Source organism: Flavobacterium tegetincola DSM 22377 (genome assembly GCF_000425485.1).
GTDB lineage: Bacteria > Bacteroidota > Bacteroidia > Flavobacteriales > Flavobacteriaceae > Flavobacterium > Flavobacterium tegetincola.
This window is the reverse complement of the sequence record NZ_KE384385.1, coordinates 115,344-207,104: the sequence shown is the minus strand read 5'-3', so window position 1 is coordinate 207,104 and position 91,761 is coordinate 115,344. Positions and strand designations below refer to the sequence as shown.

Genomic DNA, 91,761 nt, shown 5'->3' with positions numbered 1-91,761 from the left:
GCTTGGGGAAAAACAGCCGAAATCATCGAGCAATTTGTAACCAAAGGTCGAGAAATAGCCATTGACGGAAAACTAACGCATAGAAGTTATGACGATAAAGACGGAACCAAACGCTTCATGACCGAAGTAGTAGCAAACGATATTCAATTAATGGGTAGCAAATAAGATCATGAAAGTGCGTATTTTTAGTATTCGGTTGGCTGCAAATCAGCTGACCGAAGACGAGAATCAGCTGAATGATTTTCTAGAAAGTGTCGATTTTTTAAAATCAGATGTCCATTTCGTTGAGTCAAAAGACAGCTATTGGTCGGTTTTAGTCCATTACAATGAGAAAAGTAGGCTGCAAAAATCGGAATCCAGTGCGGACGAACGAAATAGCGTTGTTGAGCAAGATTTGAATGCCAAACAACAAGCCTTTTACGAAACCTTAAAAGTCTGGCGTACCAACAAAGCAAAAGAATTGAAAATCCCAAGTTACTTGGTATGCCACAATTCAGAATTGCTAAATGCAATTTTGCGTGAAGCTAAAACGCCAACCGACTTACGAAGTATTAAAGGTTTCGGTGAACTGAAAGTAGAAAAATACGGAGATGAAATTCTTTCCATTTTAAATGCCAATTAGAGTTTTTTGTACGGTAAAGCCATCTGATTTCAGGTGGCTTTATTTTTTGGCAAAATGTGCAAGGCGTTCTTCAAGTGTTGCCAAGCGATTTTCAAGCAGAAGTGATTTCGATGAAATAGCGTGATGAAAAACATGTTCTATTTTCCAAATACAGAGTAGTGTTTCATACTCAAAAATAACATCAGGAACTCCATGATGGTCTGCTTTTAAAAGAATTTGATTTTCCTGTTTAGAAAGTCTTCGGAACAGCAACTCGTCTTTTGTCAAAACCATTACTAAACTTTTTTCTTCTATTTTCTTTAAATCCGATTCAGTGGCTATCACAATGTCCTTAGGGAAAAATTCAACCGAACCGCCTGTCATGGACAAATCATCCACTGAAAAAGCAATACGATTCGTACATTCAATGTAAGGCAGCTTAATTAGAGGATATTTTTCCAAATGGGATGTTTTCGAAAAATTAGCTATAAAATGATTTTTATCTGAGGTCAAAACACAAGGAATTCCTTCAAATTCATTTTTTGGAAAGACTTCTTTTTCAGTAGTGATGCGTTCATTAAATTTGATTAATCGGTTTACGGTCAATTCTCCCGTTAGCAACTCTTCGATACCGATGCTAAAATGGTTAGCAATTTTAAGAACAGTTTCTAGTTTTGGATTACTCCTTCCTTCTTCGTAAGCACCTAGTGTACCGCGTTTTAGGTCAAAAATATCAGCAAAAACTTGCTGACTCAAACTATGTACACTTCGTATCTTCTTTATGTTTTTTCCAAAATTCATCTGCATATTGCTAATTTTATTTGCATTACTAAAATTATTTTGTATATTTGCCTAACGCATTTAGCAAAAGTAAGTAATTAATGCTAATAGTTTGAGTTTATGAGGTAAATTTAAATAACAATTCAATTGAAAATAATTGAATATAAAGTTGTTAGAATTTATTAAATAACCGATTTTTATCAAATCTTTATACTATAAATTTTGAGTTCAACTTAATTAACAATTTTGTTTTAACAAGACTCATAGAAATAAGACAAAGACCACGAAATACATCAACTATAAAGAGTAATTTATGAAAGACTATTACGCTACTGTCAAAGGTTTCCTGCAAAATTTGCAGTTAGAAATTATAAACGAAAATCAGAAGGATGGGATTTTCATTGTAAGTAATGAGCCAGAAGGAATTTTTCAACTCATCATTTGTGTCGCTTACCCAATTGTTGTTTTTGAACAATTTATTTTCGAAATTAAAGAAGAAGGAACACATATTTATAAATCGCTTTTGCAAAAAAATAGAGACATCATTCACGGTGCTTTTGTAATTGATGACAGCGGCAGAAAAGTAATTTTCAGGGATTCATTGCAAATTGAAAACCTAAACCAAAACGAATTTGAAGCGACAATAAATTCACTAAGTGTCTTGCTCAGCGAGTATTCAGAACAAATCATTAATTTTTCAAAAAACAAATAATTATGCAATTTTTAAAAAGATTATTTAAAATAGGACAAGCAGAAGTACATTCTGCAATTGACGGAATTGAAGATCCAATCAAGATGACCGAACAAGGAATTCGCGACATGAAATTGGATTTAGACAAAAGTCTTGAAGCTTTGGCACAAGTAAAAGCCATGAGTATTCGCGCTAAAAATGAAGTGCAAGAATACGAAGCAAAAGGCGAAGATTACAATGAAAAAGCTATGTTGATTCTAAAAAAAGCCCAATCCGGTGGATTGGATGCGGCAGAAGCAGACCGCTTGGCAACCGAAGCTTTGATGAAAAAAGAAGAAGCAATTGGTGGTCAAAATAGAGCAATTGCCGACAAAGAAAAATTTGATTTGAATGTTTCGCAAATGGAAAGCAATGTGCAAACCATTAAGCAAAATATTTCAAAATGGGAAAACGAGTTGAAAATTTTGCGATCCAGAGTAAAAGTGGCCGATGCTACAAAAACTTTGAACAAGCAAATGGCTCAAATTGACAGCAATGGAACGGTGGCACTCTTGGAACGTATGAAAGAAAAAGTAGCGCAAGAAGAAGCATTGGCAGAAGCATACGGCGATATAGCAAACAATTCAAAATCCGTAGATGATGAAATTGATAAAGCAATAAATGTAAAACAAACCAAAGCGTCAAGCGAATTAGAGAAATTAAAAGAACAGATGGGTATCACAGATTCTAACGCATAAAATTAAAGATGAAAGAGTTAATTGAGATTTCGTTTTCTCCGGTAAATGCTTTTTTTAGCATCATGTCCATCGTCATGTTGCTCTATTGGATTGCAGTGATCGTGGCGGGATTGGATCCGGATTTGTTCAGTGTCGACTTTGATTCTGCTGATTTAGATACGGATTTTGACAGTCACTCACATGATTTGCCAGACAGAACAGACGTGCATGCGGAAGGAAATGGTTTCATGAAAATCCTCGAATTCTTTAATTTTGACGAATTGCCGTTGATGTTTATTCTGACCATCATTTTCTTTACAATGTGGTTTCTAGGAATTAATGTGACTTATTATTTAGGCATAGAAAGTACTTGGGTCGGAGTTTTATTACTAATTCCAAATCTAATTTTTAGCCTCTTTATTGTCAAAATATTCAGTAAACCACTGGCATATTTGTACAAACAAGTCAACCATAAGGGCGAACCTGAAATTGATTTTCTAGGCAGAAGATGTGTGGTTTTCTCAACATTAGATGATTTGAAAACAGGACAAATACAGTTGACCGTAAACGGAGATCCCATTCGGCTTTCCGCCAAAAGTAATACTGCCGAAAAATTACTTGCAGGACAAGAAGCTGTTATCGTTGGCGAGAGCGAAGACAAAAGGTATTGTCTCGTAGAAAAATTTGATTATTAAAATTAAAACAAAGTAAAAATGATTGCGATTATAATTCAAATTATGGATTTGCTAATGCAATTATTAGCACTACTTTTAAAATCTATTTTATAACTAATTCAAACCTATTAAAAAACCAAAAACATGTTAGGAAATTCTTTACTTATTACGATGATTGCCATCATTATTGTTGTTGTCGGCCTCTTGGTTTGGATAATTTCAATGTACAAAAAAATTATCCAAGGAAAAGTAATTGTGAGAACGGGTGCCGGTGGTACTAAAGTTTTTTACAATGCTGGACTTGTAGTTCCTGTTTTGCACAAAATGGAAATCATGGATATTTCTGTAAAAAAGTTAGACGTAGAACGAACGGGTGCAAATGGTTTAATTTGTAAAGACAACATTCGTGCAGATATCAAGGTTACTTTTTTCATAAAAATTAATAAATCTACGGCTGACATTATAAATGTAGCACAAACTATTGGTTGCGAAAGAGCTTCTGATATGGAAGTATTGCGCACTTTATTTGATGCCAAATTCTCTGAAGCATTAAAAACCGTCGGTAAGAAGTTTGATTTCATTGAATTGTATGAAGCTCGAAGTGAATTCCGTGCTGAAATTATCTCAATCATTGGAACCGATTTGAACGGATATATTTTGGACGATTGTGCCATTGATGATTTAGAGCAAACGCCGTTGAGCTTTTTAAAAGCCGATAATATTTTGGACTCTGAAGGTATTAAGAAAATTATTGAACTGACGGCTGCACAAAACATTAAATCGAATTTGATTCGCAGGGACGAGCAAAAAACAATTCGCAAGCAAGACGTGGAAGCAACCGAAGCAATATTAGCATTAGACCGTCAATTGGCAGAAAAACAAGAGCAACAAAAAAGAGAGATTGCCAACATAAAATCGCGTGAAGAAGCCGAAATCATGAAGGTTTCTGAAGAAGAACGCTTAAAATCAGAAACGGCTCGCATCAATACGACTGAAAAAGTAGCTGTTGCAGAGGAAAATAAAGACCGTTTGGTAATTGTGGCTTTGAAAAACAAAGAACGTACAGAAGCTGTAGAAACAGAACGTGTGGAAAAAGACCGTGCATTGGAACAAACTGAACGTGAAAGAGTAGTGACTTTGGCACAAATTGAAAAGGAAAAAGCAGTTGAAATTGAACGTAAAAATATCCAAGATGTAATTCGCGATCGAGTAGTACTTGAAAAAGGAGTAGTGCAAGAACAAGAAAACATGAAAGATATTGAAGCGTTTAAAACCGCCGATCGAGCTAAAAAAGTGGCAATTACGTTAGCCGAAAAAGATAGCGAAGAACTTTATATTAAGAAAATCAGAGCAGCCGAATCTGAAAAAGATGCTGCAAAACAAAAAGCAGAAGAAATCAATATCGATGCAGAAGCGCATTTAGTAGCGAGCGAAAAAGAAGCCCAAGCACGTAAAATTTTAGCAGAAGCAAAAGCAAAAGAAGATGCAACTGTAGGACTTTCTGAAGCACAAGTGATGCATGCTAAAGCGGATGCAAACGAACGTCAAGGAATTGTGGACGCTGTAATTGTAGAAAAAATGGCTGTAGCCGAAGCTGCTGGAATGACGGCAAAAGCTACATCTTCTAGAGATTTAGGTTTTGCAGAAGCAGAAGTAATTCGTGAGAAAGCATTAGCAGAAGCAACAGGAATTGAAGAAAAAGCAAATGCAATGAAAAAATTAGACGGTGTTGGTAAAGAGCACGAAGAATTTAAATTGCGTTTAAACAAAGAACTGCAAGTAGATTTGGCACACATCAATATTCAAAAAGACATTGCAGATGCACAAGCAAGCGTAATTGGCGAAGCATTAAAAGCAGCAAAAATTGATATTGTGGGTGGCGAAACAATGTTCTTTGATCAAATTGTGGGTCAGATTACAAGAGCCAAAGGTTTCGATCGTTTGGTAAACAGTTCTGAAAATATTACTGAAATCAAAGAAGCAATTCTTGGCGAAAGCGCTTTGGAAGGCGGAAATTTAATGGAACGCGTCAAAGGTTTTGCTGACAAATACGGGATTTCTTCCGAAGACATAAAAAACTTGACGGTTTCTGGTTTGCTGCTTGAATTGCAAAGAAGAAGTAACGACGATAGCGAACAAGGTTTGTTTTCTAACTTAATGACCATGGCTAAAAACATGGGCTTGACCGACAAAAAACTAGGTTAAAAATTTTTATACTTCTCCTGCAAGAAAGCTTTTTCTTGCAGGAAATTTTAAGTCCTGAATTTTCAATCGGGTCTAAATCTATTAACCATCAACGACATTTTAATTATGAATGCACTAGAAGGCGGAACTTACGAAATCATACAAAGCCGTTTAGAGACTCAAAAAAAGGATTTAATCCATCGATTGAATTTACTGAATGACGCTCGAAAAGAAGTTTTTGGAAGTGTTGAAACTAAATTAATTGCCAACAACCGCATCATTACTGAAAACAATTGTATTTCAAGTGATATTGTAAACATTGGTGATTTTTGTCTTTTTGGTTATAATGTGTATTTTGGGTTGCGAACGGAAATCAAGATTGAAGACGTTTTTAGTATTTACAAATATGAAAATCAAGAATTTCTGTCGCAAAATCTCGATTTGATCAACGACGAAACGTTCCTATTTGATTTTTTAAATTTATACAAATATTACCGCGATACCGAGTTCAGAAAGTTCTTTATTGGCGGGAATTATTTGCACATGGTTTTTCAACTGAGCGATCGTGTTTCTGATGTAAAAACCTTCAAATGGTTGATTCGGGAAGGTACTCTGGAATATATTGACAACAGAAGTGATCACGAATATAAATTTCCAAAACAGCACGATTTCCTGTGGCAAGAAACCACAAGAGAGATGCAGAAGTATGGAAAACATCCGCATATTTCTATTTTAGATAAAGTATTTGTAGAAACAGTTGGTGGCACGTTAACCATAAAAATTGAAGACAATACAACGTCTGGAAAAGGAATTTTTGATGAAGATGTTGCATTTCCTGATCAAACGCTGGACGATGGAACCTATAAATTTGCCGACCTCGGAAATTTAATTGCGTTACAAATTAAGCCGTTTCAAGAAGAAGCCAGATATTTTATATACAACCATAAATTACAGGAAGTGCAGAAAGTGGACAGCGTAAAAAATGCTGCCATTTTGCTTCCTGACAACCATGGATTGATGTTTTCTAACGGATATTATTTGCAAACCGGAGAATACAAAATTTTTGAAAACAACTTGGAACAACTCATGTTTCAAGAACGTATTTCTTCGCCAAACGGGGAAGATTTTATGTACGTTTTCTATGAAAGTCAGCACGGACAATATGTATTGATTTCCTACAATTTAATTTCGCATGAAGTTAAAAATCCAATCGTTTGCAATGGATTTACGATTTTAAGTAATGGTGAATTGTGTTATTTCAAGTCAGAAAATGAGCAAACCAAAAACCATGTTATTCAAATTTGGCAAACTCCATTTGTCAAAGGTGCCGTAATTCCATCTGAATTTAAAGACAGTTTTATTTATAAAATTGGAAACAAAGACATTGTAAAGGCAATGGCAGATTCTAATTCTATTGTTACTTTGCTTAATAAAAGTGATGATTATGACGGATTGTATGCCGATTTATCCAAGCTTACGCAAAACATTTTAGACGGATATTATTGGATTGGTGGTGCAGAAACCTTCGAATTAAAAATTCCACTTTTAGAAATTAAAAATACGGCAAATGCTGCAATTGACGAATTTGAAAAAGTAGTACAATTGCGTTTGCATGCCAAGGAGTTGACTGCCGAAACGGAACAAAAGGCGAACAAAATTTTCAGCACTATCAAATCATCGTCTTTAGATAATATTGATGTTTTTGTTTCTAATTTGGCAAATTTAAGAAAACTCCGTGGTGAATTGATCACTTTGAAAGAAGTGCGGTACGTGGATATGGCTTTAATTGAAGAAATTGAAAAAGAAATTGTCAGCCAAACCGAACGCGTTTCGCAACATTGTGTTCAGTTTTTATTGAATGAAAAAGCGCTGGAACCGTATCAAATTCGTGTTAATGAAAAACAAGGAGAAATTGATGCGATCTCAAAAGTAGCTGAAGGAAAAAAGCTAGAGGAGGAAGTCAATCAGATTACCGGTGATCTGGAAATGTTGATTGATATCGTTTCTAACTTAAACATCGAAGACACATCGCACGCGACACAAATTATAAATAATATTTCGTTGATTTTTGCCACTCTAAATAAAGTGAAAGCAGAAATCAAGAACAAGATGAGTACATTGGGTGGCAAAGAGGCAAAAGCTGATTTTGCGGCTCAAATGAAATTGATTGACCAAAGTATTGTCAACGCACTTGACCGCGCCAACACGCCGGATAAAATTGCAGAATCGCTCAATAAAATGTCGGTTCAGTTGGAAGATTTAGAAGCACGTTTTGCCGATTATGAAGATTTTACCGTCTTAATTATCGAAAAAAGGGAAGAAATTTACAATGCTTTTGAAGCCAAGAAAAACAGTTTAATTGAAGCTCGAAACAAGAAAGCAATTGCTGTTGAAAATGCGTCGAAAAGAATTTTGAAAAGTGTGGCTACAAAAGCAATGACTTTCAATTCTACCGAAGAAATCAACGGATATTTTGCGGCAGATTTGATGATTTCAAAACTGCGCGATTTAGTCAAACAATTGGTAGATTTAAATGACGTTGGTAAAGCAGAATCAATTGAAACCGAATTGAAATCGGCAAAGGAAGATGCTTTGCGCAAATTGAAAGACAAGCACGAATTATATGAAGACGGCGAAAATATCATACGTTTAGGGAAACATAAATTTGCCGTAAACAGGCAAGTATTAGATTTGACAATTGTATTTAAAGAAGGAAAATTAAATTATCATTTAACGGGAACTGATTTTTATCAACCGTTAAAAAATGCAGTTTTAGATTCAGGTAAAAAGTACTGGGATCAAGATTTGGTTTCGGAAAATGACGCGGTGTATCGCGGATCTTTCTTGGCTTATAAAATATTTAAGTCGCATCCTGTTTCTGATTTATTGAGTTTAACTGCTGAAAATTTGCAGCAATTAGTTGCAGAAGAAACGGCTAAAAATTATTCGGAAGGATACATTAAAGGTGTTCATGATGCGGATGCTTTGTTGCTTTTAAAAGCACTTTTGGAAAAACACCATGCACTTGGAATGCTCCGTTTTGATTCTAAAACCCGCGCTTTTGCACAATTTTTCTGGAACAGTTTAGATATAGCTAAAAGAGAAAATTTAGATTTGAAAATCAAATCAGCCGGTGAAGTATTAGATGTTTTTCCAAACAGCAGCCAATTTGATTACATCATTGAAGAACTCGAAAAAGATTTAAAAGGCTTTGCATCCCAATCCGAGTTTGCCAGAAAAGCGGTAATGGATGTTGAAAGTGCCGCGCTTTATTTATTTAAGGAATTGATGCACGATGCTGTTTTTGTAACCAGTTTGAAGGCACAACATTTAGCAAATGAATTTCAAAAAGTAATTGCTGCAAAAAATACCGATTTAAAATTCAAACAAGCTATCGGAAAAGCGACTGATTTGGAAGATAAATTGCAGTTGGCTATGCAATGGGTTTCGTCTTACATCAGCGATACAAAAATAGAGAGCGATTTAGAATATGTTTTTGAAGTGATTGCGCTTCTGCTTTTTCCACATGAAAGTGCAGAAAATGTAATTTCTATTGATGCGGATGTTGTGATTTCCGGCTTGTCGGGTCAGCATCCTACTATTACGGAAGGGAAGTTTAATTTTAATTACCACCGATTTATTCAAGTTTTAGAACATCATTTTGAGGTTGATGTTCCTGCTTTTGAGCACTTTCGATTGGAAAGACATCAACTCACTTTGAGTCTAAAAGAAGATTTAAGACTGCATGAATTTGAACCAAAAGTATTGACATCGTTTGTTAGAAATAAACTAATAGACCAAGTGTATTTGCCTTTATTTGGAGAAAATCTGGCCAAACAATTGGGAAGTGCGGGAGATGATAGAAGAACAGACCGTTCGGGAATGTTGCTTTTGGTTTCGCCTCCAGGTTATGGAAAAACCACGTTGATGGAATATTTAGCCAACCGATTGGGACTTGTTTTTGTCAAAATAAATGTTCCTGCAATTGGACATGAAATAACTTCAGTTGATCCTGAATCGGCTACGAATTCTGCAGCTAGAGAAGAGTTGAAAAAACTTAATTTAGCATTAGAAATGGGTAACAACGTGATGCTTTATTTAGATGATATTCAGCATTGCAACCCAGAATTGCTTCAGAAATTTATCTCACTTGCCGATGGAACACGAAAAATGGCAGGAGTTTACAACGGAAATCCGAAAACGTACGACATGAAATCCAAAAAGTTTTGTGTGGTAATGGCCGGAAATCCCTATACCGAAACGGGTGAAAAATTCCAGATTCCAGACATGCTTGCCAATCGAGCGGATATTTATAATTTAGGTGATGTTATTGGCAACACGGCAGCTCTTTTTGAGTTGAGTTTGATTGAAAATGCCATGACTTCCAATTCACTTTTGGCGCAATTGGCCTCAAAAATGCCGGAAGATTTATATCCATTAATTGAGATGGCTTCTTCGGGTAAAAAAGATGGTTTTGAATTAAAAGGAAATCATTCCAAGCAAGATATTGAAGCGTATTTGGCCATTTTAGACAAAGTTATCAAAGTGCGTGACGTGGTTTTAAAAGCAAATAGCGCATACATTTCTTCGGCTGCAATGGAAGATTCCTATAGAACCGAACCTGCATTCCGACTCCAAGGTTCGTACCGTGATATGAATAAGTTGGTTTCCAAAATTGTTCCAATGATGAACGATGCTGAAATTGAAACGGTGTTGCTTTCTCATTATCAAAATGAAACACAAACTTTGACGAGTGCTGCAGAAGCTAATTTATTGAAATATAAAGAAATGACAGGTATTTTAAGCGAGGAAGAACGGCTGCGTTGGGAAAATATCAAGACTACTTTTGTTAAAAATAATAAACTAAAAGCGTTTGGAGATGCCAATAATATGGCACAAGTTTTATCTCAAATTACTGAATTTACGGACCACATTGAAGGTATAAAAGAGATTTTGAGGAATGGATTAGGGAAATAATTTAAAAAAACCGTTTCAGATTTGAAACGGTTTTTTTTTGATTTAATTAGGAATGTCTTCAAATTTACGCATCACAAATTCTTTGGTTTCACTGTCATAATAATTAAGAATTACATAGTTCTTATGAAGAATAGTATTGTGTACAGATGGGTTATTTTCATTTAAGAATTCGCCCAAAGCATCGATGTACAAAGGTCGGTAAGGCGTTTTTACATGTTTGAAAGTGGTGTCGAAATAACTTTCAAAGTAAACGGATTGCAAGTTGCTGCTATCCATTAAAAAACTTGGATCAGCAAACCCACCTCCAAAAGCCCCTAAAACTACAACACCAATTCCTAAGGCCACATTTCCTCCGGAAGCCACTTCACGAACACCACCAATGGTAAATAAATTATAATTGGGAGTAGAATAAACACTCAAACCCACATGTCCGTCGTTTATTTTTGATAACAATTTAGATGTATTTTTGATCTCACGTGTTTTGCCACTTTCGGATTGAAGTAAAAGCGGACTGTTTTTAAAATCGATATCGTTTTTAGCATTTGCTTGATAGGATTTGATTTTATTTCCACTTGCTAAATTGGTGGCAGATAGTGAAAGCGCTTCAGAATTTGCTGTGAATTGGTATAAAATAGTGTCATTTAAAAAAGAATTTGATTTGGCCTTTTCTTCTAAATGCTCATACGGAAACAGTTTTTTATCTACTGAAAAATCACTTAAATGGATTGAAAAGACGGTTGTCTGGGCTTTTGTATCAAAAGTTAAAATAAATTGTTGGTTGTTTAAATACCTTTTTACTTTCGAAACACCTATATATAATGGAGTAAATAATTTTGAATCAATGGCAGTTATTCCATTTTCAAAAATTAATTCGCTGTAGGTCGGATCTTTCGCGTTTTCAATAGGAGTATGATTTGGAGATAAAGTGATAAAATACTCTTTTTTGCCACTATTTGAAAAATTTGAAAATTTTAATTGATTGTTTTGTGTAACGGTGACAATGTTTACAGCGTTTTCCGCTACAAAAACATCAACCACTTTTTCTCTTTCAAAATCATTTTCGAAGATGAGACTAGAGCTAGTGTGGGTTTTAAAATCGAATGCAATTAACTTTAGCGTTGTATAATCCTTCGAAGACCAATATAAGTTTGGGTTTCCATCTTCTGAAAATGTGGTTCCGATCATAAAATCAAAATTCTTGTCTGGTCTAGAAACAGCTATACTATCGGTAAAAAATAAGGCAGAATTGTGTTTTAAAACCGTTGTATTTTGTTTGTCTGTAATAAAAGAAAAGTAGTCTTTTGAAGCGTTTTCAGCATTTAAAATCTGAAAATAGTCGCTAGATCTTTTCAATTCTAAAGGAAATCGATTGAGAATTGTTTGAGCGAATGTACTTTGTACAGTACAAATCAGCAGCAGTGTGAAATATAATTTACTCATAATAATATAATTTAGATTTTTTTCTCAAACAATTTTTAACTTTAGGCGTCCATAAACTCTTGCAATTTTGTGAAAAATAGACCCACATGATAACCGTCCATTAAACCATGGTGCACATGAACAGATACCGACATGCTGCGTGTTCCATCCTCAGCGGTAGTCATTTTACCTACAGAAATTTTAGGACAACTATCGGGAATTGTAAAACCTCTTGCATGTGATAAACTGGTAAAATTTACCCAAGGAAGAGCGGAGAAATGTATTAAGTTATCTGCTTCAAAACTTCTCGTAAAAAGGCCTTTGGTGTTTCGAATTCTTTCGATTTCTTCAACCGCTGTGGCCTGAAATACTTCAAAATCTTCGTGGAACGGCACGAGCGAAAAGCCAAACGTATTGTCTTCACGTGTTAGTGTTGCAGAAGCATCAATGCGATCAAAAACGGTCACAGAATCGTTTTCAATTCGGTAGCGAAAACTTTCCACAGCATTTACGGCTGAAAGTGTTTTATGCAGATAATACAAGAAGAAGGAAACTCCTTTCTCTTTTGCAGTTTTATAGGCTTTAGTGCAATCAATTGGAGCTACAACGCCAAAGAAAGGTTCTTCGAATTGCTTGAAAAATTCAAAGTGTTCTTTTCGTGCCCAAGTGTTTAGATCCAATAGTGTTTTCATGAATAGGTGCTTTGTGATGAAGGGATAAAATAGGAGTGGAAAGCATAAAAATGCCAACAGCCAATATTTCTTTGTAGTTAACTATAGCATTTATTAGAAATAGTTAATTACAGTCTGATTTGTAAAAAACGGTTAAAACAGTGCTATTACCTCTTTAATATCCGTTAATGCGGTAAATTTTTCATGTTCAATTTCAAAATCAATTTTTTCATATTCCCATGTTGTCAAATACGGAATGTGAATCCCTGTCCCACCAATATTTAAAATAGGCAACACATCTGATTTTAATGAATTTCCAATCATCACAAAATCTTCTGGTTGGCATTCTAAACGCGCCAACATTTTGGTGTAATCCAATTCGGTTTTGTCACTCAACACTTCGATATGATGAAAATAAGGACCTAATTTCGAATCGTGTAATTTTCTATGTTGGTCTTTTAGATCGCCTTTAGTGGCGACCACTAATTTATATTTCCCATGTAATTCTTGCAAAACTTCCTCAACATTGGGCAACAATTCAACTGGTTTTTCTAATAAATCTCTTCCAATGGCAATGATCTTTTCAATCCCTGTTCCATTAATGTTGTTCTGCGTTAATTTTAACGCCGTCTCAATCATAGAAAGGGTAAAAGCTTTTATTCCAAATCCATAAAGTGGCAAATTTTTTACTTGATGGTTTAAGATCATGCCTAATATTTCTTGACTAGAAGCCAAATCCTGAAACAAAGCACAAAAACGTTCTTGTGCTTCGTCAAAATAAGGTTCGTTGTGCCAAAGTGTGTCGTCTGCGTCAAAAGCAATTATCTTTTTATTCATTTTGTTTGGTTCTAATTGTACTATGATTTAAATATATTATTGAGTGCTAACCGTTTTTCAATGAAGGTAATTCGAATTCCGAAAAGCAGAATAATTCCGCCAATAACCATTTGCAGTGTAATTAATTCGTCCAAGAATAGAAATGCAATGATGGAAGTCAGTACCGCTTGACCTAATAAACTTAACGAGACGCGAGTCGCTCTCATGTATTTAGTAGCAAAGCTGATCAAGAACCACGCGGCCAATTGACACACAGCTGCCTGAAGAATTAATACACCCCAACCTGCATTTGAAAATCCTGTAAAAGGTTCATTCGCCCACAAACAAAGCACTGCTAGGTAGATAGACGAAGCAAATAAACTCAAGAACATAAACGAAAACACATCTACTTTTTCTAAAGTGTTTTTACTGATTAGCAAATAGGCCGCGTAAAAAATACCAGAAAGCACAGCAAAAATAAAGGCACGGTCAAAATCCATTGCGGTGAAAAACTGAAAGCCTACAAAAGTTACCATTCCAAAAACGGCAACTACGGTTCCGATCCAGAAATTGGTTTTGGGCTTCGGACGTAAAAACAAAAAGGAAGCAATTCCTACCCAAACTGGTGATAAATTAGTCAGTAATGACGCTTGTGTCGCGCTTGATTCTTGAATGGCAATATTCCATACTGCGACGTCAGAACCAAATAAAACACCACATAGCAATGCTAAAAGTAAATATTTTGTCGGCGGCATTTTTAATTTTCCTGAAAAAATGGCAAACGGAAGTAAGAACGCAAATGCAAATGCCATTCTATAAAACGCGGAGATAAGTCCAGGTGTTAATTCCAATTTTACTAAAATTGGAAAGATGGAAATGCATACTATTCCAATTGCTAAAGCTAATCTGGGTTTTGCGTTTTGCATATTTTTGTCGTTTAATAAATTCCTTGAAATTTATTACCTGTATTTAGCCACAGATTAAAAAGATTTTCACAGATTTTATTCCAAAAGAAATCTTGTTAATCCCGATAATCTGTGGCAAATAGTTTGTTTTTTAATTAATAGTTTCCCCATTTCCAACACCTTCCGTGTCTGGATTTACGAAAACCAGTTTGCCTTCCGCATTGTTCGTCATTAAAATCATACCTTGACTTTCAACGCCTCTCAAAGCTCTTGGAGCAAGATTCACTAAAACCGTTACTTTCTTTCCGATGATATCTTCGGGCTTGAAACTTTCGGCAATTCCAGAAACAATCGTACGTACGTCAATTCCTGTATCGACTTTTAAAACCAAAAGTTTATTGGCTTTAGGCATTTTCTCTGCTTCAATAATTGTTCCCACTCGCAAATCCATTTTGGAGAAATCGTCAAATTGAATCAATTCTTTCTGTGGCTCAGCTTTTTTATTCTCGGCGATGTTCGCTGTTTTTGTCGCTTCCAATTTGTCAATTTGTTTTTGAATTTCTTCGTCTTCTATCTTTGCAAAAAGCAATTCCGCTTGGTTGATTTGATTTCCTGATGGAAGTAATTCGTCCAATTCATTCACGTTATTCCAAGATAATTTTCCAGCATTGTTCAACATTTTCTTCAACTTAAAAGAAGTAAAAGGTAAGAACGGCTCTGACAAGACGCTTAATGCCGCTGCAATTTGCAAGGCAACGTACATTTGAGTTTTCACACGTTCTGGATCGGTTTTCACCATTTTCCAAGGCTCTTCATCAGCCAAGTATTTATTTCCTAAACGAGCCACATTCATCATTTCGCCCAACGCTTCTCTAAAACGGTAACGTTCTATGGAACTTGCTATAACTGCTGGATAGGCTTTCAATTCTGTTAAAGTTGCTTGATCTACTTCAGAAAATTCATTTGGAGTTGGCACAAAACCTTCGTAGTATTTATGAGTCAAAACCGTAACGCGGTTGATGAAATTTCCTAAAATCGCAACCAATTCATTATTATTTCTTGCTTGAAAATCTTTCCAAGTAAAATCGTTGTCTTTTGTTTCCGGAGCATTTGACGTTAAGGAATAACGCAAAACATCTTGCTTGTCTGGAAAATCTTCCAAATATTCGTGCAACCAAACTGCCCAGTTTTTAGATGTTGAAAGTTTATTTCCTTCCAAATTTAAAAACTCATTTGCAGGAACATTATCAGGTAAAATGTACGTTCCCTCGGCTTTCAACATGGCAGGAAAAATAATACAATGAAAAACAATATTGTCTTTCCCAATAAAGTGAACTAACTTTGTATCGTCTGATTTCCAATACGGTTCCCAATCCATTCCTTCTCTCAATGCCCATTCTTTTGTAGCAGAAATGTAGCCAATTGGAGCGTCAAACCACACATATAATTTTTTTCCTTCGGCTCCTTCAACGGGAACATCAATTCCCCAATCCAAATCTCTAGTTACGGCACGAGGTTCTAAACCGCCGTCAATCCAGGATTTTACTTGGCCGTAAACATTCGGTTTCCAGTCGCTTTTATGGCCTTCAAGAATCCATTTACTCAAGAAATCTTGATAGCGATTTAAAGGTAAAAACCAGTGCTTTGTTTCTTTCATAACTGGTTTTTCGCCAGTAATCGTCGATTTTGGATTGATTAAATCCGTCGCATTTAATGTCGAACCGCATTTTTCGCATTGGTCGCCATAAGCTTCTTCATTGCCACATTTCGGACAAGTTCCTGTAACAAAACGGTCGGCTAAAAACTGGTCTGCTTTTGCGTCGTACAATTGTTCCGTAACTTCTTCAATAAAATCGCCGTTGTCGTACAGTTTTCTAAAAAATTCCTGAGCTGTATCGTGGTGGATTTTCGAGGAAGTACGGGAGTAATTGTCAAACGAAATTCCAAAATCTACAAATGATTTCCGGATAATCCCATCGTATTTATCAATTACTTCTTGTGGCGTAATTCCTTCTTTTTTCGCTTTCATCGAAATCGCAACACCGTGTTCATCGCTTCCGCATATAAATGCAACATCTTTTTGTTGCAAACGCAAGTAACGACTGTAAATATCAGCAGGTACGTAAACACCGGCTAAATGACCAATATGAATCGGTCCGTTTGTATAAGGCAAAGCTGCCGTAATGGTATATCTTTTAGGATTTTGTAGCATTGAAATGAATTATTTTATGGGTGCAAAAATACGCTTTTGCCGTTGAAGTACCTACATTGTTAGATATTTATTGTGATGGTTTTGGAGCACATCTTTTGGCGTTTTTTAAGCCATTTTCCCGCTTTCCTTCCACATCTCCTGATGAAAAATCAGGAGGATGTTCCCTCCAGTCGGGGCTATTATAAAATCTTTAGGCTTCTTTTTATCTTTAGGCTTTTAAAAAATTAATGTCATTTATAATTCTGACGGAGATTTGCATACCATTAAAGTTCTCGACTGTGTGCTGTCTCAACTTTTCTTATCTTTGCAACACAAATAGTTATCATGGCAAAAGGCCCAGAAAAAAACACGAAGAACAAAGCATTACATACCAAATTACTGAATCGGAAGAATGCTAAAATTGCACAAGAAAAAAAGGACAAAGCAGCTCGTTTAAAAGTATTGATTACCAAAATGAATCAGCAACATAAATTGGATCCATCTATGCCAGAGTCCATTTCAGAAAAATAATTTTAATTAGTGAACGGAATGAGTACCTCATATATAAAGTGTCCAAAATGTGGAACAGAGAATGTAAATAACGATTATTGCAGTAATTGTGGTGCAATTATAAACGGTGTACTCGAACGGAAACTAGAAAGAGATTTAAAAAATCAAGACAGACGAGATGCCGAAAATGCTGAAGCGCCAAGCAAGGTGGAGTTATTTTTGAAGAAAGGATTAGAACACCCGAATTTAATTATTCGCATTTTTTTCAAAGTGGGATATGGGATTTGGTTTTTCTTTGCCGTCATAATTGGCGGTATGATTGCAGCAATAATTGGAGCTGCAGCAGGTTAATTAAAAATTACACTATGAAAAATTCTATACAAAAACAGCAACATTCAATTAAAGAAAACAGTTTCGTTTTTAAAAATAAATACGCAGCTAAAATCTTTAATTCTACTTGGGGATTAGGAGCGCTTTTAGCGGCAATTTCTGCTTGGACTGCTGGAATGTTATATGTTTAAAAAAGTAGTTTATGGGATTATGGTTGTAATCGCTGGTGCAATTTATGTCAGACAGCGGTTGCAATTGCCACTTCCGGAACTGGTCAACAATTACGTCAATGATTTACTTTGCATGCCACTTCTGCTTGGCGCTCTGACCTTTCTACTTCGTGGACTTAAGGGCGACAAAGACTTTAGGTTTTCACTTCTATTCGTGCTTTTTATGGCAAGTTATTATTCGGTTTATTTTGAATATTATTTGCCTAAAGTAAATCCACGCTATACGGCAGATTGGATGGATGTGGTGCTGTATTTTACAGGCGCGATTGCTTACTTTTTGCTGGAAGGCAAAAAATCAAATCAGACTTTAAAATAGCAGGCTCAAGCATTAAAATAGAATTGTTTTAAACTACTTTTCCACCATTGAATTATAAATATATTTTGCAACCTTTGAGTTCAAAAAAAACACAAAATGAGTAAGACAAAATTGACGATCAGTAAAAACGGATTTATCAAAGTAGAAGGTGATTTTGAAATCGTAGATACGGAAGGAGTAGTTTATAATGTGCAAGGTAGAACTTCATTAGGCCTTTGCCGATGCGGATTGTCTGCAAACAAACCTTTTTGCGATGGAGCACATAGAAACGGTTTTGAACATGAAGCGGCTGCTTTTGATTTGCCACCAATGAAAACAAAATAAGAGATCTTTAGATTTATAAATGAGCTGCATTCTTTTGGGTGCAGCTTTTTTTATGGCATTAAAATGAGATGGTATTGCGTATGGTTTCGCTTAAATATATTGTTTTCACTTAGTTGCAATTTGGATGTAAAATTTACTTCTTATAAAGTTTTGTATCGTTTTCTGTAAAAATTTATGATTTGATGAAGGGAAAAAATTATTAATTTCCATAAGTTTTCGCTTAATTTGTGATCCACTTTAATAATTAAGATGCAATATACTATCAAATACATTAAATTTATTCTTTTTACAACGTGTTCTTTATTGTTTTTTGCGAGCGGTACTGCACAAAATAAAATAGGGGAAGAAGTACAAAAACTACAGCTGCAAAGCACAGTATTTGCACCACTATCAGTATTAACTGTGGATACGTCCATCAGCAAGAAAGATATTGATCAAGCAGTAACGGGTGCTACGGTGGCAAAAGTAAACTTGAATCAACTGAATCAACTGGTTTCAAATCCACTGGATTTTATAGAACTTGAGATTCCGTATCAAAATCAGCAGTATAAAATCTTATTGTACCGTGTAAATCCTTTTTCCGATGGTTTTTCCATTGATACCGACAAATGCACCGCTATCGTCTACCAAAAAGGTGTGCATTACCGTGGAATAATAAAAGGTAATCCGACTTCAATTTCGGCCTTTAATTTCTTTAATGGCACGTTCAATGGGATGTTTTCGTCGCAAGAATTGGGAAATGTAGTGGTAGGTAAAATTGACAAACCAAATAACCAGAGTGATTACATCGTTTATTCGGATGCTAATTTTTTAAAACAAAATAATTTTGAATGTCATGTAAAGGAAGATGCTACACCCATAACTACTTCAACTTTAAGTAGAGAAGCAACGACCACTAAATGTGTAACATTTTACTTTGAAGTGGATTATAATTTATTTGTTAGTAACGGAAGTAGTTCGACCAATACTGCAAATTGGGCTACATCTATCTTTAATAATGTGCAAACATTGTATGCTAATGATGGAATTACAACATCATTAAACTCAATGTACATTTGGACGAGTCCCGATATTTACAATAATGTAGGCACAACTTCAATTGCCTACCTAGAGGCTTTCGCCAATAACAGGCCTTTTGTTAATAGTGATGTTGGAATGCTTGTTGGAATTGATCCAGGCGGATTAGGTGGTGTTGCTTATTTAAACGGCCTTTGTACGGATTACAATTACGGTTATTCTGATGTAGATGGAATTTCAATTGTTACGGTTCCCACATATTCTTGGACTACTGAAGTTATGACGCACGAATTAGGTCATTTAATGGGTTCGCCACATACACATGCATGTTCTTGGAACGGAAATAATACACCAATTGACGGATGTGGATCGCAAGCAGGTTATCCAGAAACGGGTTGCACGATTGTAGGACCCATTCCTGCTCCAGCGGTTAAAGGAACGATTATGAGTTATTGTCATTTGATACAAGGTGTTGGTATTAGTTTTGCAAATGGTTTTGGATCGCAACCCGCCACCTTAATAGCAAATACCGTAAACTCAAAGCCATGCCTGAGTACGAATTGTACCAATTGCAACAATACAGTTACGGATATTGAAGCCAATGCGATTTCCGAAACTGCAGCCACATTAACGTGGGATGATTTTGAAGATGCCGAATCTTGGCAAATATCAGTTACACCTTATACCGCTTTACCAGTTTGGACTACGGTGGTGCAATCCACTTATCAGGCTTCGGGACTGCTTCCAAATACGTATTACAAAGTTAGAATCAGACCCATTTGTACTGCTACGACGGCAAAAATTAGAGAATTTATTTTTATGACTGCTGGAAATTATTGTGGAGGTTTAAATTTCTATGATACAGGTGGTGCCAATGGTAGTTATGCCAACATGGAATCATTTACAAGAACGATTACGCCAAATGTACCTTCTCAAAAAATTGTGGCTACTTTTACGCAATTCTCGTTAGAAGACGACTACGATTACTTATATATTTACAATGGAGGCGATGCGTCTTTTCCTGAGTTTAATGACGGAGATGGATTTACAGGTACAGACACGCCTGGAACAATAACGTCTACGGCTATTGATGGCTCGTTGACATTTAGATTCTTTTCGGATCAAGGTGTTACCGCTTCAGGATGGAAGGCAGTAATTAGTTGTCAACAAAGTTTAGGTAGTACTGCAAATAATTATTTAGATTTTACGTATTATCCAAATCCAACGCAAAACACTGTCACTTTAAAATCCAATACCAATATTACAGAGATTGAAGTGTTTAATATTCAAGGTAGAAAACTGTTTGCGCAAAAGTTAGAAACATTGGAATCAAGTGTGGACTTATCTGCATTTGCCTCTGGGACCTATTTCTTTAAAGTGAAATTTAATGATTTTGAAAAAAACTTCAAGATTTTGAAATTGTAAAATTTCTTTAATTCTATTAATAAGCTGTACTATTTCAAGTACAGCTTTTTTGTTTTAGGTCAAGTAATGCAAATAAATACGTAGAAACTGAACAAATTTTGTGAAATTTGCAAAACACATTAAATAACAATCAAATGGAATTCGGTAAAATTTTAGTTTCAGAAACGGCAATGAATAGTGAAAATGTGCAAGACATCATTCACTCCAATATTTCCATTGTCAATTTGCTTCGGGAAGAAGGTGTTTCGGATGAATTGATTCATGAAGATGCGATTATGAGCTACTATTTGGATTATTATTGGACTCATAATTCCCAAGGAGGTTTTGCACAGTTTGTGCATCAATCCGGTTGGGACAAAGAACTGAACGAACTGATTGAAGAAGGTTTGGCATTAATTGGTGCTGAAAAACATTTGGAATACTTTCAACAGCAATCCAAAAAAGTCAAATTGATGAGTAGCGTAAAATTGACTAAATTTCTAAAAGGAAAATTGGACGGTGTAAATCCTGTGAGAGATTCTTTAAACAACGAAGCTTTCTTTGAATTAGAAGAAAACCTAATTGAACTGAATGCTACTTTCTTAAAAACACATCCCGATTTTGAAGCGCTTCCTATTGATGAAATCTTCGCAGTTTTAGAAGAATTTGTCGGTCATGAAATAAAGAGAGATTAATTTATTCCAACTTTGGAAAACAAAAAAAATCCCGTTTCAATTGAAACGGGATTTTGTATTTAGAATCTAAAATGAATTCAGATTGACAAATTTTATAACTCCAATGATTTTTAGCATCACCATTCAGCAACAATTCTATTGGATTTTCTAACGCTTCTTTGATTAATTCTTGCAAAAAAATTATTGCTTTGTCAAAGTTACATTCACGGTTGGAATATAAATTGGGATTTCTGCTTGTGTGAGATAAGGACAGTTGTCGGGCATCCAAAATTCATCAAAACGATATTGATAAAAAAGTTCATTAGGGTTGCCAAGATTTCTGATCAATTTAATTTTTCCTGTATTATTACATAAATCTGGATCCATGTAGAGAAAATAAATTTGATTGTCTTTGCCTGTACTTATGCTTGTTATTTTTGCATCTTTAAGATTGCTAATGCCATACGTATTTGCAAACTCTAATTGTGTGGTAAGATCTATCACTCTAAATTTGATTATTAAGTAATCCTTATAGTAATAGTTACCATTGGGGGAAGTTATTAATTGTTTAGTGCTTTTTTGGATACTTACATCCATTTTTTTACCTTCCCATTGTGTTTCCCAATTGCCTAAATAAGGTAAATAGACATTGTCAATGTCTTTTACGTAATCACCATTTTCTGTAGATAATAGGTCGTGACTAAGAGGTAAAATGTTGCCTTGCTGACTTTGAACATTGAAACTCATTAGAAGTAAAATGCAAACTATATTATTTATCATATCTCATCAAGTTTGAAAAAATGAAACCATTTCTTAAAGATACATTTTATTATTTAGGATTAATTAGTTTTTTGCTTTCCTTTAAAGTTTTACTGATGCGTCAAAATTTATGCAAAAAAAAATCCCGTTTCGATTGAAACGGGATTTGTATTTAGAATCTGAAAATGAATTCAGATTGACAAAACTATTTTAAAACTCCAATGCTTTTTTAGCATCACCGTTCATCAATAAATCTATTGGATTTTCTAACACTTCTTTGATTAATTCTTGCAAAAAAATTATTGCTTTGTCAACGTTACATTCACAGTTGGAATATAAATTGGGATTTCTGCTTGTGTGAGATAAGGACAGTTGTCGGGCATCCAAAATTCATCAAAACGATATTGATAAAAAAGTTCATTAGGGTTGCCAAGATTTCTGATCAATTTAATCTTTCCTGAATTATTACATAAATCTGGATCCATATAAAGAAAAGAAAGTTGATTATATTTGCCTGTACTTATGCTTCTTATTTTTGCATCTTTAAGATTGCTTATGGCATACGTGTTTGCAAACTCTAATTGTGTGGCAAGATCTATTACTCTAAATTTAATTATCAAATAATCCTCGTAGTAATAATCGCCATTAGGAAAAGTTAATAATTGTTTAGTATTTTTTTGAATAGTAATAGTCATTTTTTTACCTTCCCATTGCGTTTCCCAATTGCCTAAATAAGGTAAATAGATATTGTCAATGTCTTTTATGTATGTTCCATTTTGAATTTTAAGAGTAGGGTCATGATTCAATGGTAAAACAATATTTTCTTGGCTTTGAGCATTTAAAGCTCGTAATAGAACCATGCTTATTATTAGTATATATTTCATAATTATTTTTGTTAATTGTTATTTACATGGGATAACTACACGATCACCGTTTTGTATTTGCACTCGATTCCATTCTGTCAAATTATCTGCAGCAGCTATAAATAGTCCTACTTTATCACTAAGTCCATGTGTACTTAACAGCCTTAAAAACATTATCTGTAAGTTAATAGAACTTAGTTTATTAGCATCAACCAATTCTTCAACTTTTTTCTCATATTCTTTGCCAAATTCTGTCCAATTAGTATTAAATATAGTAGTTGCAGGATCCAAAATTTTTATAGCAAATGAATCATGAGAAGAAATCATAATACCATAAGCATCTTCATAACTCAATCCAGCATCGACGGCATTTTTTTTACAATCACGTATTAATCTAAATAAATCTTGTGTAGAAAAAATCTTAACAGTATGAGCAATACCATTATCAGTTATATAGTCATTTTGATGAGTATGTACATAGCCAATCATTTTATGTGTTGTTGGAAATATAAGTTTATGGGTTCGTGGTTCAGCCGTGCAATCGCTATATACAATTTCACCCGAAATAGCATTCCTACTTTCCGCAAATCCATTTTCATTGGGTTGGGATAATACAGTAGGAGTGTTTAAAGCATCCACTTTATTTTTGAAAATGGGGTTTTGACTTTTTTTGTTTAAAGCAATACAAGGTTGAACGGGTTTGGTAGACGGAAAAACAGGAACTGTAACCACCGGAGTTAGTCCTCCGCCTCCAGGACTTCCACCATTACCAGGAGTAGCTCCACCGCTTCCTGAATTGATACAATCTAAATTATAAGTCATCACGATAACAGCTGGTTGAGGGCCCTCCGGAAGACCTTCCCACGTGCATCCAGTACCAAATTCGTGATTATCACTACTATCACAAGGAGTAGAGGGAATTAAAACAATCTGCTCCGTTAAGCAGTCCAGTGCCATATTACGTCCTCTGCTTAATATAGTAGTAGCAGATGTACCTTTAACTAGGTTTTCAACAAATATTTTCCCTGCAAAATCAACATATAGACCCATTTGAAATTTTTGTTGTTCTTCTTTCGTTAATTCGTAACCGAAAATAACTTCATTAAAAGTTCCGTCGCTTTCGCTACTTAAAACTAAATTTTCAGTCAAACTTTTCTCGCCCTCTCGTGTTATCAAAAAAGTGTAGGAACGATAATTATTGTTCTGCAAGAAATAAACATTTTCAGTATCTACTTCAAAATCATGAATTTTAACAATTCGACTTAACGGGTTGGAGTCCTTTTGGGTATCCTGACTTTTTAACTTGTTTAATCGGTCAATAATTTCGGGAGCTGTGCTTTTTACTTCTTCTAAAGAAATTTTCTTAAATTGATACTCACTTTTTTTGCTTGACGGTAATTCAACTTCATCAATTTGACAACCAAAAAATAAAAGTGGAATCAGCAAGTAAAACAGCCACTTTCTTTCTTTCTTTCTTTCTTTCTTTCTTCATAACATTTTATGTTAAGTATTAAATTATGTTAAATATAATATTTATTATTTGTTTATACAAAATTTATTTTGTGTTTATTTGATTTTTCGGTAATATTTGTGTTTTTTTTTATTGCTTAATGCGGGGTTTGTAAACAAAAAAAATCCCGTTTCAATTGAAACGGGATTTGTATTTAGAATTTGAAATGAATTCAAATTGACAATATTGGAATTTTACAACTCAAATGCTTTTTTAGCATCTCCATTCAACAACAATTCTAACGGATTTTCTAACGCTTCTTTAATCGCAACTAGGAAACCAACAGACTCACGACCGTCGATAATTCTATGGTCATAAGAAAGTGCCACGTACATCATTGGGTGAATTTCCACTTTACCGTTTACGGCAATTGGACGCTCAATAATGTTGTGCATTCCTAAAATCCCAGATTGAGGAGGATTGATAATTGGCGTAGATAACATACTTCCAAAGACACCACCATTTGTAATGGTAAATGTTCCACCAGTCATATCGTCAACAGTAATTTGTCCGTCACGCGCTCTGATTGCTAATCTTTTGATTTCCGCTTCAACACCGCGGAACGTCAAGTTTTCAGCATTACGAACTACAGGAACCATCAAACCTTTAGGTCCTGATACTGCAATTGAAATATCGCAGAAATCGTACGCTACTTTATAATCGCCGTCCATCATTGAGTTTACATCAGGATACATTTGCAATGCTCTCGTAACTGCTTTTGTAAAGAAAGACATATATCCTAAACCAACACCAGCGTGTTTTGCTTTAAAGGCATCTTTGTATTCGTTACGGATTTTGTTGATAGGCGTCATGTTTACTTCATTAAATGTAGTCAACATTGCTGTTTCATTTTTTGCGGCTACTAAACGTTCTGCCACTTTTCTACGCAACATAGAAAGTTTAGAACGCTCTGAACCACGGCTTCCGCCTGTTGGAGTTCCCATTGAAGGTACTGCATTTACAGCATCATCTTTAGTAATTCTTCCGTCTTTTCCTGTTCCTTTTATATCAGAAGTAGGAATATTTTTTTCATCTAAAATTTTACGAGCTGCCGGAGATGGTGTTCCAGAAGCGTAAGTTGCAGCAGCTGCTTGTGGCGCTTCTTTCTTTACTTCTGCTTTTGGAGCTTCCACTTTAGCCTCTTCTTTTTTAGTCTCTGCTACTGGAGCCGCGTCTGAAGCACCAGGCTTTGCTGCTGAAGTATCAATCAAACATACTACAGCGCCAACTGCTACTGCATCACCTTCTTCTGCTTTTAGCGTAATGATTCCGCTTTCTTCAGCAGGTAATTCTAAAGTTGCTTTATCAGAATCCACTTCAGCAATTGCTTGGTCTTTTTCTACATAGTCACCATCTTTTACCAACCAAGTTGCAATTTCAACTTCTGTGATTGATTCCCCTGGTGAAGGGACTTTCATTTCTAAAATCATGTTCTTTTAGGTTAAAAGGTTATAGATTTAAAGTTTAAAATTGCCAAGTGGAATTCTAAACTTTAAACCTGAAACTAATATTTTAATTAAATAAATTTTTGTCAAAAACCATGGCTATTGCTGAAGCGTGACGTTTTTTAGAACGTGCGTAACTTCCTGCCGCTGGAGCACTGTATGCTTTTAAAGATGCCAAACGCAATTTTACCAAGTCGAAGTTCATCAACATAAAGCTATAAGCTCCCATGTTTTTTGGTTCTTCTTGAGCCCAAACGTAATCGTCCGCATTTGGATAACTTGCAATAACGGCTTTTAATTGCTCCACTGGTAATGGAAATAATTGCTCGATTCTAATAAAAGCTACATCCGTTCTGCCGTTTGCTTCTCTTTCTGCAACTAAATCATAATAGAATTTACCGGTACAGAAAACTAATGATTTCACTAATTTTTTGTCTGCAATTGGATCGTCCAATACTTCTTGGAAACTTCCGTTTGCAAATTCGTCCACTGTAGAAACTACGGATGGATGACGCAATAAACTTTTTGGAGTAAAGACAATTAATGGTTTTCTAAACGTCGTTTTCATTTGTCTTCTTAACAAGTGAAAAAAGTTGGCTGGAGTTGTACAATCGGCAATAAACATGTTGTCTGTTGCACCCATTTGTAAATAACGCTCCATTCTTGCAGACGAATGTTCCGCTCCTTGACCTTCATAACCGTGTGGCAATAACATTACCAAACCGTTTTGATTGTTCCATTTATCTTCTGCAGCAGAAATATATTGATCCAACATAATTTGAGCTCCATTGCTGAAATCTCCAAATTGTGCTTCCCAAATGGTCAATGTTTTCGGACTTGCCAAAGCATAACCGTAATCAAATCCAACTACTCCGTATTCTGAAAGTAATGAATTGTAGATTCTAAATTTACCATTTGAATTGTCTGAATTTGCATTCAATTGATTCAATAAAATGATGCGTTCTTCTGAATCTTCTGATTTTATAACGGCATGACGGTGCGAGAATGTACCTCTTTCCACGTCTTGACCGGACATTCTAACGTCGTATCCTTCAGTTAGTAATGAGCCATAAGCCAATAATTCGGCCATAGCCCAATCCAACTTATCGCTTTCGAAGAACATCGATTTTCGGTCGTTAATCAACTTCTGAATTTTGTTGAAAAACTTTTTATCTTCTGGCAAAGTGGTAATCACCTTTGCAATGTCTGTCAAAGTTTCTTTAGAAAAAGTAGTGTCTACTTTCTGAATCATTTCAGCTAATTCTGCTTGCGCGAATCCTTGCCATTCATTTTGCATAAAAGGCGTAATGATTGTCAGCTCTTTTTTACGAGAAGCTTCAAGGTTTTCTTCTAAATCTGCTTTATATTTTGCTTCTAATTCTTTTACATAATCGCCTTGAATTACACCTTCAGCGAGCAATTGAGCTGCATAAATGTCTCTTGGGTTTTGATGTTTTGCAATTAGTTTATATAATTTTGGTTGTGTAAAACGAGGTTCGTCACCTTCATTATGTCCGTATTTTCTATAACCCAGAAGGTCAATAAATACATCACGGCCAAATTCCATACGGAAATCTAGCGCAAATAACATCGCGTGAACTACTGCTTCCGCGTCATCTGCATTAACATGCAATACCGGAGACAAAGTTACTTTTGCAATATCAGTACAATATGTCGATGATCTTGCGTCTAAATAATTTGTTGTAAATCCAACTTGATTATTTACCACGATATGAATTGTTCCGCCTGTTTTATAACCTTCCAACTGTGCCATTTGCACAATTTCATACACAATTCCTTGTCCTGCAACTGCTGCATCTCCGTGAAGTGCGATTGGTAAAACTTTAGAATTGTCATTAGGAAAGTAATGATCCTGTTTAGCACGCGTAATTCCTTCAATTACAGCTCCAACCGTTTCTAAATGCGAAGGGTTTGGTGCTAAATTGATATTGATGCTTTTGCCTGATTTTGTTTTTCTGTCAGCTGTAAGTCCCAAATGGTATTTTACGTCACCGTCAAAAAGAGCGTCGTCGTCGTAGTCTTTTCCGTCAAATTCAGAGAAAATGTCTTGTGTGTTTTTGCCAAAAATATTTGCCAAAACGCTCAAACGACCACGGTGTGCCATTCCCATTACAAATTGTTCTACTCCTTTATCCGCTGCAGCTTCAATTAAAGCATCCAATCCAGGAATTAAAGATTCTCCACCTTCAAGTGAAAAACGCTTTTGACCCACATATTTGGTATGCAAAAAGTTTTCAAAAGAAACGGCTTCGTTCAATTTTCCTAAAATATTTTTCTTCTGCTCTGCAGAAAATTTAGGGAGATTATCATTGTAGCCAATTTTTGCTTGAATCCAATTGCGAATTTCAGGATCTCTAATGTACATGTATTCCACACCAATATGCTGGCAATAAATGTTATCTAGATGTCCTAAAATTTCTTTTAAAGTACAAGGTGCAATTTTAAGTGCTTTTGCAGCATCAAAAACAGTACTCAAATCCTTGTCAGATAAATCAAAATTTGATAAATCCAATGTCGGTTGATATGTTCTTCTATCGCGAACTGGGTTTGTTTTAGTAAACAAGTGGCCACGCGTTCTGTAGGCTTCAATTAAATTTAAAACATTAAATTCCTTTTGAAGTTGATTGGAAACGATCGAACAATCTTGTCCTTGACCTTGAGTATTTGCGGCAACAGCCGCCATTTGCACCGCGGGACTTTCGTCGTTATAGGTTGTAGAGCCAAAATCAAATCCTTGAAAGAAACTTCTCCAGCTTGGCTCAACGCTGTCAGGATTTGCTAAATATTGGTCGTATAATTCGCCAAAGAATTCTGTGTGAGCTGCATTTAAAAATGAAAACCTATCCATAATATATATTGAATGTCCTAATTTTAATAAAAATGATTAGGCAAAAGTACAACAATTACCACACTCTAATAAATATTTTATACTTTTATGACTTAAACTTATCTTAAAGAGAATATGAAATCAACGAAATATATGAAATCAACATTTTTAGGTCTTATTGTTGCAATTTTTTGCGTACCAATTGCTTCAGCACAAAATTCTACTCCTTTTTCCGAGCGCATCCATTATGGTGGAACTTTAGGTTTGAGCTTTGGATCTGGTTTTACAAACATTGTGGTGGCACCAAGTGCGATCTATGACGTCAATCAATATTTTTCTGCAGGAGCTGGAGTGCAAGGAAGTTATGTGAGTTGGAAAAACAACTTTGAATCCTATATTTACGGAGCCAGTTTAATTGCTTTAGTGAACCCTATAGAACAAGTACAATTATCAGCAGAATTGGAACAACTTCGTGTCAATACTACTTACGAAGATAATTTTAAGGATAACTTTTGGAATACCGCACTATTTGTTGGTGCAGGTTACCGGACCAATAATGTAACTATTGGAGTGCGTTATAATGTTTTGTTTAAAGAAAGAAACAATGTATATAATGAGGCTTTTATGCCGTTTATTAGAGTTTATTTTTGATTAGAGAATTTTTTAAAATGAATAATCCCTAACTAATTGTAAGTTTCTTTTTAACATCTCACAATAACTCTTAACTAAGTTGAAATTTTCAATAAGACAAAAAAAATTGAGTGAAAAATAAAGTTACAATTTATTCCTAAACCAAACTTTCTGCCATTCTCTTTTCAAAATCAAAAAAGCAACTTGACCCGATAATTCTGAAATATCAGAACCGTCTAACTTTTTAATTTCAGTTTCAGAAACATCAACGATATAAAGTAGATTCAGATATTCGGCAAATTTATATTGAATCAATCGATAGATTTTTTCGTGTAAAATCGTTTTCAAATCTTCCGCCGAACTAAGTAGTGGAATATCAATAGACTCATTTGCCAAACTAAAATCCTTGTTCAATTGTGCTATTAATTTTTGGTACAAGTTTTCTTTTTCGGCTTCAGAAAGTAGTAGATCAGCGGATTGAGGTGCAATGAATTTCATGCGATAAAGTGTTTTTTGGTTACGGCAAACTAATTTAAATTTATATTCTAACCGTAGATTCTCTTTCAATAATTTCTGTGGGAAGCGTAATAGTTTGGTGCTTAATTGGGACGTGATTTTTTGCTTGAATGATTTCATCTATTAATATAGAAACAGCCTTAAATCCAATATCATAACCAGGTTGATTGACAGTAGATAGTTTTGGTGAAATTACGGTGGACATGAACCAATTACTAAAACCAATTACAGCAATCTGTTCAGGAATTTTAATCTCCACCTCGTTTAAATATTTTATAATTCCAATGGCTACTAAATCTGTAATGGCAAAAACTGCATCAATTTCTTGCTGACTTTCAACCATTTTTTTTGCATTTGCATATCCGTCTTCAAAATCTGTATTGTGGTCGCACATAAATACTAAATTGGGATCAAAAATAATTCCGTGGTCTTCCAGTGCTTTTTTATAACCTAAAAAACGATCTATAGAATTTTGAGGAACCAGAGAACCGCGGAAATGAGCAATTCGCTTGTAACCTTTTCCAATTAAATAGGATACAGCATCGTAAGCTGCTTTCCGGTCGTCAATTACCACTTTTGAACAGTGTACCATCTTGGCAATTTTATCAAATAACACCACTGGCGTTTCTTTGTTTAATACTGCATTAATGTGCGAAAAATCATCTGTTTCATTCGATAATGAGATGAGAATTCCATCCACTCTTTTTTGCATTAGTAAAGAAATTTGCTTTTTTTCCAATTCGTACTTTTCGTTGGATTGCAAAATAATTACGAGGTAACCTCTTTTTTCTGCTTCATCTAAAATACCGTTTAATACACTTGAAAAAAAGTGATGTACCGTGGTGGGAATGATAACACCAATTGTTTTGGTCTGATTGGTACGTAAATTTACAGCATTTTCATTGGGAAGATAATTCATTTTCTCCGCCATTTCAATGATTCGAGCGCGTGTATCTTTATTAATATCGGGATAACCTTTAAGTGCTTTTGAGACGGTTGTTACGGAAACACCAACTGCCGCCGCTATATCTGTTAGCTTTGTATCATTCATGCACTAAAAGTAAACAATTTATGATTAAGTACTTACTTTCTTTACCGAAAACGTTTTCGGTGGTTTCGAAAACGTTTTCGGAACAAATTTCTTATTGAAACGTTAATAAGTACTTAAATTTACCATTCAACAAACTCTATTAGTAATTAAAACAAAATATTATGAAACAATTTGACTTTTATACAACAGGTTTTATGCTGTTGTTACTGTTGGTTTTTCAGCCTTCAAATGCATTTGCGCAAGGAAACGGTTCCATTTCAGGAAAAGTTTTCGATGAAAATGGACGTACTGTTCCCGGTGTAAATGTTTCTTTAAAAAATGCGGATAAAAATGCGGTAACAGATGGAGATGGGAATTTTAAATTTTCCAACGTGGCCGCTGGCGTATACACAATGATCGCAAGTAGCATAGGTTATTCTGCGGTTGAAAAAGAAATTTCAATAGCAGCGGGCGAAAATAAAATCCAAGATGTGAAACTTGCCACATTAACCGAAAGCTTAAATGAAGTGGTCATTACAGGATCTTCAAATCCAAGAACAAAGCTGGAATCAAGTATTGCCATTACAACTTTAGGTGCCAAAGCAATTGAAAATAGAGCACCATTGAGTACAGCGGCACTGCTACAAACCATTCCTGGATTTGTTGTGGAAACGTCGGGCGGTGAGGTAGGAAATAATTTATTTGCAAGAGGAATTCCTTCTGCTGGAGCTTATGAATATGTTCAAATCCAAGAAGATGGATTGCCTGTTTTTGAAGACGGCGCGTTGCAATTTGCCAATGCAGACAGTTTTTATCGCCTGGACGAAACATTAAGTAAGATGGAAGCGGTTCGAGGTGGCTCGGCATCCATTTTTGCTACAAATGCTCCTGGAGGAATTATCAACTTTATTTCTAAAACGGGACAAAACGAGTTTAAAGGAAGAGCAAAATTTACTACGGGTGATTATGGATTGTTTAGAAACGACCTGAACTTAAGTGGTGCTTTAGTGAAAGATAAATTATTTTTCAATGTAGGTGGCTTTTACCGCGTGGATGAAGGTATCAGAGAAACTGGTTTTTCTGCAAACAAAGGAGGACAGATAAAAATGAACTTGACGTACAGGTTTGACGATGGTGGCTATTTCCGAATTAATTATAAAAAATTAGACGATAGAAATGCTTTTTTCTTGCCTATTCCCCTTAAGAGTTCTAATGGTAAGATTGAAGGAATTGATGGATTTAATCCAAATTATGGAACGCTGACTTCGGTAAATTTCTCAAACTTAAATGTACCGCAATTTGGCGGAGGAACTTTTAAAGCAGATTTAGAAGATGGAGTGCATCCGGTTGTAGATGCAATTGGTGCTGAATTTAAAAAGAAAATAGCAGATAAAATAACGGTCAAAAATGCATTTAGAAATACGCAAATCGATTTAAATTACAATGCTATTTTTCCAAATGGTGGACCTTGGACTCAAGCAGCTTACACGGATATTGTTCCAGGAAGCACCGGAAATGCAGCGGATTACCAGTTTACTTATGTTGATGGAGGAGGAAATTTAGATCCAAATTCATTGGTGATGCGAGCCGATCATTGGTACATTCACAAGAAAATGCAAAACTTTGCCAATAATTTATCTTTTACATTTGATTTAGAGCCACTGACTATTACTGCGGGATATTATTATTCCAATTGGAAATCTAACCAATATTGGAACTGGAACAGTTATTTAGTAGATGTTTCAGACAATCCAAGATTGCTGAATGTAGAAAACACAACAACGGGTGTAAATCATACTTATAACGGTATTGAGAGAATTACATGGTTGGAACGGGATGCTCAAACTAAAGGGCTTCTTAATGATATTTATGTGGATGCGGAATTTGAAGCTTCGGATAAATTGACATTGAATGCAGGTTTAAGATATAATAAAGACAAATATTCAGGGTATAGAGATAACGCACGTTTTGGAGCGGAAAATTTAGGAATTCTAGATGATAATACAGCTGATGATGCGGTAACTACCATCATAGGTAATCCATATACATATTGGCGATATGACGTAAGTGAAATTTCCTACACAGGTGCGGTAAATTACAAATTCAATGATAGAATGGCTTCTTATGTTAGATACAGTCACGGCTTCAGATCGCCAATTGAGGAGGCTTTTTATGACAATGCTGCTGATTTAAGTAAGTTGGAAAATACCATGGTCAATCAGTTAGAATTGGGGTATAAGTTTGCAAATTCATTTATTTCCTTAAATGCCAATTTGTTTCACATGAATTTAGAGAATGTGGCCTTTACGGATATTTTATCAGATGGTTCTTCTGAAAATAAATTTGCCGATATCAATAATGTTGGACTTGAAGTAGAAACCAATGTACGCTATTCTATTTTTAGATTGGGATTAAACTTTACGTTCCAGAAACCAGAATACGATAATTTTACAGGAACCAACGGCGATGGATCTGAATTTAATTTTAATGGAAATACGGCAAGAAGAATTCCAACTTTCTTCTACACGTTGCGTCCAGAAGTGGACATTACAAAACAGTTAGCTGCTTATGTAAATGTGACTTATTTTGACAAAAAATACACCAATCAAGACAACAAACAAGTTTTACCCGCTTTCAATGAAGTTGGAGCAGGATTAAGTTACACCGTTAATAATTTGAGATTTGGGTTAGACGGTTCAAACTTGTTCAATGCAATTGGTTTAACAGAAGGAGATCCAAGGCAAACTACTTCTTCGTCAAGCGATGTATTTATGGCACGACCAATATTAGGACGGACCTTTAGATTGTCAGTAGCTCTAGATTTTTAATAATTGAATTGTTTAGTTAATAGTTTCCAAATGCTGTTCTCAAAGACAGCATTTGGTTTATTTGTACATTTATAACTAAATCGGAACACATGAAAAACATAGGAATAAAAATCTCCTTGTACCTAAATTACTTCGTTTTTGCAATTTTACTCAACAGCGTAGGAATTGTGATCTTAAAATCCCAGAAAAATTACGGAGTTAATGAAGTACAAGCAAGCATACTTGAAGCATTTAAAGATTTGCCCATTGCCATCGTTTCCTTTTTTATTGCGTCTTTTTTGCCCAGAATTGGTTATAAAAAAGCAATGCTCATTGGACTTGGATTGGTTACCATTGCAAGTTTAAGTATGTATTATGGCAACTCATTTAATTCGGCTAAAATTTTATTTGCTACAGTGGGAATTTCATTTGCGTTGATAAAAGTTTCTGTTTATTCCTTAATTGGAACAGTTACCGAAAATCAAAAAGAACATAATTCGCTGATGAGTTCTATTGAAGGTGTCTTTATGATTGGAATTGCGTTAGCTTATTTCCTTTTTCCTGCATTCAATACTACTGAAAATCCTGATTCCTGGCTCAACGTGTATTGGCTTTTGGCATCGATTTCTCTTCTGTCCTTTGTGTTTTTATTGTTTACAAAATTTGAAAAATCAGAAGCAATTCCAGGTGTCAATTTAATGGACGATTTTCTGCAAATGTTCAAATTAATTACCAAGATCATTACTATCGTTTTTGTAATAAACGTTTTTCTTTTTGTAATGATTGAGCAAGGAATTATGTCGTGGTTGCCAACATTTAATGAAAAAGTATTGCATCTTCCCGAAAATATAGGGATTATGATGGCAAGTATTTTAGCAATTTCATTAGCCGTCGGACGACTTGCTGCAGGATATATTACCAAGAAAATCAACTGGATTTGGGTACTTACTTTCTGCATAATAGCGGCAATGCTGCTTGTGATTTTTGTACTTCCAAAAACGGTAGGATTAGAAGTTAAAGCGATTAATTCTCTTGCGGATATTCCACTAATTGGTTTTGCATTTCCATTAATTGGGTTGTTTATAGCACCAATTTACCCGCTTTTGAATTCGGTTGTTTTAAGTGCTTTGCCACAAAAACTACACAGTTCTATGACGGGTTTAATCGTAATATTTTCGGCACTTGGAGGAACGTTAGGTTCTCGAATTATCGGATGGTTGTTTCAAAATCAAGGTCCAGAAAATGCATTTTATTTTACTTTAATCCCGATGGGTTTATTGCTAATATCATTCTTTATTCTCAAAAAATTAACTACCAAAAATGAAGCTTAAACTACATATTGAATCAACACTAAAAGCCTTGCTTGCCCAAGAAGATACGGACAATGATAAGAAAATCACGGTGGATGATTGTGGTCCAAAACGCTTTGTTTTGAACGATGCAAACGGCAAGTCGGTAGTAATTGAAGGAACGTATCACTTGTCTAATTTACTTCAAGAATTGGCTTTGGCCAAAAAAACTCAAACGGAATTTACAGAAGTTGATTTAGATGAAATTTTAGAAAATCCTGTTGAACGAATTTCTAGAAAAATAAAAACATTGTATTGGAAAGGCTTAACTCGAACTATTGATGCCGACGGAATACAGCAAATTCTCACGGACGAAAAGACACAAAGTGAGTTTTCCTATTTGTATGTTCCTGCAAGTGATAACGATGCGTTTGAGTATTTTAAAAACCTCGAGGCTTCTTATTCAAAATTAAAAGTGGTTGCATTACCGCACCTTATTTCTGCTGAATTTGAACTCACATTAAACAGGCAACCTGGAATTTTAGCTTTGGCAATGAAGGATGGAAGAGGAATTCCTTTTGTAGTTCCTGGTGGTAGATTCAATGAAATGTACGGTTGGGACAGTTATTTTATCGCAAAAGGACTTTTAATTGACGGCGAAGTCGATCTTGCCATTTCAATTGCAGAAAATTTTAAATACCAAATTGACCATTATGGAAAAATTCTGAATGCCAATCGAAGTTATTATCTTTCTAGAACCCAACCGCCATTATATACTTCGTTAGTAGTTGATATTTTAAAGAAGTCCAATCAGGAAATCTCTTGGATTGAAAAACACCTGAAAACGTGCATTAAAGAATACCAGCAAGTGTGGATGGGCGAGGGAAAGCGATTGACATCAAATGGATTAAATCGGTATAAAGCAGAAGGAATTGGACTTCCATTTGAAGTAGAATCAGGACATTTTGATGATATTTTAGAAAAATATGCACTAAAGTATAAGCTGCCGCTGCGTGATTTTGAAAAGAAATATTTAGAACGTGAAATTGTAGACGCGGAACTCGACAACTACTTTATGCACGATCGAAGTATGCGAGAAAGCGGTCACGATACCACAAATCGATTGGTAGCTATTTGTGCTGATCTAAACACTGTTGCTCTAAACAGTTTGCTTTATAAGTATGAAACGGACATTGAATTTTTAATTGGAAACTATTTCAATAATGAATTTCAATTGGATAAAAACACGAAATACACTTCGGAGTATTGGCAGAAAAAAGCAACTTCAAGAAAGCAGAAAATCAATGATTTGTGCTGGAATGAAAATGAAGAAATGTATTTTGATTACAATTTTGAATTAAAAGAACAGCAGAATTTTGAAGCAGCAACAACATTTTATTCGCTTTGGGCAAAATTATGCAGTGCGGAACAAGCTGAAATTTTAGTAAAAAAGACACTTTCTAAGTTCAAAATGAGAGGTGGAATTTCAGGAAGTACTAAAAAATCCATTGGAAATATTCCAGCGGACGCTCCAGTCCGACAATGGGATTATCCATTTGGCTGGGCACCTCATCAGATATTTTTATGGAAAGGTTTGCTGAATTACGGATACATGGAAGAAGCTCAAGAAATGGTGTACCGCTGGTTGTGGTTGATAACAAAAAACGCAGTGGATTTTAACGGAACCATTCCCGAAAAGTACGATCTAGAAAGTAGTTCGCATAAAATTTTTGCCGAATACGGTAACGTAGGAACCGAATTTAATTACATTACAGAAGAAGGTTTTGGTTGGATGAATGCGTCGTATCAATTTGGGTTGACCATTTTAAACTCAGAATTGAAAAGTAAATTAAATTTATTAACTCCTCCTGAAGATTTGTTTTAATCGGATGCAAAAAAAATGCAAATTCGCAATTTTGACGAATTTGCATTTTTACAAGTATTATAATGAAATTAAAGTGTTTAATACTGAAACATTACACATTCCGACTCATTAATTTCTCTCCAAACAATCGTAGAATCGCTTTTTTATCTGCAGAAATTTCCAACTTTTCTAAAGTTTCAAAAGCAATCATTGTAAAATCAGTGATGGCTTTTTGCGTAGCGGCTGCAGCGCCCGTTTTTTCAAAAACTTTTTTTACAGATTCTACTTTATCAGTAGTGTCTACAGGATGTATTGAAAATAAATGCATCAGTTCTTCGCGTTGTTCTGCAGTAGAAAACTCTTGCGCTTTTAAGTATAAATAGGTTTTTTTATTTTCAATAATATCACCGCCCACTTGCTTTCCAAAGGTGGCTGGATCTCCAAAAGCGTCTAAATAATCATCTTGCAATTGAAAAGCCAAACCTAAATTCAATCCAAAATCATAAATTAATTCGCAGTTTTCAGTTGTAGTTGACGCTATTATAGCACCCATTTTCATCGCTGCAGCAACAAGTACGGCCGTTTTATACTCAATCATTTTTAAATATTCCGGAATAGAAACTTCCTCTCGATCTTCAAAATCCACGTCCCATTGTTGGCCTTCGCAAACTTGAATTGCGGTTTTGCTAAACAATTTTGCCAAGTCTCTAAAAACGGCAGGTTCGTATTGTTCAAAATATTGGTACGCCAAAATCAGCATTGCATCGCCTGAAAGTATTCCGGTATTCAAATCCCACTTTTCATGCACCGTTTCATTTCCTCTTCGTAAAGGCGCGTCGTCCATGATGTCATCGTGAATCAACGAGAAATTATGAAAGACTTCAATGGCCAAAGCTGCCGGCAATGCCTCTTTATAATCAGTTCCAAAAATTTCTGCCGTCATCAAGGTTAAAGTAGGACGAATTCTTTTTCCGCCTAAAAGTAAAATATAACTGATTGGTTCGTAGAGGTTTTTTGGTTCACGCACAATTTTCTGGGCGGACAAATAGTCTTCTATAAATTCTTGATACTGCTTGATGGAACGCATGATGGTCTAATTTTTTGGCTAAAATAATCTTTTCCATCCTCATTAAAAATCGCAATCCTTAAAACGACTGTTAAATATACAATAAAAACCAAGGAAACTATTTTGGTGTTTAAAGTTTCCGACTTACATTTGCACTCGAAAATAATGAAGAAGGCAATGATGAAAAGTAAAATAATCAACAAATCCAGGGAACTCTTTCTAAGATTGGGTTTCAAAAGCATTACCATGGATGATATTGCTGCAGAGATGTCGTGCAGCAAGAAAACCTTGTATAAGTTTTTTGACAACAAGGAAATTCTTGTTGAGGAAACAATCGAAGAGGTTCAGAATGAAATACATTATAATATCTCTAAAATCCTGACGGAGAACGTAAATGCAATTGCAGGAAATTTTGAAGTTACGGCGTATTTTGAGGATATGTTTAAATCGTCAGAAACTTCGCCAATTCATCAATTAAAGAAGCATTACCCTGACATTTATAGGAAAGCCCACGACAGGCAAGTGAATGAATGTAAGGTTTGGTTTGTCAATAACATTCAAAAAGGTATTGATCAAGGTTATTTTAGGAGTGATATTGATCCTGATACTTACGCGAATTTCTATTATTTGCTCATTTTCCAAATCAATGAAAACACGGTGAACGTAAGAGATGCAGCGGCTTTAGAATTAAAAGCTTTGGAATACCATATTCGGGCCTTGGCTACGCCAAAAGGAATTATAGAATTAGAACTACAATTAGCACAAATACATAATTAAATAATGAACAAAAATTTTCTTTTAATCGCTTTTCTAGTGCTTTCAAACGGTTTGTTTGCACAAAATAATGCGCCAAAAACGTATCGTTTTTCAGTGGAAGAAGCTGTGACTTTTGCTGTGGAAAATAATTACTCGGCCATAAATGCCGGTCGTGATATTGACGCTGCTAAACAGAAAAGACGCGAGACTATTGCAACGGGTTTGCCCCAAATTACGGCAGGTGTGGATTATACCAATAATTTTGCATTGCAGAAATCCTTGGTTCCAGCGGAATTTTTTGGCGGACAACCTGGAGAATTTGCTGAACTTGCTTTTGGAACTAAACACACAATGACGGCGCGTTCTCAATTGAGTCAATTGCTTTTTGACGGTTCTTACATTGTAGCACTTCAAGCGTCACGCACGTATTTAAAATATTTTGAAAATTACAAACAGAAAACCAACATTGAGGTGCGGGAAATGGTTATCAACTCCTACACCAACGTGCTTCTTGCTGAAGAAAATATTTTGATTTTAAACAAAAACAAGGAGGTCTTGGATAAAATTTTATTTGACACCAATGAAACTTTTAAGAACGGTTTGATCGAAGAGGAAAATGTCGAACAGCTTAAAATTACGCTTTCATCAGTGGTGAGTAATTTGAATTATACGTTGCGATTGAAACAAATTTCCATCAATATGCTTAAATTGAATTTGGGAATTCCAGTAGATTCTGAATTGATTTTAACCGACAAATTGGACCAACTCAATCAAGCCAATCTTGATTTTGCAATGGCAACACCTTCATTTGATGTAAAGAAAAGTATTGATTATGAAATCAGTCAAAGTCTTGTGGACCAACGTAGATTGGAATTAAAATTAGAAAAAAGTAAAGCGCTGCCAAGTCTTTCTGCCAACATGAATTTTGGCTACAATGCTTTTGGTGATGATTTTAAATTTACAAGCAGCGACCAAAAATGGTTCAATTATTCAAATTTAGGACTTTCATTAAACATTCCAATCTTCAGTAGTTTTGGCCGTCAAGCGAAAACTCAACAAGCCGAAATTGAGTTTGATAAAGCTAAAACGCAGCAAACCGAAGCCGAACAACAACTGCTTTTGCAATTTCAAACAGCAAAAAGTGATTACGAATTTCGTGTGGAACAATATACAAGTGCCAAAGAAAATTTGCGTTTAGCCGAACGAATTGAACGCAAACAAAATGTCAAATTTACTGAAGGTATTTCAAGCAGTTTTGACTTTACAGACGCACAACAGCAACTGTACAAAGCCCAACAAAATTATTTGCAATCGATGGTTGATGTCATAAATACAAAAGCAACGCTTGACAAACTCCTTACAATTCCTAATTAATGCTCTCATTTGAAAAACAGAATACAATGAAAAAAATAATTTCCCTTTCCGTACTCGCTTTTGCTTTATACAGTTGTGGCGACCAATCCACTAAAGATGTTGAAACAGTAATTGCAACTAATGATTTAAAGCAAATCAACGAAAAGCGCGATCAAATCCATCAGGATTATGAAAAGTTAGCTGCTCAAATGGCACTTTTGGATGCCGCAATTATCAAACTAGACGATACTAAAAGATATCCTTTGGTAAAAACGATGACGGTTATAGATTCTGCATTTACACATTATATTGAATTGCAAGGAAATGTGGATACTAAAGAAAACATCCTCATTTACCCAGAATATTCTGGAATTCTAACCGCTTTAAATGTAAAATCGGGTCAGAAAGTGTCTAAAGGACAAGTTTTAGCACGAATTGACGACGGCGGAATGAGTGCTCAATTGGCTCAAGCCGAAAATAAATTGGCATTGGACAAAACTACGTTTGACCGTCAGAAAAATCTCTGGAATCAGAAAATTGGTTCGGAAATTCAATATTTGCAAACGCAAACTGCTTATCAAAGTCAGCAGAAAATGGTGAAACAGATGCAGGCACAATTGTCAAAAACAGTTGTTCGAGCGCCATTTTCAGGAACCATTGATGAGGTGCTTGCCGAACGTGGTCAAGTTGTAGCTCCAGGTCAAGAATTATTTAGAATTGTAAATCTTGGAAATATGTATGTAACAGCAAATGTGCCTGAAAACTACTTGAGTCAACTGAAATTAGGTGCTACTGTTGAGGTATATTTAAACGCTATTGGCAAAACATATAAAGGAAAAGTACGTCAAGTGGGAACTTTTATCAATCCAAACAACAGAACGTTTGGAATTGAGATTGCGGTTCCAAATCCCGATAATTTATTGCGTCCGAATCAAGTGGCTGTTTTGAAAATTGAAGATTATACGAGTAAAAATGCACTTTTGATTCCTGAAAATATCATATCAGAAAATGCGTTGAACGAGAAAATTGTTTACGTAATAACCAATGAAAAAGAACCAAAAGTAGCACAACGAATCATTGAAGTGGGATATGCGTCTGGTGCATTGGTAGAAGTAAAATCAGGTTTAAAACCGGGTGAAATCATTGTAACCGATGGTGGAAAAGCACTTTCAGACGGTGCCGCCGTGGAAATCATTAAATAATTGACCTCATAATACATCTAACTCATGAGTAATAAAATAAACAAGGAATTTGCCGTTTCAACTTGGGCAATTAATAATAAGATGACGGTTTATGTCATTACCGCCATTTTACTTATTGGTGGTTTATTGTCCTACTATGCAATGCCTCGGGAAAGTTTTCCTGAAATTGTGGAAACCAAAATTTACATCAGTTCAATAAATCCAGGGAATTCTGCCGAAGATGTGGAAAAATTGATTACAAAACCTTTGGAAGAAGAATTCAATAATATTTCGGGCGTTACCAAAATTACGTCGAATACATTGGAAGATTATTCCATGATTTTAGTAGAATTTGACGAAGATATTTCGGTAGAAGATGCCAAACAGAAGGTCAAGGATAAGGTGGACAAAGTAAAATCAGATACACAATGGCCCACAATTGATGGTGGTGGTAAAGTTGAGCCAAATGTTTTTGACTTGAATATTGCCGAAGAAGTGCCAATTTTGAATATCAATCTGCGAGGAGATTATCCTTCGCAGAAATTGAAAGAATATTCAGAATACATTGAAGAACGCGTAGAACGTTTGCCACAAATTAAAGAAGCGGCAATTCGTGGAGTGGATGATAAAGAGGTGGAAATTGCTGTAGACATTTATAAAATGAGTGCTGCAAAAGTCAGTTTTGACGACATCATCAATGCGGTGAAATATGAAAACAAGACCATTTCTGGTGGAAGTGTTTCCAATAACGGCATCAAGAAAAATATCAGAGTGATTGGTGAAATTAATGATCCGAATCAACTGGCGAATATTGTAGTTAAAAAGCAAGACGGAAATGTGTATTTGAAAGACATTGCTACTATTGTGTTCAAAGAAAAAGAACGTACCACTTTTGCACGAGATTTCGGCGATAATGTGGTAATGGTTGACATCAAGAAACGAAGTGGAAAAAACATGGTGGAAGCCGTGGATGGAGTGAAAGCCATCATTGAAAAAGCACAAGAAAACTATTTTCCGGAAGGATTAAAAATCACGTATGCCAACGATCAATCGGAACGAACGATTGCACAAGTAGACGATTTGGTAAACAATATCATCTTTGGAGTTTTGCTTGTAATCATCGTTTTAATGTTTTTCTTGGGATTGAGAAATGCGTTATTTGTAGGGTTTGCGATACCACTTTCGATGTTTATGTCGTACATGATTCTCGCCTCGTTTGGAATTACCTTAAATACTATGGTGCTTTTTGCCTTGGTTATGGGACTCGGAATGTTGGTGGATAACGGAATTGTAGTGGTGGAAAATGTCTACTCGCTAATGAGTCAAGGAATGTCCAGAAAGCAAGCTGCTATTGAAGGTATTGGCGAGATTGCTTGGCCAATTATTGCTTCGACAGCAACAACTTTAGCCGCATTTTTTCCGTTGGGATTGTGGCCGGGAACGATGGGTAAATTCATGATTTACTTTCCAATGACGCTTTCTGTGGTTTTGTTTTCGTCTCTTTTTGTGGCTTTAATTATCAACGCGACCTTGACTGCCGATTTCATGCAATTGCAAGAAAAAGAAATGCCGCGTAAAAAATTAATTTTCATCAGCAGTGTTATTGGTGGAATTGGAGCCGCAATTTTAGTGTTTGGATTAGCAACAGATTCTGGATTCGGAAGAGGAATTGGAAACTTGATGTTGTTTTTTGCCATCATGATGTGGGTTTATAAATATTTCCTACTGAAAAGAATGGATAAATTTCAGTCTACGAGTTTAGTAGGTTTGGAACGCAGATACCAACAGTTTTTGCAGTTCGCATTGACTGGAAAAAGACCTCGATTTTTCTTTTTAGGAACTTTTGCCATCTTGATCCTGTCTTTCGTAGCAGTTGGAATTGCTAAACCTAACGTGTTGTTTTTTCCAGAAAATCAGCCGAACCAAATCATGGTTTACATTGAATTTCCAGAAGGAACGGATATTGCAAAGACCAATACTTTTACCAAAGAAATTGAAAAGAAAGTATATGCCATTGCCAATAAATATGAGAAGGATGGCAAAAACTTTATGGTAGAAACCGCCATTGCACAAGTAGGTCAGGGTGCTGGAAATCCACAAACGGACGGCGGTTCTGAAAATGATATGCCGCACCGTGGAAAAGTTACGTTGACCATGCGGGAATATAAATACCGTCAAGGCATCAACAGTTTGGACGTGATGGAAGAGATTCGTAAGTCAGTTCAAGGCTATCCCGGTGTTTCAATTATAGTGGAAAAAGAAGCAAACGGACCTCCAGCAGGTTATCCGGTAAACATTGAAATTACAGGAGAAGATTATAGAGAAATGTTGCTTGAAGCCAATCGATTGAAGGACTTTTTGAACAAAAGAAATGTGGCTGGAATTGAGGAATTAAAAATTGACGTCAATAAATCAAAACCAGGTGTGGATATTTCTATTGATGTGGAAAAAGCAGGTCAATTGGGAATTACTTCCAGTCAAGTGGGGCAAACGTTAAGGCGTGCGGTTTTTGGCGAAAAAATTTCTACTTACAAAGAAGGGAAAGACGATTACGAAATCAATGTTCGGATGGAAGAAGAACAGCGAAATGATAATAAGGTAATTTACAATCAGCCCATTACGTTTAGAGATCAAGCGTCTGGAAAACTGGTTCAAGTGCCTATTTCAGCAATTACTTCGATGGAAGATTCCAATACATTTAATACCATTAAACGTAAAAACTTGAAGCGTGTAATTACCGTTTATTCCAATGTAATTGGTGGTTACAATGGAAACGTAATCGTGGATAAATTAAAAGGAGAATTGTCTGATTATAAAATGAAAGGCGATATTACTTTCGCTTTTACTGGTGAGCAAGAAGAACAAGCTAAAAACATGAGTTTCTTGGTAAATGCTTTACTAATTGCAATTGGTGGAATTTTATTGATTTTAGTGGCACAATTTAACTCGATTTCAAAACCTATTATAATCTTGGTATCGGTGTTATTGAGTTTTGGAGGTGTTTTCTTCGGAATGGTAATTTTCAACAATGATTTTGTCATCATCATGACGATGATGGGGATCATTTCCTTGGCCGGAATTGTGGTAAATAATGCCATTGTGTTGATTGATTACACACAACTTCTAATTGACAGAAAGCTCCATGAAAATGGAATGGGCGACAAGGAATTGCTAACCAAGCAAGAATATTTTGACATTATGGTTGAAGCGGGTCGATCACGTTTGCGTCCGGTTTTATTGACGGCAATTACCACCGTTTTAGGTTTGGTGCCACTTGCCATTGGCTTGAATATTGATTTCTTTAATCTTTTCATCAATTACAATCCAAATATTTATTTGGGTGGAGATAATGTAGTATTCTGGGGGCCTTTGGCAAAAACTGTAATTTATGGTTTGATCTTCGCAACGTTCTTGACTTTAGTTATTATTCCGGTCATGTTCTTTATTTTGCAAAAGATAAAGATTAGATTGAAGAATAGAGGAACTAAAAGTGGTGAGAATTCAGTAGAATTAATTGGTCAGAGTTCAGTAGATTAGCGTTCAGGCGAGGAAGTTAATAGTTCTCGGTTTTCCGTTAGTAAGTGATCTATTTACTGAATTTAGAAATAAATTGATTTATAGATATAACCTCAACTTTATCGTTGAGGTTATTTTTTTTGAATAGTTTGCATAAAAAAAAGCGTTCTGTACAGAACGCTTTTCGATTTTAAAAATAGTAACCTATCAATTTTTATTAACCAATGCTTCCTCTTTCCACGTTTTAACAAAAGCTACTCGATTTTCTGAGTAATCCACTTCGCTTAAAACAGTATTATTCCAGAAAATCCACTTTCCTGTTTTTACACCCTCATTGTATTCTCCCATTGCTTTCTTCTTACCCGATTCATCGTAAGAAGTCCATTGGCCGTGCACTTTTCCGTTTTTGTAAAATCCTTCTTGACTTACCGCTCCATTTTCAAAATAATAAGTTGATTTTACTAAATCACCTAGAACTTCATGTTTCGGAGGATGGTTTGCAAAGATTAATCCTGAAATTAAAAATGCTCCTATTATCATATACTTTTTCATCGCTTTTTATTTTTTAATTGTTTTATAAACTCTATATTCAATTCGCTTAATTTGAATTGATTACTCAAATGTAAAAAAAAGATTTACATAAAAAAAACTTTTACTTAACAATTTGGTAACATAGCGAAAAACTTAACATTGAATTTCTGAAGCAAAAAAAACCGCCTTAAGAAAGACGGTTATATGTGGAACGTTTTTGTTACTTAACTAATGTTTCCAGTAATGCGGTTAACGCAGGGTTTGAAGGACGATCAGCACTTGCGTTAATAATAGTTCCTTGCGGATCAATTAAAATGAATCGCGGAATTCCAGTAATTCCGTACGCTTTTACAAAATCTGAATTCCAGTCGTTATCGGCTACAAGTTGAATGCCGCCTAATTCTTTAGTAACTACAAATTTTTTCCACTTCTCATAATCTCTTTTGGTGTCAATTGAAATGCTTACAAATTCGATATTTTTACCGTGGAATTGTTGTTCCACTTTTTTCAATGAGGGAATTTCAGCGATACAAGGCCCACACCACGTAGCCCAAACATCTACATAAACATATTTTCCACGTAAATCTTCTAATTTGGTGGTGCCGCCTTTGTGATTTTCATAATTAAAAGTAGGAGAAGCTGTATTATTTAGCTTTCGGATGGCCAATTCCTCTTTATAATAGTGCTTTAATCCTTTTAAAGAATTAGTAATTTCAGTGCTGTGCAAAGTGGTAAAGGCTGGATCTAATTTAGCATCCTTCAGTCGCTTTAGGTCGCTTTGTTGTTTATCAACAGCCATTTTTTCAAAAGTACTTTCATCTGCTTTTAGCATTTCATCAAAGCTGAAATTCTCGTCTAATAATGCTTTTTGTGCTAAGAAATTATTTTCTTTCGCGCCTTTTCCTGCATACACAATACTTTCGTCAAATTCTTTGGCATCCATCTTTAAATTTAAATCCATTCCATTTCTCAGAAAAAGAGACGTGTTTTCAACGCCATCACTCAAACGGTACATTCCCTCAGTTACTTTCAACGTATCTTGAAAGCGGCCTGAGTTGTTCAAAGTAAATTCTTTTTTAAACTTATTTGGACCTAATATGTACAGTTTGTCGCCGTTTTTATTATCAATTTTAGCTTCAAAAGTCACATAGTTTTTTTGGGCGAAAGCCGAAACGGAAAGGACTGTAAGTAAAATTCCTGTTATAATTATTTTCATAAAATAGAAGTATTGATTTTTATAATATCAAATATAGTTTTTTTATGTTTTGGTAGCGAAATTTTTTAAAATCAATTTAAAGTACACGTACAGTATTCAACCTTATTATTTATAGTAGAGGAATTGCAATTGCAACTATAATTTAGGACATTAAATGTATTAAATTTCCAATTTGTTAATGATAATTTATCTTAATGAAAAATTATTTGATATAAATTTACTACAAAACATAAAAATATGAAAAAACTATTTATTGCATCGGTTTTAGTATCTGGATTGATTTCTTTGAATTCTTGTAAGAAAAGTGAAAGTACTGTGGAAACTAAAACTACAGAAAATACGGCATTAGAAGGAAATAACTCCACTCCAGAAGCTGAGACTGCATCACAGCCCAAAACATTTTTAGTAACAGCAACTCCAGATCTTGTTTTACTTGGAAAAGATAAAGAAGCTTCCGTAAAACTTACCAATTTAAAAGCGATTGAATTATCGAATCCTGACGGAAAAATTACGGGTATTGAAATGTCTTATGATGTCGAATTGACTAATAAAAACCCAATAGCAAAAGGAGGATATATTCAATTGGATCTTTCAAAATTCAGATTGCTTTTAGACAATGGATCAAAAATTTCGCACGACAAATATAACTATGTTAGTGCAGATGCTGATGAAACTAAAACGACAAACGGTAATACGTTTAAATTACCTGCAGGAACAAAACCTGTTTCTTTAAATCTTTTTTACAATGAAACTATTGTAAATGTGAAATTAGAATTAAAATAAAAAAGCAAAATTTTTCATGCAATTATTGCATCGTTTCAGTAAATAGAATTGAATCTACTTTAGTGTAAACTGAAGTAGATTTTTTATAAATGAACTTCTTTTTCCTTCCGAAAACGTATTTTCAATTAAATTTTTGATTCCTTCCACTTTTCTAAAACGATTAGTGAATCTTCATACGTTCTTAATTTAAAACAAAACACTATTTTTGCAGTCTAAAATTTTGATAATGTATAGAAGTCATAATTGTGGAGAACTAAACGCTTCACACATCAATACCGAAGTTACACTTGCTGGATGGGTTCAAAAATCACGTGATAAAGGATTCATGAATTGGGTCGATTTACGCGATCGATATGGAATTACGCAATTGATTTTTGACGAAAGTCGCTCTGAAAAATCTGTTTTTGAAAAAGCAAAAACGCTGGGTCGTGAATTTGTAATTCAAGTTAAAGGAACCGTAATAGAGCGTGAAGCGAAAAATAAGAACATTCCAACGGGTGAAATTGAAATTTTAGTTACCGAATTGACTGTTTTAAACCAAGCAATCACGCCTCCTTTTACAATTGAAGATGAAACGGACGGTGGTGAAGATATTCGAATGAAATACCGTTACCTAGATATTAGAAGAAATCCGGTAAAAAACAGCTTGTTGTTCCGTCATAAAGTGGCGATGGAAGTTAGAAAATACCTTTCGGACTTGGATTTTTGTGAAGTGGAAACCCCTTACTTAATTAAATCGACTCCAGAAGGTGCGAGAGATTTTGTAGTTCCTTCCCGTATGAATGAAGGGCAGTTTTATGCGTTACCACAATCGCCACAAACTTTTAAACAATTGTTGATGGTAGGTGGAATGGACAAATATTTCCAAATTGTGAAATGTTTCCGTGACGAAGATTTAAGAGCCGACAGACAGCCTGAGTTTACACAAATCGATTGCGAAATGGCTTTTGTGGAACAAGAAGATATCTTAAATATTTTTGAAGGATTGACGCGTCATTTATTGTTAGAAATTAAGGGAATTGAGGTAGATAAATTTCCAAGAATCACGTACGATTATGCAATGAAAACGTACGGAAACGACAAGCCAGACATTCGTTTTGATATGAAATTTGGTGAATTGAACGAAGTAGCACAACATAAAGAATTCCCTGTATTTAATGCAGCCGAATTGGTAGTAGGTATTGCAGCACCTGGTTGTGCATCTTATACTCGAAAAGAAATCGATGCATTAATAGACTGGGTAAAACGTCCACAAGTAGGTGCTTCCGGAATGGTTTACGTAAAATGCGAAGCCAATGGAACGTATAAATCCTCGGTAGATAAATTTTACGACCAAGAAGATTTGGCCAATTGGGCAAAAGCAACGGATGCAAAAGAAGGCGACATGATTTTTGTACTTTCTGGTCCAGCAAATAAAACAAGAGCGGCACTTTCTGCTTTACGTATGGAACTTGCAACACGTTTGGGATTGAGAAATCCAGCGGTTTTTGCACCTCTTTGGGTAGTTGATTTTCCTTTATTGGAATTTGACGAAGAAAGCGGTCGTTACCACGCAATGCACCACCCGTTTACATCCCCAAAACCAGAAGATATGGCTTTATTGGAAACCGATCCAGGAAAAGTTCGTGCCAATGCTTATGATATGGTGTTAAACGGAAATGAAATTGGTGGAGGTTCCATCCGAATTCACGACAAAGCAACCCAAGCCTTGATGTTTAAATATTTAGGATTTACCGAAGAAGAAGCAAAAGCACAATTCGGATTCTTGATGGATGCTTTCCAATATGGAGCGCCACCACACGGAGGTTTGGCTTTTGGATTGGATAGATTGGTTGCCATTTTAGGCGGTCAAGAAACGATTCGTGATTTTATTGCTTTCCCTAAAAACAATTCAGGAAGAGATGTTATGATTGACGCGCCTTCCATGATTGACGAGAAACAGTTGAATGAATTGCATATTCAATTGAAGTAAGAAAGTTTTTATAAAAAAGGAAGCCTCGAGAAATTCGGGGCTTTTTTTGTGCTATAATTTTTTGAAAAAGCTGATTTCTACAACATCTCCATTAATTCCAAAGCTCTAGTAACCGGTTTTACATTATCAAAAGTCAATAACAACTTCAAGCCTTTAGGTGTTTCTTTTTCTTTGATTCGTCCTAATTTTGGATTGGTTTGCACAAACTTTAACACCTTCGTGAATTCGTTCGATTGGTAATAAGCTGATTTTCTTATAAGTGCGTTATTTTTGAATCAATATCTGCTCTTGTACTCCAAAATGCTATTATGTAAACTTCATCGGAATCAAACAAATAATAAATTCCATAAGGAAATTTTTTGAGCCAAATAATACGAATCATCTTATGTCGAAATTGAAAACCTTCAGGATTTTCAGCAATTTTTAAGAAGCTATTTCTTAATTTTTTTTCAAGACGCTGACCTAAAGTCTTGCTGATTTCAGTGTTTAAGACAACTACGTTTTCTATTTCAATGGGTGCTGTAGATTTAATAACGAGTTTTTTATAACTCATATTTAGCCTTTAAAGCATCTAAAAATTCAAAAGCATCAACATCAGAATCTTCTTTATGCTGATGGCCATGAAGTCTCCTTTCAAGCTCATTTTTTTGTTCCTCTGTTAAATTTGAAGGATTTAATTCTGTCAGAACAAAAGCCTTCACCTTTTTAAGCAGTGAAATGTCATTGATGTTTTGAAGTAAATCAATTACTAGCGACTTTTCTGTTTGAATACTCATCTTTTTGTAAATTAATGACTTTAACAAATATAATAAATATACCTACAACATCTCCATCAACTCCAAAGCCCGTCTCACGCTTTTTACATTATCAAAAGTCAATAACAACTTCAATCCTTTTGGGGTTTCCTTTTCTTTGATTCGTCCTAGTTTTGGATTGGTTTGTACAAACTGTAACACCTTCGTGAATTCTTTAGATTGGTAATAAGCCGATTGATGGTCGGAAACAAAATAAGCAATCATTTTGCCTTGTTTCATGACTAGTTTTTCAATTCCAAATCGGGTTGCAATCCATTTAATTTTAATGCTACTCATTAATGAAAGCGCTTGTTTTGGTAAAGGTCCAAATCGGTCAACCAATTTGATTTCAAAAGCCAAAAGTGCATCTTCGTCTTTAATCAAGCTCAATTCATTATATAAATTCAAGCGTTCTGAAATGTTGTTGATGTACTCATCTGGAAACAACAATTCGAAATCTGTATCAATTTGAATGTCTTTAACGAAAGGTTTTGGTGGTGCATGTTCATCGACTGGATACAGTTCTTTAAACTCATTTTCCTTCAATTCTTCAATGGCTTCGTTCATGATTTTTTGGTAGGTTTCAAAACCAATTTCATTGATAAAACCACTTTGTTCACCACCTAATAAATCTCCAGCTCCTCGAATTTCCAAATCTTTCATCGCAATATTAAAACCGCTTCCCAATTCACTGAATTGTTCCAAAGCTTGAATTCGTTTTCGCGCTTCATCCGTCATTGCTGAATACGGCGGACAAATAAAATAACAAAACGCTTTCTTATTACTTCGACCCACACGACCTCGCATTTGATGCAAATCAGAAAGTCCAAAATTATTCGCATTATTGATGAAAATCGTATTGGCATTCGGAACATCTAATCCACTTTCGATGATGGTTGTAGCTACTAAAACGTCGAAATCACCGTTCATAAAAGCCAACATCAATTCCTCCAATTTTTTTCCGTCCATTTGTCCGTGGCCAATTCCCACACGAGCTCCAGGAACCAATCGCTGAATCATTCCAGCAACTTCTTTGATGTTTTCAATTCGATTATTGACAAAATACACTTGTCCGTTTCGCTGAATTTCATACGAAACTGCATCACGAATCATTTCTTCCGAAAATCCCACAACATGTGTTTCAATCGGATAACGATTGGGTGGAGGAGTAGTGATTACGGATAAATCTCGAGCCGCCATCAATGAAAATTGCAACGTTCTCGGAATCGGAGTTGCCGTCAAAGTCAACGTGTCAATATTAGCCGAAATCGTTTTTAATTTGTCTTTTACATTGACACCAAATTTCTGTTCTTCATCAACAATTAACAAACCTAGATTTTTAAATACTACATTTTTATTGACCAATTGATGTGTTCCAATCACGATATCTAATCTTCCTTCCGCTAAATCTTTAAGCGTTTCTGCTTTTTCTTTTGCCGTTCTAAATCGATTTAAATAACCAACCGTTACCGGCATATCTTTCAATCGTTCTGAAAAAGTACGCGAATGTTGGTACGCCAAAATAGTGGTCGGAACTAAAATCGCCACTTGTTTTCCATTATCAACCGCTTTAAATGCCGCACGAATGGCAACTTCTGTTTTTCCAAAACCTACGTCACCACAAACCAATCGGTCCATTGGTCGGTCACTTTCCATGTCGTTCTTTACATCTTGTGTCGCTTTTCCTTGGTCGGGCGTGTCTTCGTACATGAACGAACTTTCCAATTCCTTCTGCAAATAACTGTCGGGACTGTATTGAAAACCTTTTTCCAATCGACGTTTCGCATACAATTGAATTAAATTGAATGCAATATGTTTTACTCGAGCTTTGGTTTTCTGTTTTAAAACTTTCCAAGCATTCGAACCTAATTTGTATATTTTCGGAGGCGTTCCATCTTTTCCATTGAACTTTGAAATCTTGTGCAACGAGTGAATACTCACATAAACAATGTCGTTATCTGCATAAACCAATTTGATGGCTTCTTGCGTTTTGCCTTCGACTTGAATTTTTTGCAATCCGCCAAACTTTCCAATTCCGTGGTCAATGTGGGTTACATAATCACCAACAGACAACGTGTTAAGTTCTTTTAAAGTAATTGTCTGCTTTTTTGCATATCCATTTTTGATGTGAAATTTATGATAACGCTCAAAAATCTGATGGTCGGTATAACATGCGATTTGCAATTCTTCATCAATAAAACCTTCATATAAAGGAAACACGATGTTGTCATACGATTTGGTTGCATCTTTAAACTCTTCTTCATTCAACGCTGCAAAAATATCTTGAAAGCGATTCGCTTGTTGCAAATTTGAACTTAAAAGATAATTTTTTACCCCGTTTGAATAATTATCGTTGAGATTCTGATACAGTAAATCAAACTGTTTGTTGAACGAAGGTTGCGGTTGAATGTGAAATTCAAATGTCTTTTTAGTCCTGAAAATGGCTTTACTTCCCAATTCTACAATGGAGAAATCGAGTGCTTTTTTGATAAAAGAAGCTTGATTTAAATAAAGCATTTCCGGTTCGGAATGCTTGATTTCTTTATTCAGTTTTTCAAAAGCGACTTCTGCTTTTTCAAACATTTTGTCTAATTTGCTAAAAAGACCTTCTGTATTGTGGATAAAAATAGTCGTTTTCGGATTGATGTACTCTAAAAAACTCTCTCTATTTTCAGCAAAGAATTTATTTTCAACGTTGGGAATGATGTTGATTTTCTTTTGTTTTTCAACAGAAAGTTGGGTTTCCACATCAAAACTTCGGATGCTTTCTACTTCATTTCCAAAAAATTCGATTCGGTACGGATAATCATTTGAAAAAGAAAATACATCGATAATTCCACCTCGAACAGAAAATTCTCCAGGTTCTGTGATAAAATCCACGCGTTTAAATTCGTATTCAAATAAAACTTCATTAATGAAATCGATGGAAATTTGGTCGCCAACCGCAACTTTCAATGTGTTTTTATCCAATTCTTTTTTAGTCACAACTTTTTCAAAAAGTGCTTCAGGATAAGTGACAATTAAAGCGGGTTTCTTTCGAGAATTAATTCGGTTCAATACTTCTGCACGAAGCAAAATATTCGCGTTATCGGTATCTTCAATTTGATACGGATTTCTGTAGGAACCCGGATAAAACAAAACATCTTGGTCGTTAATCAACTGCTCCAAATCATTCAGATAATAAGCCGAAGATTCCTTGTCGTCTAAGATTAACAACATCGGATTTTCTGTTTTTGAAAAAATAGCTTGTGTCACGAACGATAACGACGAAGCAATTAATCCTTTCAGATGTATTTTCTGTTCAGGAACGGCAAGAATTTCGGCAATCTGATTGATTTTTGCCGACTTTTCATAGCGTTTTTGTATGGAAGTAATGTTCTTGCTCAATTTATGGAAGTATAGGTTTTGACGAAGGAATGGCGCGCGTTGTGTCTAGCATTCTAATCATATCGGCTTCTCCTTGTTCTACTGGAATTTTTTCTTTTCGTATAATTTCTTGAAATTGTGCTTCAAGAGATCGCAACCCTTTATTCACATTAGGAATTATGGCAACCACTTTTTCTGCAGGAATTTTATCTAAATTGATGTACAAATCCAATTGATGCAACTGGGTTATAATTATAGCTATTCGACTTTTAACTTGTGGCTTGTCATATTTTGCGGGAATATTATTATTCAAAGCTTCAGCTTTTTTCGAAAGTGCAATTGCTTTTTTTCGAAATGCATTTATGGACGACTTTGGCTTTTGCTCCAATTCGCGTGAGAAATCATTCCACTGGTTCCAACTTTTCAATATGGATTGCACTTCCTCGGTTGAAGAAGGTTGGTCAAAACTCCAGCCTTTATTGATTTTTGCAAAAACAATTTGGGATTTTTCTACCGATTTTAGGCGTTCTTTTTCGCGTATTGCGTCCTCATCTTGACAGGATAACAATAATAGTGAAGGAAGTAGCAACAAAATAAACTTAAGATTCATTCGTAAGAATTTAGAATACAAAGTTAAAGAGGTTATCTTAATTTGTAGTTATGAATTGGGAATTATTAACGATTTTGCATTTCGGTATTTACTTACGAAAACGTTATATTTGCGAACGAAAATCAACACGCAAATTATGGCAACTAAAATATTAATCATCGGAGCTTGTGGTCAAATTGGTACTGAGCTTACACAAAAGCTTCGTCAAGAATACGGAACCGAAAATGTTATTGCTTCAGACATTAGAAAACTGAACAATGATGTAATCAATTCGGGACCATTTGAAGTGGTAAATGCTTTGGATTACAATCAGATTGAGAATTTAATTGAAAAGCATCAAATTGATGAGGTGTATTTAATGGCTGCCTTACTTTCTGCAACAGCTGAAAAAAACCCTGCATTTGCCTGGGATTTGAATATGAACAGCTTGTTCCACGTTTTGAATTTGGCGAAAGCCGGAAAAATTAAAAAGATTTTTTGGCCCTCGTCTATAGCGGTTTTTGGACCGACAACGCCAAAGGAGCAAACGCCACAATATACGATAATGGAGCCTTCTACGGTGTACGGAATCAGTAAACAATCGGGTGAAAGATGGTGTGAATATTACCACAATATTTACGGTGTGGATGTTAGAAGTATTCGTTATCCAGGTTTAATCAGTTGGTCGTCGCTTCCTGGAGGAGGAACAACAGATTATGCTGTTGATATTTATTATAAAGCTTTGGAAGACAAGAAATACGAATGTTTTTTATCTGAAGAAACCAAAATGCCAATGATGTACATGGACGATGCGATTAAAGCAACAATTGGAATTATGCAAGCGCCAAGTGAGAAAATAAAAATTCGATCTTCTTATAATTTAGCGGCTATGAGTTTTACACCTAAAGTAATTGCTGCTGAAATTAAAAAACACATTCCTGAATTCGAGATTACGTATAATCCAGACTTTCGTCAAAAAATTGCAGACAGTTGGCCGGCAAGTATTGATGATTCATCAGCAAGGGAAGATTGGGGTTGGAGACATGAGTACGACTTGGAGAAAATGACGATAGATATGTTGAACCATTTATCGGAGAAATAAGAATAAAAAAAAATGCCATTCAAAATCAATTGAATGGCATTTTTAATAGTTTAGAATTATTAGCTTGGGTCTTGAACGATTGGCGATCTCAATGATTCCAAAACAGCTCCAACTTCGCCAACCAATGCAGGATCAGTTACACCATTTTTTCCAGCTGCAACTACTACGTAACCAACGAATTTGTCGTAATTTGCGTTAGTTGCTTTGGCACCCATTCTTGGGTGAACTGCAGGATTATGCGCATCAACCATATTTAATCCTGAATACGTATTTGTCGCTCCACCACCTGTATTTGCAGAGAAGAAATCGGTAAGATTTTTACTTAGCACGGCTACATTGGTTGTGTTCATTGTTGGTCCAAAAACTTCACCAGCTAAAGGTGCAAAGTGCGCTCCTAGATTTCCTTCATTTCCGGCTACAATATCAGAAACAATAAGTACAATAGTAGAATCTACTACAGAACGGAAACTCAATCTTCCTTGCTCAATCATCATTGATGTATTATTAGGATCCGTTACCTTAGTAGTTCCGCCTAATTTTTGATAAAGCGTCAGTTCTGGTGTTACAGTTGGGTTCTCATCGTCATCGTCACAAGAAGTGAAAAATGCGCTAGAACCAATAATCAGTGCACATAGTGCGATTTTTGAAAACTTAGTCATAATAAAAGTATTTATAGTTAATTAAAAATTCGTTGGATTCCTCTAGAAAATTTGAAGCTAAAACTGTCCTCATCCATCACGGGACAAACTCCATTGGAGGCTAATGCGGCCGGAACTACATAGCGAGATGCATTATAATTTCCTTTTGCCATTAATTGCGTATACACTTGTTCTGAATTTGCTATGGTCATATCATGGTAATAAACTACTACTTTTTTATCAGCAAAGACAGAAGGATTTTTTACACCTTTAATACTTTTCATGTCTCGGTTGATTTGCTTTGCCATCGCACTGTCAATCGGTTGTTTAAAGTCAATGCGACTAATTTGCAAAGTAGCATTGTCATAAACGGTTGGTTTAACTGTTGCTATGTGCACTACTAAAACAATAAATAAAAGAAGAACGATGCCAAGAATACTTCCTGCGGCTATTTTTACATACTTATTTATTTTCATACTACAGATTTTATGTGTTTAACAATGGTTTATAGGTCTATTTACGGTTCCTTTTCAGGCTTGGTTTTGAAAAATGAAAAACAATTGAGAATTCATCTCTATTTATAACTGTTTTAAATAATTTTGATTTTGTGGTGCTTCTTCTTTACTTCTAAAAGGGATTAAATCCTTCCGAAGTACTAATTTTTAAAGCTGTGTTAAGCGAGATGGTATTAAATAAATGATCATACAAGAAGGTAGTACGTCACTTTAATGTATGACAATGCAGTAAATAATATTACAAAAGGTATTCTATTATCGAAAAATAGGATAAAATAAAAACCAGCTGGTGAGTTTCAAGAAAAATTGGAATTACTTCCGCATGCTTTTTAACAGCTGCTCATCAACTGCTGTCTTCATTTTGACAATTTCGTTTGATAACTCATTTGGAATATTAATGGAAAGAACATAATGCGCAATTTTCCATTCGTTATTCACTTTAGTTAGTACACCAGATCCGCGGCAGATTTTCATTTGTGTATCTAAAAGCTCGTCAAACCAAGCAGTTTTTTGATCAGCAGAAAAATAGATGTTTCGTTCTAAAGGAATAAAACTCCATGCTTTTCCTTTGTCAAAATGGGGTTTAGCATACGCTTGAAATTCTTTTTTGTTCCAATTCTCTGTCGCATCCGTGCCGATAAAAATAGCATTGTCAGACATGAGATTAAAATAAGTGGCGAAATCAGCTTCGGAAGCGGCTTTGTGCCAAGAATCTATAATTTGATGAACGGCTTTGGTCTCACGATCCACATTTTGGCACTGACTTGTTAGGGTAGTAAATAGGAGAGAAAGTAGAAGTAGCGCTTGTTTCATAATTTTTCGTATCTTATCGGAAGTGTAAGTAAAAATAGTAATTTTATACAGAAAAAAGTGCTAGTTATGAAAAGTAAGTATGTAATAATTGTGGGTGCGGTGTTAATTTTAGGTGTTATTTTAATGCTGTGGCAATGTAAAGCCGAGGAGCCTATTGTGGTAAAGCAGTTAGAATTGAAATTGGATCAGCCTGATCCTGAATTGAAGCCTTTTGATAGCACAGGTATTGCCACTTTTTATAAAACCCATCCTGAACTTGTCAAATATCAAGAAGACGTACTTGCAGCTTACAGAAATCATAAGTTTAATTATTTATGGCATGATAGCAAAGGTCGCAAAGAAACTGCCGAGGTATTGTACAACCGAATCAATTCTATTGCCGAGGAAGGAATTACGGAAAAATTGCCTTACAAGGAGGCTTTTGATTTGATGTGGTACCAAAGTTCAGCTACTGATTTGACAGGCGAATTGCTTTTAACCAATTATTATTTTTTCTATACTGATAAAGTTTTGGCTGGAACTGATCAAAAAAAGAGGGAAGAAATGGGCTGGTTTTTAGAGCGCAAACCCACTTCTTATGTTGCTTATTTAGATACTTTATTAGCAAATCCTGGTTTGGTTCACAAAAAGACTCAGCTCAATAAGCAATATTACCAACTAAAGAAAGCATTGGAGCAGTATCGCATTATTGCGAAAAATGGGGGATGGGATTCCATCGTTTTGCCTGAAGAATTCAAGAGTTTAAGATTTAAGGACAGTTCCGCTTTGATTACGCAAATACGGAAACGACTCTTTATTTCGGGAGATCTTAAAGAAGATTCTGGGAGCGGACTTTTTGATAAAAGTTTAATAGATGCAGTTTCCGTATTTCAAAGACGTCACGGTTTCTTGGTAGATAAAACCTTGGGTAAAAATACGATTGGTGCGATGAATGTTTCGGTAGCGGATCGGATAAAAACTATAATGATTAATATGGAACGGTGCCGTTGGATATCGCCAACTATTTCGCAAGACAAAGAGTATATAGTAGTCAATATTCCCGCATATCAATTGACCTATATAAAGAATGATTCGGTCGTCTTACAATCTGATGTAGTGGTAGGAACTACGGTACATCAGACGGTTATTTTCAGTGGAAAAATGAAGTACGTTGTATTTAGTCCTTATTGGAATATTCCACAAAGTATCATTAAAAATGAAGTCCTTCCCGGAATTCAGAAAAACAGTAATTATCTGGCAAACCATAATATGGAATGGAATAACGGACAAGTGCGTCAAAAGCCAGGGGTAAGAAACTCATTGGGATTGGTAAAATTTATTTTTCCAAATAGTAATAATATTTACCTTCATGATACGCCTTCTAAAAGTTTATTTCAAAGAGAAACGCGTGCATTCAGTCACGGTTGTATTCGTGTGGCAAAACCAAAGGATTTAGCGGAGCACATTCTCGCAGATGACTCCAACTGGTCGCCAGAGAAAATTGATGCAGCGATGCATAAAGGAACAGAAAAATGGTATCCGTTAAAAAGTGAGATACCTGTTTACATTGGTTATTTCACCGCGTGGATGGATCGAAGTGGAAACTTAAATTTCTACGAAGATGTCTATAAGAGAGACGCTCAGATGGAATCGTTATTGATTCAAAATGAATAGATTTGCTTAAATTGTGGGTATAAAAAAAGGCTATCGAATAAACGATAGCCTTTTTTGTATTGAATAAGTTGCACCAATTATTGAATTGTAAAATGATCAACATGTAAATCATATGTAGAATCTTTTCCAATTTTTAATGCAAAAATGTTACTTCCTGGATCAGTATTAATTGGAATTCCAGTAATGTTTAATGTCACCTTTACCCAAGTGTTATTAGTATTTATTGTACCAATATAATCGTTTACACCACTTCCAATTGAGGATCCTGTAGTTTGTAGTACAGTTGTTTTTTCAACAGTAACTCCAGTTGCTCCTAAATCTCCTAAATTGAAACAGTCATAACCACTTCCGGCTTTGTAAATGTTCATAGATAAAGATTTTCCAGTAGAGGTTCCTCTTACATAGAACATGATTTTAGTTGGATTTGCAGGTAAACTTGCCAATGGTGGAACTGAAAACAAAAATGTATTTGAACTTGATGTACCTGTTATTTTTAAAGAGTTGCTATTACTTATTCCTGTAGCAGTACTTAAAGCTGCATTTGAAGATAGTGGAAATTGAGTTCCAACTGCAGTAGTAAATGCTGCGAAATTTTCGAAATCTCCACCACCGAAGAAAATAGATCCTGTTGGTGCGCTAACTGGACCTGTTGGGTCAGTAGTTCCTCCGCCAGTATCTCCACCGCCAGTGTCTCCACCACCTGTATCTCCACCGCCTGCTGTAAGACGCGGCTCTGTCAATTTAATGTCTGAAGCGTATCGTGCTACAAATTGATAAGTAGAACCAAATTTTGTCAAGATACCTCTAATTCTTCCGCTGTTTGGAGAAACTGCTATACCTGCATATTTAGCGAATGAACCTGTTCTGAAAATTAATGTTTTACCTTCTGCATTTGTAATGATTAGATTTGTTTCTCCACCTACCACATTAGTTGCATTGTAGTAATTTTGACCTAATGCATCATCAGCAAATTGTACATCAACAAATTCAATTAGTTTTCCAAGATTGCTGTCATTGATGTCTGTTAAAGTAAGTTCGTTTACTAATGTAGATTCTTCCACTACTTCACATGCTCTAACTACTGCTTTCTTGTATTCTGTAGTTGCAATTTGACCCACATTTCCATTAAAAAGAGCACCAATTTGAAGTGTGTTGTTTCTGATTTGAGTGTATAAACCTTTAAGTTTAACGTATACTTTTCTTCCAACCGCGTAATCAGTAAAAGTACTTACTTGATTAACAGCTACACTGAATCCGATCTCACCGTCCATGGAATTCATGTAAATGATTTTGTAGAAGTTACCTCCTTGATCACTTGAAACTACATGCGCTTCAATTACATCGTCTGCTTGGTATAAAGTTGCAACAGGTGTAGCTTGGTCATATATAGCTTGAACGGTTTTCACTGTTGAGGTAATTACCGGCTCATTACATTCCAAATTTGGAATTGAATAATCGTCATCATTTACACAACTCGTAAAAAGAGCTGCTGATAATGCTACGAAAAAGATTGATTTTAAAAAATTTGTTTTCATATGATAATTTTTATTTTATTAGAAGTTATAATATACGTTAACGAAATAAGTTCGTCCGTAACCGTAGAAATATTTAGGACCAAATGAACGAGCAGGGCCTTGCATGTCTTGAGACAATTGTTCGAAATTTGCATTTCTAGCTTGTTCGAAACCACCTGTTTTATACGTTTTATCTAGTACATTATTAACACTTGCAAAGAATCCAATTGTATTTCTGTTCTTAGAATTGGTTCTCCAAGATTTTCCACCTACTAAGTTAAGTAAAGTAACTGGATCAAATTTTTCTTGCTTTAACAATTCTCTTCCTGCTTCTTCAGTAGCTCCAGCAAATGGGAAACCGTCTGGGTCATTTGCATTTTTAAAGAAGTTATCAGTTCTTAATAATGGAGAAATATCTAAGTAGTTATCGGCAAGATAATTGGCATTTGCACCAATCCACCAATATTTAGGATCTCTATATTCTATTCCTACAGCATATGCTTGTTGCGGCATACCCGGTTGTTTGTAATCTTTCATTGTAGCACTACCATAATCTACTACGGATCTATTAGTATCTACGTTTAATTTTACATTTGGGTTGCTTGCGTAAGTATATTGTCCGTAAGCTGCAGTGGCTGTACCTTTAATAGTTGAAGTAAATTGATATTCAATACCAAATTCCCCACCCATATTTTGCTTTGTTAAACCTGTAACGATTTCTGCAACAAAAGCATTTCCATTTCCACTTACTAAAGCATTAGTAGTTTCGTCAATGATTCCAATTCCTTCGGCAAAATAAAATGCAATGTCTGTTGAATTACTAATTCTTGAAAAATATCCAGTTATTTTGGCTTTCAATTTTGGAGTACGAATGATGTAACTTGCGTCAGCACTTACGATCGCTTCACTTTGCAAATCTTCAACAATATTATTGTTCAGTCTTACATTAGGAAAAGTATTTCTCATTGAAGGCGCTTTTGTCATGTAAGCTCCGTTGAAGTCTAAAAAGTTACGACCCGTAATTTTATATGTCATACCTCCTTTAAAACCGAAGTTTTCAAAAATGACTTTCTTACTGTCTCCCTTTGAAGTTGTAGGGTAGTTTCCATTTTGATAGATACCTTCTCTTTGGTACTGACTTCTAGAAAATGATTGAGCCAAATAAAAATCTACTTTATTATAGCTAAATTTAAACTGTGTAAATGCATCAACCACGTCGGCATGAAGTAAATAACGGTATCCAAATTTATCTCCTTCAACCACTTTTCGATCTGGATTAGCTAAATCAGATTGTTCTCTTCCACCGCCTTTTTGTAGTAAAAAAGTATCAATATCAAGGTAGTATTGTCCACCTAATAAATCAAGTACATTTTGAAAGTTTTCAGAACGTAATTTACGATAGTTAAAACCACCGTTGAAAATGATATTGTCAGACAATTGTGAAGCTAAAAGTGCGTTAGCAGTCCATTGTCTATCTTCTGTAGTATCTTCATATAAAATAGCTAAACTTTCTCCTGATAATTGTTCTTGATTAGCACGGTATAATTCATCCCAATTGATTTGTCTGTTTGCTAAAAATGATTCACGATTAGCATCAGCTAGCAACATATTTTCAGGTGTGTTTCCTAAATATTCTCCGGTTGTGTTATCGTGAAATGTAGAAAAATAACTTGGTAAATTTCTATAATATGTAGGATCTGGGTTTCTTGTTCCATTATAGTCTAAACGGCTGTTTGAAATAGAGCCAAATTGATAAGCTACATTGGTGTTCAAATCGGTTTTATCAGAAATTTTCCAGTAATGACTTAAGATAAAAATAGGTTCTTCAACATCTTTATCTCTTGAATTTCTTTTCTTACCGTCTTGGTATCCCCAATAGGAGTTATATTTTACACCTGCTAAGTCGTTTATCTCATCGCTATTTGGAGAGTTTTTTCCACGACTGTTTTGTGCATAAATGGCAGTAAAATTTAAGCTATGGTTGTCGTTAATTTTCTTTTCAACAGCAGCAAAGAATGAATTTGCAGCATAGTCTGTTCCTTCAAAGTAACCTTCTTGTGCCCAACGTCTAGAAGCTGAAATTACATAAGCCCAACCGTTTTTATCCATTCCAGAGGCGTGAGTAGCCATAGTTCTGAAACTATAATTGGTATTAGTATTTGAAAACGAAATTCTAGAACCAGGACGGTAGATCGAAGCTCTTGTGTTGATTTCTTGTGTTCCCAAAGCACCACCAAAAGTGTAAGCAGAAGGAGCAGATCCCATTGTAAATTCTTGATTTCTAGTAGCGTCGTTCAAGCCTCCCCAGTTAGCATACTGAGGTCGACCATCATACACCTTATCCATAGAAATACCATTAATCATCGTTTTACCGTACTCATTATCAAGACCTCTAATTCTAAATCGGGCTTGACCCCAATTAAAAGCAGCAGCTTGTTGAAATACATCACGACTGGCTTGAAGTAAACCAGCAGTACTTTCGGATCCACTATTGTCGTCTCCTAAATCATTTTCTGTAAGTGTAATAAGACTAAGTTGTTGTTCAGACGTAATGTCTTCTTCAAGCATAATAGTTCCTAAATCCAAAACACTACCTTCTGTAACAGAAATTGAAATCAATTGTCTGGCATAACCAGCACTGTTAATTTCTAATAATTGATCACCAACCACAACTGCATCAAAAACAAACTGACCTTCGCTATTTGTCAAAGCGGTAAATGTGGTGTTTTCAATAGAAGTCACTACATTTTCTAAAGGTTTTTGCGTTTTTGAATCAACAACTTTCCCAGTAACTCCGGCTGTTTTGTCTTGTGACCAAGCAAAAACAACTTGCAGCACAAAGAACATACTAATTACAAGCTTTTTCATAAATAAATTTAATTTAATCCTTTTATGTTAAAATAATCTTTTCTTAACGGCGACAAAGTTACATTATTAATTAAATATAATTACTTTTACAGCCAAGTTTCTGTTAAACTTCACACTTAAATAATATTAGATATTTATGAAATTGAAAAAATCGATCTTTCTGTCTTTATTTCTTGCCTTTGCAATGTCTCAGGTGCATGCTCAGGATAAAAAATTTAAGATACATACTGTAGCGTTTTATAACGTAGAAAATTTATTTGACACCATTAATCAAGCAAATTATGACGAAGAATATTTGCCGCAAAACGGTTGGACATCCAAAAAATACAAGCAGAAGCTAAATAATTTAGCCCGAGTTATTGTAGGAATTGGAACTAATGACCAACAAAAAGAATCGCCAACTATCTTAGGAGTTTGTGAAGTGGAAAACAAAGGGGTGCTAGAAGATTTAGTAAAAAATCCTCAAATCGCAAGCAAGGATTACGGTATTGTACACTTTGATTCGCCTGATAAGCGAGGGATTGATGTAGGATTCTTATACCAGAAAAAGCATTTTAAACCTACGAGCTATATTAATGTTCCTTTATATGTATACCAAAATGAAGCGGACACTTCTAAAAAAGAGGAAAAAGATGCCGAAGAGTCGGACAAGCCAAATGTAAATTTTGACGCAACAAGCAAAAGAATTTATACACGTGACCAATTATTAGTTACTGGTTTATTGGACGGTGAAGAAATGCATTTTATTGTAAATCACTGGCCTTCTCGCTCAGGTGGCGAAAAAAGAAGCAGTCCGTACCGAGAAGCAGCGGGACGATTGAACCGAAAAATTATGGATTCCTTGTTTAAAATCAATCCGAATGCAAAAATCATTACTATGGGTGATTTAAACGATGGAACGTATAATAAAAGTGTAAAAGAAGGAATTGGCGCTAAACTAAAGAAATCTGAAGTTAAAAAATCTGGTATTTATAATCCTTTTGAACAAATGGCAAAGGATGGAAACGCCACATTATTCTATAGAGATTCTGGTGATATTTTTGACCAAATTATGCTCAGTGAGCCATTTTTAAGAAATGACTTTTCAAGTTTTCAATACTGGAAAGCTGGTATTTATAACAAGCAATTCTTGATACAAATTTCAGGACAGTACAAGGGGTATCCGTTAAGAAACTCTCCAAGTGAACCTGGTTTTAGCGATCACTTTCCTGTATACATCTATTTGCTAAAGGAAATAAAATAAATTGAAATTTTAAAAGGCTGGTTTTTTACCAGCCTTTTTTATTTTTGTAAATTAGCTAAAAAATTAAAATATGGCTATCGCAAAACCTTTTAACTTGACCAAATGGATTGACGAAAACAGACATTTGCTCAAGCCACCTGTGGGAAATAAAAACATCTACATCGATTCTGACGATTACATTGTTATGATTGTTGCAGGACCCAATGCGCGAAAAGATTACCACTTCAATGAAACCGAAGAACTGTTCTATCAATTGGAAGGGTCAATTACGGTTTATGTCCAAGACGAAGGTAACAAAGTAGCGATGCAATTAAATGCCGGCGACATGTACCTCCATCCCGCAAAAACGCCTCATTCTCCCGTTCGATCTGAAAACTCAATTGGATTAGTGATTGAGAAAAAACGCGAAGGTCAAAACTTAAAAGACGGTTTACTATGGTTCTGCGAAAAGTGCAATCATAAATTACATGAGGTTTATTTTGAATTAAAGGATATTGAGAAAGACTTCCTACCGCATTTTAAACACTTTTATAGTTCAGAAGAATTACGAACATGTAACAATTGCGGAACAGTGATGGAAGCAGATCCTAAGTTTGTAAAATAATTTTGAGGAGCTTAATCCAGCTGTTCACTGTATCTTTTTATTTCAGATTGCTTCGTTTCTCGCAATCACGAAAATAAAAAGGATGCCGCTTCCATCTGGGCTAGGGTACAATCCTAAAAATCAAAATTCATTGAAGAGCAATTGCGGCAATGAAAGTAAAATAAAAGTCTTATTTTTGCATAAATATTAATAAAAACCATTAAAAAATAAAGAATGTCTACAATAGCACAACAATTCGGAATGGACGAAGCACTAGAAAAATTAGGGCTAAAAGCCGTTAACGAAGGAACATCAACAGGAAATGAGTGGTTTTCAAACGGAGCAATCATTGAAAGTCATTCACCAGTAGATGGTCAATTAATTGGAAAAGTAAAAACAACTACAGCAGCAGATTACGAAAAAGTAATGGAAAGCGCTACTGCAGCTTTTAAAACATTTAGAACAATGCCTGCTCCACAAAGAGGAGAAATTGTACGTCAATTTGGAAATAAATTAAGAGAATTAAAAGAACCATTAGGGAAATTAGTTTCTTACGAAATGGGTAAATCCTTGCAAGAAGGATACGGGGAAGTGCAAGAAATGATTGACATCTGTGACTTTGCTGTAGGTTTATCACGCCAATTAAACGGTCAAACCATTCCTTCAGAACGTCCAGGACACGTAATGAGAGAGCAATGGCATTCGCTTGGTGTAGTAGGAATCATTTCAGCATTTAACTTTCCTGTTGCAGTTTGGGCATGGAACACGGCTTTGGCTTGGGTATGTGGAGATGTATGTGTTTGGAAAGCTTCAGAAAAAGCACCTCTGTGTTCTGTAGCTTGTCAAAATATTATTGCTCAAGTTTTAAAAGAAAACAACTTGCCAGAAGGAATTTCATCCATCATTAATGGCGACTATAAAGTTGGTGAAATGATGACTACCGATACGCGAATTCCTTTAATTTCTGCTACCGGTTCTACAAGAATGGGTAGAATTGTAGGAGTTAAAGTAGCTGAGCGTTTTGGAAAATCTTTGTTAGAGTTAGGTGGAAATAATGCAATCATTATCACGCCAACTGCTGATTTAAAAGTAGTAGTTCCAGGTGCTGTTTTTGGCGCTGTTGGAACTGCAGGTCAAAGATGTACATCTACAAGACGTTTAATTATTCACGAATCGGTATATGATAAAGTGAGAGACGCAATTGTTGGAGCGTATGGTCAATTGACAATCGGGAATCCACTAGATCAGAAAAACCATATCGGACCGCTAATTGATAAAGATTCAGTAAACACTTATTTAGCTGCCATTGAATCTGCAAAAGCAGAAGGTGGAAAAGTATTGGTAGAAGGTGGTGTACTTTCAGGCGAAGGTTTCGAAAGTGGATGCTACGTAAAACCAGCAATCATTGAAGCTGAAAATTCATTTAAAATTGTGCAGCATGAAACGTTTGCGCCAATTTTATATTTAATGAAATACAGTGGTGAAGTGGAAAATGCAATTGATATGCAAAATGGCGTTGCCCAAGGTTTATCTTCTGCAATCATGACGAACGAATTAAAAGAAGCTGAAAAATTCTTGTCGTATTCAGGTTCAGATTGTGGAATTGCCAACGTAAATATTGGAACTTCAGGTGCTGAAATTGGTGGTGCCTTTGGTGGTGAAAAAGAAACAGGTGGTGGACGCGAGTCAGGATCTGATGCTTGGAAAGTATATATGAGAAGACAAACCAATACAGTGAATTATTCTGATGAGTTGCCTTTGGCACAAGGAATTAAATTTGACTTGTAGAGCATAAATTGTCTTTCGATAGAATAGATTTTTAATAAAAAAGACGATTTGAATTAATTTTCAAATCGTCTTTTTTTTACAGTATATTTTAAACCAAGTAGCAATGCCAAAGAAAGTAAAATAATAATGTTTGAGTCTATTGGAGCAGCACATCCTTCAGTATCTAAGCAGGCACGATAGGCTGGCGTATCTGTGTCAAATTCGCAATTTTCCTGATCCCATGCCATTAAATAGCCACACCCACAGTCACCTTCTGGAGGTGGTGGAGGAGCACATTGTGTATGACTTAGAGTGACGTTAAATACGATTAGTATCAGTAAAAAAAGTTTCTTCATTTTAATTTTGATAGGATGTAAAAATATGTAAAAATATTTAATATCAAAATATATTAAATAGTATTTGTTGATTTAGTAACAGTTACAGATTTTTCTATGATTAAAAATAAGCTCTCAATTGAACACTTCCGGTATGAATGGCTTTGCTCGTCTCACTTTTTCTTCCTTGATAATTTAGATTAATGTCTAAAAATTGCGTTAGATTTTTTTGTATAAGCAACCTCCAAGTCAAATTTTCTCCCACTTGCAAACCTTCTAACATTTGAAAAGCCACCGGTGCCAATTCATTTCCGTCAAATTTATTCTGATACAGCGAAACTTCGCCATTCAGAGTAAATTGCTTTTTGCCAGAATATGTAAATGAACTTCCAAATCGATTTTGCTGCAAAAATGCTTCGGTTCCTAGCGTATTGTTTTTCTTTTCATATTCATAAAAAACATCCCAACTTGTACTTTTTGAAAACAAATAAGTCAATTTTGGTGCAACCTGAAATCCATCAATTTCATAATTTTTTGTCGCAAAGTTTTCCGAGGCTAAGGTCGTTGCAATTGTTTTTCCAGAAAAATTCAGCAACCAACTCTTTGCATACAAGTGCAAATATTGCAGTTGATGTGAAGCATTTTTGTTTTCTTGTGAGCCTACAGACAACAAATTTTTAACTCGGCTGTTTAAGAAAGTGTACGTCACCGAATGCTTTTGCTTTCCGCGATTGTAAAATAAGCTATTTCTGAAATTAGTGTTCAGTCCCAATAAATCAGAATCCGATGAACTAAACGGGTTCAAGTCGAAGTTGCTTCCATTTCTCGCAATTTTCCGTTCCGTTAAATAGGAGGTTTGATTGTAAAAATAAGATACTATTTTTTTAAAACCTGTTTCGTTTTGCCACTGCAATGGATTCAAAATTATGGATTGCGAAAATCGATTTTGATGGGTGCGTTCAAAAACTTGATTGGGAAGAAAAACACGCAGAAACTTTGCTTGATCTGGAAATGGCGCCACTTCAAACTCTTCCAATTCCTGAATCCCGTTTAAATTATAGTCGTTCCAAACATACACACCTTGTCCGGCTTCTACTTCAAGATACGTAAATTCTTGCCGTGCAATGGAGCCTGAAGTGTTCTCATACGTAGTGGAAAATTGGACGAGTTGGTTGAAAAAGCGGGTGTTGTAAAGCAATCTTGAATTTAATGAAGGTTCGTTTTTTCTATTCTCATCTTCAAAAGATAACGTACGGTAATTAATGTACACGGCTAAATCGGTGCGGTCGTTTTGTACTAATTTTGATTTTAAATAATAGGAATGTGACGTGTTTACTTTCTGTAAAATACCATTTTGTAAACTATCATTAACGCGGTTTAAATAGCCTAATTCAGCGTATACTTTCGTGGAATCTCCTCGACCGATAAACGCACCATATTCTGTAAATCTTTGGCTTAAAGCCGAAAGCAATCCTGTTGATTTTAACTTTTCTTGATTGTCTTCTAATTGTAAAGTTGAACCAATCCAGTTGTTATTCCAATTGTATTTGGCCTTCGTTTTATTTCTCAAAAATTGCGAAGTTGCACTGACACCGTTGCTTTTTAGGAAACTTCCGTTATTTTGAATGGACCAATTTTTCAAGTTGAAAAAAGCATCCACTACATGTCGATTTCCTGAAAATGAGTCGCTAAAATTTAAGTTTTCAAACTGATACGTCAAGAGTCCTTTTTCTGGTAATTGAAGAGAAAGCCCTGAAATCAGTAAACTTTGATTTCCAGTAGGATCAAGTAAATTCCAATCGCGGTCAAATTCAATTGTAAACAGACGTTCAATAGTTCTAAATTCTTTCTGTATAAATTGGTAATTTGTAAAAAAATCTACATTCCATTTCTTAGAAAGTAAACGTTGTTTAATAGTTACTTTTCCTGCAACTCCTTGATTATTATCGTCATCTAGACCTGAAAACAGATTTAAATCGTTATTACTTAGTCCGACTTCAAAATCAATAGTTGTTTTTTCAGAAGGATTAAATTTTCCCATCACAGTAGCAATTTGAATTTTTGTTGGAGCGATTAATTGAATAATGGGTTCGTAATTCCCTTGTTTTACACCATTTATGGGTTCAACGTATTCATAAATTTTTCCCACAGCAGAAGCATTTGTTAAGATGTAATTGCCTTGATTTTGCGCAAGCAAACTGAATTTCACATTGTATAATTCGTCCTCAGGATTGTTGGAAAAAATGAAAACTTCAATTCCGTTTATCATTTCTTTCCGATACAAAATTTTATTTTCTGAAAAGGAATCGATAAATGCGGAAGGAGCGGTCATCAAGTCAGGATTGTCACCTGCGTTAACCAAAACTTGTGCTTGTTCTTCCGAGAGATTTTGTTGCAACGGCTGGTTCTTTACGTCATTTTCAGAGTATAAATAACCGCCAATACTCCATTTTTCAGTTTCATGATTGGCGCCCGCGTAAGTCACAAATCGCGTATAATTTCGATCGGAATATTGGTATTCAATGTTGATTCGCATTTCGGAAGTAATTGGAAAAAGTGAGGTAAAAGTCACTTCTCCAGCGTTATAATCAATTACATAATCATTGTTTTCGCCACGTTTGAGCAAAACGCCGTTGACATAAATGCGCTCTGAACCGGAAATGACCAATACAAATAATTCGTTATTTGGCCCACGAAGTTTATATGGACCTTGATTTCCTTCTTGTCCTACAAAAGTACTTTTGGTATATTGACCCCGAACCAAAGCGGCTGCGGCAAAAATACTGGTCTTGGCCGTTTCGGTTCCAAATTGAAAGTTGGTGGATATACCTTGTACTTTTTTATTGAAGTTTAAAAATTTAGAATTTCGGTTTTCAAGAAATAAATCGCCGGCTCGGACACTCCAATCTTTTGCGAAAAGTTCAATAAAGATTTGATCAAATTCATCCAGCTTTTGCGAATAACCACCTTCCTGTAATGGAATATTAGTATCCTGAATGGAAGCACGAAGACTGACTTTATCCGAAATTTTCCCCGTAATTTGTAAATCCAAACTCGAATTGACAACGGCACTTTGATTGTTTCCCACGGTTATTCCGCGAGTGATGCTTCCTGATGTTGAAAGTCCATCAAAGGGGACAAATTTATTTTTAGGCTCTTGATCCACTTTGAATAATGATCCTTTGGCATTTGCTACAACTCTTTTTTGGTCGTAAATACTGTATTCTTGCGTCAGAAATTTTGGTAATTCAAAATAACGAAGCGTGATTGTATCAGCCGAAATGTAGTTTGAATTGAATACTAATATTGATTTTTGGAAGTTGACTTTGTAAAAACTACTGTCAATAACATGATTGTTCTGATCTAAAATCTTGAAAAAAGTGGGATTGATAGAAACGGAGTCTATAAATATTGTGTCACGAGACACCAGCATTTTCTTTGTTTTATACAGCGAGGGAATTTCTTGGGCTTGAAGTCCCGAAATCCAAATCACCAGCAAACAAATAAAAACCTTTTTAATCATAGAATGTATAACGCCAAGACTTCAAAAGTAGTGTGTTTTGATTAGATTACCGAACAGCAGATTGTTTTGTAGTATTTTTTACCGAAAACTGCGCCAAGTTTTACTAGAGTATCGTTGGTTTTAAGACCTTGGAAACTAATTAAAGAATTGATGCTATATTGGAGTGAGACAATTTCTTTTATAATTTAGTTCATTTCTACTGGTTTCTTCGTCTAGCAATTCCGTAAATTTTGATACCCAATTCGCAAAGAAAAAAGTGCCAAGTCTTGCGTTTTGGTATTTTTTCGAGATCATTTTTTTGAGAATAGCATGAAGAAAAACTGCATTTTTTATAGTTCAATTTCCTTCGTAACCAATTGAAGCGTTTCTCTACTTATTTGTTTCAATAAAACAGTTTTGTCTTTTTCAATCGCAGTTTTTGACTTTTCATCAAAATGACGAATCGTGTAAAGTGATACATTTTCATTATAAGAAACGGCAAATTTCTTAGATAAAATGGATTTCAACGCTTCGAAATTAGCATATTTATCTTCAATACAAACTGAAAAACTGATGGCAGAATTTTGAATCAAACTGACCTTCATCTTAAATTCATGCAATAACTTAAAGATCTCACTTATGTTTTCTTCCATGATGAACGAAAAATCGATGGACGAAAGTGATAATAATAATTGATTTCTTTTGACGATAAAACAAGGAAGGTGAGGTTCTAAATCAACTCCTTTTGATACACTTGTTCCGGGTAAAATTGGGTTGATAAACGATTTTACGAGTAATGGAATTTCCTTTCTTTGCAAAGGTTGCAATGTTTTTGGATGGATGACCGTCGCGCCATAAAAAGCCAATTCAATCGCTTCTCTATAGGAAATTTGATTGAGTAAGGTGGCATTTTCAAAGTACCTCGGATCGGCATTCATCACTCCAGGAACGTCTTTCCAGATGGTGACGCTTTCAGCATTTAAGCAATACGCAAAAATGGCGGCAGAATAATCTGAACCTTCTCGACCTAAAGTAGTAGTAAAATTATTTTCATCAGCACCAATGAATCCTTGGGTAATGTTGAGAATATTTTTCTTAATTCCTTTAGAAATTGTTTTTTGTGTAATTTCCCAATTTACGGTTGCATCTCTATAATTGCTATCGGTTTTAATAAAATTCCGAACGTCCACCCAATTGTTGGGTATGTTTTGGCTGGTAAAATAGTGGCTTAAAATAGTGCTCGAAAGTAATTCGCCAAAGGAAACCATTTGATCGTACACAAAACTGTAATTGGGTGATTTATTGTGACTCAGAAAATAATCTAATTCTTGAAATATGGCATCAACATTTTGATATACAGCATGTTTTTCGTCTTCAAATAAATCTAAAATAACTTCGTAATGGTATTTTTTAACCTCCTGAACCGAAGCTTGTAGTGCTTTTGATTTATCAAAATAATCTTTTATTACAATTTCTAAAGCATTTGTAGTTTTGCCCATAGCCGAAACTACGATTAAAACATCGTCGTAGCCTACTGTTTTTAGGACTTCGTAAACATTTTGTACACCTGCTGCATCCTTTACAGAAGCACCACCAAATTTAAATACCCTCATTATTCTTATTGATTTTTTACACAAATTGCACCGACTTTTAGGAAATAAACTTCAAAGAATTCGGGTGATTTATGTAAAATTTTTATTTATTATTTTGCAAAAAAGCAGTCAAACCTTCCTCGTCCATTTGTGCTACAAGCCAATCTTTAAAAACCACAGCACCCGTTTTCTCATAGAATGAAATAGCAGGTGTGTTCCAATCTAAGACATTCCATTCAACGCGACGGACATTTTGATCTTTGGCTTCTGCCATCACCGCTTTGTAGAGTTGCATTCCAATTCCTGAACCGCGGTATTTTTCGGAAACGATTAAATCTTCCAAGTGAATGGTTTTGCCTTTCCAAGTAGAAAATCGATTGTAGAACAAAGCAATTCCAGGAATTTCACCGTTTATGTCAGCTACTAAAATTTGGAAGAGCGGATGCGTTCCAAAACCATCACGTTCCAAATCAGAAACGGTAACTTCCACCGCATCGGGTTGTAGCTCAAAAGCAGCCAGTTCCTGAATTAATTCTAAAACGCGGGGCATGTCTTCAATTTGTCCTTTTCTGATCTTCATTTTCAAAGTTTTTGTAAATATACAAAGTGAGAATTTATTTTTTTCATTGGATTTTAAATCTTCACATTAAATTAAACAATAAACGTTTTTGAATTGCAGATTTTAAATTTTAGTCAATTTGTTAAAAAAACCATAAACAACTATCCAATAAAATGCATTGCTTTTTGTCAAAATATACGATATTTGCACCTAAGAACTACAACGATTTCGACATGGAAGAACGCAACAAGACCTTAGGAGAATTTATTATTGAAAAGCAAGAAGAATTTAAGTATTCGTCAGGCGAATTATCACGGATTATTAACTCCATTCGGTTAGCGGCCAAAGTTGTAAATTATAAGGTAAATAAAGCGGGTTTAGTAGATATTATTGGAGCAGCAGGAGAGCAAAATATTCAAGGTGAAGACCAACAAAAATTGGATGTGTATGCAAATGAAGTCTTTATTCAGAACTTGATCAACCGTGAAATTGTATGTGGAATTGCTTCTGAAGAAAATGATGATTTTATTACCGTTCAAGGAAGTGACAACGGACATAATAATAAGTACGTAGTTTTAATGGATCCTTTGGATGGCTCGTCAAATATTGATGTGAACGTTTCTGTGGGAACTATTTTTTCAGTGTATAGAAGAGTTACTCCAATTGGAACGCCCGTTAAATCGGAAGATTTCTTACAGCCAGGCGTGAATCAAGTTGCAGCAGGTTATGTGATTTATGGAACTTCTACAATGATTGTTTATACCACAGGTCACGGTGTTAATGGCTTTACCTTAAATCCAGCGATTGGAACTTTTTACCTTTCGCATCCTAATATGACGTTTAAAAAAGATGGACATATTTACAGTATCAACGAAGGAAATTATACCCATTTTCCGCAAGGAGTGAAAGATTATATTAAATATTGCCAAACGGATGAGGAAGACCGACCGTACACGTCGCGCTACATTGGAAGTTTAGTTTCTGACATTCATAGAAATATGATTAAAGGCGGAATTTATATTTATCCAACGAGTGCCAAAGCGCCAAAAGGAAAATTACGCTTACTTTATGAATGCAATCCGATGGCATTTATCGCTGAACAAGCGGGAGGAAAAGCATCAGATGGAATGAATAGAATTATGGAAATTGAACCGACTGAATTACACCAACGCGTTCCTTTTTTCTGTGGAAGTTACAACATGGTTGAAAAAGCAGAAGAATTTATGATGAAAGCAAAATTGAGTAAATATTAAAATATAGAACTACCAACCACCATTAAAAAACCCATTTAAATTTCTTTAAATGGGTTTTTTAATGCTTCTAAGTGAAGTGTTTATCTATTCATGTGTTGCATTTCGAATAAAAACGTATCTAAATCTACGTTTAAAACCAAAAGCGACAATGATTTATCTACAATATAGCTCACATTTCCTGGCGTGAAACCTAATGCTAAAGCAAAACGGGTTAGAATCTCTTTCTGACGTGGTCCTAGAATGTGATCAGCATAAACCATGCGCGACAAATCATACAAACGCTCTAATCTTTGCGTGTGCAAATACGGAGGATTGACCGGATATTTTGTTGGATTCTCTAAAATTTCAGCATATTCTTCTGTAGAGATTTCCAATTCTACTGCTAATTTGTCTAAAAACGAACGCTCTTCGTCGCTCAAGTGTCCATTTTCCATGGCAACTCTCACGATTGACGAGAAATGTCCCTTATTTCTGTTTTTAAATCCGCTATCAAATAATTCTGCAAATGACATAATCGTGTTTTTAATTATTCTGCAAATATAGAATCTATTTTAAAATTTATTGAATACTATCTTGAAACTTTTAACAAAAAAATCACACCTCATTTTTATGTCTTTTCCTTCTCAAGCTTCTTAAAATAATTTGTAAGTTTGAAAAGGTCAAACTGACTTGTAAAATTTTAATTTATGTCTGATTTTTTGCTCTATTTACAAATTGGTTTACGCCACGTTTTGGATATCAATGCGTACGATCATGTATTGTTTTTAACTGCTTTAGTTGTTCCTTATGCTTTTAAAGATTGGAAAAAAGTGCTTACCCTTGTTTCTGTTTTTACTCTAGGACATACTTTAGCTTTAGTTTTAGCAGTTTATAAATTAGTTTCGATTGACATTGATCTTATTGAGTTTCTAATTCCAGTCAGCATCTTGTTTACGGCTGTTTATAATTTATTTAAAACCGGAAAAAGTGCGGCCAAATCCAGTATTTCTATAGCGGTTTTAATTACATTGTTTTTTGGAATTATTCACGGTCTTGGATTTTCCAATTACTTTAATTCAATTCTTGCAGGTACGCCGTCTGAAAAGCTATTGCCGATGTTGCAGTTTGCCGTTGGAATCGAATTGGCACAATTAGCAGTGGTTATAACGGTTTTAATTGTATCCTTCTTGATTCAGAACTTTATAAGAAATTCAAGACGCAATTGGATTTTAATTTCTTCGTCAATTATAATTGGTGTTGTAATACCCATGTTAATTGAAAGTGAAATCTGGAAATAATAATCATTCTAGGACATTTGTTTCTTAAATTTACCACCACTTTACCTTAACTATTTGCTAATGGATGCTGAAAAATTAACGCGATACGATAAAGCTTACCTTAAAATTGCACGGGAATGGGGTTCTCTTTCCTATTGCGAACGAAAAAAAGTCGGGGCAATTATTGTACGCGACCGCATGATTATTTCAGACGGTTATAATGGAACACCTTCAGGATTTGACAATTGTTGCGAAGATGAAAACGGTTTGACCCGCTGGGACGTTTTGCACGCTGAAGCCAATGCTATTTTAAAAGTAGCGGGTTCTACACAATCTTGTGAAGGAGCTACATTATATATAACACTTTCGCCTTGCAAAGATTGCAGTAAATTGATTCACCAATCGGGAATCAAGCGGGTGGTGTATCAAAATGGTTATCGCGACGATTCAGGGTTGCAGTTTTTGGTAAAAGCGGGGATTGAAATAGTTCATATTCCTGAACTAGAGGATTAAATTAGCATGAATAACAAACAAAATTACATTCCTATTTATTTATTTGCGGCACTCGCTTTGGGTGTGGTGCTAGGAACAATGCTCAATTTTCCCGTAACCAATTTATCGTCTGCGCGAAATCCCACCAATAAACTCAACAAACTGATTGAACTAATCGATCGAGAATATGTAGATAGCGTCAATACGGATTCTATAGTGGATTTGGCGGTCAATGATATTTTGCAACAACTTGATCCGCATTCCGTTTACATCGGTCGTGAAGATTTAGCTGCTGTAACTCAAAGTATGAAAGGCGATTTTGTGGGAATTGGAATTAATTTCTATATGCATAAAGATACGTTGTCCGTGATCAATGTCGTGGAAAATGGTCCGTCAGAAAAAGCAGGATTGAAATCGGGCGATAAAATTTTATTTGCCGACAAAACAAAACTTTTTGGTCGAAAATTACCTACCGATAGTTTGTTCTCCAGATTAAAAGGTGACATCGGTTCAAAAGTAGAATTGACGATTTTTAGAAAATGGAATAACAAGAAACTGAAAGTAATTGTGGAGCGAAATGTGGTTCCTATAAAAAGCGTGGATGTTGGTTTGATGGTTGGGAAAAAAGTGGGATACATAAAAATAAACCGTTTTTCTGAAACTACTTACGACGAATTTCACAAACAACTTTTGGCGCTCAAAAAGCAAAATGCCGAAACGATGATCGTTGATTTACGCGACAATGGTGGTGGTTACTTGGAAAAAGCTGTTGAAATTGCCGACGAATTTTTGCCAAAAGACCAGCTTATCGTTTTTACCAAAAACAGAAAAGGGCGAGTGGATAAAACTTTTGCCACGAATAAAGGCGATTTTGAAAAAGGGAAAGTAGTAATTTTGATTAACGAAAATTCTGCTTCTGCGAGCGAAATTTTAGCTGGAGCCATTCAAGACAACGACCGTGGAATTATTATGGGTCGACGCTCTTTTGGAAAAGGTTTGGTACAACGCGAAATGGATTTTGGAGACGGATCTGCAGTGCGTTTGACCATTGCGCGATACTACACACCAACCGGCCGTTCTATTCAAAAAGCGTATGATAAAGGTGGTGAAGAGTATGAAAATGAATTTGAACGCCGTTTTGAAAGTGGCGAATTGTATTCCAAAGACAGTATTAAAATTGCAGATACCATTCAGTTCAAGACACCAAAGGGCAAAATTGTGTATGGCGGCGGCGGAATCGTTCCCGATGTTTTTATACCAATTCAGGTAGAACACGGGGATGAGGGAATTTCATATTTCATGCAGTCACCATATGTTGGAAATTTTGTTTTTGAACAATTAGATAGAGATAGGAACAAATACAGCGGCGTCTCATTTGATAGTTTTATTGCTAAAAACCTGTATTCGGAGGAGTATTATAATGCATTTACAAATCACTTTTCTAAAAATGATTTCGGTGATTTGGGATTGCTAAAAAAGTTCAATCAGAATAAAAAACTCATCCAGCGGTACATTGCAGCAGAATATGCACAACAATTATTTGGTTCCAAATATTACTACGAAGTCCTTCTGCCTTATGACGCCATGATAAACAATGTTTTGAAAAAATAAAATAATTGGTACTTATAAAAGAATCCCGCGTTTGAAACCGTAGGCTTTGCTGAATGTTGCATTACACAGCTGCTCCGTTTTTCAGCATTGGCAATGGTTTCGAATCTTCGCTTATAATACTTCAAAATTTACGTATTAAAACCGAGTGCGCTATTTTGAACAATCAACAAAGGGTTCATGAAAAAGTAAGATGCAAGAAAATTATTTTATACTATCGTGCACTTGAGAGTGAATCCCATTATTCCAAAGCGTAAGAAGATCTGTGGCAACGGCAGCGCCACTTCCAGCAGCAATAGCAAGTTGACTTCTGCATCCTGATAAAGTTCCGGCAACATAAATGCCATTTGTAACTAAATGGTCAATGTTTTCTAACTGAATGCGGTTTTTTTCTGGAACTGCTTTTTTGTGCGGTATAACAAAATGCATTAAACCTTCAATATTAAAAGTTACAGAAGAATTAGTGGCAACAACAATAGTTTTGGTGTTATACGATGTTTTATTAGTAGTAAGTCTGAAGTTACCAGCAATTCCTTCAATGCGCAAGACCTTTTCGTTGTCAAGTTGAAGTACATGAGGATATTGTTCGCTTAATTGTTTCGTACTTTCCAGTAACAAAGTGGATCCTAATGTTCCAGCAGGAATTCCGTAAGCATTGTTAAATAGAGCTTCCTGAAGATTGGATGATTTTTGGTGCGTGAAAATACCGATTTTTTTATCGGATGCAAAATGTTTGTTTCTAGCTGAACCTAAAACCAATGCACACGATATTCCAGCTACACCACCTCCAATAATTAAGACGTCAAACATGGAATTTTAGTTGTGGGATTTATCTTGAATCGCTTTAGACATGCGGAAGATAACTAATATTAAAACCGCACAAACGGAAGCCATAATTCCAATTAATCCAACAAGACTATCGCCTTTAAGTAAATTGTTGAAATCAAGCATTGTGATATTAAAAATGATTAAAGCAATTGCTAATACAATTAATATGATCGTGAAAATTTTCATCTGAATGCGTTTAGTCTGTGAAAGTAAAAAAAATTAGTCTATATGAAGAGTGCTTTAACATTACTTGCAAATAATTTAACAGCGATAGCAAGAAGTATCACACCGAAGGTTTTACGGATAACACTCAAGCCGTTTTTGCCCAGTTTAGTTTCAATCTTTTTGGATGCTTTTAAAACCAAGTATACCAGTAAGATATTCAGTACAATAGCGATAATAATATTGATGGCTTGATATTGTGCTCTTAGTGATAATAAGGTAGTCATTGTTCCTGCACCTGCAATTAACGGAAAGGCGATGGGAACTATGGATGCAGAACTAGCTTCGTCATCTTTATACAATCGAATACCTAAAATCATTTCTAAAGCCAAGAAAAACAAGACAAAAGCACCTGCAACAGCAAACGAATTGACGTCAATACCAATCAAACTTAAGATTTGTTCTCCCACAAAGAGAAAAGTAATCATGATTATTCCGGCAACTATTGAAGCTTTTCCAGATTCCACATGTCCGAACTTAGTACGTAAATCAATGATAATTGGAATGCTTCCTACTATATCAATTACGGCAAAAAGTACCATAGCAACGGTGATGATCTCTCTAAAATCTAAGTTCATAGTGGGTCAATTTTTGTGGGTGCAAAAGTATTTTAAATATTTGGAGGGAACGCTAATTTTGAGTTAAAATTTTTCAGAGCATTTGAGTAGTTTACGTGCTGATTTTCAAAGGTTCTAAGATATTAGCCGACAAGCGCGATTGTACCGTTTTAAATCAATGATAGGAGTGTATTTAAAATTATGACGTAAGTCTTCCAAAGTCCATCTTCAAGTTCCAATGTCCAACTTCCAACCTTTCCATCATTTTATCTTTCAATCTTAAATTCAAAGTGTATCTTTGCAAAATGTTTCAACTAGGAAAAACCATCGTGTCGGAAGACATTTTAGAAAAAGATTTTGTGTGCAACCTTTCAGCGTGTAAAGGTGCTTGTTGTGTCGATGGCGATGCAGGAGCTCCTTTGTCTGAGGAAGAGACTAAAATCATGGAGTCTATTTATTCAAAAGTAAAGCCTTTTTTACGGAAAGAGGGAATTGCAGCTATTGAAGCGCAAGGAACTTGGGTGGTAGGAACTGACGGAACATTAGAAACTCCTTTAATTGATGAGAAGGATTGTGCTTACGTAATTTTTGACGGCAAAACCGCGCTTTGTGGAATTGAACAAGCATATAATCAAGGAATCGTAGACTGGAAAAAACCCGTTTCTTGTCATTTGTACCCAATTCGCGTGAAAGATTTTTCAGAATTCGCTGCCGTAAATTATGATAAATGGGACATTTGCGATCCCGCTTGTAGTTTAGGTGCTGAACTGGAAGTTCCGGTTTACAAATTTGTAAAGGAAGCCTTGATTCGCAAATTTGGCGAAGATTGGTACGCAGAATTAGAGAAAGTAGCAGAGGAATTAAAGAAGCAAAATTCTGTGAAAAAAAGATAATTTTAACTTTTTTTTATTCGAAATTATTCTTATATTTTAAAACGAAATTTAAATCCGTGTACTTTTTAAGGTATTAATAATCAATTGGTTAAAAATAGATTGTCGCTTATCCCTTGTGTTTGCTACATTGTTTAAAACTATAAGAAATTGTGCATAAGTTTGGCTTTTTATTCCCCTAATAAATCGCAACCTTTGTATCGCGCTAATCTCAAAAAGCGCAAATTTTTAACCGTATAAAAGTCAGTGAACTATGTTGCAAGTAGAGCCAATTTTACAAGAAAATAAAAACCGTTTTGTCATTTTCCCGATCAAACACCATGATATTTGGGAGTTTTATAAATCCATGGAGGCGAGTTTCTGGACTGCCGAAGAAATTGATTTGTCACAAGATTTAAACGACTGGAATAATAAGTTGAATAAAGACGAACAATACTTTATCAAACACATTTTAGCATTTTTTGCCGCTTCAGACGGAATTGTAAATGAAAATCTTGCTGAAAACTTTGTAAATGAAGTGCAATATGCAGAAGCGAAGTTCTTTTATGGTTTTCAAATCATGATGGAAAATATTCACAGCGAAACGTATTCCTTGTTAATCGACACTTACGTGAAAGATGAAGCAGAGAAAGCCGATTTATTCAATGCATTAGAAGTTTTTCCTGCTATCAAAAAGAAAGCGGACTGGGCAATTCAATGGATTGATTCGGATTCTTTCGCAGAGCGATTGATTGCTTTTGCTGCAGTGGAAGGAATTTTCTTCTCAGGTGCTTTTTGTTCCATTTTCTGGTTGAAAAAACGAGGTTTGATGCCAGGTTTGACATTCTCAAACGAATTGATTTCTCGTGACGAAGGTGTTCACTGTGATTTCGCAGTGCATTTGCACCAACATCACTTGGTAAATAAAGTGCCAAAAGACAGAATCAGAACCATTATTATTGACGCCTTAAACATCGAAAGAGAATTTATTACAGAATCACTTCCTGTAAGTTTGATTGGTATGAATGCGAATTTAATGACGCAATATTTAGAGTTTGTAACGGATAGACTTTTAGTAGAACTAGGTTGCGAACGTGAATACAACACGCCAAATCCATTCGACTTTATGGACATGATTTCACTTCAAGGGAAAACAAACTTCTTTGAGAAAAAAGTGGCGGAATACCAAAAAGCAGGTGTAATGAATAGCGGAACTGGAACAGCGGATGCTCAGAAAATTAGTTTTGACGCGGATTTTTAATTTTTTGCCACGAAGACGCAAAGTGACGAAGATTTTTAAAGATTATCATCGTCATTAAAATAAAGATTCTGAAAAAGCCCAAGCCAATAAATTAGTTTAGCCTAGATAATAGTGAAAATCCTGTCATTGCGAGGTACGAAGCAATCCTATGATGAGATTGCTTCGTACCTCGCAATGACAGATTGAAGCAGATAGCTGGAAATAGCTCCAAATAAAAAAGAATCTGAACTTTAAAAAACAGAAGAGATGCTGAAATAAATTCAGCATGACAATTAACCTGAAACAGTAAAGGGATTTGCTGTTTTGAAAAACATAAAAATTATGTATGTAGTAAAAAGAGACGGACGAAAAGAGCCAGTCATGTTTGACAAAATCACGGACAGAGTAAAAAAACTTTGTTATGGTTTGAATGATTTAGTAGATGCTGTAAAAGTAGCCATGCGGGTTATTGAAGGGCTTTACGATGGAGTAACTACATCAGAATTGGATAATTTGGCGGCAGAAACAGCAGCTTCGATGACGATTGCTCATCCCGATTATGCTCAATTAGCAGCGCGAATTGCGATTTCTAATTTGCACAAAAACACAACCAAGTCCTTTTCGGAAACGATGAATGAAATGTTTCATTACATCAATCCAAGAACCAATCAGGAAGCGCCTTTGCTATCTGACGAGGTTCACAAAGTGATTATGGATAATGCGGAATTTTTAGATTCGCATATTATTTACAACAGAGATTTTAACTACGATTACTTCGGTTTTAAAACCTTGGAGCGTTCGTATTTACTTAAGATAAACGGCAAAATTGTAGAGCGTCCTCAACACATGTTGATGCGTGTTTCGGTAGGAATTCACTTGGATGATTTGGATTCTGTATTGGAAACCTACGACTTAATGTCGAAAAAATTCTTCACGCATGCAACGCCAACGTTGTTTAATGCGGGAACACCAAAACCTCAAATGTCTTCTTGTTTCCTTTTGGCAATGCAAGACGATAGTATTGATGGAATTTACGATACGTTGAAACAAACCGCTAAAATTTCGCAATCTGCGGGAGGTGTTGGTTTGTCTATTCACAACGTTCGTGCAACAGGTTCGTACATTCGTGGAACTAATGGAACATCAAACGGAATTGTTCCGATGTTACGTGTTTTCAATGATACCGCTCGTTATGTAGACCAAGGTGGTGGAAAACGTAAAGGAAGTTTTGCGATTTACATCGAAACTTGGCATGCAGATATCTTTGACTTCTTGGATTTAAAGAAAAATACAGGTAAAGAAGAAATGCGTGCTCGTGATTTGTTTTTCGCGATGTGGACTTCCGATTTATTCATGAAACGTGTAGAAGAAGACAGTTATTGGACGTTAATGTGTCCTAATGAATGTCCAGGATTGTACGACGTTTATGGCGAAGAATTCGAGAAAATGTACGTTGATTATGAAGAACGTAAAAAAGGTAGAAAAACCATCAAAGCACGTGAACTTTGGGAAAAAATCCTAGAATCGCAAATTGAGACAGGAACGCCTTATATGTTGTATAAAGATGCCGCCAACCGTAAATCAAATCAGAAGAATTTAGGTACCATTCGTTCGTCGAATTTGTGTACCGAGATTATGGAATATACCTCTGCTGATGAAGTTGCGGTATGTAACTTGGCTTCGATTTCGTTACCAATGTTTGTGGAAAACGGAAAATTTGACCACCAATTATTGCATGACGTAACGAAAAGAGTAACGCGTAACTTGAATAAAGTTATTGATAGAAATTACTATCCGGTAAAAGAAGCAGAAAATTCTAACATGCGTCACCGTCCAGTAGGATTAGGAGTGCAAGGTTTAGCAGATGCTTTTATCTTATTGCGTTTGCCTTTTACGAGTGACGAAGCGAAGAAATTAAACGAAGAAATTTTTGAAACTTTATATTTTGCAGCCGTAACCGCATCGATGGAAATGGCTCAAGAAGAAGGTCCGTACTCTACTTTTGCAGGTTCGCCTATTTCAAAAGGAGAGTTTCAATACAACCTTTGGGGATTGAAAGACGAAGATTTATCAGGACGTTGGGACTGGAGTTCTTTACGTAAAGAAGTAATGCAGCATGGTGTGAGAAATTCACTTTTGGTAGCACCAATGCCAACAGCTTCAACTTCACAGATTCTTGGAAACAATGAAGCTTTTGAACCTTATACTTCTAATATTTACACAAGACGTGTACTGTCAGGGGAGTTTATTGTGGTAAACAAGCACTTGCTACACGATTTAGTTGACCTTGGTTTGTGGAACGAAAATTTGAAGCAAGAAATCATGCGTCACAACGGTTCGGTTCAAAATATTGATATTGTTCCTCAAGATTTAAAGGAATTGTACAAAACGGTTTGGGAACTTTCGATGAAAGACATTATCGACATGTCCAGACAACGTGGGTATTTTATCGACCAATCGCAATCGTTGAACTTGTTTATGCAAGACGCGAATTATTCGAAACTGACATCAATGCATTTCTATGCTTGGAAATCAGGATTGAAAACCGGAATGTATTATTTGAGAACAAAATCAGCAGTTGATGCGATTCAGTTTACGTTGAATAACGATAAGAAAGCGGCTCCAATTGAAATTCCACAAGTACAACCCAAAGCAGTAGCAGCTCCTGTTGTTGCCGCACAAGTGGAAATGACAGCGGACGAATATAAAGCGATGATTGAAATGGCTAAAAGTTCGGCACCTGACGATTGCGAAATGTGTGGATCGTAAATAGATTTAGACTACTTATTTATAGTTAATATATAAAAACAGCTGCCGAGAGGTAGCTGTTTTTTTTTGTAAATACATTTCAGTTTTGACCAAAAAAAAGCAACTCGGTTGTGAGTTGCTTTTATTTAAAAGTATTATTTTTTACATATCAAATGTTTTTCCAATTTCATTCAGCTCTGCAGTATGGTCTTTTGGGTTAGGACCGTATTCGTTAGAACCTGAATCGCTATCAGTACACATTAAAACGATAAGCCAAATACTCCCAATTAGGGGGATTAATGCGATGAGTATCATCCAGCCGCTCTTTCCAACGTCGTGAAGTCTTCTAACGGCAACTGCTAATCCAGGAATAAGTGCAAAAAGTGCATAAAGGATGTAAAATGGGCCACCAGAACCTTCTGCAAAGTTAATTCCTAATATATTGTCTAATATCATTGCTGCAATAGCAAAAATTATATTAAACAATATAAACATCCAATACTCTTTTCTTCTCGCACGTCCGTTAAAGTCAGCATACTGCCGCATTACTTTTAAATACCATTCCATAATTGTTTTGTTTTAAAATTGTTCTACTCGCTGGCTTTTCGACTCCGCCTCGTTTTTTTAATTGGTCTCTGAACTCCAGTTTTTTTATGATTTACAAATATATACTTTAAGTTGAAAATCAACCTAATTATCATTTATTTTTAGTGAATATTTTTATAAAATACGCAACAATTTATTAATCTACTCTCTTTCTGCGAGTTTTGGAAAAACGATGATGGATTTCTTTCCAACTTTTTAACTTCGTTAGCACATTTTAAGCACCTTTATAATTCCTGACTGTGAAGGCGCTAAAGAAATTATAGTTGTTTAATATTGGTACCACAAAAAAACAGCTACTGAAAAGTAGCTGTTTTTTTTGTGGTATAGTTTACCTCCTTACGATATAATAAAAGTAGATGTATGCAATAACTTATAATCCTTTTAAATCCTTAATTACTTTAAATGCGACATCAACTTTATCCTCACTCACAAAAATAGTGAATTCGTACGAAGTTGAAATTACTTCATTGACTGTAATGCCTTCCCATGCCAATCTTTGAAATATAAAGTAATAAACACCAGGAGTTGAGATGTTGTCTTTTGGTAATTTAATGGTAATGGAGGCTAAATCCGTCGTGGTGTCAATTAATTTTTCATTAGCAAAATGTTTGTCAACCAAATGGGACATGCTTTCGCTTATCACAATGTTGGTTTCATTAACACCGCGGGAAGAAGTGTAAAAAATATCAGAGTGTTGATTGATTTCTGAAATTAATTCTGCCTGACTGTTTAAAATGGTGTCTGAAACGGCAAAATTGAAATCAATTAATGAAGAACGTACAGTGATTTCGCCAATATGTTTTAAAACTTTGACAATCTTGTGGTTTACTCTAAAGTCTAAATCGTCAGAAAGACGCTTTAAGGCCATAACTACAGCACCTTGCTTGACATCTTTACCCAACTCGCTTTCGAGTTCGATCATGATGTTTCGTGCCAATGAAGTCAAATTTATAATGCCTTGAGAAAGCGCACTGAGCAAAAAGGGCTTTGTTTTAATGTAGTTTTCTACGATGGATGATACTGTTTTCATAAAAAGTTAGTTGTTTGTGATGCAAATATACTATTTATATACATTTTGTTAAAAATATAACGTTGCAAATACAATTTTAAAAGTGGAAAAAAGCATCTTCGATGTGCTCAATTACAAATTCCTTAGTAAAATCTTTATGAATTGCGATGATGTCAAAGCGAATTTGTACATCTAAATCATTTTTGATCACATATTCATTCACGGCTTTCACTAACAATTGGATTTTCTTTGGTTTTACAAAATCTTGAGGCAAACCAAAATCGGTGCTGCTTCGCGTTTTTACTTCCACAACCGCAAGAACATCGTTTATTTGAGCGATAATATCAATTTCCGCTTTTTGAAAAGTCCAATTGCGTTCCAGAATGGTATACCCATTCTGCTCTAAAAAAGCAGTGGCTCGATCTTCACCTTCCTTTCCTAAATCATTGTGATCAGCCATAACTTAATTCTTTTAACGAGGTTGGTTTATTCAAAAATAACTTTCGTTTCTTTTTCCGTTACCTCTAATGTAATAATTCCGCCCATTATCAATGCACGATTGTCTTTAATATGTCCTGCTGGAAAATTATAAGCTATTGGAATATTCAAATCCTTCACTGCTTCTTGAATAATTTCAAGCGCATTTTTTCCCCAAGCAATGTCATTGTCATTCATTGAAGTCATGCCGCCAATGATAATTCCACGAACGTTTTTCAGCGATCCATTTCGTTTTAAATTGGTCATCATACGATCAATGTGATACAGATATTCGTCTAAATCTTCTAAAAATAAAATTTTATCTTTAAAATCTACTTCAGAAACAGAGCCTTGAATGCTGTACAAAACGGATAGATTTCCGCCCACAAGTTCGCCTTTGGCTTGGCCCAATTTATTAAAATCATGGTGAGGTATCGTGTACAATAGTTTTTCACCAAAAAGAACTTTTCGCAAACTTTCCTTAGCTGCCGAGGTAGCAGATGGTGCAGAAATGGCCATCATGGCGTGCAATGTCTCAAATCCCAATTTATTCATGTGGCTGTGCAAAACTGTTACATCGCTGAATCCGATAATCCATTTTGGATTTTGTTTGAATTTTGAGAAATCAACGCGATCTACAATTTTTACGGTTCCATAACCGCCTTTTGCCGCCCAAATTGCTTTGACCGAGGGATCATCCATCATTTCTTGCAGGTCTGTAGCACGCTGCCAATCGGCTCCGGCAAGTTGATTTTGCGCTTTGCCAATGGTTTTTCCTAAAATGACTTTTAAACCCCAACTTTCTAGTAATTTTATTCCAGGTTGTAGTGTAGAAGCGTCAATTTTTCGAGCTGTGGCAATAATAGCAACGGTATCGCCCTTTTTTAAAGTAGGTGGCATTTTTAATGTGTTTTGAGAGTAGACAGTAGAACTAAAAATAAAGGTAAGAAAAAGTAAAATAAAAGAGCTGAAATTGTGCAAAATTACTTTCGTTAAAGAAGTATTTGGTGGAAAAGTGAGCATTTAAAAGTGCGTTAAAATATTAAATTGAGTTTGAAAAAGTGTAGTATTGGAAAAAAAATTCTCAAATAATAACTCGTTGATGTACGAAGATAAGAAAAACTAAATTATTGAAATCAGCGACTTCGCATTATTTAACAAATCTAAGCATTGCATTCAGTCAAAATTTACTATCAAAGTTAATGCTACGTTAATCTTTATTGTCTACAAAAAGGTACGCCGAAAATGTGTATTTTTCGAAATCTTAATTCTATATATGCGACTCCTTTTAATTTCTTTACTGCTGATAACAACAACGCTCTTTGCACAGCCGTTGACCTTAACTATTGATTCGGTTTTTTCAAAAGAAGAGCATGTGAAAGAGCGAATTTTTACAATAAAATATTCTCTAAAGAATAATTCCGCCGATACGCTGCACTTTTTCCTTGATCCAAAGAATGTTTCACCCAGTTCCGGCGGCTCATTGACAAAAGAAATCTATTATAAAATTTACGAAAATGATAAATTCATAGAAATTGGCGCGGCTTTTAATCAGTTTTTTACAGATGAAATTGTTTTTAAATTTGATGAATCGTTCACTCAATCGCAAAAGGATTCTGTGATGATTGATTACTTGGCTAAAAAGCTTGATGAAAATCCTGAAAAACTGCTTAAAATTTACCAAGAAGAGGGCAGTATTGGCCTTTTAGATTCTTCTAAAGATTACATGCAGAAACACTATAAGCGGGTAAATAACTATTATCACACGCTACTTCCTAATCAAATTGAACATCTTAGCACAACTTTTAACTGGAATAAAAACCGTTACTATTACTTGGAACCTAATGAATTTTATCTTGACGAAAATGCCAAACACTATTTTGAACTCACATTTGTGGCTTTAAAAGAAGAGTACAAAAGTAACATGGACAAAGAGGTCTTTAATGAAATTATGAAAATGCCACACTTTATTAAAGGTGTCTTTGTTTCAAATAAAGTTGAAATTAATTTTAATTAATTTCCGTTTATTTCCAGATAGAATAAGGATTTTTACTCAGGTAAGCATTGTAGTATTTTTCGTCATTGGTGACTTCAACATCCAGCCAATCGGGCTTTTCAAAAGTTTCGGTTTCTGATGATAGTTCAATTTCTGCAACGATTAAGCCTTCATTTTCGCCGTAAAATTCATCCACTTCAAAAAGATGGTTTCCAACGGGGATTTCAAAACGGGTCTTTTCAATAACGCCTTTTTCGCAAAGCAATAATAGTGATTTTGCTTCGGCAACTGGAATTTCTTTTTCCCATTCAAAACGCGTCATTCCGGTTTCATTCCCTTTTCCTTTAACCGTTATAAATCCTTTATCGTTCGAAATTCTAACGCGAACTGTTCGTTCAGGATTGGTATTTAAATAGCCTTGTGCAATATTTTTTTTGGCTGTAGCCCAGTTTTTAAAGTCGGTATTTTTAACTAAGAATTTCCGTTCAATTTCCTGCATTTTCTATCGAATTATTTTTTTAGGCAAGTTAATTATTTATTCAATTCTCTTTGTACTTTTAACCTCGAATATTCAACAGTAAAAGATGGGATTTGGTTTGTTTAAGAAATCTAAAAAATCTAAGGTAAAGCGCAGTTTAGCTACGTTCATGTCGCAACATTTTAACGACAAGGAAGGCTGGATGTTTAACGAGGACGATTTAGAATTGCTAATCGATTTGGTGCAGTTTTTCCGACCTGAACATCCGCATCGTGCTGAAGTGGTGGATTTAACTGAGTTCTTAACTTTCTTGGATCATAATCCAACTTTTAGAAAAGAGCTTGCGGTTTATTTAAAGCAAATTTTGCATCAGAAAAAATTTGATTTAACCATAACAGATGCAGGAATTTTACAAGATGTAGATTTCTTTTTTGAGGTTAGACGCCGCTTGTTTGCAAAAATACTGCCCAATCAACCGCAAAAAGACACTTTGGAATTTGTGATGAACCAAGTGTTTTATTTGTCAAGTGACAGTGTTTGGGTACGAAAAATTCCATTTGATCAATTACAGAAGTTGCATAAAATGCTTGAATTTGGTTCCATTTATGATGACGTAGAACCCTTTTCAGCACTTGCCGAATTGATGAATGCCATGACTTTAATTACACAAAGAATTGGTGGACGAGCAATGGAAACCGATGTTTTAAAGATGGTTCCAGAATACAATGGTATGGAAAGTCCTTTTACGGCTTTTGAAAAAGAATTGCTGATGCTGGAGGAACGCATTAAAACCGAGATACCACATCACTTAACCTCAGAAGACTTATCGTACAAGCAACTTTTGGTTTTTCATAAACAATGCGAGGAATATGTAGATAAGGCATTTAAAAACAGTTCGAAATTTGGAATTTCGCTTCGGGTCAATCAAAATTTGCTTCGTATTCGTCAGCAATTGGTACGATTAAAAGTGCTTTTTCCTCTGATGATCGTGGATGCTGAAACGGATAAAGATGATAATGCGGTCAAAATGAGTGTGCAACTTATTAAATACAATTGCTATAAAAATAACGTTCGGAAATTTATAGCAGAAAGCACGCAACTTTTATCTTACGAAATTACACAACATACCGCTAAAACCGGTGGAAATTATATAACGGAGAGTAGAAAAGAATACTTTATAATGCTGCGAAATTCGCTTGGTGGTGGATTAATTGTAGGCTGTTTATGTATTATAAAATTATTGTTGTCAAAAGTAGATACCAGTTATTTTGGTCAGGCTTTTATTTACAGCATGAATTATTCCCTTGGATTCATTTTAATCTTTCTTCTTGGATTCACTTTGGCAACAAAACAACCGGCTATGACTGCCGCTGCTTTGGCAAGAGCATTGGAAGAAGGACATAAAAAGGAGGGAAATAACAGCCAGAAATACGGTGCTTTTGCCATCTTATTTGCCCGCGTTTTTCGTACCCAATTTATTGCATTCTTTGGAAATGTGGCCATGGCGTTTCCCGTTTCTATGTTGCTAATTTGGTCATTTCAACAAATTTTTGGCAGTAATATTGGAACTGCAAAGTGGGAACACATGATTACCGACATCAGTCCCGTTCACTCCCTAGCTATTTTTCACGCTGCAATTGCAGGTTTGTTTTTATTTTTAAGTGGTATTATTTCTGGAGTGGTTTCCAACCGTGACAAGCACAATCAAGTGTATTACAGGATTCAAGAACATCCCTTATTAAAGAAAACATTTGGTAAAAAACGAACCAAACGCTTTGCCGATTGGTACGAGAAAAAATGGGCGGGTTTCATTTCCAACTTTTGGTTTGGTGTTTTCATGGGAAGTACTGCTTCAATTGGATTGTTCCTTGGGTTGAATTTGGATATCCGACACATCAGTTTTGCCAGTGGAAATCTAGCACTAGCCATTTATGGTTCAGGATTTAAAGTGACGCACATGATGCTTTTTTGGGGTATATTTGGTGTCGGAATTATTGGTTTAATTAACTTCTCGGTAAGTTTTGGACTTTCTTTAGGACTGGCTTTTAGATCACGCAACATTTCTATTTTTGAAATCCGATTTGTAACTTCGGCCATCTGGAGTCATTTTAAACACAAGCCAATAAGTTTCTTTTTTCCAACAGAACAAAAAATAAAGACTGATGTGGAAGAACAGTACTTAAAACCAGATGAAAAACCACATTGACCGAAACGAATCTTACATATAACAATCGGAAAATCATTCACGTGGACATGGATGCTTTTTATGCTTCTGTGGAACAAATGGATCGGCCTGAACTTCGGGGAAAAGCAGTTGCCGTGGGTGGAAGTGAAGCACGAGGTGTAGTTGCAGCTGCCAGTTATGAGGCCAGAAAATTTGGCGTTAGAAGTGCATTGAGCGGTGCTTTAGCAAAGAAATATTGTCCCGATATTATTTTTGTAAAACCCCGATTTGAGCGATACAAAGAAATTTCCCGAAAAGTGCAAGCCATTTTTTATGATTACACTGATTTAGTCGAACCTTTGTCCCTAGATGAAGCCTATCTCGACGTTACCATTAATAAGAAAGGAAATCCAAGTGCAACTTTAATAGCACAAGAAATCAGAGCACGCATTTTCAACGAAGTGGGTTTAACTGCTTCTGCGGGAATTTCTGTAAATAAGTTTGTAGCTAAAATTGCTTCGGATGTCAATAAACCCAACGGTCAGAAAACGGTGCATCCGGACGAAGTGTTGGCATTCTTAGAAGAATTGCCTATAAAAAAGTTTTATGGAGTTGGGAAAGTAACCACCGAAAAAATGTATCAATTGGGTATTTTTACGGGTCTAGATTTACGTGCAAAAGAATTAGATTTTTTAGAAAAATATTTCGGTAAATCGGGCAAATTTTATTATAATGTAGTTCGTGGAATTCATAATGGAGAAGTAAAATCGGAACGCATTGCAAAGTCTGTTGCCACAGAACACACGTTTGATGAGAATCTCTCGTCAGAAATTTTTATGGAAGACAAATTGAAAGTGATTGCTGAACAATTAGAAAAACGATTGTTGCGTCAAAACTTGGCAGGCAAAACAGTGACACTCAAAATCAAATACAGCGATTTTACACAGCAAACCAGAAGTAAAACGGTACTTTATTTCATTGCAAACAAAGCGCTACTTTTTGAAACAGCAAAAGAATTGTTATATCAAGAGCGTTTAAAGAATTCGGTGCGACTTTTGGGAATTTCGGTAACCAACTTAAATACAGAGGTCAAGAAAATGGTTGTTGTACAGCTGAAATTCGATTTTTGAATTGTTTAAAGAACTTCAACAGTAGTTAAA

At 35.3% G+C, this 91,761-nt stretch carries 78 protein-coding genes; 39 read left to right on the top strand and 39 right to left on the bottom strand.

The annotated features are described in order from the left end of the window. A partial coding sequence (locus tag H602_RS18920) for a single-stranded DNA-binding protein (protein WP_035759681.1) occupies nucleotides 1-165 on the top strand: 165 nt, incomplete at its 5' end. 4 nt (nucleotides 166-169) lie between these two features. Continuing rightward, nucleotides 170-622 (top strand): HRDC domain-containing protein, encoded by a 453-nt coding sequence (locus tag H602_RS19440; RefSeq protein ID WP_051224545.1) that lies wholly within the window; start codon nucleotides 170-172, stop codon nucleotides 620-622. Between the two features lie 39 nt (nucleotides 623-661). On the opposite strand, the gene H602_RS0114145 is transcribed toward H602_RS19440, so the two are convergent. Then, nucleotides 662-1,408: a helix-turn-helix transcriptional regulator gene (locus H602_RS0114145; RefSeq protein WP_084404260.1), complete on the bottom strand. Its 747-nt coding sequence runs from the start codon at nucleotides 1,406-1,408 to the stop codon at nucleotides 662-664. A 286-nt stretch (nucleotides 1,409-1,694) separates the two neighbouring features. Here H602_RS0114145 and H602_RS0114140 point away from each other — a divergent pair, with 286 nt between their 5' ends. The 5 genes from H602_RS0114140 (at nucleotide 1,695) to H602_RS0114120 (ending at nucleotide 10,623) form a co-directional block, all read left to right on the top strand. Beyond that, nucleotides 1,695-2,093 (top strand): type III secretion system chaperone family protein, encoded by a 399-nt coding sequence (locus H602_RS0114140; protein WP_026978593.1) that lies wholly within the window; start codon nucleotides 1,695-1,697, stop codon nucleotides 2,091-2,093. Nucleotides 2,094-2,095: 2 nt separating this feature from the next. Further along, entirely contained in the window at nucleotides 2,096-2,809 is a 714-nt protein-coding gene (locus H602_RS0114135; protein WP_026978592.1) for a PspA/IM30 family protein, read from the top strand. An 8-nt stretch (nucleotides 2,810-2,817) separates the two neighbouring features. After that, nucleotides 2,818-3,483 (top strand): OB-fold-containig protein, encoded by a 666-nt coding sequence (locus H602_RS0114130; RefSeq protein WP_035759678.1) that lies wholly within the window; start codon nucleotides 2,818-2,820, stop codon nucleotides 3,481-3,483. Nucleotides 3,484-3,606: 123 nt separating this feature from the next. Next, nucleotides 3,607-5,667 carry a flotillin family protein gene (locus tag H602_RS0114125; RefSeq protein WP_026978590.1) on the top strand — a complete coding sequence of 687 codons (2,061 nt, stop codon included), beginning with the start codon at nucleotides 3,607-3,609 and terminating at the stop codon, nucleotides 5,665-5,667. Nucleotides 5,668-5,772: 105 nt separating this feature from the next. Beyond that, the gene (locus tag H602_RS0114120; RefSeq protein ID WP_035759676.1) at nucleotides 5,773-10,623 is read left to right on the top strand and encodes a DNA repair ATPase; all 4,851 of its coding nucleotides are present in this window, start codon (nucleotides 5,773-5,775) and stop codon (nucleotides 10,621-10,623) included. A 42-nt stretch (nucleotides 10,624-10,665) separates the two neighbouring features. On the opposite strand, the gene H602_RS0114115 is transcribed toward H602_RS0114120, so the two are convergent. The 5 genes from H602_RS0114115 to metG all read right to left on the bottom strand — a co-directional run bounded on the left by H602_RS0114115 (nucleotide 10,666) and on the right by metG (nucleotide 16,646). Continuing rightward, nucleotides 10,666-12,063 carry a hypothetical protein gene (locus H602_RS0114115; protein WP_026978588.1) on the bottom strand — a complete coding sequence of 466 codons (1,398 nt, stop codon included), beginning with the start codon at nucleotides 12,061-12,063 and terminating at the stop codon, nucleotides 10,666-10,668. A 41-nt stretch (nucleotides 12,064-12,104) separates the two neighbouring features. Beyond that, entirely contained in the window at nucleotides 12,105-12,734 is a 630-nt protein-coding gene (locus H602_RS0114110; protein ID WP_026978587.1) for a chloramphenicol acetyltransferase, read from the bottom strand. Between the two features lie 132 nt (nucleotides 12,735-12,866). Beyond that, nucleotides 12,867-13,550 carry an HAD family hydrolase gene (locus tag H602_RS0114105; RefSeq protein ID WP_026978586.1) on the bottom strand — a complete coding sequence of 228 codons (684 nt, stop codon included), beginning with the start codon at nucleotides 13,548-13,550 and terminating at the stop codon, nucleotides 12,867-12,869. A 20-nt stretch (nucleotides 13,551-13,570) separates the two neighbouring features. Beyond that, a complete protein-coding gene (locus H602_RS0114100) occupies nucleotides 13,571-14,455 on the bottom strand; it encodes a DMT family transporter (RefSeq protein ID WP_026978585.1) in 885 nt (294 codons plus the stop codon). Nucleotides 14,456-14,585: 130 nt separating this feature from the next. After that, nucleotides 14,586-16,646 carry a methionine--tRNA ligase gene (metG, locus tag H602_RS0114095; RefSeq protein WP_026978584.1) on the bottom strand — a complete coding sequence of 687 codons (2,061 nt, stop codon included), beginning with the start codon at nucleotides 16,644-16,646 and terminating at the stop codon, nucleotides 14,586-14,588. A 324-nt stretch (nucleotides 16,647-16,970) separates the two neighbouring features. Between metG and H602_RS0114090 the strand changes: the two genes are divergently transcribed. From H602_RS0114090 to H602_RS0114060, 7 genes are all read left to right on the top strand, one after another. Beyond that, on the top strand, nucleotides 16,971-17,156 hold the full coding sequence (locus H602_RS0114090) for a hypothetical protein (protein ID WP_026978583.1): 186 nt from the start codon (nucleotides 16,971-16,973) through the stop codon (nucleotides 17,154-17,156). A gap of 18 nt (nucleotides 17,157-17,174) precedes the next feature. Next, nucleotides 17,175-17,486: a zinc ribbon domain-containing protein gene (locus H602_RS0114085; protein ID WP_026978582.1), complete on the top strand. Its 312-nt coding sequence runs from the start codon at nucleotides 17,175-17,177 to the stop codon at nucleotides 17,484-17,486. A gap of 14 nt (nucleotides 17,487-17,500) precedes the next feature. Next, the gene (locus H602_RS19965; protein ID WP_157505082.1) at nucleotides 17,501-17,656 is read left to right on the top strand and encodes a hypothetical protein; all 156 of its coding nucleotides are present in this window, start codon (nucleotides 17,501-17,503) and stop codon (nucleotides 17,654-17,656) included. Then, the gene (locus H602_RS0114075; RefSeq protein WP_035759671.1) at nucleotides 17,649-18,011 is read left to right on the top strand and encodes a hypothetical protein; all 363 of its coding nucleotides are present in this window, start codon (nucleotides 17,649-17,651) and stop codon (nucleotides 18,009-18,011) included. Before H602_RS19965 ends, H602_RS0114075 begins: the two co-directional genes overlap by 8 nt. A 96-nt stretch (nucleotides 18,012-18,107) precedes the next feature. After that, a complete protein-coding gene (locus H602_RS0114070; RefSeq protein ID WP_026978580.1) occupies nucleotides 18,108-18,335 on the top strand; it encodes a CDGSH iron-sulfur domain-containing protein in 228 nt (75 codons plus the stop codon). A gap of 249 nt (nucleotides 18,336-18,584) precedes the next feature. Then, nucleotides 18,585-20,777, top strand: coding sequence for a M12 family metallo-peptidase (locus H602_RS0114065; protein WP_026978579.1), 2,193 nt, complete (start codon nucleotides 18,585-18,587; stop codon nucleotides 20,775-20,777). 134 nt (nucleotides 20,778-20,911) lie between these two features. Further along, nucleotides 20,912-21,451: a DMP19 family protein gene (locus tag H602_RS0114060; RefSeq protein WP_026978578.1), complete on the top strand. Its 540-nt coding sequence runs from the start codon at nucleotides 20,912-20,914 to the stop codon at nucleotides 21,449-21,451. A 180-nt stretch (nucleotides 21,452-21,631) separates the two neighbouring features. On the opposite strand, the gene H602_RS0114050 is transcribed toward H602_RS0114060, so the two are convergent. From H602_RS0114050 to H602_RS0114025, 5 genes are all read right to left on the bottom strand, one after another. After that, on the bottom strand, nucleotides 21,632-22,210 hold the full coding sequence (locus tag H602_RS0114050) for a hypothetical protein (protein ID WP_157505080.1): 579 nt from the start codon (nucleotides 22,208-22,210) through the stop codon (nucleotides 21,632-21,634). Between the two features lie 278 nt (nucleotides 22,211-22,488). Continuing rightward, the gene (locus H602_RS0114045) at nucleotides 22,489-23,073 is read right to left on the bottom strand and encodes a DUF6705 family protein (RefSeq protein ID WP_157505078.1); all 585 of its coding nucleotides are present in this window, start codon (nucleotides 23,071-23,073) and stop codon (nucleotides 22,489-22,491) included. A gap of 18 nt (nucleotides 23,074-23,091) precedes the next feature. Beyond that, entirely contained in the window at nucleotides 23,092-24,498 is a 1,407-nt protein-coding gene (locus H602_RS0114040; protein ID WP_026978575.1) for a hypothetical protein, read from the bottom strand. A 258-nt stretch (nucleotides 24,499-24,756) separates the two neighbouring features. Next, complete coding sequence (odhB, locus tag H602_RS0114030) at nucleotides 24,757-25,992, bottom strand: 2-oxoglutarate dehydrogenase complex dihydrolipoyllysine-residue succinyltransferase (protein ID WP_026978574.1); 1,236 nt, start codon at nucleotides 25,990-25,992, stop codon at nucleotides 24,757-24,759. Between the two features lie 82 nt (nucleotides 25,993-26,074). Continuing rightward, nucleotides 26,075-28,876 carry a 2-oxoglutarate dehydrogenase E1 component gene (locus tag H602_RS0114025; RefSeq protein ID WP_026978573.1) on the bottom strand — a complete coding sequence of 934 codons (2,802 nt, stop codon included), beginning with the start codon at nucleotides 28,874-28,876 and terminating at the stop codon, nucleotides 26,075-26,077. 132 nt (nucleotides 28,877-29,008) lie between these two features. Here H602_RS0114025 and H602_RS0114020 point away from each other — a divergent pair, with 132 nt between their 5' ends. Then, nucleotides 29,009-29,506: a hypothetical protein gene (locus tag H602_RS0114020; protein ID WP_157505076.1), complete on the top strand. Its 498-nt coding sequence runs from the start codon at nucleotides 29,009-29,011 to the stop codon at nucleotides 29,504-29,506. 123 nt (nucleotides 29,507-29,629) lie between these two features. Here the strand turns inward: H602_RS0114020 and H602_RS0114015 are convergent, their stop codons facing one another. Next, nucleotides 29,630-29,983 (bottom strand): hypothetical protein, encoded by a 354-nt coding sequence (locus tag H602_RS0114015; RefSeq protein ID WP_026978571.1) that lies wholly within the window; start codon nucleotides 29,981-29,983, stop codon nucleotides 29,630-29,632. Between the two features lie 40 nt (nucleotides 29,984-30,023). After that, a complete protein-coding gene (locus H602_RS0114010) occupies nucleotides 30,024-31,052 on the bottom strand; it encodes a LacI family DNA-binding transcriptional regulator (RefSeq protein WP_026978570.1) in 1,029 nt (342 codons plus the stop codon). A 161-nt stretch (nucleotides 31,053-31,213) separates the two neighbouring features. Here H602_RS0114010 and H602_RS0114005 point away from each other — a divergent pair, with 161 nt between their 5' ends. The 3 genes from H602_RS0114005 to H602_RS0113995 all read left to right on the top strand — a co-directional run bounded on the left by H602_RS0114005 (nucleotide 31,214) and on the right by H602_RS0113995 (nucleotide 37,012). After that, nucleotides 31,214-33,859 carry a TonB-dependent receptor gene (locus H602_RS0114005; RefSeq protein WP_026978569.1) on the top strand — a complete coding sequence of 882 codons (2,646 nt, stop codon included), beginning with the start codon at nucleotides 31,214-31,216 and terminating at the stop codon, nucleotides 33,857-33,859. 89 nt (nucleotides 33,860-33,948) lie between these two features. Then, nucleotides 33,949-35,169: an MFS transporter gene (locus H602_RS0114000; RefSeq protein ID WP_026978568.1), complete on the top strand. Its 1,221-nt coding sequence runs from the start codon at nucleotides 33,949-33,951 to the stop codon at nucleotides 35,167-35,169. Next, a complete protein-coding gene (locus H602_RS0113995; protein ID WP_026978567.1) occupies nucleotides 35,159-37,012 on the top strand; it encodes a trehalase family glycosidase in 1,854 nt (617 codons plus the stop codon). The genes H602_RS0114000 and H602_RS0113995 overlap by 11 nt, the downstream gene beginning before the upstream one ends. A 91-nt stretch (nucleotides 37,013-37,103) precedes the next feature. Here H602_RS0113995 and H602_RS0113990 read toward each other — a convergent pair whose 3' ends face one another. Then, complete coding sequence (locus H602_RS0113990) at nucleotides 37,104-38,078, bottom strand: polyprenyl synthetase family protein (protein ID WP_026978566.1); 975 nt, start codon at nucleotides 38,076-38,078, stop codon at nucleotides 37,104-37,106. Nucleotides 38,079-38,222: 144 nt separating this feature from the next. Here H602_RS0113990 and H602_RS0113985 point away from each other — a divergent pair, with 144 nt between their 5' ends. The 4 genes from H602_RS0113985 to H602_RS0113970 are packed head-to-tail and all read left to right on the top strand — an operon-like array spanning nucleotide 38,223 to nucleotide 44,884. Then, nucleotides 38,223-38,834 (top strand): TetR/AcrR family transcriptional regulator, encoded by a 612-nt coding sequence (locus H602_RS0113985; RefSeq protein ID WP_342663505.1) that lies wholly within the window; start codon nucleotides 38,223-38,225, stop codon nucleotides 38,832-38,834. Between the two features lie 3 nt (nucleotides 38,835-38,837). Continuing rightward, the gene (locus H602_RS0113980; RefSeq protein ID WP_035759668.1) at nucleotides 38,838-40,187 is read left to right on the top strand and encodes a TolC family protein; all 1,350 of its coding nucleotides are present in this window, start codon (nucleotides 38,838-38,840) and stop codon (nucleotides 40,185-40,187) included. 26 nt (nucleotides 40,188-40,213) lie between these two features. Beyond that, a complete protein-coding gene (locus H602_RS0113975; RefSeq protein ID WP_026978563.1) occupies nucleotides 40,214-41,368 on the top strand; it encodes an efflux RND transporter periplasmic adaptor subunit in 1,155 nt (384 codons plus the stop codon). A 24-nt stretch (nucleotides 41,369-41,392) separates the two neighbouring features. Then, nucleotides 41,393-44,884: an efflux RND transporter permease subunit gene (locus H602_RS0113970; protein ID WP_026978562.1), complete on the top strand. Its 3,492-nt coding sequence runs from the start codon at nucleotides 41,393-41,395 to the stop codon at nucleotides 44,882-44,884. A gap of 186 nt (nucleotides 44,885-45,070) precedes the next feature. Here H602_RS0113970 and H602_RS0113965 read toward each other — a convergent pair whose 3' ends face one another. Together H602_RS0113965 and H602_RS0113960 are read right to left on the bottom strand one after the other, a co-directional pair. Beyond that, complete coding sequence (locus H602_RS0113965; protein ID WP_026978561.1) at nucleotides 45,071-45,415, bottom strand: toxin-antitoxin system YwqK family antitoxin; 345 nt, start codon at nucleotides 45,413-45,415, stop codon at nucleotides 45,071-45,073. A 199-nt stretch (nucleotides 45,416-45,614) separates the two neighbouring features. After that, nucleotides 45,615-46,610 carry a TlpA family protein disulfide reductase gene (locus H602_RS0113960; protein ID WP_026978560.1) on the bottom strand — a complete coding sequence of 332 codons (996 nt, stop codon included), beginning with the start codon at nucleotides 46,608-46,610 and terminating at the stop codon, nucleotides 45,615-45,617. A 237-nt stretch (nucleotides 46,611-46,847) separates the two neighbouring features. Between H602_RS0113960 and H602_RS0113955 the strand changes: the two genes are divergently transcribed. Both H602_RS0113955 and aspS read left to right on the top strand, forming a co-directional pair. Then, nucleotides 46,848-47,393 carry a hypothetical protein gene (locus H602_RS0113955; RefSeq protein ID WP_026978559.1) on the top strand — a complete coding sequence of 182 codons (546 nt, stop codon included), beginning with the start codon at nucleotides 46,848-46,850 and terminating at the stop codon, nucleotides 47,391-47,393. A 226-nt stretch (nucleotides 47,394-47,619) separates the two neighbouring features. Beyond that, a complete protein-coding gene (gene aspS, locus H602_RS0113950; protein WP_026978558.1) occupies nucleotides 47,620-49,365 on the top strand; it encodes an aspartate--tRNA ligase in 1,746 nt (581 codons plus the stop codon). Between the two features lie 77 nt (nucleotides 49,366-49,442). On the opposite strand, the gene H602_RS19960 is transcribed toward aspS, so the two are convergent. The 5 genes from H602_RS19960 to H602_RS0113925 are packed head-to-tail and all read right to left on the bottom strand — an operon-like array spanning nucleotide 49,443 to nucleotide 54,135. After that, nucleotides 49,443-49,580: a hypothetical protein gene (locus H602_RS19960; RefSeq protein ID WP_157505074.1), complete on the bottom strand. Its 138-nt coding sequence runs from the start codon at nucleotides 49,578-49,580 to the stop codon at nucleotides 49,443-49,445. A gap of 38 nt (nucleotides 49,581-49,618) precedes the next feature. After that, a complete protein-coding gene (locus H602_RS0113940) occupies nucleotides 49,619-49,918 on the bottom strand; it encodes a type II toxin-antitoxin system RelE/ParE family toxin (protein WP_026978557.1) in 300 nt (99 codons plus the stop codon). Beyond that, nucleotides 49,908-50,141 (bottom strand): hypothetical protein, encoded by a 234-nt coding sequence (locus H602_RS0113935; RefSeq protein WP_026978556.1) that lies wholly within the window; start codon nucleotides 50,139-50,141, stop codon nucleotides 49,908-49,910. Before H602_RS0113935 ends, H602_RS0113940 begins: the two co-directional genes overlap by 11 nt. A 42-nt stretch (nucleotides 50,142-50,183) precedes the next feature. Then, on the bottom strand, nucleotides 50,184-53,495 hold the full coding sequence (gene mfd / locus H602_RS0113930; RefSeq protein WP_425402326.1) for a transcription-repair coupling factor: 3,312 nt from the start codon (nucleotides 53,493-53,495) through the stop codon (nucleotides 50,184-50,186). Nucleotides 53,496-53,547: 52 nt separating this feature from the next. After that, complete coding sequence (locus H602_RS0113925) at nucleotides 53,548-54,135, bottom strand: hypothetical protein (protein ID WP_026978554.1); 588 nt, start codon at nucleotides 54,133-54,135, stop codon at nucleotides 53,548-53,550. 136 nt (nucleotides 54,136-54,271) lie between these two features. Here H602_RS0113925 and H602_RS0113920 point away from each other — a divergent pair, with 136 nt between their 5' ends. Beyond that, nucleotides 54,272-55,216, top strand: coding sequence for an L-threonine 3-dehydrogenase (locus tag H602_RS0113920; protein WP_026978553.1), 945 nt, complete (start codon nucleotides 54,272-54,274; stop codon nucleotides 55,214-55,216). Nucleotides 55,217-55,275: 59 nt separating this feature from the next. On the opposite strand, the gene H602_RS0113915 is transcribed toward H602_RS0113920, so the two are convergent. The 3 genes from H602_RS0113915 to H602_RS0113905 all read right to left on the bottom strand — a co-directional run bounded on the left by H602_RS0113915 (nucleotide 55,276) and on the right by H602_RS0113905 (nucleotide 57,182). Next, the gene (locus H602_RS0113915) at nucleotides 55,276-55,875 is read right to left on the bottom strand and encodes a globin family protein (RefSeq protein ID WP_026978552.1); all 600 of its coding nucleotides are present in this window, start codon (nucleotides 55,873-55,875) and stop codon (nucleotides 55,276-55,278) included. Between the two features lie 17 nt (nucleotides 55,876-55,892). Further along, nucleotides 55,893-56,330 carry a hypothetical protein gene (locus tag H602_RS0113910; RefSeq protein ID WP_026978551.1) on the bottom strand — a complete coding sequence of 146 codons (438 nt, stop codon included), beginning with the start codon at nucleotides 56,328-56,330 and terminating at the stop codon, nucleotides 55,893-55,895. 351 nt (nucleotides 56,331-56,681) lie between these two features. Beyond that, on the bottom strand, nucleotides 56,682-57,182 hold the full coding sequence (locus H602_RS0113905; RefSeq protein WP_026978550.1) for a nuclear transport factor 2 family protein: 501 nt from the start codon (nucleotides 57,180-57,182) through the stop codon (nucleotides 56,682-56,684). A 66-nt stretch (nucleotides 57,183-57,248) separates the two neighbouring features. Between H602_RS0113905 and H602_RS0113900 the strand changes: the two genes are divergently transcribed. Then, nucleotides 57,249-58,835 carry a L,D-transpeptidase family protein gene (locus H602_RS0113900; RefSeq protein WP_026978549.1) on the top strand — a complete coding sequence of 529 codons (1,587 nt, stop codon included), beginning with the start codon at nucleotides 57,249-57,251 and terminating at the stop codon, nucleotides 58,833-58,835. Nucleotides 58,836-58,912: 77 nt separating this feature from the next. On the opposite strand, the gene H602_RS19435 is transcribed toward H602_RS0113900, so the two are convergent. Next, entirely contained in the window at nucleotides 58,913-60,370 is a 1,458-nt protein-coding gene (locus H602_RS19435) for a DUF5689 domain-containing protein (protein WP_051224542.1), read from the bottom strand. An 18-nt stretch (nucleotides 60,371-60,388) separates the two neighbouring features. Continuing rightward, nucleotides 60,389-63,217 carry a carboxypeptidase-like regulatory domain-containing protein gene (locus H602_RS0113890; protein WP_026978548.1) on the bottom strand — a complete coding sequence of 943 codons (2,829 nt, stop codon included), beginning with the start codon at nucleotides 63,215-63,217 and terminating at the stop codon, nucleotides 60,389-60,391. Between the two features lie 136 nt (nucleotides 63,218-63,353). Between H602_RS0113890 and H602_RS0113885 the strand changes: the two genes are divergently transcribed. The 3 genes from H602_RS0113885 (at nucleotide 63,354) to amaB (ending at nucleotide 66,831) form a co-directional block, all read left to right on the top strand. After that, on the top strand, nucleotides 63,354-64,460 hold the full coding sequence (locus H602_RS0113885; RefSeq protein ID WP_026978547.1) for an endonuclease/exonuclease/phosphatase family protein: 1,107 nt from the start codon (nucleotides 63,354-63,356) through the stop codon (nucleotides 64,458-64,460). A gap of 70 nt (nucleotides 64,461-64,530) precedes the next feature. After that, on the top strand, nucleotides 64,531-65,064 hold the full coding sequence (locus tag H602_RS0113880) for a 3-hydroxyanthranilate 3,4-dioxygenase (protein ID WP_026978546.1): 534 nt from the start codon (nucleotides 64,531-64,533) through the stop codon (nucleotides 65,062-65,064). A gap of 213 nt (nucleotides 65,065-65,277) precedes the next feature. Continuing rightward, the gene (gene amaB / locus H602_RS0113875) at nucleotides 65,278-66,831 is read left to right on the top strand and encodes an L-piperidine-6-carboxylate dehydrogenase (protein ID WP_026978545.1); all 1,554 of its coding nucleotides are present in this window, start codon (nucleotides 65,278-65,280) and stop codon (nucleotides 66,829-66,831) included. 53 nt (nucleotides 66,832-66,884) lie between these two features. Here amaB and H602_RS0113870 read toward each other — a convergent pair whose 3' ends face one another. From H602_RS0113870 to H602_RS0113850, 4 genes are all read right to left on the bottom strand, one after another. After that, nucleotides 66,885-67,166 (bottom strand): hypothetical protein, encoded by a 282-nt coding sequence (locus H602_RS0113870; RefSeq protein ID WP_026978544.1) that lies wholly within the window; start codon nucleotides 67,164-67,166, stop codon nucleotides 66,885-66,887. 100 nt (nucleotides 67,167-67,266) lie between these two features. Beyond that, nucleotides 67,267-70,668 carry a hypothetical protein gene (locus tag H602_RS0113865; RefSeq protein ID WP_026978543.1) on the bottom strand — a complete coding sequence of 1,134 codons (3,402 nt, stop codon included), beginning with the start codon at nucleotides 70,666-70,668 and terminating at the stop codon, nucleotides 67,267-67,269. Nucleotides 70,669-70,997: 329 nt separating this feature from the next. Further along, nucleotides 70,998-72,260, bottom strand: coding sequence for an aspartate kinase (locus H602_RS0113855; RefSeq protein WP_026978542.1), 1,263 nt, complete (start codon nucleotides 72,258-72,260; stop codon nucleotides 70,998-71,000). Nucleotides 72,261-72,342: 82 nt separating this feature from the next. Further along, on the bottom strand, nucleotides 72,343-72,819 hold the full coding sequence (locus H602_RS0113850) for a GNAT family N-acetyltransferase (RefSeq protein WP_026978541.1): 477 nt from the start codon (nucleotides 72,817-72,819) through the stop codon (nucleotides 72,343-72,345). Nucleotides 72,820-73,031: 212 nt separating this feature from the next. On the opposite strand from H602_RS0113850, the gene fbp reads away from it, so the two are divergent. Next, nucleotides 73,032-74,051 carry a class 1 fructose-bisphosphatase gene (gene fbp / locus H602_RS0113845; RefSeq protein ID WP_026978540.1) on the top strand — a complete coding sequence of 340 codons (1,020 nt, stop codon included), beginning with the start codon at nucleotides 73,032-73,034 and terminating at the stop codon, nucleotides 74,049-74,051. A gap of 80 nt (nucleotides 74,052-74,131) precedes the next feature. Here fbp and H602_RS0113840 read toward each other — a convergent pair whose 3' ends face one another. Continuing rightward, a complete protein-coding gene (locus H602_RS0113840) occupies nucleotides 74,132-74,563 on the bottom strand; it encodes a tellurite resistance TerB family protein (RefSeq protein WP_026978539.1) in 432 nt (143 codons plus the stop codon). Between the two features lie 174 nt (nucleotides 74,564-74,737). Here H602_RS0113840 and H602_RS0113835 point away from each other — a divergent pair, with 174 nt between their 5' ends. The 3 genes from H602_RS0113835 to H602_RS0113825 are packed head-to-tail and all read left to right on the top strand — an operon-like array spanning nucleotide 74,738 to nucleotide 77,410. Beyond that, complete coding sequence (locus H602_RS0113835) at nucleotides 74,738-75,328, top strand: HupE/UreJ family protein (RefSeq protein ID WP_026978538.1); 591 nt, start codon at nucleotides 74,738-74,740, stop codon at nucleotides 75,326-75,328. Nucleotides 75,329-75,388: 60 nt separating this feature from the next. Next, nucleotides 75,389-75,820 (top strand): deoxycytidylate deaminase, encoded by a 432-nt coding sequence (locus tag H602_RS0113830; RefSeq protein ID WP_026978537.1) that lies wholly within the window; start codon nucleotides 75,389-75,391, stop codon nucleotides 75,818-75,820. Nucleotides 75,821-75,826: 6 nt separating this feature from the next. Further along, nucleotides 75,827-77,410 carry a S41 family peptidase gene (locus tag H602_RS0113825; protein ID WP_026978536.1) on the top strand — a complete coding sequence of 528 codons (1,584 nt, stop codon included), beginning with the start codon at nucleotides 75,827-75,829 and terminating at the stop codon, nucleotides 77,408-77,410. Nucleotides 77,411-77,611: 201 nt separating this feature from the next. Here H602_RS0113825 and H602_RS0113820 read toward each other — a convergent pair whose 3' ends face one another. Genes H602_RS0113820 through H602_RS0113810 form a run of 3 tightly spaced genes read right to left on the bottom strand, consistent with a single transcriptional unit; the run spans nucleotide 77,612 to nucleotide 79,035 of the window. Continuing rightward, nucleotides 77,612-78,217, bottom strand: coding sequence for an FAD-dependent oxidoreductase (locus H602_RS0113820; protein ID WP_026978535.1), 606 nt, complete (start codon nucleotides 78,215-78,217; stop codon nucleotides 77,612-77,614). Between the two features lie 6 nt (nucleotides 78,218-78,223). Further along, entirely contained in the window at nucleotides 78,224-78,421 is a 198-nt protein-coding gene (locus H602_RS0113815) for a hypothetical protein (RefSeq protein WP_026978534.1), read from the bottom strand. Nucleotides 78,422-78,459: 38 nt separating this feature from the next. Next, entirely contained in the window at nucleotides 78,460-79,035 is a 576-nt protein-coding gene (locus tag H602_RS0113810) for a MarC family protein (protein WP_026978533.1), read from the bottom strand. 284 nt (nucleotides 79,036-79,319) lie between these two features. On the opposite strand from H602_RS0113810, the gene H602_RS0113805 reads away from it, so the two are divergent. The 3 genes from H602_RS0113805 (at nucleotide 79,320) to H602_RS0113795 (ending at nucleotide 83,892) form a co-directional block, all read left to right on the top strand. Then, the gene (locus H602_RS0113805; protein ID WP_026978532.1) at nucleotides 79,320-79,907 is read left to right on the top strand and encodes a DUF3109 family protein; all 588 of its coding nucleotides are present in this window, start codon (nucleotides 79,320-79,322) and stop codon (nucleotides 79,905-79,907) included. A gap of 250 nt (nucleotides 79,908-80,157) precedes the next feature. After that, nucleotides 80,158-81,144 carry a ribonucleotide-diphosphate reductase subunit beta gene (locus H602_RS0113800; RefSeq protein ID WP_026978531.1) on the top strand — a complete coding sequence of 329 codons (987 nt, stop codon included), beginning with the start codon at nucleotides 80,158-80,160 and terminating at the stop codon, nucleotides 81,142-81,144. A gap of 321 nt (nucleotides 81,145-81,465) precedes the next feature. Beyond that, nucleotides 81,466-83,892 (top strand): ribonucleoside-diphosphate reductase subunit alpha, encoded by a 2,427-nt coding sequence (locus H602_RS0113795; RefSeq protein WP_026978530.1) that lies wholly within the window; start codon nucleotides 81,466-81,468, stop codon nucleotides 83,890-83,892. A gap of 141 nt (nucleotides 83,893-84,033) precedes the next feature. On the opposite strand, the gene H602_RS0113790 is transcribed toward H602_RS0113795, so the two are convergent. The 4 genes from H602_RS0113790 to H602_RS0113775 all read right to left on the bottom strand — a co-directional run bounded on the left by H602_RS0113790 (nucleotide 84,034) and on the right by H602_RS0113775 (nucleotide 86,863). Then, a complete protein-coding gene (locus H602_RS0113790; RefSeq protein ID WP_026978529.1) occupies nucleotides 84,034-84,438 on the bottom strand; it encodes a DUF805 domain-containing protein in 405 nt (134 codons plus the stop codon). Nucleotides 84,439-84,847: 409 nt separating this feature from the next. Continuing rightward, nucleotides 84,848-85,507: a hypothetical protein gene (locus H602_RS0113785; protein ID WP_026978528.1), complete on the bottom strand. Its 660-nt coding sequence runs from the start codon at nucleotides 85,505-85,507 to the stop codon at nucleotides 84,848-84,850. Between the two features lie 76 nt (nucleotides 85,508-85,583). Next, entirely contained in the window at nucleotides 85,584-85,946 is a 363-nt protein-coding gene (locus H602_RS0113780; protein ID WP_026978527.1) for a YraN family protein, read from the bottom strand. A 26-nt stretch (nucleotides 85,947-85,972) separates the two neighbouring features. Further along, nucleotides 85,973-86,863, bottom strand: a complete 891-nt coding sequence (locus H602_RS0113775; RefSeq protein WP_245574949.1) for a S66 peptidase family protein — start codon at nucleotides 86,861-86,863, stop codon at nucleotides 85,973-85,975. A gap of 376 nt (nucleotides 86,864-87,239) precedes the next feature. Between H602_RS0113775 and H602_RS0113770 the strand changes: the two genes are divergently transcribed. Beyond that, nucleotides 87,240-87,980, top strand: a complete 741-nt coding sequence (locus tag H602_RS0113770; protein WP_026978525.1) for a hypothetical protein — start codon at nucleotides 87,240-87,242, stop codon at nucleotides 87,978-87,980. Nucleotides 87,981-87,987: 7 nt separating this feature from the next. Here the strand turns inward: H602_RS0113770 and H602_RS0113765 are convergent, their stop codons facing one another. Next, nucleotides 87,988-88,458, bottom strand: a complete 471-nt coding sequence (locus H602_RS0113765; protein ID WP_026978524.1) for a CYTH domain-containing protein — start codon at nucleotides 88,456-88,458, stop codon at nucleotides 87,988-87,990. Between the two features lie 85 nt (nucleotides 88,459-88,543). On the opposite strand from H602_RS0113765, the gene H602_RS0113760 reads away from it, so the two are divergent. Together H602_RS0113760 and dinB are read left to right on the top strand one after the other, a co-directional pair. Then, nucleotides 88,544-90,643 (top strand): recombinase, encoded by a 2,100-nt coding sequence (locus tag H602_RS0113760; protein WP_084404259.1) that lies wholly within the window; start codon nucleotides 88,544-88,546, stop codon nucleotides 90,641-90,643. Continuing rightward, nucleotides 90,640-91,731 carry a DNA polymerase IV gene (dinB, locus tag H602_RS0113755; RefSeq protein ID WP_026978522.1) on the top strand — a complete coding sequence of 364 codons (1,092 nt, stop codon included), beginning with the start codon at nucleotides 90,640-90,642 and terminating at the stop codon, nucleotides 91,729-91,731. Before H602_RS0113760 ends, dinB begins: the two co-directional genes overlap by 4 nt. Nucleotides 91,732-91,761 lie beyond the last annotated feature (30 nt).

Excerpts from the sequence above, each read along its gene's own strand:
- H602_RS0114135 (WP_026978592.1), top strand. The coding sequence starts at position 2,096 with ATGCAATTTTTAAAAAGATTATTTAAAATAGGACAAGCAGAAGTACAT.
- H602_RS0113800 (WP_026978531.1), top strand. The coding sequence starts at position 80,158 with ATGTTGCAAGTAGAGCCAATTTTACAAGAAAATAAAAACCGTTTTGTC.
- H602_RS0114065 (WP_026978579.1), top strand. The coding sequence starts at position 18,585 with ATGCAATATACTATCAAATACATTAAATTTATTCTTTTTACAACGTGT.
- H602_RS0113820 (WP_026978535.1), bottom strand. The coding sequence starts at position 78,217 with ATGTTTGACGTCTTAATTATTGGAGGTGGTGTAGCTGGAATATCGTGT.
- H602_RS0113770 (WP_026978525.1), top strand. The coding sequence starts at position 87,240 with ATGCGACTCCTTTTAATTTCTTTACTGCTGATAACAACAACGCTCTTT.
- H602_RS0113870 (WP_026978544.1), bottom strand. The coding sequence starts at position 67,166 with ATGAAGAAACTTTTTTTACTGATACTAATCGTATTTAACGTCACTCTA.
- H602_RS0113775 (WP_245574949.1), bottom strand. The coding sequence starts at position 86,863 with ATGCCACCTACTTTAAAAAAGGGCGATACCGTTGCTATTATTGCCACA.
- H602_RS0113855 (WP_026978542.1), bottom strand. The coding sequence starts at position 72,260 with ATGAGGGTATTTAAATTTGGTGGTGCTTCTGTAAAGGATGCAGCAGGT.
- H602_RS0114105 (WP_026978586.1), bottom strand. The coding sequence starts at position 13,550 with ATGAATAAAAAGATAATTGCTTTTGACGCAGACGACACACTTTGGCAC.
- H602_RS0114145 (WP_084404260.1), bottom strand. The coding sequence starts at position 1,408 with ATGCAGATGAATTTTGGAAAAAACATAAAGAAGATACGAAGTGTACAT.
- H602_RS0113905 (WP_026978550.1), bottom strand. The coding sequence starts at position 57,182 with ATGAAACAAGCGCTACTTCTACTTTCTCTCCTATTTACTACCCTAACA.
- H602_RS0113840 (WP_026978539.1), bottom strand. The coding sequence starts at position 74,563 with ATGTCATTTGCAGAATTATTTGATAGCGGATTTAAAAACAGAAATAAG.
- H602_RS0113970 (WP_026978562.1), top strand. The coding sequence starts at position 41,393 with ATGAGTAATAAAATAAACAAGGAATTTGCCGTTTCAACTTGGGCAATT.
- H602_RS0114060 (WP_026978578.1), top strand. The coding sequence starts at position 20,912 with ATGGAATTCGGTAAAATTTTAGTTTCAGAAACGGCAATGAATAGTGAA.
- H602_RS0113920 (WP_026978553.1), top strand. The coding sequence starts at position 54,272 with ATGGCAACTAAAATATTAATCATCGGAGCTTGTGGTCAAATTGGTACT.
- H602_RS19435 (WP_051224542.1), bottom strand. The coding sequence starts at position 60,370 with ATGAAAACAAATTTTTTAAAATCAATCTTTTTCGTAGCATTATCAGCA.
- H602_RS0114010 (WP_026978570.1), bottom strand. The coding sequence starts at position 31,052 with ATGAATGATACAAAGCTAACAGATATAGCGGCGGCAGTTGGTGTTTCC.
- H602_RS0114130 (WP_035759678.1), top strand. The coding sequence starts at position 2,818 with ATGAAAGAGTTAATTGAGATTTCGTTTTCTCCGGTAAATGCTTTTTTT.
- H602_RS0114045 (WP_157505078.1), bottom strand. The coding sequence starts at position 23,073 with ATGAAATATATACTAATAATAAGCATGGTTCTATTACGAGCTTTAAAT.
- H602_RS0114020 (WP_157505076.1), top strand. The coding sequence starts at position 29,009 with ATGAAATCAACATTTTTAGGTCTTATTGTTGCAATTTTTTGCGTACCA.
- aspS (WP_026978558.1), top strand. The coding sequence starts at position 47,620 with ATGTATAGAAGTCATAATTGTGGAGAACTAAACGCTTCACACATCAAT.
- odhB (WP_026978574.1), bottom strand. The coding sequence starts at position 25,992 with ATGATTTTAGAAATGAAAGTCCCTTCACCAGGGGAATCAATCACAGAA.
- H602_RS0113785 (WP_026978528.1), bottom strand. The coding sequence starts at position 85,507 with ATGAAAACAGTATCATCCATCGTAGAAAACTACATTAAAACAAAGCCC.
- H602_RS0113940 (WP_026978557.1), bottom strand. The coding sequence starts at position 49,918 with ATGAGTTATAAAAAACTCGTTATTAAATCTACAGCACCCATTGAAATA.
- H602_RS0113990 (WP_026978566.1), bottom strand. The coding sequence starts at position 38,078 with ATGCGTTCCATCAAGCAGTATCAAGAATTTATAGAAGACTATTTGTCC.
- H602_RS0113965 (WP_026978561.1), bottom strand. The coding sequence starts at position 45,415 with ATGAAAAAGTATATGATAATAGGAGCATTTTTAATTTCAGGATTAATC.
- H602_RS0114115 (WP_026978588.1), bottom strand. The coding sequence starts at position 12,063 with ATGAGTAAATTATATTTCACACTGCTGCTGATTTGTACTGTACAAAGT.
- metG (WP_026978584.1), bottom strand. The coding sequence starts at position 16,646 with ATGCTACAAAATCCTAAAAGATATACCATTACGGCAGCTTTGCCTTAT.
- H602_RS0113850 (WP_026978541.1), bottom strand. The coding sequence starts at position 72,819 with ATGAAGATCAGAAAAGGACAAATTGAAGACATGCCCCGCGTTTTAGAA.
- H602_RS0113885 (WP_026978547.1), top strand. The coding sequence starts at position 63,354 with ATGAAATTGAAAAAATCGATCTTTCTGTCTTTATTTCTTGCCTTTGCA.
- H602_RS0114075 (WP_035759671.1), top strand. The coding sequence starts at position 17,649 with ATGTTTAAAAAAGTAGTTTATGGGATTATGGTTGTAATCGCTGGTGCA.
- H602_RS0114100 (WP_026978585.1), bottom strand. The coding sequence starts at position 14,455 with ATGCAAAACGCAAAACCCAGATTAGCTTTAGCAATTGGAATAGTATGC.
- H602_RS0113805 (WP_026978532.1), top strand. The coding sequence starts at position 79,320 with ATGTTTCAACTAGGAAAAACCATCGTGTCGGAAGACATTTTAGAAAAA.
- H602_RS0114125 (WP_026978590.1), top strand. The coding sequence starts at position 3,607 with ATGTTAGGAAATTCTTTACTTATTACGATGATTGCCATCATTATTGTT.
- H602_RS0113925 (WP_026978554.1), bottom strand. The coding sequence starts at position 54,135 with ATGAATCTTAAGTTTATTTTGTTGCTACTTCCTTCACTATTATTGTTA.
- H602_RS0113810 (WP_026978533.1), bottom strand. The coding sequence starts at position 79,035 with ATGAACTTAGATTTTAGAGAGATCATCACCGTTGCTATGGTACTTTTT.
- H602_RS0114050 (WP_157505080.1), bottom strand. The coding sequence starts at position 22,210 with ATGATAAATAATATAGTTTGCATTTTACTTCTAATGAGTTTCAATGTT.
- H602_RS0114085 (WP_026978582.1), top strand. The coding sequence starts at position 17,175 with ATGAGTACCTCATATATAAAGTGTCCAAAATGTGGAACAGAGAATGTA.
- H602_RS0114110 (WP_026978587.1), bottom strand. The coding sequence starts at position 12,734 with ATGAAAACACTATTGGATCTAAACACTTGGGCACGAAAAGAACACTTT.
- H602_RS0113835 (WP_026978538.1), top strand. The coding sequence starts at position 74,738 with ATGTCTGATTTTTTGCTCTATTTACAAATTGGTTTACGCCACGTTTTG.
- H602_RS0113890 (WP_026978548.1), bottom strand. The coding sequence starts at position 63,217 with ATGAAAAAGCTTGTAATTAGTATGTTCTTTGTGCTGCAAGTTGTTTTT.
- H602_RS0113825 (WP_026978536.1), top strand. The coding sequence starts at position 75,827 with ATGAATAACAAACAAAATTACATTCCTATTTATTTATTTGCGGCACTC.
- H602_RS0113795 (WP_026978530.1), top strand. The coding sequence starts at position 81,466 with ATGTATGTAGTAAAAAGAGACGGACGAAAAGAGCCAGTCATGTTTGAC.
- H602_RS0113935 (WP_026978556.1), bottom strand. The coding sequence starts at position 50,141 with ATGAGTATTCAAACAGAAAAGTCGCTAGTAATTGATTTACTTCAAAAC.
- amaB (WP_026978545.1), top strand. The coding sequence starts at position 65,278 with ATGTCTACAATAGCACAACAATTCGGAATGGACGAAGCACTAGAAAAA.
- fbp (WP_026978540.1), top strand. The coding sequence starts at position 73,032 with ATGGAAGAACGCAACAAGACCTTAGGAGAATTTATTATTGAAAAGCAA.
- H602_RS0113980 (WP_035759668.1), top strand. The coding sequence starts at position 38,838 with ATGAACAAAAATTTTCTTTTAATCGCTTTTCTAGTGCTTTCAAACGGT.
- H602_RS19965 (WP_157505082.1), top strand. The coding sequence starts at position 17,501 with ATGAAAAATTCTATACAAAAACAGCAACATTCAATTAAAGAAAACAGT.
- H602_RS0114005 (WP_026978569.1), top strand. The coding sequence starts at position 31,214 with ATGAAACAATTTGACTTTTATACAACAGGTTTTATGCTGTTGTTACTG.
- H602_RS0114090 (WP_026978583.1), top strand. The coding sequence starts at position 16,971 with ATGGCAAAAGGCCCAGAAAAAAACACGAAGAACAAAGCATTACATACC.
- H602_RS0113765 (WP_026978524.1), bottom strand. The coding sequence starts at position 88,458 with ATGCAGGAAATTGAACGGAAATTCTTAGTTAAAAATACCGACTTTAAA.
- H602_RS0113985 (WP_342663505.1), top strand. The coding sequence starts at position 38,223 with ATGAAGAAGGCAATGATGAAAAGTAAAATAATCAACAAATCCAGGGAA.
- H602_RS0113815 (WP_026978534.1), bottom strand. The coding sequence starts at position 78,421 with ATGAAAATTTTCACGATCATATTAATTGTATTAGCAATTGCTTTAATC.
- H602_RS0113995 (WP_026978567.1), top strand. The coding sequence starts at position 35,159 with ATGAAGCTTAAACTACATATTGAATCAACACTAAAAGCCTTGCTTGCC.
- H602_RS0113880 (WP_026978546.1), top strand. The coding sequence starts at position 64,531 with ATGGCTATCGCAAAACCTTTTAACTTGACCAAATGGATTGACGAAAAC.
- H602_RS0113910 (WP_026978551.1), bottom strand. The coding sequence starts at position 56,330 with ATGAAAATAAATAAGTATGTAAAAATAGCCGCAGGAAGTATTCTTGGC.
- H602_RS0114025 (WP_026978573.1), bottom strand. The coding sequence starts at position 28,876 with ATGGATAGGTTTTCATTTTTAAATGCAGCTCACACAGAATTCTTTGGC.
- H602_RS0114120 (WP_035759676.1), top strand. The coding sequence starts at position 5,773 with ATGAATGCACTAGAAGGCGGAACTTACGAAATCATACAAAGCCGTTTA.
- H602_RS0114070 (WP_026978580.1), top strand. The coding sequence starts at position 18,108 with ATGAGTAAGACAAAATTGACGATCAGTAAAAACGGATTTATCAAAGTA.
- H602_RS0113975 (WP_026978563.1), top strand. The coding sequence starts at position 40,214 with ATGAAAAAAATAATTTCCCTTTCCGTACTCGCTTTTGCTTTATACAGT.
- H602_RS0113955 (WP_026978559.1), top strand. The coding sequence starts at position 46,848 with ATGAAAAAACTATTTATTGCATCGGTTTTAGTATCTGGATTGATTTCT.
- H602_RS0113780 (WP_026978527.1), bottom strand. The coding sequence starts at position 85,946 with ATGGCTGATCACAATGATTTAGGAAAGGAAGGTGAAGATCGAGCCACT.
- H602_RS0113960 (WP_026978560.1), bottom strand. The coding sequence starts at position 46,610 with ATGAAAATAATTATAACAGGAATTTTACTTACAGTCCTTTCCGTTTCG.
- H602_RS0113915 (WP_026978552.1), bottom strand. The coding sequence starts at position 55,875 with ATGACTAAGTTTTCAAAAATCGCACTATGTGCACTGATTATTGGTTCT.
- H602_RS0113865 (WP_026978543.1), bottom strand. The coding sequence starts at position 70,668 with ATGATTAAAAAGGTTTTTATTTGTTTGCTGGTGATTTGGATTTCGGGA.
- H602_RS0113900 (WP_026978549.1), top strand. The coding sequence starts at position 57,249 with ATGAAAAGTAAGTATGTAATAATTGTGGGTGCGGTGTTAATTTTAGGT.
- H602_RS0114140 (WP_026978593.1), top strand. The coding sequence starts at position 1,695 with ATGAAAGACTATTACGCTACTGTCAAAGGTTTCCTGCAAAATTTGCAG.
- H602_RS19440 (WP_051224545.1), top strand. The coding sequence starts at position 170 with ATGAAAGTGCGTATTTTTAGTATTCGGTTGGCTGCAAATCAGCTGACC.
- H602_RS0113790 (WP_026978529.1), bottom strand. The coding sequence starts at position 84,438 with ATGGAATGGTATTTAAAAGTAATGCGGCAGTATGCTGACTTTAACGGA.
- H602_RS0114000 (WP_026978568.1), top strand. The coding sequence starts at position 33,949 with ATGAAAAACATAGGAATAAAAATCTCCTTGTACCTAAATTACTTCGTT.
- H602_RS0113830 (WP_026978537.1), top strand. The coding sequence starts at position 75,389 with ATGGATGCTGAAAAATTAACGCGATACGATAAAGCTTACCTTAAAATT.
- H602_RS0113760 (WP_084404259.1), top strand. The coding sequence starts at position 88,544 with ATGGGATTTGGTTTGTTTAAGAAATCTAAAAAATCTAAGGTAAAGCGC.
- H602_RS0114015 (WP_026978571.1), bottom strand. The coding sequence starts at position 29,983 with ATGAAATTCATTGCACCTCAATCCGCTGATCTACTACTTTCTGAAGCC.